Origin of the sequence: Crenothrix sp. (genome assembly GCF_043729335.1) — a bacterium.
Classification (GTDB): Bacteria; Pseudomonadota; Gammaproteobacteria; order Methylococcales; family Methylomonadaceae; genus Crenothrix.
The window spans coordinates 1-110,715 of sequence record NZ_JAYTLQ010000056.1 but is presented as its reverse complement, the minus strand read 5'-3'; the positions used below and the strand labels follow the sequence as shown (position 1 = coordinate 110,715).

Here is a 110,715-nt window from a genome sequence, read left to right as displayed (position 1 = left end):
GCACGGTGGCGCTGTTAAAGCATTTGATCAGATTGATAATGCACCTGAAGAACGTGCGCGTGGTATTACGATTGCGACCTCCCACGTGGAATATGAGTCAACAGCCCGTCATTATGCTCATGTTGATTGCCCAGGCCATGCTGATTATGTTAAAAACATGATTACTGGTGCGGCGCAAATGGACGGCGCTATTTTGGTTTGTTCAGCGGCAGATGGCCCAATGCCACAAACCCGTGAACATATTTTGTTATCCAGACAGGTTGGCGTCCCGTTCATTGTGGTTTATTTGAACAAAGCTGATTTGGTAGACGATGCTGAATTGCTTGAATTGGTTGAAATGGAATTAAGAGAGTTGCTGGATAAATATGAATTTCCTGGCGACGATACACCAATTATTACTGGTTCAGCCAGAATGGCTTTAGATGAGGCTACGAGCGGCGCAACACCAACAGATATGGGCTTTAATTCTGTCGTTAAGTTAGTAGAGGCGTTAGATACTTATATTCCGATGCCAGAAAGGGCGGTGGATTTGGCATTTTTGATGCCAGTTGAAGATGTATTCTCTATTTCAGGTCGTGGTACTGTTGTTACCGGTCGTATTGAGCGTGGCATTATCAAAGTCGGCCAAGAGATTGAAATTGTTGGTATTAGGCCCACAGTGACAACAACAGTTACTGGTGTGGAAATGTTCCGTAAGCTGCTTGATCAAGGTGAGGCTGGCGATAACGTTGGCTTGTTGCTAAGAGGCACCAAGCGCGATGACGTTGAGCGTGGTCAAGTACTAGCGAAATCAAAAAGTATTAAGCCGCATGCCAAGTTTAATTCTGAAATTTACGTGTTATCTAAAGATGAAGGCGGTCGTCATACGCCGTTTTTTGATGGCTACCGTCCGCAGTTCTATTTTAGAACCACTGACGTAACCGGTGCTGTAAAACTCCCTGAAGGCGTAGAAATGGTGATGCCCGGTGATAACGTTTCCGTTGTAATCACTCTGATTTCACCGATTGCTATGGAAGAAGGTCTGCGTTTTGCCATTCGTGAAGGTGGTCGAACAGTCGGTGCTGGTGTTGTGGCATCAATAGTCGAGTAAAAAATATGTCTAATCAAACTATCAGAATCCGATTGAAATCATTTGACCATAAATTGATTGACCAGTCGGCTGGTGAGATAGTAGAAACAGCAAGAAGAACCGGCGCACAAGTTAAAGGCCCGATTCCTTTGCCTACTAAAAAAGAGCGTTTTACCATATTAATCTCACCGCACGTCGACAAAGATGCGCGAGATCAATATGAGTTGAGAACATACAAGAGGTTGTTGGATATTGTTGAGCCAACAGAAAAAACCGTTGATGCATTAATGAAGTTGGATCTTGCAGCCGGTGTTGATGTTCAAATTAAGTTGAATTAAGTTTAGGGGAATTGGCAAATGTCAATAGGTCTTATTGGTCGCAAGTGCGGGATGACTAGAGTTTTTTGTGAAGATGGGTCGTCTGTACCGGTGACTGTTCTTAGTATTGATTCGAACCGAGTGGTTCAAGTCAAGACTGTAGAGGTGGATGGCTATCGTTCCATTCAAGTTGCTGCGGGCGATAAAAAGTCTTCACACGTGAATAAAGCAATGGCAGGCCACTATGCGGCAGCCAATGTTACTGCTGGACGCGGGTTGTGGGAATTTAGACTTGAAGCAAACGAAGGGTTGGAGTTGACGCTGGGCTCTGAGTTGTCTTTAGATGTCTTTACTGCGGGTCAGGCTATTGATGCGCAAGGTAGAAGTATCGGTAAGGGTTTTGCTGGTGGTGTAAAGCGGCATAACTTTAGTATGCAGGATGCGACCCATGGTAATTCACGGTCACACAGAGTGTTGGGTTCGATCGGTATGAACCAAACACCCGGTCGTGTTTTCAAAGGTAAGAAAATGGAAGGCCACATGGGAGCACGCAAGACAACAGTTCAAAATTTGACGATTCATTCGATTGATACATCAAGAAACTTGATATTAGTCAAGGGAGCTGTTCCCGGTGCTAAAGGTGGTGATGTTATCATCACACCAGCAATGAAAATGCGGAATAAAGGTTAAGATATGAGTTTGCAAGTTCCTGCTTTAGGTGTGAACGATTCTGTTAAAAGTTTAGAAGTGACTGAAGCTGTTTTTGGTCAGCCATTCAATGAAACTTTGGTTCATCAGTTAATTGTTAAATACATGGCAAATGCTCGTGCGGGCACCAAAGCGCAGAAAACTCGCTCTGATGTTAGCGGCGGTGGCACTAAGCCTTGGCGTCAAAAAGGCACAGGCCGGGCGCGTGCAGGTACTACGCGCAGTCCTATCTGGCGGACTGGTGGTGTTGTTTTTGCGGCACGACCGAGAAGCTATGATCAAAAACTGAATAAGAAAATGTTTAGATCAGCTATTCGTTCAATTTTGTCTGAATTGCTTAGACAGAATCGTTTGGTAGTAAGTGGCGACATTTCTGTCGAATCGCCTAAAACCAAGCTTTTGATTGAAAAGCTAAAATCCGTGGATGCCAAAAGAGTATTGCTGGTGGTTGAAAGCGTTGATGTAAACTTGGCTTTAGCCGCACGTAATATTCCTTATGTGGAGGTCATTGAAGCGGCGAATTTGAATCCGGTAATGTTGATTTCGTCTGACAAGGTGATTGTCACTCCCGGCGCATTGAAGCAAGTTCAGGAGAGTTTGTCGTGAGTATAAATCAGTTCCATTTAGCCGGCGTACTGGAAGCACCTCTTATATCAGAGAAAAGTACGTTTGTTGGTGAAAAATGCAATACATTTGTTTTTAAAGTTAAGAAATCTGCCAGTAAAAAAGATGTTAAAGGTGCAGTAGAGCTGATGTTTAAGGTTGAAGTTGAATCAGTTCAAGTTTTAAACGTTAAAGGTAAGCAGAAGAAATTTGGTCGTTCAATGGGTCGTAGGTCTGATTGGAAGAAGGCTTATGTTAAACTTAAGCCTGGTCACGACATAGAGTTCTCTGCTGCTTGATTTATTTAGTGAAAGATCAATAGGAAACGGTAGAAAGCATGGCGATCGTAAAGTCAAAACCGACATCACCAGGATCTCGGTTTGTAATCCGCATCAAAAATGATGAGTTGCATAAAGGTAAGCCTTATGCGCCATTATTGAGCAAAAAGAGCAAAACTGGTGGCCGGAACAACAAAGGGCGTATTACTACACGCCACATTGGTGGCGGACATAAGCAGCACTACCGTATTGTTGATTTTAAAAGAAATAAAACAGACATTCCGGCTGTGGTAGAGCGTTTAGAGTATGATCCAAATAGAACAGCTAATATTGCGCTGGTCTTATTTAAAGACGGTGAGCGTAGATATATTATCGCGCCTAAAGGTCTTGTGGTGGGTCAAGAAATTATTTCTTCCGACAATGTGCCTGTTAAGACAGGTAACTGCATGCCTTTACGTAATATCCCAATGGGTACGACAGTGCATTGTGTTGAGTTGAAGCCTGGTAAAGGCGCTCAAATTGCAAGAAGCGCAGGCACTTCAGTGCAGTTGGTTGCAAGAGATGGAGCGCATGCTACCATCAGATTGCGTTCGGGAGAGATGCGTAAAGTCATGGCCGATTGTAAAGCGGTTATAGGTGAAGTGTCTAACTCAGAGCACAATTTAGCTTCGCTCGGCAAGGCTGGCGCATCTAGATGGCGTGGAGTGAGGCCAACCGTTCGTGGTGTAGTTATGAATCCTGTTGACCATCCTCATGGTGGTGGTGAAGGTCGTACTTCGGGTGGTAGACATCCGGTATCGCCTTGGGGTATGCCAACCAAAGGCTATAAAACAAGAAAAAACAAACGCACTGATAATATGATCGTCAGACGTCGTAAACAGAAGTAGAGAGGACACAAATGCCGCGTTCAATTAAAAAAGGTCCTTTTATTGACCATCATCTTCTAAAAAAAGTAGAAGATGCTGTTGCCAGTAATAATAGGAAACCGATTAAAACATGGTCAAGAAGATCGATGATAGTGCCAGATATGTTGGGATTAACCATTGCTGTTCATAATGGTAAATTGCATATTCCAGTGTTAGTTTCTGAGAATATGGTTGGGCATAAGTTAGGTGAATTTTCTCCTACTCGCACATACAAAGGCCATGTGGCTGACAAGAAATCAAGGTAGAATGCGATGGAAATTTCAGCAAAATTAAAAAATGCCCCGATGTCAGCGCAAAAAGCACGTTTGGTGGGTGATCAAATTCGTGGACTATCTGTTGAAAAGGCACTTAACCTTTTGAAGTTTAGTTCTAAAGACGCTGCAGTGGTTATTAAAAAGGTTTTAGAATCTGCCATTGCAAATGCTGAGCACAATGAAAGTGCTGATATTGATGAATTGAAAATTTCAACCGTCTTTGTCGATGAGGGTGCTACCATGAAGCGATTTAAAGCGCGAGCTAAAGGCCGTGCTAATCATATTCTAAAAAGAACCTGTCATATCACAATTAAAGTTGCAGCATCCGAGTAGAGGCGAAAATGGGTCAGAAAGTACATCCAATAGGCATACGCCTTGGTATTGTCAAGGATTGGAATTCAAGATGGTATGCGGACAGTCAGAATTATTCGGTGTTTTTACATCAAGATTTGACAGTTAGAGAGTTCATTAGAAAGAAATTAGCGCACGCTTCTGTGAGCCGGATTCAAATTAATCGGGCAGCAAATAACGCTAATATCACTATTCATACCGCGCGTCCAGGTATTGTCATCGGTAAGAAAGGTGAAGACATTGATGTGTTAAGACAGGCTATATCAAAAATGATAGGCGTGCCTGTACAATTGAATGTTGAAGAAATCAGAAAGCCGGAATTAGACGCATTATTGGTAGCAGAAGGCGTAGCCCAACAACTTGAAAAAAGAGTAATGTATCGCCGTGCCATGAAGCGTGCGGTCACTAACTCCATGCGTTTAGGCGCAGAAGGTATCAAGATTAACGTCGGTGGGCGTTTGAACGGTGCCGAAATTGCCAGAAGTGAGTGGTATCGCGAAGGCCGAGTGCCATTGCATACATTAAGAGCGGATATCGATTACGCCACTGCCGAAGCTAATACCACTTATGGTATTATCGGTGTGAAAGTATGGATATTCAAAGGTGAGGTGTTTGATATGGAATCACATATCGCCTCAATTAATGCCGACACCAAGAAATAGTTGAAGGAAAAGAGACATGCTTCAACCTAAAAGAACAAAATTTCGTAAGCAGCATAAAGGCCGTAATAATGGTATCGCTGTTCGCGGCTCATCGGTAAGCTTTGGCGAATACGGGCTAAAATCAGTCAGCCGCGGCAGACTTACCGCAAGACAAATTGAATCTGCTCGCCGAACCATTACTCGCCATGTTAAGCGCGGCGGTAAACTTTGGATCAGGATTTTCCCCGACAAGCCTATTACCAAAAAACCTTTGGAAGTACGTATGGGTAAAGGAAAAGGTAGTGTAGAATACTGGGTTGCCCAAGTGCGGCCTGGAACTATGCTCTATGAGATTCAAGGTGTTTCTGAAGAGATGGCTCGTGAAGCTTTTGCCTTGGCAGCAGCCAAATTACCCTTAAAGACTCTTTTTACCGCCCGGACGATAATGTGATGAAAGCAAGTGAACTACGTCAGAAATCAAAAGACGAGTTAGGGGCTATGATGCTCGAATTATCTCGTGAGCGTTTCAATCTTAGAATGCAAAAAGGTACCGGCCAGCTTTCCAAGCCTGATCAAGTAAAGAAGGTCAGACGGAACGTTGCACGTATCCAAACACTATTGAAAGAAATGGCGAGCGCATAATATGAGCGAAGATAACTCTCAAAACACGGCTGGACTGAGAACTATTTCAGGTCGGGTTGTTAGCAACAAAATGGACAAAACGATTACGGTACTGGTAGAGCGTGTTGTAAAACACCCTGTCTACGGAAAGTATATTAAGCGTTCAACAAAAATTATGGCGCATGATGATTTGAATGTGTGTCAAGAAGGTGATGTAGTAGCGATTACATCATGTAGACCCATGTCTAAGAACAAAACTTTTAAGTTGGTTCAAGTCTTAGAGAGCGCTAGAAAATAGCATAACAGTTTTTCAGTATTTAAAGAATGCAGGAATAAATCATGATTCAGATGCAAACTAACCTTGACGTTGCTGACAACAGCGGCGCAAAAAAGGTCATGTGTATCAAAGTATTAGGTGGTTCGCATAGGCGCTATGCGGGCATCGGCGACATTATCAAAGTCAGCATTAAAGACGCGATTCCGCGTGGCAGAGTCAAAAAAGGCGAAGTTTACAATGCTTTGGTTGTGAGAACAGCTAAGGGTGTACGTAGATCAGATGGTTCCGTTATTCGTTTTGATGGCAATGCGGCGGTTATCCTTAATAACAATTTGCAGCCATTAGGTACGCGTATATTTGGCCCTGTCACCCGTGAGCTCAGAGGCGAGAAATTTATGAAAATTATCTCGTTAGCTCCTGAAGTTTTATAAGTGGGGAACTAGGTAATGCAAAAAATAAAAAAAGGCGATGATGTTGTGGTTCGTACCGGAAAGGATAAAGGTAAGAGCGGCAGAGTAGTCAAGATTTTAAAAAATGATACGGTACTGGTTGAAGGGATTAACCAGGTTAAGAAAAGTCAGAAACCGAATCCAAATGCAAATATCGAAGGCGGTATTGTTGTTAAAGACATGCCGATTAATATTTCCAATATAGGTCTTTATAATCCCGCAATAAAAAAAGCAGATCGTGTCGGTTTCAGATTTCTGGACGATGGAAAAAAAGTCAGATATTTCAAGTCAACGAATGACCTTGTCGACGTGTAGGGTGTAGAGAATAATGGCTAGACTAGAAACCGTATATAAAGAAACCGTACTGCCTTCCTTAATGGAACAGTTTTCCTACAAATCAGTAATGCAAGCGCCTAGGCTCACTAAGATAACTCTGAATATGGGTGTTGGTGGCGCGGTAGCAGATAAAAAAGTGCTGCAATCTGCGCTTAGCGATATGGAAAAAATTGCAGGTCAAAAGCCTGTTATCACTTTGGCAAGAAAGTCGATTGCTGGATTTAAAATTCGCGATGATATGCCTATTGGCTGTAAAGTAACTTTACGCAGTGATAGAATGTATGAGTTTTTAGATCGCTTAATCAGTATTGCTATTCCGCGTATTCGTGATTTTAGAGGTTTAAGCTCTAAAAGTTTCGATGGACGCGGCAATTACTCAATGGGCGTCAAAGAACAAATTATATTTCCTGAAATTGATTACGATAAAATAGATGCTTTGCGTGGTATGGATATCACTATTACGACGACAGCACAAACCAACGAAGAAGGTTTGGCGTTGTTAAAGCTCTTTAATTTTCCACTTAAAAGCTAAAGGGCACGTCACATGGCAAAGAAATCGATGATTGCGCGTGAAACCAAGCGTAAAAAATTAGTAAAAAAATACGATGTTAAGCGTAAATCTCTGAAGGAAACTATCAGAGATCCAAATAGTAGCTTTGAGGATAAAGAAACAGCTCATCTACAACTCCAAAAATTACCGAGAGATTCGAGTGTTACACGAGTTCGTAACCGCTGTAATTTAACAGGTCGACCACATGGATATTATCGTAAATTTGGTCTTAGCCGAAATAAACTCAGAGAGGCAACTATGCGGGGTGATGTACCCGGTGTAGTTAAGGCAAGTTGGTAATCTGTTGGATCAAGTTTGGAGATAGTGAAAAATGAGCATGACAGACCCTATTGCAGATATGTTAACCCGGATAAGAAACGGTCAGTCTGCAGGTAAAAAAAATGTAAAACAGCCCTCGTCAAAATTAAAAGTGTCGATTGCGAAGGTACTTAAAGAAGAAGGTTATATTGCAGATTTCAGTACGGAAACTACCGGTAGTCATACTGAGATGGTCATTGATCTGAAATATTATAAAGGCCGACCCGTAATAGAAAACATTAAAAGAATAAGTAGACCAGGTTTGCGTATTTACAAATCAAAAGATGAGTTACCTAAAGTGCTTGGTGGATTGGGTATCGCTATTGTATCAACCTCGAATGGTGTGATGACTGACCGAGCTGCGCGTGCTATTGGGCATGGCGGTGAAGTTATTTGTACTGTTTGTTAACGTAGGCTAGATTTATGTCAAGAATTGCGAAAGCCCCTGTCACTATTCCTAGCGGAGTGGAGATAAAAATAGAGGGCAACAACATGACTGTAAAAGGGAGCAAGGGGCAATTGTCCCATACCTTAAATTCTGCCATAAGCGTTAATATAGTTGATAACGTATTATCGGTAGTGTGGGATAAAAATGATAAAGCGGCTACAGCCCAAGCAGGTACTGCCAGAGCTATCGTTAATAACTTAGTATCAGGTGTGTCGGTAGGTTTTGAAAAGAAATTAGCGCTTGTGGGTGTGGGTTACAGAGCGCAAGCCAAAGAAAATATCCTCAGCTTGTCACTTGGATTTTCACATCCAGTTGATTTTGAAGTGCCAGCTGGCATCACTGTTGAAACACCTACCCAAACGGATATTATTATTCGAGGCAGCGATAAACAACAGGTAGGCCAAGTTGCAGCAAAAATCAGAGCTTATCGTCCACCAGAGCCTTATAAAGGTAAGGGTGTCAGATATGCTGATGAGACTGTGGTTAGAAAAGAAGCTAAGAAGAAGTAGGATAGCATAATGGATAAGAAACAATCTCGTATGAAACGTGCCTTGAAGCTGCGTTGCAAAATTAAAAGCTTAAATGCTGTGCGCTTGTCGATTCACAAGACTTCGCAACATATTTATGCGCAAGTTATCAGTGGCGATGGCACAACAACATTAGCCAGTGCATCGACCACACAGACACAGATTAAAGCTGGTTTAAAAAATACTAATAATATAGAAGCTGCGACTGAAGTGGGTAAGTGGATTGCTAAGAATGCTATCTCAGCCGGTGTGAGTGAAGTGGCATTTGATCGATCAGGATTTAAATATCACGGTCGTGTCAAAGCATTAGCTGATGCTGCCCGTGAAGCTGGTTTGAAATTTTAGGAGATAATAATGGCCACAGCACCTGCTCAAGGTAGCACTGACGGTTTACAAGAAAAATTGGTTAATGTTAGGCGCGTTGCCAAAGTTGTTAAAGGTGGTCGCGTATTTGGTTTTACTGCACTAACTGTTGTTGGTGATGGCCAAGGACGTGTTGGTTACGGTGTGAGTAAAGCCCGCGAAGTACCTATAGCAATTCAAAAATCTTTGGAGCAAGCGCGTAAAAACATGCGCAAAGTGTCTCTAAAAGGCGATACTCTACAGTATTCCATTATGAATACGACAGGTGCAGCAAAGGTTTATATGCAGCCCGCTTCAGAAGGTACCGGGATTATTGCCGGTGGGGCGATGCGAGCGGTATTTGAAGTAGTCGGTGTACATAATGTTTTAGCCAAGTGTATTGGTACTAGCAATCCAATTAACGTTGTGAGAGCAACGATTAATGGCCTTACTGGCATGCATAATGCCAACCAAATTGCGGCTAAGCGTGGCTTAACCGTTGAACAGATTATTGGGTAATCTAAGATGGTCAGCACCACATTGAATGTCACTATGACGAAAAGTAAGTTTGGACGCTTGCCTCGCCACCGAGCCTGCTTGGTCGGGTTAGGATTGCGTAAGATTAACCAAACAGTTCAAATTATTGATACCCCAGAAAATCGGGGTATGATAAATAAAGTAGCATATATGCTAAAAGTCGAGGAAGTGTAAATGTATTTAAATACTATCCAGGCAGCAGAAGGTTCTCGCAAAAAGTCTAGAAGAGTTGGCCGTGGTATTGGTTGTACTATGGGTAAAACTTGTGGGCGTGGCCACAAAGGTCAGAAAGCACGTTCAGGTGGTTTTCACAAAGTAGGTTTCGAAGGTGGTCAAATGCCGTTGCAACGTCGGTTGCCAAAAGTTGGCTTTACTTCTAAATCAAGTATGTATTCCGCTGAAGTTAGATTACATGAGCTAAATGAATTGGGTACTGAAGTCATCGACCTTAAAGTTTTGATTGCTGCTAATATTGTTCCCGCTTTTACAAAAAAAGCGAAGATAATCCAATCCGGTTTGTTAAATAAAGCGGTTGTCATTAAGGGCATTGCAGTAACAATTGGTGCGAAAGCATCTATTGAAGCTGCTGGCGGCAAAATAGAGGCTTAATAAGGTGAGTACTCCGAGAACACAAGCGGCAGGAAAAGGCGATGGACTCTCTGAGCTGAAAGCAAGATTGTTTTTTGTTCTGGGAGGATTAATTGTTTTAAGAATAGGTGGGCATATCCCTGTTCCTGGAATAGATCCAAAAGCCCTTGCGCTCATGTTTGAGCAGCAGAGCGGTTCTATTTTAGATATGTTTAATATGTTCTCTGGTGGTGCTTTGCAGCGACTTAGTATTTTTGCTTTGGGTATTATGCCTTATATATCAGCATCTATTATCATGCAATTGATGACTGTTGTTATACCTGCTATGGAGCAAATGAAAAAAGAAGGGGCTTCGGGTAATCGTAAGATATCGCAATATACGCGTTATGGAACGGTTCTTTTAGCTACTTTTCAGGCTATCGGTATTTCTCTTGCTTTGCAAAGTCAATCAGCGGGTGGTCTTTCAGTCGTCATGAATCCGGGTGTCGGTTTTATCGTCATTACAACGATTACTCTCGTTACGGGCACTGTTTTTTTGATGTGGTTAGGTGAGCAGATGACGGAAAGAGGTATTGGTAATGGTATCTCTATGATAATTTTTGCAGGTATTGTTTCTGGTTTACCAAAAGCGATAGGCGGAACTTTGGATTTAGCACGCACTGGTGAGATGAACGGTGCTTTTATTCTGTTATTGTTTTTATTATCTTTGTCAGTTACTGCTCTGGTTGTCTTTGTAGAGCGAGGCCAGCGCAGAATTTTGATAAATTATCCAAAAAGACAGCAAGGTGGAAAAACCTACGGTGGTCAAAGTAGTTTTTTGCCTTTAAAGCTAAATATGGCAGGTGTTATACCGCCAATTTTTGCTTCCAGTATTATTTTATTTCCGGCAACGATTGCTGGATGGTTTGGAAATGCTGAAGGTTTTACTTGGTTGCAAGATGTGGCTACCATGCTATCTCCAGGCCAGCCGGTTTACGTGATTTTTTATGCAGCTGCGATTATTTTCTTTTGTTTTTTCTATACTGCTGTGCAGTTTAATTCAAAAGAAACAGCGGAAAATCTAAAGAAATCGGGTGCTTTTTTGCCGGGTATAAGACCTGGTTTGCAGACCAGTGCTTATATAGATAAAGTGATGACGCGTCTTACGTTGATAGGTGCTTTTTATATTACCTTAGTATGCTTATTGCCAGAGTTTTTAATAGTCTATTGGAATGTGCCTTTTTATTTTGGCGGCACGTCTTTGCTGATTATCGTAGTCGTCGTAATGGATTTTATTTCTCAGATGCAAACGCATGTTATGTCTCAGAAATATGAAGGTTTGATGAAAAAAGCAAATCTTAAAAAATAATTTTAATTAAGATAATATGCACAAGTGCAGGAGATTGCTGTGAAAGTACGTGCTTCCGTTAAAAAGATTTGTAGAAATTGCAAAATTGTAAAAAGACATGGTGTTGTTAGGGTTATCTGTGAAGATGGTCGCCATAAACAACGGCAAGGTTAGGATTTGTTGCGTCATAATTGTTGCAATGCTATAATTAGACGCTTAACTTTAGAGTATTGGTCGGGGGAGTATCTAGATGGCACGTATTGCCGGGATAAATATACCAGATCATAAACATGCAGTCATCGCTTTGACTGCTATTTATGGTATTGGTCGTCAAACTGCAAGTGAAATTTGTGTTGAGGTTGGAATTCAGCCTTCGGTGAAAATAAAAGAGCTGAACGAAGAGCAATTGGAAACTATTCGTGCCGTCATTGGGAAAATGACAGTCGAAGGTGATTTGCGTCGTGAGGTCTCTATGAATATCAAACGGTTGATGGATCTCGGTTGCTATCGTGGCATCAGACATCGCAGAGGCTTGCCACTCCGAGGCCAAAGAACCAGAACCAATGCGCGTACCCGTAAAGGCCCTCGTAAACCCATCAGAAAATAAGTTTTCTTAAGAGATAAATGTAATGGCAAGTCCAAATAATCGTGCTAGAAAGCGCGTAAAAAAAGAGGTGGCTGACGGTATCGTTCATGTTCATGCGTCTTTTAATAACACCATCATTACTATCACCGACAGAAAAGGTAATGCTCTATCTTGGGCAACGTCAGGTGGTTCGGGTTTTAGAGGTTCGCGTAAAAGTACTCCTTTTGCAGCGCAGGTTGCCGCAGAGAAAGCGGGGACGGTTGCTTTGGAATTTGGTATGAAAAATCTGGATGTTATGATCAAAGGCCCAGGTCCTGGTCGTGAATCAGCAGTGCGTTCTTTGAACAATCTGGGATTCAAAATTAATAACATTGTAGATGTGACACCTATTCCACACAATGGATGTCGCCCACCTAAAAAGCGCCGCGTATAGTAATTTTGGAGTAGTCACATGGCAAGATATCTTGGACCCACTTGTAAGCTGAGTCGTAGAGAAGGAACTGATCTGTTTTTAAAAAGCAGAGGCAAGTCCCTAGAAAACAAATGTAAGTTAGAACAAAGACCAGGTCAGCACGGTGCTAAGCGTACCCGTAGTTCTGATTATGCTATGCAGTTAAGAGCAAAACAAAGACTGCGTAGAATTTACGGTATTTTGGAAAAACAATTTAGAAATTATTACAAAACTGCCGATATGAAGAAAGGCGCGACCGGTGAGAACCTGTTGAACCTTCTTGAATCCAGATTAGATAACGTGGTTTATCGTATGGGTTTTGCGTGTACACGCGCTGAAGCGCGTCAGTTGGTTAGCCATAAATCAATTCAGGTAAATGGTTCATTAATTAATGTGCCGTCTTATCAAGTTGCTCCTGGCGATGCTATTGCAATTAGAGAAAAAGCCAAAAAGCAACAAAGAATTGTTGATGCTTTGACGGTCGCTGATCAGTATGGTTTCCCTGCTTGGGTTGAAGTCGATACAAAAGCAATGTCAGGTAAGTTTAGTTCTTTGCCTGATCGTGTTGATCTGGGCAGCGATATTAATGAACAGTTGGTTGTGGAACTATACTCCAAGTAATCTTGTAGTTTTGAGGAATATAAATGCAGAGTTCTATTTCTGGCTTATTAAAGCCTCGATTAGTTGAAGTTGTCAGTAAAACGCCTAATCATTCCAGAATTGTGATAGAACCTCTTGAGCGCGGTTTCGGGCATTCCTTGGGAAATGCCTTGAGACGTGTGTTACTGTCAACCATTCCCGGTTGTGCAGTTACTGATGTTGAGATAGAAGGCGTTCTTCATGAGTACACTACGATAGAAGGTGTTCAGGAGGATGTAGTTGATATTTTATTAAATCTAAAAAAGTTGGCTGTTATTCTCCACTCAAGAGATGAGGTGGAATTAACTTTGTCGAAAAATGGCGCCGGTAGTGTCACAGCGGCTGATATTAGTCTGCCACATGATGTTGAGATTATTAACCCCGACTTGGTGTTAGCTAATTTAACCCAGGCAGGCATATTGAATATGAAAATTCGTGTGCGTCGTGGCAGAGGTTATGAGCCTGTAAGTGCACGTAAGGCAAGTTCTGAGCAAGGGAATGTGGTTGGTGCATTACAGCTGGATGCCGCATATAGCCCAGTTATAAAGGTAGCCTATCAAGTTGAAAGTACTCGTGTTGAGCAACGAACTAATTTGGATAAGCTTATTATTGAGCTTGAAACTAACGGTACTGTTGATCCAGAGCAAACAATTAAATTAGCGGCTACCATCCTTCATGAACAGTTGTCGGTATTTGTTGATTTCGAAAAAGTTGATACACAACCAGTACTTGAAGTCGGTGTAGAGGCAGAGCCCTTTGAGCCTGTTCTACTAAGACCCGTTGATGATCTTGAGTTAACAGTGAGATCGGCCAATTGCTTGAAGGCAGAAAATATTTTCTATATTGGTGATTTGATTCAGCGTACTGAAGTTGAATTGCTGAAAACGCCGAATTTAGGTAAAAAATCATTAACAGAGATAAAAGATATTCTTGCTTTGAAAGGATTGTCATTGGGTATGCGTTTGGAAAACTGGCCGCCTGATAATCTCGCCGATCAAAATCACACAATTACACACTGACATTAGGTTGTTCCATAATGAGACATCGTAAATCTGGTAGAAAATTTAATATGAACAGTAGCCATCGCAAGGCGCTGTTCAGTAATATGGTTACTTCGTTATTTAAGCATGAGTTGATTAAAACAACTTTGCCTAAAGCGAAAGAGTTGAGAAGTTACGCTGAACCTTTAATTACAATGTCAAAAATTGACAGCGTTGCTAAAAGACGTATGGCATTTGCTAAGCTGCGTGACCGTGATGTGGTTACTAAGCTGTTCAATGAATTAGGTCCCCGCTATAAAGATAGAGCGGGTGGTTATTTACGTATCATGAAGTGCGGTTTTAGAACAGGTGATGATGCGCCTATGGCATATGTTGAATTGGTTGACAGACCAGAATAATATATTCATAGAAGATAATAAAAAAGCCGGTTTATACCGGCTTTTTTATGTGTGTTGGTTTTTGCGGTCAATTTTAAAATCTGAAAAATAAGCAGATTTAACTGATAAGTGGCGGGGTAAGGTGAGTTTTTGCGCTTTTATGTGCCCTCAGATTCAATGAAAGCGATTACGTTACGGGACTTATTATTTTTGTAAGAACTCTATTTTTCCTGATTTACCATTCCAGTCATCAGCATCAACATTAGGTGCTTTGACTTCAGTAATAATTGGCCATATCTTGGCGAGCTCAGCGTTTAATGCAATAAACTGAGTTTGATCTTCGGGAACTTCATCTTCGGAAAATATAGCATTTGCGGGACATTCAGGTTCGCATAAGGTGCAATCAATGCACTCATCCGGATTGATAACTAAAAAATTAAGTCCTTCATGAAAGCAATCTACTGGACAGACGTCCACACAATCAGTAAATTTACATTTGATACAGTTTTCTGTGACTACAAAAGTCATAATTTTTACCAGGAAAGTTGTAGAAATAATTAGTTTTTATACTTAGGTCGCACATTCTAGCAGAAAGATGCAAACGATAAAACATTGCCTTAACTGAGCGCTACTGATCTAACATTGAATCTATATCTAGAAAATAGTTTTTGGTAACAAGTTAGAGAGCGGCAACGATAAAAGGTGAAGCTATAGTGAGTTAGATTTATGGATATTGTATTGAATCTAATTAATTTTGTCGGAATTTAGCAGCGATAAAAACATTTTTTTAACATGACTTATTTTTCGTGTATTGATATTTTTAAGCGCCATGGTGGCTTCTTCTTTTAGTTTGTTATCTGCGTAGTTTTGCTCGTTTCGAGTTGGCGCTTTGCTGGCAATTTCAAAATATTTTTGTGCTTCTTTAAGTTCGTTGACGGAAGCAAGAAATTCCCCGTAAAAATAATTGGCATCAATTCCATTAGGGTTGATTTTTAATGCGGCTTGAAACATTTTTCGGGCTTTATTGTTATCGCCAAAAGCGATAGGCCAGCCGGGTACCATGTAATATAGCGTGCCTAGCGTCACGTAAGCTGAACCCTCCATGGCTTTTGAGTCAATAGTGATTGCTTGGGTCAGTAGATCGCGGGCTTCATTGATGGCTTTAAGTGCTGATAAACCATCTTGTTGGTCCGCATACGTGGCTTTTATGACGGCTTGCCAGAACAAAGGCTCGGCAGCTTTTGGAAATTGTAAAGCGAGGCTATTGGCTTGGTCGAGTAGTTGCTGATAAGCTTTTTCTTGTTGAACTTTTGGGGTTTTGTAATAAATTATCGCCCACTGAGATTCAATGCTTGCCAGTGATGTTTTTATATCGTTGGCAAAGCAATGCGTGGTTAGTAGTAATAATGCAACAAACGTTGTTTTTTTCATACAGCGAATATAAATTAAAATGTTGTAATTTGCAATAGGCTATAAAAAATTAGTCTTTAGTCCATGTCGAGTAAGGTTGTACAGCCAAGTTATTGTTGTAATAACGTCTATCATTGGTGACTTCTACGCCCACCCAGGAAGGTTTTTCAAAGTGCTGGTCAAGCGCAGACAACTCAATTTCGGCAACTATTAGGCCTTGGTTATCGCCATAAAACTCATCTATTTCCCACGTATTCTCGTTATTTTTAATAAAATAACGGGTTTTTTCTATTAAGGGTTTTTTGCACAAGGTATCCAATATTTCGCTGGCATCGGCTAATGGAATTTCATATTCGTATTCGTGTCTTTGAGTCCCTACAGTGGCGCTTTTAATATTTAACCAAGCATGATTGTCACTGATCCTAACTCGGATTGAGCTAGTAGCTTGTGAGCTTAAATAACCTTGTTTATAGTCAATAGAGCTGCTGACAAATTGCCGCCAATCGTCGTTAGCTAATAAAAACTTATGTTCAATCTCGATAGCCATATTAGTCTTTTTTACACTGGTGGCTGTTATCACAATAAGGTGGCGTTGAGGTTTGGGAACAAGCACATAAAAATAATGTTTCTGTTTTTTCGGCGATAAATTTTACCGATTTTTTTTCAGAGAACTGTCGATGGGAATGATCGCATAAGGGCATGGTTTGGCTAAAACCACAGCTACACCATGAATAGCGTTGCCCAGCTTCGACATCTACAGGAAGGGGCGAGTTTGTTTTGCTTGTCATGTTATCGATTAATCCAAGTGAAATAAATGCAAATTATACCGTAACCTGAAATGGGTTTCTTAAAGTAACGTGCTTTATCTAGGGGCTGCTAAATGATACAGTAGTTGCTTATTAAGTACTGTAGGCATTTTTACTACTGACTTAGTGATTTTTTAATTTTTATTTAGGATTATTGTAAATGGCTTTCGAACTACCTGCTTTGCCGTATGCTAAAAACAGTTTAGCACCCCATATTTCAGAAGAAACCTTAGATTTTCATTATGGCAAGCATCATCAAACTTATGTCACCAATTTGAATAACTTGGTTCCTGGTACGGAATTTGAAGGCTTGTCACTGGAAGAAGTTATCGCCAAGTCATCAGGGGGTATTTTTAATAATGCCGCGCAAATTTGGAACCATACCTTTTATTGGAACAGTTTGTCACCCAATGGTGGCGGGGAGCCAACAGGCGCTTTGGCAGAGGCCATTAATTCTTCTTTTGGATCATTTGCGAAATTTAAAGAAGAATTTACTAAGTGTGCAGTGACTACATTTGGTTCGGGTTGGGGTTGGTTGGTGAAAAATGCCGATGGCAGCTTAGCCTTGGTGAGTACCAGTAACGCTGGCTGCCCATTAACCACCGGGCAAACGCCTTTATTGACGTGTGATGTGTGGGAACATGCTTATTACATCGATTTTAGAAATGCAAGACCTGCCTATTTGGAAGCATTTTGGGCGCTAGTTAATTGGGATTTTGCAGCTAAGAATTTTGCAGCATAACTGAGTAAACTATAAAAACCTTCATTATCCATGGTAGTGAAGGTTTTTAATGAGGTGAACATTATGTCTACCGTTTTAATTACCGGTGCTAATCGCGGTTTAGGTTTGGAGTTTTGCCGGCAGTACGCAGAAGATAACTGGACGGTTATTGCCTGTTGCCGTGATTTATCAAAGGCATCGGCTTTGACGCAATTAGCGGGGCAACATGACAATATACATTTACACGCACTGGATATTGCCGACTTTTCTCAAATCGACGCGCTGTCCTCTAAATTATCATCCATAGCGATTGATGTGCTGCTTAATAATGCCGGTGTGTATGATGATAAGAGCGAACATGGTTTTGGCCAGCTGGATTATCAAGCATGGCAGCATAGCATGCTGATTAATACACTAGCTCCCGTTAAAATGACGGAAGTGTTTTTAAGCCATATCAAACGCGGCGAGCAAAAACTCATAGTGACCATAAGCAGTTTAATGGGCAGTCTTGCTGACAATACCAGCGGAGGGAGTATTTTGTACCGTTCCAGTAAAGCTGCGGTAAATGCTGCGATGCGCAGTGTAAGCATTGATTTGAAAAAAGAGGCAATAGGCGTGCTTATTTTTCATCCTGGCTGGGTTAAAACAGACATGGGCGGCGCTAATGCACCTACTTTACCCACAGAAAGTATTGCTGGCATGCGTCAGGTAATAGCCAGTTTTTCATTAGAACAATCCGGTAACTTTGTGCAATATGACGGGAAGACGATGCCATGGTAAATAATAAAATTAAATGTATTGTATTAATTGGGTTGGTTTGTCAGCGCGTTATTGGCGCGGAGCTTGTTATTCCTGATGTTATCAAAGTGCCGTCAGGAAATACTCAATTATTCACCCTGCACGCCACCGGAGAGCAAATTTATCAATGTGCATTGAAAGACGATAGTTATAAATGGATAGTCTATCCTAATGCAATATTGCTAGATGAGCAGGGAAAACAGGTGGGCAAACATACTAAAGGCCCTGCTTGGCAATATAAAGACGGTAGCCGGGTAATAGGTAAAATCAGTCAAAAAACCGATGAGGCACGCAATAAGGCAATGCCGTGGCTATTAATTGAAGTTGTTGATCATCAAGGTAATGGGTTGTTGTCAACGGTATCTTTTATTAATCGGGTAAATACCCAGGGCGGTTTGGAGCCGACACAGCAGTGCGATGCTAATCATTTGGGCACTGAAAAGCCTGCCTCCTATACAGCGGATTATATTTTTTATGCGAGATGATCGAGAGCTTTGATGGCTTTTATAGTGCATTGAATATAAAGCTCATGAATAATAATGGGTTATGCGCAGCCACTCGAAAATCACGCACAAAGGTATAAATGGCAAATACGCATCACAAAGCATCTGGAAATTATTCCAGTAGTACAGATGCCGGCATAGCCCTACGCGAATACGGATTACCCTGGAGTGATTACCAACTGCTTGATGCAGGCGATGGTAAAAAACTGGAGCGCTGGGGGCAAGTCGTTACCATCCGTCCGGAAATTCAAGCGCATTTCAAACCGGAATGGCCTTACGCGCAATGGCAAGAAATGGCACATTGGGAGTTTGAAGAACTCTCCTCAACACAAGGCAGCTGGAAAGCTATAAAAACGCATTCTCCAGAGCAATGGACGATTGCCTATGAAAATTTAACCTTTGGTTTAAAGTTAACCAAATTTAAGCATGTGGGTTTGTTTCCAGAGCAGCAAGCTAACTGGCGCTTTATTAAAGAGCGCACTTATGTTGGCCAAAAGATTTTAAATTTATTTGCTTATACCGGCGCAGCATCAATGGTAGCCCGTGATTGCGGCGCGGATGTTGTCCATGTAGATTCAGTCCGGCAAATGATCAGCTGGGCTAACGAAAATAGAGAGCGCAGCAGTCTTGCCGACATTAAATGGGTGCTTGAGGATGCGTTAAAATTTGCCCAACGTGAATTGAAACGTGGTAATACCTACGATGGCATCATTATGGATCCGCCCGCCTTTGGCTTGGGCGCTAAAGGTGAAAAATGGATTTTGGAAAATCATTTGTCCTGCTTGATAGCAACAGCGCACGGGCTAATGAATCCTAACGCTTTTTTAATTGTTAATACTTACTCGCCCAAAGTGGCGCTGGCAGATTTGGCAAAGTCTGCCGAACCGTATTTTTCTGCCAATCAAATGGAAATAAAACAACTCTGGATGCGAACAAGAACCGGTAAAGAGTTGTTTTGTGGCAATTTATTGCGGGCGATAAAAGGGTTGCCGATTTAATCACCATGCGGGTGGTGCGGCATTTTTTTATTTTGTGAATTTATTTTAAATTTATTATTGCCCGTCAAATTATTTGGCATTACTTCCCCCCTTGGGCTTTGTTAAATTATAAAGCTGCTCAGCTATGTTTTTTTGACACCTTGCACAGGTATCATTCACCTTTGCCTCGGTCTGCCAGCCACCACCTAATGCTTTGTACAGGGCAACTAGCTGGGTTGAAATATCGGCTTCGCTACGGGTTAATTCAGCTTGGGTTTGATACAGCGACTGTTGGGAATTAAGGACATCTATAAACCCTGTCAATCCTGTTTCATAGCGTTCAGTAGCCAAATGCACGGCCAACTGATTAGCCTCGACTGCTTGATCTAGCGCTTGATAGCGTTGTTTTTCCTGTGTGCAGGCCACTAACGCATCCTCGACTTCTTTGAAGGCATTTAAAACGGTTGACTGATAGGTTAAAAAAGCCAGTTCTGATTGAGCTTGTTTGCTTTTAATATTGGCTTTTAGTTGTCCCCAGTTAAAAATTGGCATGGTCAAGGATGCCGCTGTAGACCACGACTTTCCTAACGGTGTGAAATCCTTAATACTGGAATTTTGCAAGCCCAAAAAAGCTAATAAATTGATTTTTGGATACAGCTCCGCCGTTGCAATACCAATATTGGCGCTTGCGCTTGCCATTAATCGCTCAGCACGGCGGATATCGGGTCTGCGTTTTAATAATTCCGAAGGCAGGTCAGGAATCACGGTTGTGCCTGCCATTGGAGTAGCGGCTTGGCCACTTGTTGTTAAATGGGTAACATTTATATGGTTTAAACGCGACATTAACGCATTAGGTTCTCGGCCCAGTAATACGCTGAGCGTATGAATAGACTGTTGAATCTGCGTTTGAGAGCTGGCAACATCAGCCAGGGTTGTAGCAACGAGCGCTTGTGCCTGAACCACGTCCAAACTGCTTGATAAGCCCGATTGCTGTCTGATTTCAGTTAATTGCTCGGTTTCTTGTTGAGCCTCCAGATTTTTTAAGGTAATTTCTTGTAATTTTTGCTGGCCGCGCAACGCGATATAATTTCTCGCCACTTCTGCTAACAAGCTAACCAGCACATCACGGCTGCTTTCAATATCGCTCTCAAGCGTCGCATCTGCGGCCTCGGCTGCTCTTCTGGCACCGCCGAAAAAATCCAATTCCCACTGTGCATCAAAACCTAACTGAAAAATGTTGATGAGCTGATTGCCCACACCAAAGCCTCCGCCCGCGCCACCTGATTGCGCACCAACGGAGGTATTATTCAGTCGCCGGCTGATGTTGGTTTTTGCTGTTAAGCTAGGTAAGGCTGCTGCAAAGATAGCGCTGCGCTGGGCTCGGGTATCTTTAATGCGAACTAAGGCTTGTTTTAGATCAAGATTGGCGGCAATGGCATCTTTGATGAGGCCATTAAGGATAGCGTCATTAAAAATTTTCCACCATTGCTCAGTTTGCATGGATTTAGCGCTATCAACACTCCATTGTTTGGGGGCAGCAAGCTCAGGACGATGATAATTAGGTCCTACAGATTCACAAGCAACCATCAGCAGCGCCATCATCGGCACTAAAACACGTATTTTCATGGCGCAGCTGTCGTGGGCACAACTTTTACGGCCTCAGGTTCCGGTGAATAATCTTGCGCCTCAATAAACACATCCATCTGTTGTCCGACATAGACAGTCAGCTCCTTGCTGGGATTAAAGCTATACAAAGCCTGTAACACGCGGGTATCGACACGTTCTGTGCTGTCACCGGTTAATGATTTTTTGGGTACAACAAAAGGTTCAATGTAAGCAAAATGCAGGTTAACCTTAAAAGCACGATTACCCCGTAAATAAGCTACTGCCGATCTGTTTTTGTTAAATCGCCAGGCATCGTTTTCATCAATATCAACACGTACATGCAGCTGATCCAGGTTACCCAGTAATAACAAGGGCGGATTTACTTCGCCAGCCTGGGCAAATTCACCTGGGCGAATATTCACTTGCAACACTTCGCCATCAACTGGGGCATGCACTACCAGTCTATCCAGTGTGGTTTTTATATCAATAACCGCCGCTTGTGCTTGCTGCACGCTTGCTAACGCACCCGCCAAATTAGCTTTAGCAATGGCCAGTACATTGCGACGTTTTAACAATTCTTCGCGACTGATGGCGCGTTTGTCGATGACGGCTTCTGCTAATTGGCTGAGCGAGCGACTATCTGCAATATTAGCCTGAGCAATGGTTACTCCCGCGTGCGCTTTAGCCAAATCAGCTTGTTTAATTGCCAATTGCGCCTTGATTTCGCGATCATCTACATAAAACAACGGCATGCCTTTTTTGACTTTATCGCCCACCTTAGCCGCTACGTTCACAACAATACCCGGCAGTGGCGTTCCAATAGCAATATTTTGGCTTTTTGATTCAATAATGCCTGATCCTGCAATAAAAGCTTTAAACGGTGCCGACGCGGGTTCTACCACCGCTGGCGCAACCGGTACAGGTTTATTGCCAGTGACTACCTTGTAAGCGGCAAACAAAAATCCTGTCAACGCCAGTATAGAGAGCAAGTATCTTAGTTTCATAGCGTTTTTGGGGAGTTGTTTTTAAGTTGAGCCGTGTTATCGACAATTTTTACAATGTGCCCGTCATCCATTTCGGCAATGCGATCCGCAAAGCTAAAAATTCGCGCATCATGAGTAACGATAACCAATGCCCTGTCCTGACTTAAGGCGACATCTTTAAGTAAATTCATAACATTTTGCCCGGATTCATGATCCAAGGCGCTGGTGGGCTCGTCACATACAATCAATCTTGGGCTGTGTACCAAAGCACGCGCTATGGCAACGCGCTGTTGCTGCCCGCCGGACAGTTGTGAGGGCATGGATTTAACGCGCTCGCCCAAACCCACTTGGGCTAGCACTTGAACGGCTTTGCGTTCCGCCTCAATACGTTTTACGCCGTTAATTATTAATGGCACGGAAACATTCTCGGCCGCATTTAACGCGGGCAATAGATTAAAAGCCTGAAACACAAAGCCGATGTTCTGTGCCCTAAAGCGCAGCTTGTCTTTACTGCGCATCGTTAACAGATCGTGTCCAAATAACTCACAAAGTCCAGAATCCTGATCAAGAATGCCGGCAATTACGGAAATTAATGTCGTTTTACCGCAGCCGGACGGTCCAACTAACATCATTAATTCACCGGTCGCTATGTCCAGATTGACACCATTTAAAGCAATCACTTTTTGGTCGCCGGTATCGTAGGTCTTCATGATATTTTGGCAACGTACCGCCAAATTCTTTGAAGTCATGAGTTAGCCTTTAAAAACAATGGCGGGTTCCAAACGAATAACTTTCCAAATACTCAGTAATGCGGCAAAAATGCAAATGATACTAACGCCGGTTCCGCTAAAAATCAGCAATTGCCAAGGGAATTTGAATGCCAGAATAGTATTGCGCATCAGGTGACCAAACAAGGCGGTTAAACCTACACCTAAGCCATAACCAATAGTCCCCACTACAATCGCTTGCAATAAAATCATGCGTAACAAAGTGCCATTGCCCGTGCCCATCGCTTTAAGTACGCCAAATTGACGGATGTTTTCCAGGGTAAAGTTATAAAATGTTTGCCCGGCAATTGCAGCGCCAACAATAAAACCCAACATCACTGAAATGCCAAAATTAATCGGAATACCGGTGTTTTTTAAGAAATAATTATAAGTAAGTTCTTTAAATTCAGTTTGGGTATAAGCTGCCAAGCCGGTTATCGCGCCAATTCTACGGGTTAATTGGGCTAAATCTTGGCCTTGCTTGGCCTTCACCAATACAAAAGACAATAATTTACGCTCTCTAGGTGCATAGGCTTTTGCGCGGGAATACGTGGTATAAATAATCGGTTGTGATTGAAACGTGCGGGTATTTTTGGCTATGCCAACCACAATGGCACGATGATCGTTTAGCTCCAAACTATCGCCTACCTTCAGAGGTATGGGTTTACCGCCTTTAACCGGATTGGGTTTGCCTAGCTTGTCTTTAGCGCCATCAATGTCGACAATAACCGCATCACTACGCCGCAAATCAGACACTTTGCCCTGCAACATAACCGGCGGCCCACCAATTAAAGTGGTATCGTCCAGGCCAATGACATTGCAAGTTTGAAAAGTACCATCGGTTAAACGCACTTTTAACATGCCTTTGTATAACGGCATAGCCCATTCCACACCAGAAATACCGCGTACTCGGTATAGCTCGGTGTCTTGCAGCGATTTAATGTCGTCAACAAACTGCACTTTACTATCCATTACCCAAATATCGGGTAAACCCAAATCAGTAACAAAGCTGTAGGAACGTGACATTAAACCCAAAAAAATCGCTGGCTGTTGCGTCATGATAAGTGATGCAAAGGTTAAGCCCATAACGATGCCCAAAAACTTACCTCTGTCACCAAACAACATCTTTAAGGCAATGTGATTCATAACCCTGAACCTTTTAAAGTGGGTAAATTGTTGAGGCTTTTTTTAAAGAAAATTGTGCGATATGCCCAGCCTGTTTGGAATGGCTTGTTTAGCGACAATAATTTCGGGAAATAATCGCTCGATAATCGAACATTTGTAGGTGCGAATTCATTGGCATTGTGCGGATAAGTCCGCACCTACACTAAAAACTTGAGTAAGTAATTTTATGTACTTGGCTGCGATAAGTACAGGCAGCACCCAAAATCAAGCCCATTTCTACCGCTTTATTTAATCGGTGCTAACTCAAATATTACGATTTCAGCGGAGCCTTGGCCAATATTTTCAACGGTCATTTCTTCGCCGGTTTCCCAAAATACCTGTCCGCTGGTATAGGTTTTTTCACCACTCTTATCAGCGACTTTTAGGTTACCTTTAATCACATAACGTGGCCCTGAACCTTCGTGAGTATGCAATGGTGTTTTAAAAGCCGGTGGAAAGGTAACTTTTATAACTTTGGTATTAACAGAAGTGCTGGGCATCTGCGTTGCTTTTTCCAGCAGTGTCTTACGCTCTAAGACGACATTGTCTTCGGCAAAAACGTTAGCTATAGGAATAAGCAACAAACTTGAAAATGCAATGCTAAGAAGGGCTGATTTATGGATGATTATTTTGAACATGGCTAAAAGTCTCACTGTTGTATTATTTAAAGCTTAAGGCGGTTAAATCTGAATAATTAGCATCATACTACCATGTAAATATGATGGTAATGAGGGTTCATAGTTTACTTCGGTAAATGACGAATGCAAGTGGAGAAGTATTTGTTATGGGCTGCTTTAAAAAAGAAATTTTTCCTCAAAGCCATACAGAACTCTTGATTTTTACGACGTAGTCAGCGTAACCTAGACGTAGCTTTTTTAAAGCTGTATAAATGGATGTCATTACCTATACATAGTGCATTAAAACAACAGCATATCTCAATATTTGGAGTCAATATGAAAAATCATGATTACTTTTATGGTTTCAACGTTACATTATGCTCACATGACGATTGTTAACCATGAAACATTTAATATTAATAGCATTGTGCATTTACTCTACTTATAGCTATAGCGCTAGTCCAGAATATACCCGTTGCATAAAAGAGGGTGTTAAATTTGATTATACGTGTGCCAAGGTAGAGTATGAACATCACAGTAAGCGCTTAAAAAACGCATTGGCCGCTCTGCTGAATCTTAGAAACGTCAATAAACAGGATTTGTTAAATCAGCAAGACAAATGGATTAAATACCGCGATAAAACCTGTCCAAAAAATACTGGCGTGACCACCACCGATTGGCAAAGTTGCGTTGCCAGGTTGACGAAATCAAGAGCTAATGAAGTTGAGAAAATAATTAAAAAACACTAGAAATCTTGCTTTTCAGAATTCGGAATGCTTCGCGTGCGAAGCGTCCGAATTCTGGCTATGTCATAACGAGGCGACACTCAACAGAGTTAGCCTTTCGCTTGTACCCCACAATAACTACTTCCTCCACCGGTGTATTCCGGTTGCTAAGCGCGAGCTAAGCAAACAATTCTTGCCCTAAAGTTAGTCTATCAATTTTTGTAATTTACCTTGCCCACCAAAAAAATGGCTATTTAACTTCCGAGTTAATACAGCTATTTTGTTAAGTGAATGGATATTGCATGGAGTGTAATCAAATGATTAAAAAATGTATTGGACAGGGTGTAATCTATTGCTTACAATCTACCGATTTTTATCAAATATTCCTTTGTTCATTACTAAATACCTACGCCAATTTGAATTTTTTGACTAGATTTCACGAAAACTAGTTTAAATAAAGATTGTTAAATCAATTAGTTAAAAATACACAAAGTTCATTTGCAACTGATTCTATACATTTGACGGAGGTATTGTAAACATGTCTTTTATAAGCTGTGGCAGTAATTCCGTACTTTCACAGGCAGATTGTATAATCGGTTTTTTAAACTCAATGCAATTACGAAAATTTTTTGTCTCCCCTTTACTCCTCATCATCAGTTCCCCTACGGCTTATGCCGCGCAAGTTGCCCAACAAGTTGAAACACTGCCCACACTTACCATTACAGCTGATGCTCCTTTTACGGAGCAAGACCCATACAATACGGCAACGCTGACTCGCGTGCCTTATAAAGAACTTATCCAGTCAGGCAAGCGTGATATTGCGGGTATATTGCAAGGTTACACCGGCGTAGCGGCAGGATCTGTTAGTCGCGGCTATCCTGCAAGACTCAGCATTCGTGGTAGCGCGGGCGCTTTGGGCATGGTTACGGTGGATGATATTCCGTTAATGGGTGTCACCCATAATTTAATTAATTTGGCAGCCTTTACGTCAGAATCGCTAGAAAGTATGGACATTGTCCGGGGACCTGGCGCCTACCGTTACGCTAATACTGCGTTAGGCGGCGTCATCCGTTTATCGACCCGCGACAACAAAGATACCAATGCTTTTTTTCGTATGGAAGGCGGTAGTTTTGATACTATTTCGGAAACAGCTGGTGCCAGTGCAGCAGGAAATTTGGGACGTGCCACCGTTACCTTAAACCGCGATGATATTTTAACCGGCAGCAATATCTCCGATCCGGCGCTTGGAAACCGTGAAAATGATGGCGCCCGCTCTACCATGGCGATAGGGCGTTATACTTTATACCCTACCGATAATTTAGAACTGAATGGCACGCTACTTTACAATAAAGGCCATTCGGATTTGGATGGTTATAAATACTTTCCTCAATTAAGCTTTCTTGGCGCTACCGATAATACCCGCGCATTTGCCTCAACGGATACTTGGCTTGCGCAACAGACTGCCGTTTTAACGGTGTCGCCACACTGGCAATCCAGCCTTAAACTGGGTTTAAGTCAGCAAGCATTAAATGTGCGCCTGGCAATAGCTAGGCCTTTGGGCGATACGCTTTATGTGCCTTTTGAGTTTACTAATCGCCTGCTGCTTGCTAACTGGCGCAATCAGCACGATTATGAATGGGGTGCTGGTGATAGTAACCGGCTGTCGCTGCATTGGGGCGGCGCTGTCCAGGAAGAAACCGGCGATGGTTCTTTTATCTTCAATCTGATTCAAAGACAGCGTAGCAGCCCGATTAACCACCAACGTACCACCAGCACCGGTTTTGCGGGTGCAGATTTCACTTTAGGGCAATGGAGCGCCTCGGCGGGCGTTCGCGTTAATCATTACAATGATTTTGGCACTCACCCGAATTACTACTTTGGATTAGGCTGGCAAGTGCTGCCACAGCTCAAATTGCGGGGCACTGCCGGTGTCGGTTTTCGTGTGCCTTCTATCAACGAAATGTGGACGCCGATGCTGGGTAACGCTCAGTTAAAGCCAGAACGCGCCGTGAGCGGCGAATTGGGATTGGATTGGCAACCATTGGATAAGCTCAGTATTACATTGACCGGATTTTACACTCGATACCATAATTTAATCGCCAGCCTTCCTGAAATACCGGTTATTGCGCCGATTAATGCAGATAGAGTACGGGTTCAGGGATTGGAAATGGCATGGCGTTATGCCATTTTGGCAAATGCAAGCCTGGGTACGGATTACACTTATACCGACTCGCATAATGAGCAAACCGGTCACAATCTGATCAATACTCCTCCCCATAGCGCACGTTTTTTTGGTGACTGGCAGGCCAGCCAGTTGCCGGTCACGCTGCATCTGGAAGGCATTTATACGGGAGGCTGGCAATGGCAAACGCCTCAAGACACAAGTGTTGGCGTGGACGATAGCTTTCGTGTCAATCTGCAAATGAGTTATAGCATCCAACAAAACGCACAAGTGTATATACGCGGTGAGAACCTGAATAATAACCGCAATCCGATGATTCCTACTTTTGGGTCGCCAGGTGTGGCGGTATACGGGGGCATAAAATTATCTCTTTTTTAAAGACAATATTAAACGATGCTGCCATTGGGTATCGTAGAGACGTAAGATTTTGCGGCTTTACTTTCTCGTAATATGGCTATTACGCCCGCTTTAAACCGCTTTTTGTCTACCCACTTAAAACGGGACACGGTGCAAGGCTTAACCGTTTGCCCTGAGCCTGTCGAAGGGTGGGCGATTAAGCCGATCATGGTTCGACAAGGCTCTGCTGAGTATAGCCGAAGGGCTCACCACGAACGGCCCAACCTGAAACTGTCTCGCTTTAAGTGGGTAGTCCGCTTTTTAATCCTGCACTTTTTACAGCCATGCTAATCATAAGCTCTGTGTTATCTACCGACCAGCTGTTGTTTTTCCTCATTGCTGGTTTTAGCTTTGGCATTGTTGGCTATCAAATCGTTTTGTTTTTATGTACACGGGCAAAAATTTATTTACATTTCTCTGTCGCATTGTTTTTTTACACGCTTGGCATCGGACAGTGGGGAGCTATCTGGCATATTACGACGTGGCCACAAGAATCTGTATCACTGGTACTTGACACGCTTAATCTGATGTTATTTGCTTCTTTCATCAAACATTTCCTTATGTTGCTGGTCGATTTTAAACGTATTCATCCTTTCATAACACGGGCGATAAATACTTATATCGGGCTGGGTGCTTTATTGATCCTGGCTTACCTGCTTTACCCACATCCGCTATTACTCAGTCTCAGAAGTCTGCTTATTTTACTGGCGTGCATGACAGGTGTCGGTACTCTGCCACAGTGGTATCCCACCATTAAGCATCTTTATTCTTTTGTTGTCACACTGCTGTTATTGTTTCTGATAAATATTTATTTTTACACCCTTACTTTATCTGCGGAAGTCAGTCAGCTTCCCTTGCTTTATTACAGTGGCTGGCTATTAAGTGGCATGCTAGTGTTTGTTTCATTTTCATCAATCATTACCCGCAGGTTTAATGATGACCACGAACAGCGCGTTATTGCCCAAAAAACCGCCATACAATCGCTAGGGAAATACCAGGCATTGTATGAAAACGCTCTGGAAGGTTTATTTACTGCGCGCCCGGATGGCTGCTTACTGGAAACTAATCCGGCCTTAAATAAGCTATTAAGTATTTCAAGCCTTGAGAAAACCGCTACAGCGCAGACGTTTTTACACGACTATTTTGCTGAGCCACAAGAAAGCTGGAATAAAATTATACGCTTACTCACCTTAAATAACGCTGTCGAAAGCATGGAGATTAAAGGCAGGCATAATTTTTGGTATAACCTGTCGGTGCGGCACACCCAAACCCATCAGGATGAACTGATTGAAGGCTCGCTGATTGATATTAGCCAGCGCAAACAGCAAGAGCTGCAACTGAGTTATTTGGCTAGCCATGATACCTTGACCCATTTAAGCAATCGCAACGAATTTGAAAATTATCTGCAAGATGCCATCCGTAGTCAGGGTATTCATACCTTGTTGTTTATAGATTTAGATCAGTTTAAAGTGATTAACGATACCTGTGGCCATGCGGCCGGCGATGAATGCTTGCGGCAAGTTGCAACGATTTTTAAAGCGCATACCGGATCACAAGATATGCTTGCTCGCTTGGGCGGCGATGAATTTGGTATTGTTTTCTGGGATCAAAATCAGTCTACCGGTAAAGCCAATGCTGAGCGTCTTAGACTTGCGCTGGAAGCAAATCATTTTCAATGGTTACAACGGGTTTTTAAAACCTCCGTCAGTATCGGCCTCACCCTTATTGATGAGCATATAAATTGTGGCGAGCAGGCGCTTAGTTTGGCAGATGCAGCGTGTTATGAAGCCAAGAATGCAGGCAGAAATCGTATCGTTATTAATGAGCCGCATAAATCAACCACTGTGCATCGCCACAAGCAAATGAACATGGTGGCTACGCTGACGCAAGCGCTTAGGGATCAACAATTGACTTTGTTCCAGCAACCTATCATTGCTTTGGTTACCGACCCGGCACAGTTACTGCATTACGAGGTGCTGGTGCGCCTAAACACCGATAACGGTTTGATAAACCCTGGTGATTTTTTGCCAGCGGCACAACGCTATGGTTTGTTATCGCGGATTGATCGCTGGGTCTTTAAGAGAACCTGTATGTGGCTGGCAGAAGATGATAATTTGGCACGCACAGGCATGGTGAACATTAATATCAGTCCCCAAACACTTGCTGATCAGGCCTTTATAGTTTTTGTGCGTAACTGCATAACGGAGTACGCCATTCTGCCAGCAAAGATGTGTTTTGAGATTACTGAATATACTGCCCTTAATAATTTTACCTTGGTCTTGCATCATATTTCAAAGCTACGTGATTTAGGTTTTCGTTTTGCACTTGATGATTTTGGCAGTGGCTTTGCTTCCTTTGATCATGTTAAGCGGCTGCCGGTAGATTTTATAAAAATCGATGGCCAATTTATTCGCGACATTAATCAGGATACGACCAATAAAATCTTGGTGCAGGCAGTTACCGAAATTGCCCATGCGCTAGGTAAGCAGGTGATTGCCGAATCCATTGAAGATGAGCCCACAGCGGACATATTACGAGAATATAATATTGATTTTGGGCAAGGCTATCACCTAGGTAGACCGGTGGCATTGTACGCATAAGCACTAAGTTCTTTTCTTATGTGGCTGCGAATCGTTTGGATTAACGATTGATATAACTGATGTAAGTATAGTTATTGAGGTATTGCAATTTATGCACAGAACCGGCAGCCACCTGAAAGTGAAACGCATTGGCGGGCGGTAATTGCAAAATATGAGTCAACAATGCCCTGATAACACCGGCATGAGTAATGATAAAAACTTGCTGGGCGCTGTCATTCAATAGTTCTTGCCAAAAATTACCTACGCGCTGACATAACTCTAAAAAACATTCGCCATTCGGTGGCGGGATATGTACAAAATTTGCCGTCCAATGCTGCAAAATATCTGCATCAATAGCATCAATAGCATCAAAGCGGCGACCTTCCCAATCACCAAAATTGACTTCCAACAGACGTTCATCGCAGATGACGTTTTCAGAAAAATGTTGTGCCAGCTGCAAGCAACGTTGTAATGGGCTGCTAAAAACCAGGCAATCATCCCTCAACACCGGTAGTTTTTGTTGTAATTGCAGCCAGTCTTCAGGAAAGCTTTGGGCTAAAGCTACATTGCTATGCCCGTAACATAAGCCTTTTTCGGTATCGGTTTGGGTATGGCGAATTAAATAAATGTCCACAAGGTACTGGCGCTTAGGTAAAAAACAACTTCGGCAACTTGTTGGCTTGCACCTAAACAATCACCGGTATAGCCACCAATATGGCGGTAGAAATAGTGTCCTAATAGCGTATTAATAATGATGACTGGCACTAGCGCTAGCAAACACAATGACGGTAATAAAGCCAACGGTAATAAGGCAATAGCGCTTGTAAAAACCAAATCTTGACCATTGGGTTTATAGACGGCGGCAGCCACTTTGCTGTTATCTATCCGCGTATAATCATACTGTCGCATCAGTAATAAGGGTGGCAAGCGGCTGATGCTGTGGCCGACTAATAAAAATAACGGTGCAGAATTGCCTTGGGCACTGAGTAAGCTTATCTTCAATGCAAAAAGCAGTAAAAGCCCCACTGTGCCGTATACACCAATATATGAGTCTTTCATGATGGCCAGAATGCGGGTTTTATTATAGCCACCGCCAAAGCCGTCACAGACATCGGCAAAACCATCTTCATGGAATGCACCGGTCAGCAATATACCGACTATTAGAGCCAAGATCACGCCGACTGGCGTTGGCCATAAATAATCTGCCAAGTAGCAACTTAATGCCGTTAACGCACCGATTATCCAACCTACCAGCGGTAAATAGACAGTTGATTGTGGAAGCTGGCTGTAGTTTTGTAAGGCTGGTACGGGCAAGCGCGTATAAAAGCCCACAGCCAGCAACAATAGTTTTAACTGTGTCATCAGGTCATGTTTAGCGGCGATAGAAAGGCTCTATTATGGCAACTCATTAGAAATTTCTAACCACTGGCCATCTATTCTTTGTTGTAATGGTTGGTAATTGCTTTTATAAGCCATTTTTTGACAACTGCTGATCCAAAAGCCTAAATAAACGAATTCACGCTGCTGTAATTGTGCCTGTTCGATTTGCCAAAGTACGGCATAGGTGCCAAGGCTATGGCTGGAAAATTTGGAGTCGAAAAACGTGTATACCGCTGATAACGCATTGGGTAGCTGATCGACAATGGCGACCCCCGCTAGTGTGCCTTCTATGGAAAACTCGACAAACACCGTATCGCACCACGAGCTGCCAAGAAAGTTAATGTAATCTTGGGGGCTGGCATCGGCCATAGAACCATCGGCATGTCGGCTGGCTTGGTAGCGGCAATACAAATCGTAATGCTGTTGTTCAAACACAGCCGGTTTAATAATGGTTTGTGTAGTGGTGTTGTTTTGCCAGCAGCGTTTTTGGCTGCGGTTAGGTTTGAAATCACTAGCCCGTAATCGGACAGGGATGCAGGCGTGGCAATGTAGACAATGCGGTGCATAGACGTTATCACCGCTGCGGCGAAAACCTTGCTCGATAAGCTGGGCGTAAATAGCCGTGGTAAGATTAAAGCCCGGATGTACAAAAATTGATTGGGCACGTTGTTGCTCAAGATAGCTGCAAGAGTGTTCACCATTTAGCAGCAAAGGGATAGAAATCATCCGGTTTGCCAAGCTTTTGTATGCACACTGGCGTCACAGTATTGGGTAAGCAGTTTTTTAAACTCGTCGCGTTTAATTTCTTCAGCACCTAAGCTGGCCAGATGGTTGGTGTGTACTTGGCAATCAATCATTTGATAACCCCAGTCTTTAAATTGTTGTATTAAATGTATAAAAGCCACTTTGGAGGCATCGGTTTGGGTGTGGAACATGGATTCGCCAAAAAAAACCTGTCCGATAGCTACGCCGTAAAGACCGCCTACCAGCTCGTTATCACACCAAGCTTCCACAGAATGCGCCATGCCCAGCTGATGCAATTCGCGGTAAGCACAATCCATTTCCGAGGTTATCCAGGTGCCTGTACTTTGTTGTCTTGGCTGCGCACAGGCGTTAATGACGTCATCAAAAGCTTGATCGAACGTTACCGAAAAAATGGCTTTGCGCAACGTTTTTTTTAAGCTGCGTGAGATAATGAGTTTATGGGGGAACAGTACCAGACGGGGGTCGGGCGACCACCACAGGATAGGATCGTCAGGGTTAAACCAGGGAAACACACCATGTCGATACGCGTTTAATAGCCGTTTTTTTGACAAGCAGCCGCCGATGGCTAATAAACCATCAGGGACACTCAGTGCTTTATTGAGTGTAGGAAATTCTTGTTCAGGATTGTTGGCATCCAGTACAGTAAGCGGCATGAGTACGTTTCGCACAGAGGATTAGAGCATTTTTTTAAGCATCAATAAAAAAAAAGAAGTTGAGCCAGGTTTTTTGCCTTAACTTAATTCATCCAGAAATTTTTCGGCATCCAGTGCCGCCATACAGCCTGCTCCCGCCGAAGTAATCGCCTGTTTGTACACAGAATCCATTACGTCACCTGCTGCAAATACGCCTTCTACGCTGGTAGATGTGGCATTGCCGGTAATGCCGCTTTTTACTTTAATATAGCCGTGTTCCATGTCCAGCTGACCTTCAAAAATACCGGTGTTGGGTGTATGGCCAATAGCAATAAACACGCCGTGTAAATCGATGTCTTTGGTTGAGCCATCCAGTGAGCTTTTTATACGCATACCGGTCACGCCGGAATTATCGCCCAACACTTCATCCAGTTCGTGATGCCATTCTATGACCACATTGCCGGTTTTGGATTTTTCAATCAGCTTATCGGACAGTATTTTTTCAGAACGGAATTTGTCGCGGCGGTGGATAACGGTGACTTTTGAAGCGATATTAGACAGGTAAAGTGCTTCCTCAACAGCGGTATTGCCGCCGCCAATAACGGCAACCGGTTTGTTTTTGTAGAAAAAACCATCGCAGGTTGCACACGCAGACACCCCTTTGCCTTTAAACGCTTCTTCGGAATCCAGGCCTAAATACCGTGCTGATGCGCCGGTGGCAATAATCAGTGCATCACACGTATAGGTGCCGGAATCGCCGGTTAAGGTAAACGGACGTTTGGAAAGATCAGCAGAATTTATGTGGTCATAAACTATTTCAGTATCAAAACGCTCGGCGTGGCGCAGCATTCTGTCCATGAGATCAGGGCCTTGTAAGCCTTCCACATCGCCGGGCCAGTTATCCACTTCTGTGGTGGTGGTGAGCTGGCCGCCTTGTTGCATACCGGTGATAATGACCGGATTTAAATTGGCACGCGCTGCATAAATAGCAGCAGTATATCCTGCAGGGCCAGAGCCCAGAATCAGAAGGCGGCAATGTTTGTTGGTGCTCATTAATTAAACTCCATAAGGTGCAGGTAAAGTTTAGATTATATCAGCTATGGCGGTGGATTAGTTTTCAGGAACTGAGGGGCTTTAACGAGTTTTGAAGGCTTTTTGTGCCTCTGGTATACAGGATTTAGCCAATAATAACCACTAGGACAGACTTTAATATCAATAATTCACGACTGGCATCGCACAGTTAATCTAAAAAATGTATCATGCGATTATTTTAAAATATTCGGGTGTGCGTTGTGAGTGAATACGAAAAATCCAAAACACCAAGACGTGTGGCGGCTGTTGTTTATCTGCTAGTAATGATGTTTGTATTAGGCGGTACTTATCTGTCACAACGGCAAAAACAAATGGCTGACAATGTTGACGCTAGCAATCCACAAGCTACCAATATGCCATATTAAGCAAGGATAGATGAAGGCGACAAAGCTATTGTTTGGTGGCATTCATTTTGATTTTAAACAAAATCCGCTATAGTTGGCGTAATTAAAACATTATTGCAGGGGTTATACATGCAGCATTTTCGTCTTTCTATGATTGTTTCGGTGCTTTGTCTCGGTGCGGCATTTTACTGGGGCGGTATTATGGGAGCAGTCCTCGCTATCATCTTGGGTATTCTTGAAGTCAGTTTGTCATTTGATAATGCCGTAGTGAATGCGTCTGTATTGAAACGTATGGATGAGCGTTGGCAAGGTTATTTTTTAACCTGGGGTATTTTAATTGCCGTATTCGGCATGCGTTTATTGTTTCCGATTTTAATTGTTTCAGCGGCAACCGGTGTTGGCTTTGTGGGCGTTACGCAAATGGCGCTGCATGATACCGCGACCTATGCCAAGTACCTCGAAGATGCTCATGTGCAAATTTCAGCCTTTGGCGGTATGTTTTTGCTAATGGTGTTTTTCTCCTTTATTTTTAATCCCGACAAAGAACTGCATTGGTTAGGAAAAATAGAAGAAAAAATGTCAGCAATGGGTAAGCTTGAAGCCATTGAAATCATCCTGGCGCTGCTTTTATTAGTGACTATTCAAAACGGAATGCCTGAAGCCATTCGTCTTAAGGTGTTGGTTGCTGGCATGTGGGGCGTTATTTTATATGTTGTGGTTGATAGTTTGGCGAGCTTTTTCGATAATGCCGATGAAGGTGAAGAAGCGACCGCGATGATTAAAAAAGCCGGTGCGATGAGCTTTTTGTATCTGGAAGTATTGGACGCGTCGTTTTCGTTTGATGGTGTTATTGGTGCATTTGCTATCACCCAGGACGTTATTATCATTATGCTGGGTTTGGCTATTGGCGCTATGTTTGTACGGAGTTTGACCGTATATTTGGTGCGCCAAGGTACTTTGGATGAGTATGTGTTTTTGGAGCACGGCGCACATTATGCGATTGGCGTGTTGGCCGGATTAATGTTAATCAGTATGAGTATTCATGTCCCTGAGATTATTACCGGTTTAACGGGGGCAATATTGATTGGCTTGTCGGTATTTTCTTCTATTCGGTATAAAAAAGCGATGGAGTAGAATTGCTGTAATATGGGGTGTGATCCGAGCTTAAACAAGCCGAATTACACCTTGCCAAGTTGAACTATGCTATGCTCTGTATATACACAGTAACGGGGCGGAAATGCATTTTGAATGGGATGAAGGTAAAAACAAGCTGCTTGATGCCAACCGAGGCGTTTGTTTTGAAGACGTATTAATAGCGATTAGCGAAAACAGGTTGCTCGATGTTTTACCACATCATAATCCTGCCAAATACCCTAATCAGAAGCTTTTTATCGTTCAAATACGCGACTATGTTTATTACGTTCCTTTTATAGAAAATGAAGCCAGTATTTTTTTTAAAAATATAATTCCAAGTCGCAAGTACCAGAAAAAATATTCAGGAAGTGCCAAGCATGACAACTAAACTTTCGGCAGAAGAAACAGCGATTATTAATTACGTTGAAGGCAGTCAGTCTACAAGTGTTGATAACGTGGAAAGTGAAAAAAATCGTTATATGCAAATAGCCCGCGCTCAAATAAGTAAGAAAAAAGCGATTAGCATTAGGCTATTGGAAAGTGATATTGAGCGACTTAAGGCCAAATCTTTTAGCCAGGGCTTGCCGTATCAAACCCTTATCAGTTCACTTATTCATCAATATGCGAATGGCAAAATAAAACTTGATAGTTAAGTTGATATTCATGTGGCTAAGATTATTACCGGTTTAACGGGGGCAATATTGATTGCTTTGTCGGTGTTTTCGTCTATTCGGTATAAAAAAGCGATGCAGTAGTTTTTTATTTGATTCACGCCCTTTTTATGGGGCGTGTGTGCAATGGGTTCATTTATCACGTTCTGGTTTTTGCCTTAAGGTATCGGTTTTGTTGACTTAATACAGAGTAGTCAGACACAATACCTTGTTTGATTGCAAATAATTTTTTATTTCCCTCTATGGGTAATCGCAATTCCCACCCCAATATTTTGATTTCAGTTTCCAACTTATCGTTTTCGCGCGGCAACAAGAAAATATTTGACGATATTTCTTTAGATTTCGAGCGCGGCAAAATTACCGCCATCATGGGGCCTAGCGGCACGGGCAAAACCACCTTATTAAAAATAATCGGTGGCCAGCTATTGCCTGAGCGCGGCACGGTGCTGGTTGATGGCCAGAACGTCCACCAGTTACGGCGCGTTGATCTATTCACCCTGCGTAAACGCATGGGCATGCTGTTCCAAAGCGGCGCGTTGTTAACGGATATGAACGTCTTCGACAACGTCGCTTTCCCCTTGCGTGAACATACTAAACTAACCGAATCCATGATCCGCACCTTGGTGTTGATGAAACTGGAAGCGGTAGGTTTACGCGGTGCCTATAACTTAATGGCCAATGAATTGTCTGGCGGCATGGCCAGGCGGGTGGCTTTAGCTAGAGCCATTGTGCTTGATCCAATGATGATCATGTACGACGAACCGTTTACCGGCCAGGATCCAATCTCAATGGGCGTGCTCGTGCATTTGATTAAAGCCTTAAATAAGACTTTGGGGCTAACCAGTATCATTGTGTCCCATGATGTCCACGAAACCGCTGCGATTGCCGATTACATCTATATTATTTCCGAGGGTAAAGTGGTAGGGCAGGGTACACCGGATGAAATTAAACAGTCTGATTCCGAATGGGTGCAGCAATTTATGACCGGTGCTGCCGATGGCCCCGTACATTTTCACTACCCAGCCAAAGACTATGCGGACGATTTATTGTCGTCAGGGAAGCGCTATTAATGGATTGTTATCACTATGATTGAGTTATTTGCCCATCTGGGTAAAAGCACCCGTACCAGTTTCCGTAAATTGGGACGGGCGACATTTTTTTTGCTGCAATGCCTGTCGGGCATCGGCAGCGTATTGCTACGGCCACGTTTGTTGCTAAACCAGCTACACTCGGTCGGCGTATTGTCGTTTTTAATTATCAGTATCTCCGGCTTGTTTGTGGGTATGGTGTTGGGTTTGCAAGGTTTTTATATTTTGTCTGACTTTGGCGCAGAAGAAACCTTGGGTGTTATGGTCGCTGCCTCCTTGGTGAGGGAGCTTGGGCCAGTAGTCGCGGCATTATTATTTGCCGGACGCGCAGGTTCAGCTTTAACGGCAGAAATAGGCCTGATGAAAGCCACCGAGCAGTTGTCCGGCATGGAAATGATGGCGGTGGATCCGATCAAGCGCATTATCTCGCCACGCTTTTTGGCCGGATTTATCTCCATGCCGTTACTGGCAGCACTGTTCAGTGCGATTGGTATTGTTGGCGGACAGATTGTCGGCTCTGGTTTGCTGGGTGTGGACGAGGGCGCGTATTGGTCGCAAATGCAGGCCAAGCTGGATTTTTTTGATGATATTATCAACGGCGTGATCAAAAGCGTGGTGTTCGGTTTTATCACCAGCTGGATCGCTTTATTTGAAGGTTACGATGCCATCCCCACTTCCGAAGGCATTAGTCGCGCCACCACACGGACGGTTGTCAATTCTGCTTTTAGTATATTAGGTCTGGATTTTATCCTGACCGCCCTCATGTTTGGAGATGATTAACATGCAGCACACCTCTACACAAGACACGCTTGTTGGCCTGTTTGTGGCCGCCGGTATCGCGGCGTTGTTTTTTTTGGCATTGCAAGTCAGTAACTTAAGCTCGTTTACCGACAAGGACAGTTACACATTAGTGGCTCGTTTTGAAAACTCTGGCGGTTTAAAAGTAAAATCACCGGTTTCGGCGGCGGGTGTTAAAATAGGCCAGATCAGTGATATTAGCCTGGATCCCAAGACTTACCAATCCGTCGTCAAAATGAGCATTTATTCGCAATACAATCATATCCCCAGCGATACCACTGCCAGTGTGTTTACCGCAGGGTTATTAGGTGAACAATATGTCAGTCTTGAGCCAGGCGGTTCCGAAGAGTTTTTAAAGAACAACGAAACGGTTGAAATCACCCAATCGGCGATTATTCTTGAAAAAGCCATCGGCCAGTTCCTGTTTAAATCCGCAGAAGAAAAAAAGTGAGTTCACTGACTATCAGCAAGCAGGGGACGGATTGTTTTAGTGTGGAAGGGGATTTAACCTTCGCCGCAATTAGCGCACGGTTGACCACGTTATTTGCTTTCTTAACGCCATCAAAACAAATTACCATTGATTTTACGCAAGTCACTTCCGCTGATAGTGCGGGTCTTGCCTTGCTGATCGAATGGAAGAAAATTGCCCGTACCAACAAAAGCCAGCTGGTATTAAAAAATATTCCCAAACAATTACTCATGCTTGCAGGGCTCAGTGGTTTTGATCTGACAAGTCATTTTACAATTCAGCCTGATTAGCCCAAGTGGCGGATGCAGGTTTAAATTAAAGACACTAACGGTTTACGAATGGATAAATTAATAATTACCGGTGGCGCCAGACTTTCCGGGGAACTGCGTATTTCGGGCGCCAAGAATGCGGCATTGCCTATTTTAGCGGCTACCTTGTTGTCACAAGCGCCGGTCACTGTCGGTAACGTACCGCATTTGCACGACATCACTACTACGCTGGAATTGCTCGGCCGTATGGGTGTGCATCTGCTGGTTGACGAACGCATGAACATTGAAATCGATAGCAGCAAAATTACCAGTTTTGTCGCACCGTATGAGCTGGTTAAAACCATGCGAGCCTCCATTTTAGTGTTAGGGCCGTTATTGGCGCGCTTTGGTGAAGCGCATGTATCTTTGCCGGGCGGTTGTGCAATTGGCACGCGTCCGGTGGATATTCATTTGAATGGTTTAATCAAAATGGGCGCGGATATTACTGTGGAAAACGGTTTTATCCACGCTAAAGCCAAACGTCTAAAAGGTTGTCGATTGGTGCTGGAGCAAGTGACGGTAACCGGCACGGAAAACTTGTTGATGGCAGCGGTGTTGGCAGAAGGCACCACCATTATGGAAAATGCCGCTAAAGAACCCGAAGTCAGCGATTTGGCGCATTTTTTGAATAAAATGGGCGCAAAAATTACCGGTATCGGCACCGATGTTCTGGTGATTGAGGGTGTCGAAAAATTGGGCGTAGAAAGCGTTCATTACAATATTATGCCGGATCGTATCGAAACCGGTACTTACCTGTGTGCGGCGGCTATCACGGGTGGTAAGGTTAAACTCAAAAATACCCGTCCTGATATTTTAGATGCCGTGCTGGATAAATTGATAGAAGCCGGTGCTGACATTCAGACCGGTGAAGATTGGATTAGCTTGGATATGCACGGCAAAAGACCCAAAGCGGTATCTTTACGCACATCCCCGTATCCGGCTTTCCCGACCGATATGCAAGCGCAGTTTATTGCTATGAATACCGTTGCCGACGGTGTCGGTATCGTCATAGAGACGATTTTCGAAAACCGTTTTATGCATGTCAATGAATTACAGCGTATGGGTGCGGATATCCGCTTGGAATCCAATACAGCGATTTGTACCGGCATTAAAAAGCTCACCGGAGCGCCGGTGATGGCAACGGATTTGCGTGCTTCTGCCAGCCTTGTGATTGCGGCATTGATTGCAGAAGGTGATACTTTGGTGGATCGTATCTACCATATTGATCGTGGTTACGACCATATCGAAGAAAAATTGACGCAATTGGGCGCGACCATCCGTCGTGTACCGAACTGAGGAGTCGGTTATGTTGACAATTGCAGTCTCCAAAGGCCGTATCTACGAGGAAGCCTTGCCGTTATTGGCTGAGGTAGGCATTGAGCCGATTGATGACCCAAAAACCTGTCGTAAATTAATTTTGCGCACCACACGCGATGATGTGCAGTTGGTTATTATCCGTGCAACCGATGTGCCGACGTTTGTGGAATACGGTGCAGCGGATTTAGGCATTGCCGGTAAAGATGTATTACTGGAGCATGGCGCGGAAAGCCTGTACGAACCGCTGGATTTAAACATTGCTCGTTGCCGTCTGATGACCGCCGCGCACAAAAATGCACCGCCGCCGCACGGGCGTATTAGGGTGGCCACCAAGTACGTAAAAATTGCCCAGAAATATTTTGCCAGCCAAGGCATACAGGCGGAAATTATCAAGCTGTATGGTTCTATGGAGCTTGCGCCGTTGGTAGGACTTGCTGATTGTATCGTGGATTTGGTGGATACTGGCAATACGTTACGCGCTAACGATCTGGAGCCACGTGAGCATATTATGGACATCAGTTCGCGCTTGGTGGTTAACAAGGCCGCGATGAAAATGAAAAATCAGGCCATTGCCACTTTGCTGGATCAGCTTGAAAAAAACATTGCCCAAAAAGTTAGTTAGGCCCTACAAATAGCGGCTCAATTGTTTTCTTTGCAAGAGATTCTTCCCGATGGATTTTGAATGGGACTCACAAAAAGCAGATATTAACTTTAAGAAACATGACGTTTCTTTTGACGAAGCCGCATCTGTATTTGGAGATTTTTTATCGTTCACTTATCCTGATACGGGACATTCAATTCGGGAAAAACGCTATATTATTATTGGCTTTTCCAGCGAAAATAGAGTATTGGTCATAGCGCATACCTATCGTGCCGAAGCAATCAGAATCATCAGTGCTCGGCAGGCAACCAAACGAGAAAGAGACTTCTATGAATCCAGAAAATGATGATGAATTAAACGATGAGCTTCTTGACGAATATGACTTTTCCAAGATGGAAAACGGTGTTCGTGGCAAATATGCCCAACAATATCATGAGGGCGTAAAGCTCATTATGCTTGAGGCTGACGTGGCACAAGTATTTCCTGATGCGAAATCGGTCAACGACGCATTAAGGGCTTTATCAAAAATTATTTTGCAACATCAAAAAACAGCATAGAGCTAAACTTTATGGCATCGGCCTTTGCACATATTGCAGTGCCCGCCGTGTTGTACGCTGTCTGCAAATGCCGGTCAGTCAATTTCAGGTTATTTTTGCTGGCGGCACTACCGCTGTATTGCCAGATGCGGACGTGATTGCGTTTGAATTTGAAATCCCGTATCAATCGCAATGGGGGCATAGGGGATTTACGCATTCTTTGGTGTTTGCCGCTGTGGTAGCCTTATTTTGCTCGGTTTTCCACACGCAATTACGGTCAAACTCGTTCACTGTATTTTGGTTTTGTTTCGTATCATGTGCATCACATGGGCTTTTAGATGCGTTAACAAACGGCGGCTTTGGTGTGGCGTTCTAGTGGCCGTTCAGTTTAGATAGACTATTTTTTCCCTTCAGGCCGATACAAGTGTCTCCGATAGGAGTTAGTCGGTTTTTTTCAGAACGAGGGTTAAAAGTACTACGCTCTGAGTTTGTTTGGGTATTTATGCCTGCATTAGCACTGGTTGTTGCGGGTGTTTTGCTGAGGAAGAAGCAGGAACGCCAATGATGAAAGTCTATTTAAGGTAACCTGCAATAAAATGTAGGATACGGCGTAGCCACGTTGCTTAATCAACTGAAAAAAGCGCTAGCCCAGAGGGAACGGACTTATTTGTATCACTAAGTCGTGACGTAATTGTTTTTTGTTAGGTGATGACATGAATTTTCATATTGAATACGAGCAAGAAACAGATGGCCGCTGGCTTGCGGAAGTACCTGGAATTCCAGGTGTTCTGGCCTATGGCACGACAGCTAATGAAGCAATGGCCAAGGCTGAAATATTAGCGCTTCGTGTACTTGCTGAGCGCATTGAATCGGAATAATGCCTACCTATGGCCATTACGATTGAACTTGTTGCCGCATGAGCCATTGGCCTTCCGCAAAAGCCAGGCAAGTTCTTGCTGCTTTACTTGCCATAGGCTGGGAAATTAAGCGGCAATCAGGCTCCCATCGCACTTTATCTCGCGCAGGTTGGCCTGATGTGGTTTTCGCTTTCCATGATGGCGAAGAAATTGGGTCGCTTATGATTGCCCGCATTGCTAAACATACGGGCCTAACACCAGACGATTTATAAACAAAAAATTGGTTTGGTGTTGTGTGTTCGCGTTAAATCATGGGAATTAATATAACTATTTACGCATTTGTAGTTTCTATCCACTATTGAATTTGAATATTATGCCTTTATTAAATATCACCCAACTGGATGCGTCAGCAGCGGATTTCCAACAACAATTAAAATCGCTGTTAGCTTTTGATGAAAGCGACGATCTGGACATTCAACACCGTGTTTTGGATATTATTGCCGATGTGCGAAAACGCGGCGATCAGGCAGTGCTGGACTACACCAATCGTTTTGATAAGCGCAACGTCAGTTTGGCCAGCGACTTAGAACTACCTAAAGCCGCTTTATTGGCGGCTTGGCAAAATTTACCGACTGAACAAGCACACGCTTTGCAAGTTGCCGCTGACCGAATCCGCGCTTATGCTGAACACCAAAAACTGCAACCGTGGCAGTTTACCGAAGCGGATGGCACGGTGCTAGGGCAAAAGATCACCCCGCTGGAACGTGTTGGCCTGTACGTGCCTGGCGGTAAAGCTGCGTACCCGTCCTCTGTGTTAATGAACGCCATTCCGGCCAAAGTGGCAGGTGTCGGTGAATTAATTATGGTAGTACCAACGCCCAATGGCGAAACTAACGCGATGGTATTGGCGGCGGCGCATTTGGCCGGTGTGGATCGTGTGTTTAGCATTGGTGGCGCACAGGCGGTGGCCGCGTTAGCCTATGGCACTGAAACTATTCCAGCGGTCGCCAAAATAGTCGGCCCTGGCAATATTTATGTGGCGACCGCCAAAAAGCTGGTGTTTGGCCAAGTCGGTATTGACATGATCGCAGGCCCCTCGGAAATATTAATTATCTGCGATGGCAAAACCAACCCCGATTGGATTGCGATGGATTTGTTCTCACAAGCTGAGCATGACGAAAACGCGCAAGCGATTTTAATCAGTGATGATGCCGATTACTTGCTGGCTGTTGAGCAGAGCATTAATAAACTGCTGCCCACTATGGAGCGTGCCGATATTATCAAAGCATCGTTATCAACGCGCGGTGCATTCATTAAAGTCGCCAATTTACTGGAAGCTGCCGCCGTTGCCAACAGCATCGCGCCAGAACATTTGGAGCTGTCGGTAGAAGACCCTGAAGCCCTGAGCCAACATATACGCCACGCCGGTGCCATCTTTATGGGGCGCTATACCGCAGAAGCCTTAGGTGATTATTGTGCAGGGCCTAACCATGTGTTGCCAACATCCAGCACGGCACGGTATTCATCACCTTTGGGGGTGTATGATTTCCAAAAACGTACCAGTTTGATCAATTTCTCAGCGGCGGGCGCGGACAGTTTAGGTAAAATCGCCTCTGTATTAGCACGGGGCGAAAGCTTAACGGCGCATGCGCGGTCTGCGGAATATCGGATTAAATAACTTAGTTATCCACGAAAATAACATCAGTCTGTAGATTGGGGTGACCTAGAAATCCCAACCTGCAATTTCTGAGTAATTACATTATTTAAGCATGAGTTTTTCGTGCCTTTCGTGGACAATAAAACTCCTAAAAAACTACTCAACTCTTAACCATGTCTCAAGACACTTTAATCAGTACCCTGTTCCGTCAAGAAATTTTGGCGATGTCGAGTTACCACGTCGCCGATGCGACAGGTTTGATCAAACTGGATGCTATGGAAAATCCTTACAGTTGGCCTGAAGACCTTAAGCAACAATGGCTGGAGACTTTAAGAAACTGCGCGTTAAACCGCTACCCTGACCCTGAAGCCAAACAGCTCAAGCACACCATCCGCAGCACCAATGCCATCGCCGATGAGTGGGAAATTATGCTCGGCAATGGTTCCGATGAAATCATCCAGCTACTGTTAATGGCGTTGCCCGCTGGTTCAAGCGTATTAAGCCCCGCACCGGGCTTTGTGATGTACAAACAGCTCAGTGATTGTTTGGGGCTAAACTACATCGGCGTTCCGTTACAGGCAGATAACTTCGATCTGGATTTATCCGCCATGCTAGCGGCGATAAAACAGTATCAGCCGTCAGTTATTTTTATTGCTTACCCAAATAATCCTACCGGCAATTTGTTCAGCGAAACGGCTATCAAAGATATCATCAATACAGCCAAAGGTTTGGTGATTATCGATGAAGCCTATGCGCCGTTTGCCGATGCCAGTTTTATTCATCAATTAGGGCAATATGCCAATGTCATGGTGATGCGTACCGTGTCTAAATTGGGACTTGCGGGATTGCGTTTGGGTTATTTGGTGGGCAGCCCTGCATTTATTGAACAGCTCAACAAAATCCGTTTACCGTATAACATCAATATTCTTACCCAAGTCAGTGCGGAATTTGCGCTCAGCAACAGCGCGGTATTTGAACAGCAAACCCAGGCTATTTGTGCGGATCGCGCTATTATGCTGACACAGCTTAATGCACTGGAAGGCATCATTGCTTATCCTAGCAACGCTAATTTTATTTTATTTAGAGCGCCCAAAGATCGGGCTAATGACATTTTTGCCTCAATTAAACAGCAAGGCGTGTTGATTAAAAATATGAATCCGCAAGGCGGTTTGTTAGTGGATTGTCTGCGGGTGACTGTGGGTAAGCCGGAAGAGAATGAACGGTTTTTAACCGCTTTAAAAAATAGTTTGGTGGTTGTAGGTTAAGAGGTGTTGTTTTACAAAATTGCTATAAAAACATTAAGGGAACCTTTAATTATGCGATTGGACAAATTCTGTGCGAACGGTATCCTATCAATTCAACCGCTTATCCGTTCGTGCCATTCGAAAAGCTCATGAGAGCGCTGTAGAAGCATGAGCGGATAATTTTTAGAGGTTCCCATAATTTAATACTTACACTGAGCTGATTTTTTCCCGAATTTTTTTAAGAACATAGTGGGGGATTGAATAATAGTTAACACAAGTAACCTTTTCACCACCAAACGATAATTTAAACTCGTTAATGCCTTTCAGGCTTTTATCTTCGGTATTATCTGCGTAGCCCCCAAAGTCCATTATTTTGTAACCCGCTTCCTTAAAAAAAATAATATCTTTGTAAGTCAATAATTTACCAGCTCTTCCGGTTAGGTTTTTATCAATATTTTCATCTAGCCTATTGGAGGCTGAATGAAGCAGCCTCGCTATTCCTACTTCTTCATCAACCAGATAACTATGCACCGCCAGCGTCTGTCCATTTAAGGTTGCGAAACTCATTTTAATGTTGTCGCCCATTTCTTCTATACGGCTTTTACTGGTAAGCCATATTTTTTTTGAATTTGCAAAAGCGTTATGAAAACTAACAAATTCATCGATCTTATCGTCTCGGAAATGGCATTCTACGAGCTCTTTTTGTGAATTTTTTATGTCTCGTCTAAGGGTGGGGCGGAAATTTGCAAAAATCGTTTCAATATCTGAGTCAAGTTTGAGCTCAACTGTGCAGGAATTGTCTTGGATGCCAAATATCTTTTGGTTTTCCGCATCTTTAATATGCAGATAAGCATTTAAGGTAAACAAATCCCGGAAATTAAATTTATACGTGAACCATGTCTCAGTCACCTTAACATAAGAAAATTTTTTATGGAATCGTGCCATATTGTTCCTTTTACTCACTTAAATATGGGTTTAAATTTAAGGGCCAGCATCTAGCAGGCACTTTTAAGATTTATGTGTGGTTTTGTTCGTAATGTTCCTGTTTCGTGGATTTTTTAAGTGTTAGCGATACTGCGTTGAGATGAATTAATAAAAATGCCAACAGCAATGTTGTGTATTAGGCATTATAAGGCTTAACGCATAGGATTAGTCGCCTTAAGAGTTGATAAAAACCGTACAATGTAGGTGAGGAGTCATTCGCATTGTGTGGAGAAAACGGGCATCTACACCAAAAACTTGTTCAAGAAACAGAACCATCAACGGAATAGTTTACCATCTGAGCCTTGGATTTTTGCTGTTTTTTAATTTATTCAATGTGTGCAAAAACAGTGTTGATAAAAGAGTCAAGATATTGAACATCATATCGATTCCTGGACGGCATTGATTTTTGGAAATCAGTGGATGATTTTTAGATGACTATTGAAAATTCCTATTGTTATACATGTACATAGCGTTCTGTAAGCTTCATTAATATCAGGCTATCTGAACACTCTACTGAGTGTGATGCGCTACTAGGTGCAGATAATTTTGCAGTTTCGATAATTCCTGCCACTACTTATATCGTGTGTGACCAGCCACGGTATAAGCTACATCTATGATTATAATTAATAATCTAACTTAATTTAGGAAGCTATAAGTTGTTTGGCATGATTAGTGCTAAATTCTGTCTGTATGCTGATGGTAATTCCTAATAATTACCGATAAATTTTTCTTTATTAGGGTAGCCATAACTCCTAATCGGCACTTAAGCCAGTGCTTTTATACTGACAGCTTATATTTTTAATGAAGTTTAACAACTCAAAGTAAGGACACAGCCATGAGACACCCAAATTTATTACCCCTCACCGCAGCCATTGCATTATTGGTGGGATCTGTTTCACCAGCGCCATCTTGGCTACCAGGATTTACTAGTGAAGCCTTTGCGGCCAGCAATAACGTAGATCAAGACAGTGACAATGACGGCATCAAAAATAAAAGTGATGTTGATGACGATAACGACGGCATCAAGGATAAAAGTGATGTTGATGATGATAACGACGGTATCGCTGATAAAAGCGACTTTGATGATGACAATGATGGCATTCCAGATAAAAGCGATGCCGTAGACAGCGACGGTGATAACGATGGTATTCCCGACAACAAAGATAGCGATGATGACAATGACGGTATTATCGATAGTAAGGATAACGACGATGATAATGATGGCATACTAGACAAAAAAGACCATGACGACAATGATGATGACAATGACGGCATAGCAGATAGTCTCGACAAAGATAACGATAACGACGGTATTGCGGATCTGCAAGACAAAGACGATGATAATGATGGTCTGTCCGATTTGACTGAAAAACTTGATGACAATGACGACGATAATGACGGTATTGCCGATAAGCTCGATAAAGATGATGACAATGACGGTGTGTTGGATATCAATGATCTGGATGATGATAATGACGGCATTGCCGATAAACTCGATAAAGACGATGACAACGACGGTGTGTTAGATCAAGCCGATAAAGATGACGATAATGACGGTGTTGCCGATAAAGACGATGAAAACGGTAATGACGATGACAACGATGGCATTGTCGATGATTTAGATACGGATGACGATAACGACGGCATTAAAGATGCTGTTGATACCGACGATGACAACGACGGCATACTCGATAGTAATGATAGGGATGAATACGATGATGACGAAGATGGTATCGAAGATAGTGTAGATACCGATGACGATAATGATGGCATTACCGATGCCAAAGATACCGACGATGACAATGATGGCGTTAAGGACAGTGTGGATAGCGATGACGATAACGACGGGTTAGCCAATAGTAACGACAGCGATAGCGATGACGACGGTGTTGATGACAGCAAAGATGAAAACAAATGTGACGATGAGGATAACGACGGCATTCCCGACAATAAAGACAAAGACAGTGATAATGATGGTGTAACCGATGACCGCGACCACGATCAGGGTAATGACGGGATACCAGGCAGTGGGAAAAAATCTGGCAGTGATGATAGCTGTGTATAAAATGGCTAATTTTACTTTGCTGTAAACATCACTTTAGCCAAGGCGAGCCTAAAATCCCGTCTTGGCAGGATACCTGTGCCTTAATAGTTTTTTATCCCTTCAGCAGTACTCGTATTCACGAATATTGTGATTTTTAGCATTAGCTGTTCTTCAAAAACCTACCCATTTTGCATACCATAATTGCAGTTCTGCAAGTATGGTATGCGGTTATTTGTACTTAATTTAAGTATAATTATTTTTTATTCAATAAGATAAATTCTAGCTCGATTCATGCTTGAAAGTATTTTAAGTCTATTTATCTTAGTTAAAGGCCTGGTTCATACTTGCATGTATTTTCGAAGATGATTGAACTTTTCCAAGTTAATTAGCAATTCACAGGCGTATTGAAAAAATGCTTTTGGCCAATTATTACAATTTGGAAGAATGATGGATCATAAATGGTTTAATTTAGCCTTGATATGCTGTGCTGGTAGCGCTTTGATGATAGCACCGAGTTTGGCTTGCCTGCACTGTGGATGTTGAGTAATCCGGTTTTTAAGGAATGTTTTTTAAACCTAGTGAAATGCAGTAAAGTGCGCTTAAGCTTGCATTGATATTCTGAAGGATCATCATGAAAATAAAAAATGCCCTTGCTTGCTCTCGCTATGCTGGCAACAATTACCTTTGCCAATGCCACAGAAGTTGGGCAACTTGCGCCACAGTTTACCTTACCGACATTGCAGCAAGGCCAACCAACGGCATTAAGGGTGTGGTGCAAAAAATATACCACGGCTTTATCGCAACCGATATTGATGAATTAGAAAAGAAAGCCACACAATTTTTAGCCAAAGTAAGAGTCGCCTATGAAACTATATTACGGGTTATTGTTTATTACCGCACTGTCACTTACTGGCTGTACGGAAGTGATGCCAAGGCAGCGAGGTGCTTTGGCACTGCCGCAAATGGCCTTGACACCGGATCCTATGGAATTTGGATTTAGGCAGCACACTGCATTCAGTAAAGAAGCCGCGTCTGGTGGTTATGGCGGCGGCGGAGGTGGTTGTGGTTGTAACTGATGACAACGTGGGTTTGATGGATGAGTTAAATAGTAATGCGGTTGTCGAGGGAGTGGCGAGTGAGTAATCAGGAAAAATCTAATTTTGTCGCTTGTTTGAGTGTTGCGGCACTGGCGTTACCCGGCTTAATGCAAAGCGCGGTAGCGGGGAGGGTGGAAGAAACCTATAATGCCGATTTCCAATATGGCCATTACTCTGAAAGCAGTTCGCGTATTGATGTGAATACGTATGAAGGCGTATTGGCAGCGCCGATTGGTAAGTCGATGACCGGTTCTGTAGCTCTGGTACGCGACATTGTTGCTGGTGCATCACCTAAAAATAACGAGTTGGATAGCCAAGGCAATATTAAACAAATTATTAGTGGCGCGTCTAAAAGAGCGTTAACCAGCGAATGTGGCAAATCGATTTGCGATAGCCGTGACGGTATCAGCCCGTCGTTAACCTATTTTTTTGATAGCGGTTCGGTTAATCTTAATGGCGGTTTTTCCAGGGAAAATGATTACACCTCGCGCTATGTGGGCACATCTATTAGCAAAGATTTTAATAAAAAATTGACGACATTAAATGTTGGTGGTTCAGTGGCCTTCGATGAAATTGACCCCACCGACCGTCCGGCGCTTAAGGGCAGTAAAACCACCCAGCAATATTTGCTGGGGGTATCGCAAATTATTAATAAAGATAGCTTATTGCTTAGCAATGTCACTTTTGCCTATAGCAGCGGCTATTTGTCTGACCCCTACAAACTGGTTTATTTTTACGATAACGGGTTATTTGTCGATTTTAGACTGGATACCCGGCCACGCGAGAAATTTCAATTTGCGTGGTTAACCCAGTACGTAAGGCATTTTGGCGATTTGAATGACGCGGCCTTGCATATAGATTACCGCTTTAGCACTGACAGCTGGGGAGTGAATGCCCACACAGTTGAAGCAAGCTGGCATCAGCCGGTAGGGGAGGGTTGGCAGGTTATTCCACGGGTGCGTTATTACTCGCAGGATCAGGCTGATTTTTACCAAGCTGTGGGTACTGATCTCCAGGCTAAATATTATTCCAGTGATTACCGTTTAGCAGGTTTTGGCGCGGTAACTGCGGGCCTTCATGTGAGTAAAGAATTTACCGAATTAGCACCATTATCGCATCTGAAATTTCAGATAGGCGGTGAATATTATAACCACAGTGCCAGTTATCAATTGGGCGGTAATAATGCCGGAGATTTTGCCGACTTTAATTATTTCCTGATTACTGGCTCATTTAACATGAGATTTTAGACGCGTGATAACAACTAACGGGTTTGAACGATTTACCTTGAGGGCTGAATGATGATGATTAAAAATACGTTACCTATTGTTTTATTGTTTTTAATGGGCTTGCTATGGGGGGATATGGTGTTTGCCGAAGCCCCCAAAATGCAAGTGAGTGTTAATGCCATCAATGCGACAACATGGCCGGCACAGTATAAAATTACCTTGACAGTACCCAAAGACCATCATGCTTATTTGGATAAAGGCACTGAAAATATTTATATTCCGGTTGCCTTTGATACCGATGCCAAGCTGGCCGCTTCCGGTTTAAGCGTCAGTAAGCTGGAAAAGCCAGCCGGTGTTTATGATGCTGAAGTAAAAGCCACGGTTTTGCGTGATAAAGGTGATTTTACCTTATCGCTAACGCCAATCGGTAAAGGAGTTAGCCTGCCAAATATCGGCGTGGCTATCCAATACCAACTGTGTAACGATGCCACGCATGTGTGTTTCCGTCCGCAACACACTCAGGCGGAATTATCTTTGCCCGCTGCCGAAGATGAGTCGCTCAGCTTTACCGACAAGTTGTTGTCCCTGTTTCAAAATAACAAGGACAGCACTTTCATATTGTTTGGGCTGATGCTGATTGCGGGTCTGTTATCGGTAGCGACACCGTGCGTGTACCCTATGCTGCCGATTACCTCCATGTTTATTGTTAACCGGGCGCAAGGCCACAAAGACAAGGAAAAGCATCATGCTGGCGCCTATATGGTAGGTATGGTCGGCACTTATATGGTGCTGGGATTACTGGCGGGTATGACCGGCGGCGCCTTCAATACCTTTATGCAGTCAGCAACTGTTAATTTGGTCTTTGCGGTATTTTTTGCTTTTTTTGCTGTCGCCTTGCTGGGTTTTTACGAACTGAGTTTCATGCAGAATGAAGTCCATACTTTAGATCAAAAAACCACCCGCGTTAACGGTTTGGGCGGTACCTGGCTAATGGGTACCGTGGCCGGATTGGTGATTTCACCTTGCGTCGGGCCAATTGTTTTTGCCTTGTTGCTGCAAGTGGCCGATAACATTGCCGCTAAATCGGATGCGCTGGCTTTAGTCAATCAAAGTATGGGCTTTTGGGATAAATTGTTGGTGGCTTCACAAGGCGGCTTTATGATGGGCGGCTTTGGTTTAGGCGTGGCGTTGCCGTTTTTTATTGTCAGTGTGGTCAAATTTAAAAAGTTGCCGAAAGCCGGTTACTGGATGAATAAAATCAAATATGCTTTTGGTTTTATGATTCTGTACTTTGCCTATATCTACTTTGCCAAAGGTATGGGTGTGTTAGGTGTCGATCCTAAGGTGACTGCTTCTTTAGCCATTGGCATGGTGGCTATCTGGATTGCCGTGGTGCATTGCCATGTGTTGAGTTTGCTCCCCCGTGATGCGATGCCGAATGAAAAAATGCACCATTATTGTGGCGTGGTCAGTCTGTTAATTGGCGGGTGGTTAGTTTCAAGCGGCATGGGCAGTCTACCTTTTGTGGGTAATGCGGGGGCATCTGGGCTATTGGCCAGTGCCGCATCACCGATTGTAGCAACTGCGAACAGTGCTCAGGCGATACACGAAGAAGCGGGCATTAAGTGGTACAGAAATATTGCCGAGGCGCAAAAAGTAGCGCAACAAACCGGCAAACCGATCTTTATCGATTTTTATGCCAGCTGGTGTGCCAACTGTACTGCTTTCAAAGAAGAAACCGTCAGTAATGAGAGCTTAAATCATGCCCTGCGTGAAAGCGCGATTGCGGTGAAACTGATTGATAAAGAGCCGGATTTTGAAAAATTCCGTGATAATCCTGAGCACCGTCAATTAAAAATTGGCCTGCCATATTTTGCTATTTTAAGCCCAGATGGCAAGGTCACTTGGTCAGGTACCGATTATAAAGCCACTGAGAAAATGGTATCGGTATTGGATAATGGTGCGGTTTAAAAATACTTATTTAGCGAGATGTTGTAGATGAATAAAAAAATGCTGAGTGTTGCTACGTTAGTGATAGGCACAATCGGAAGTATCACGGATGTTTTAGCAAGACCGGAATTTGTCGTTCCAACCGGTGCAGCAGGTTGCACCAGTTGCCATTTTGATGATTTTGGCACTGGCTTTAAACCGGGTGTTCTTGAAGCTTCTAAAGGTGGATTGCCAGGGCTTAAGGAGTTCTTGCATCCAACGCCTGTTAAAACCGGTGATACCAAGCCTGTGCTTCATCTTATTAATGAATATTGGGATGTCACCGTGGGCAGTGCGCCGCTGGTGATCCCGCTATTGGTTTCCGATGCAGAAGATGATGCGTTTATGGTTAATGTTTCAATACCTTCCATAAAAAATGGCGGTTTAGCCGTTAAAGGTGCGGTGTTATCATCGGAACGAACCGATTTGGAAAGTAATCTGCCCGCGATTGACTTTAAATGGCAGCCGACTGCGGCGCAAGCCAATAAAACCTACACTGTTAATTTTACCGCTAAAGAAAAAGGTGTGGGTCGCAAGTTGCTGTCAAATACAGTTACCGCGACTATTAACGTGTGGCCAGCACGGCACAGCGCTACTAAAAATGTCAGTCAATTTAAAGTACAGCGGGCACAATGGAGTAATAACAGCCTTAATCTTACCGGTGCAGTTATTTTTAAAAGCACGCTAACAGCTGCGCAACGTAACGCTGCGTTAAAGACGCTGAGCCTGAAAATGAGGACTAACAGTGGATTTGGTGTGGGGTCTGCATCGCATTTAACTGCTGATGCTAACGGCAATTGGAAAAAATCGGTAGCTCTTAAAGCCGCCGCAGTACCGTGTACGATTAAGCTGGAATACGAAGGTCTGAATGCAACCAGTCCTGTTAAGTTAGCCCCTAAAAAGACGTGTTTGCAATAGGCGTTTTTTAAAACAGATGCTTTCGCCTGAGTGCCCAAAAGGGCTACAGGCGAGGGTTTTTACCGGCCAAGATAACTTTGAAAAGGCTTCACAGGCCCTAAAAGTCGACTGCGACCACTCTTGCCAACTGCCGGTACATTTAAAAAGTTATCTTTTGCCAACGTGAGATTTTGTGAGTTTGCCGTGCCTGCATGGCCGTGAGGAATCAAAATCTGCGGATGATCAAACGGTGCTTTTTCCCAGCGTACCCGCTCATCAGTCAGCGATTTTAAAAAGGCGACCAAATCTGCTCTTTCTGCTGTCGAAATGCCTTGCGGAAATACCAGTGTGGCAAAGTGATGCGGGTTATTAAAATTACCGCCTCGGAAATAAAAATCAACCACTTGCTCAAGCGTCAACATGCTGCCATTGTGCATGTAGGGCGCGGTGAGTTCCACGTTACGCAATGACGGTATTTTAAACGCGCCTTTTACAGCGACCAGGGCGCGGCCTTGCTCTTTTTTCTTCATCTCCGCCAGTAACACCGAAGCTTTGGGCAACTTGGCGTATACACTACGGCCACCGCAGCCCTGTTTGCCTATCACATCGGTGATCAATTCGCTGGCTTTGTAATCTTTAGCAAAAGGGTTATCCAAATTGCAGGCCTTCACTATTAACGGATCCACCATTTTTTTGTGGGTTAACAGCGTTTGCATGTACTGGGTACTAAAGGCTAATGGATTACCGAACGGATCGTTGCCACCGACACCTAAATCGTAACTGGTAGGAGTGACACTGGTATTAAAAAAGCCTTCGTCCATCATGCCAAAGACAACGCCGCTAGAGGTAAATGCGCCATTAAGCGTTTTACGGATAACCAGGCCTTTATCAGGTCCCGGTACATTATAAATACTCGGATTAGCCGCCGAGGATAAGGTAGGGCCTTTGTGGCAGGTAGCGCAATGCGCATCCAGAAAAAGCTTCATACCGCGCACTTGCTGGGGATTTAAGCCTTTAGGAATTTCAGGATCACCGGCTTTACGTGGGGTATCGAACTGTGATTGATCAGAGATCAGGGTCTGCTCATAAAGCTGAAGTGCCACGCCAAAAAACAATGAAAAATTGGCTTCCATTTGATTATACGCAGGCGCGGCTTTGCCGGTGGCTTGACCAAACTGGCCTTTACCCGACCAATAGCGCGTTGCAAAAGATTTTTTTATCAGTGCCTCATAAGTGGTTTTAAGGCCTTTGCTGTTAGATAAACGCAGCCCTGCCAATACGCTGTCTTGTACGTGGACATGCTGTTTTGCTAGTGGCCGCAGCTTGAATATCTTGCGGGCAATATCAGGAAATTTACGATTGCTACAAGACATTTCCGAATTGCTGATAGCTGGTGCGGTAGCCTGCGATGCTAACGATGCATTTTCAAGTCTTAATAGTTGTTTGCGTACCGTGCCATCGGGTTGTACTACCCAAATACGGGCATTGGTATCGCGCGCACCATAAGGCGACACGCCATTAAAAATATTATTGGCGCGGCCATCCCAAAAATTGCGAAAGTTAAAGCCGGCATTAATCACTGATGGCGTGTGGCGAGCCTGTGACTGACGCGCGTTTAAGTCACCGATATGGTAAATGCTATCGTCTTTGGAAGTGCAATCATCGTGAACCGTATCGCTGGCGTTGGCTTGTTTGAATGATCTGAGAAAAACCCCGGCGGAAGAAAATACATCGTCTGTTGAAAAAACGACTTTCGAATCTCGGTTCGTAGGGTCAGTCAGTTGATAAAACGGAAAATCACTGACCCGTATTTTATAATTAACGCCCCCTACGCCACCGGTTGCCGTGTGTTGAAAGGTTGTTGATGTTTTGGCTTTAGCGTGCAGTGCGCCTGTTGACAATTGATTGATAACGCGGCCATCGGCACCGGCATGAAAGTGACAACTTGCGCACGCCATGCCATCGCTACCGACATTAATATCCCAAAATAACGCCTTGCCCAATTGTATGGCCGCAGTTTTATTAATCACAATCGGTGCCTTTCCATCCAGCAACCCAGGTGTCGTGGGCATTTTCACACCCTTTAAAGATATGGGCGTTGGGTCATGTGCGACTACCTGTTGTAGCGGTAACATCGCCATAACCAGCAAAAAAGCAGTACGGCGGTTATTCTTGATTTTAGTCAATAAAAATGCAGTCATCTGTATAGTTTTAAGTGGTTGGATATGGCTTACTTATGCTGGGAACATTGTAATGGGTGTAGGTGCTTGTGTATGAAAGAGAAGCGGCAGTTGAAGAGACTTATCAACTGCCACCCCGACATCATTTAATGTTTAACGCTGACGGTTGTCTCTACCTCATGTGTAACTGCGCCGTTAATACCCGCTGCTGGATTAAATGCCCCAACCACAAACATGTAGTTACCTGCTTTAGCGGCTTTAAAAGTGAGTGTTACCGTACCCGAAATTTTGTCTTTAATAGCATTCATGCCTACAGGGGGTGTCAGTATTTTAGTGCCATCATCATCCAGGCCGTAACCTTTATGGCCATCACCGTCGTAGCCATAAGCCACAACCTTCATTGAAATATTGCCCAGGGCTTTATTGGTTGTTTCGTCTTTTGCGCCAGCTTCGTAGAAATTGGCATTTTGTGGGTAGAAGTGATCAACCACGTAAGTATCCGGCGCAGTATCGTCCTTGCCACGATGCCATACGGTAATAGCAGGATGCAATCCAGCCACTTTAGTAACCAGTTTAATGGTTACTATTTTATTTTTCACCTTCGTGGTAAATTTGCCCCAGTCGGAACTGTGTGTCCATCCCATGTCGCCAAAGGCGGGATCTCGCCACCCTGATTTTCTGACATTGAGAATTTTTTTAGGTCCAGTTGGTACAGTAAATCCAACAACGCGGGCAGGTTTTGTTGCTGCATAAGCCGAGGACAGTGAAAGACCAACAATCGCCAAAGCAACCGTGTTAATAATCAACTTACGATTTAATTTCATACTATTTTTTCCTTTGGTGTGTTAAAAATTTATGATAAAAAAAACCGATGCTACATCGCGTGGGGGTATTTTTACCCATTTGGTAGTTCTGGTTTTGATGCAGATCAAAAAAACTGAATCGGTTCGATATTGCCACAGGGAGATCGATACCGATTTAGCATCTTTTAAGGTGTAACGCTGACTGTAGCGGTAACTTCATGTTTATTTTTGCCATCAAATGCCTTAATGGGGTTAAATCCTCCCACAACAAACTGGTAATTGCCTGATAGTGGTGCTTTAAATGTGAGAACCAGTTGACCTGGGATTTTATCTTTAATGCCTTTTACCCCAGCAGGCGCTTTGAGAATTTTGTTGCCATTATCATCAAAACCATAGCCGTTGGTATGGCCATCATTATCGTAACCGTTGCCAATATGGCGCATGAAAATATTACCTATGGCTTTACCGGTGGCTTCGTCTTTTGCGCCAAATTCAGAGATACTGGCATTTTGCTGGTAAAAGTGATCCTGTACATAAATATCAGGAGCGGTATCGTTTGCACCACGATGCCAAACCGTAATGCCAGGATGCAAGCCTGGAACCTTGGTAATCAGGGTTATTTTTATCACTTTACCTTTGGTTGTGGAAAACTTGCCCCAGTCTGAGCTGTGTGTCCAGCCCATATCACCAAACAACGGATCGCGCCAGGATGCTCTTTTTATTTTAAGAATGTATTTAGGTGTTTTAGGCGTAAATGCCGCGAATCTAGTAGGCTTTGTTGCTGCGTTAGCTGTGGATAGGGAAAACGCGACAACGGCAAAAGTAAGGGCGCTAACAATAAGCTTTTGGTTTAATTTCATGCTAATTTCCTGATTTTGTGAATACTAGATAACTTATGATTAAAGCATGTTTCATGCCAAATAATAGACATCCTTTGATTTAGGTACTTAGCTTATTAATATATTGATTGTATTGTTTATTTCCTGTTTTAACTTGAGGCATCACTTTCCGTTTTTTTTCGAAAAATAGCTATCAGGGTTGTTGATAGCGCTAAAAATAGGTCATATCACCTATTTTTTTCTGAATAGATTGTTTTTATCTTTTTGTATTAATGGGAGTTTTTTAAAATTAGGTCATATGACATAATAAAGGTGTGTTATATGACGTAGTTTAATTAATGCTTACATCTATTCTGATGTGATGGCATTGAAATTCTTTTTACTTGGAGTACAAACCTAGGTTTGTACTCCAGCGTGAGAACGATAAATTATTTTATCGTCAATTCCCCGCACTTTTAATCACCCTCGTGTTTCACCTAAATTGAGTAGCAAAAAATCGACTTAAAAAGCTCGTACAGCACGAACAGCAAATCCGCCGTACTTATCATATTTATCCTGATGGCCATCCGCAAAGCTTTGATACCAGGCTGATTCGTTATTGTATTCTGACGAACTCCAGTAACCCCGGGTGGTAAATTTACCGATATTTGTCAACTGAGCGGCAGCGCCTTTACCGATGTTTTTGTACATTAACGCTAACTCATTTTTTGACGGCAAGAACCAGTCGCTGTAACCACCCAGCACTAAGCGATCGCACAAAGTAGCGGCATAAAAACCAACGCCTTGGCTTTTGATGATGGCAGCGGTGTTGGTCTTGCCCGTGCCAACGCTTGTCTTGTCGGCATGGGTGTTGCTATAAAAGCCATCGTTATACCATTGCAGACCTGTGCTTTGGTCAGTGGGGGCGGCAATTAAGCCATGTTTTCCTGTGCGATCAACATAAAAAATAATGCCGCCGCCGTAACGTTTGCCGATGCTCAATACCCTGTCTTCAAAGCTTATTGCAGCTATACCGAGTTGCTGGGCAGGGCTTATATTGCGGGCATTAACACTGACATAACCCCCTTTAGCAAATTTCCATTGGTCTATGATTTTAGCGGCATTATTTTGTGCCAATAACAGCCATTTTCCTGGGTTTGCGGCTTGGTTTATGGTGACTTCAAAACAGGGGTGAGACACATCCTTACTAGTACACACACGATTACCTGGCCTATTACCCTTAAGATAAAGTCGATATTTGGCATTGCTTGCGGTGCTGCTTGGCGGTACTTGTAGCCAAATTTTATACGTTGAGGGTGCGGGTGCAAGCCATTGCACACTGGAATTGCTACCGCCTTGCAAGCTGATTTGCGTTGCGTCGACCGATTTGCCGTTAGCAGGTAAGGCGTGTGCGGTTGTGATGGTTAGTATTACTATGTACAGCGTAAAAGCAAAGCGGATAATGGTTGATGACATAAGATTTCCCGTTAAAAAATGGGGTGATTGCGCGTGTTTATTCGGTAATGCCGTCAGTATCTTAAACTGAACAGGTGACTTGATAAAGCGGTGGGCAATTGTGCGACAAGTAGCGCTTTATTTTTTCTAAAACTGTGTGATATGACCTATTTTTGGTTAGCTAAATCAACGGATTAAATTATTTATAAAACATTAACTAATTGATATTTTTATATTAATTTGTATTTAACATAAAAAATACCCTTGATAATCTAGCAGCATAGGTAATTTATAAGTAGTTAAATATCAATTAGTTATGGATAAAATTGTGTGATATGCCACACTTTTTAGTAAAAATAGGGCATATCACACAGTTTGTGAGGCAATGGAATATTAAGTTATTGATTTTATATTTATTTATATGCTGGCATGGTAAGTGCTATATACGTAATGCGCGTCATGATTCGTGTTATTTGCAATGACTAAAACTGCATTTAATGTGCCTTAAAACGTAAACCTGTCGCGTCTATACATAATCTAACTTTACGAAGGAAAACCATAATGAAAACTATAAGCACTTTATTGTCTGTAGCTGTTATCAGCTTAATGTCTGTTTCTGCAAGCCATGCAACCACGCAAGCCTCTACGGTTTTTCACTTCACTCCCGCTAAAAATACCGATACTTTCAGTGTTCGTGCCAGTGGCTGGAGTGATCCCAAATTTGGCGATTTAGGCTGGGTACACAGTTCTGATTGGGGTACTTTTCATGCCAGAAAAGGCCAAGTGATTACTATAGCCATGGTATCCAAAGAAGCCGGTTTCCATCCAGGTTCCACTGTTTATTTTCGTGGTGCAAATGATACTGCAGATGACAGTTACATCCCTGATGTTGCCCTGACCCAAACCGCTACCATGGCCAAATGGGGTGCTGCCAACGATGATACTGGCGAACCTTTGGGTGACATTGTAATGCAATACATTACCCACGGTTATGACGGCGACAAGACAGTCGGTGCGCCTGCTTTAACCTTTAAAAAAATAAACGACGGCGTGAGCGGAAAGTTAGTTCTCAAGTTTAAGGCGCCTCAAACTGGATTGTATGAGTTTGTTACTGGCGGCTACAAACCAGCTCCATTTGTTAATACTAAAGTGGCTCACATGGTAAAAGTAACTATTAGCGCCAAATAATCTGCTGTAAGTGATTTCAGGTTGATTTCTTTGGTATTTGGCCGGAGGAGTTAGCGGCAATGGAAGGCTTAAATTAAAAGCTAAGCCGCTGCAGGCGGCGAATACATGACTAAAAGAGAATTTTAAAATGATGATGAATAAAAAATTAATTGTAATTAGTTTGTTTGCGGTAGGCAGCATAGCTGCAACAAGCCTTGTTTCCGCGCATCCTTGGTATATAGGCCCTGCTAATGCTGCGGGTAGTTGTGGCGATTGCCATGTGGGTGGTACCCGCAGCAAGACATTCCAACCAGGTTTATTAGAGCTGTTCCCCATAAATCAAAAACTGGCTGTCCAGGATAAAATTAAGGCTATTTTTAAATTGACCGATGCCCAACGTTTGCCGGCATTTAAAAAATGGGACAAGATTATTAACCCTAAACCTACAACCCCAGATACCGCGCCAGTCGCAAAAGTAGGCGCTGCCGTGTATACCTATACCATAGGTGCAAAACCACTGGTTATTCAATTAATGGTTAAGGATGCAGAGCATGACACTTACACCATCGATCAAGATTTTGATGGTGCCAAAGCAAAGATGGGGACTTTTAAAAATAAGATGTCAACTGCTACTATTACCTGGAGTGGTATACCCGCAGCATACGCAGGCCAGACTTTTCCGATGGAGCTTTCTGTAAAGGAAGACCAACGTAAAAAAGGCCGGATTTTAAAATCTAACGCGGTTAAATTTAAGGTCAAAATTTTGGCCAAAAAGAAGTAGTTAAATAGTACTCTCTAAGCGTGGCTTCTTACCGAAGCCACAGTCTATAATGAATCTAATAAGTTATTAACGTGCATTACTAATGATCAGGACTTATCTTTTTATGCTATCAGAGAACTTGGTCAAAGGTATTATTTTTACGGGTACATTTTTGATAGTTACGGCATTCTTTATAGATAGCGTTAGCGCACAGGGTAATACGCCACTGTCATTAAAAGGTGTCCCAGTGCCGGTAACACCAGGTCTGCTCAATGGTAAAACGCCAATAGTAATCAATAAAACCGCTGCCATTGTATTAGGCAAGGCCTTATTTTGGGATACAGCGGTGGGCAGTGACGGCATGGCCTGCGCCTCGTGTCATTTTCATGCCGGTGCAGATGCTCGCGTTAAAAATCAGTTGGCAACAGGCGTATTTCATAAAAAACCAACCGGATTGACGTTTCAAAAAACAGCCTCAGGTAGCATCGGCGGTATCAATTACACGCTCAAGCGCAGCGATTTTCCGCTGTACCAGCTTGCCGATCCGCTGAATAAAGAATCCAAGGTGCTGTTTAATACCGATGACGTGGTGTCTTCGTCAGGGGTATTTTTAAGTCTATTTAACGGGTTGGATCAAAGCGGCAGTTCGGTAGATGATTGCACTTCAAGCAAGGATAGCGTTTTTCATTTAGGAGCTGTCAACACCCGCCAAGTACAAGATAGGCAAGTACCCAGCGTGATTAATGCGGCCTTTAATTTCCGTAATTTTTGGGATGGCCGGGCCAATAATATTTTTAATGGCGTATCGCCGTATGGTGCGCGGGATGTTCACGCGGGCATTTGGGTGTTGGGCAATGATGGCAAGGTTAGAAAACATAGCCTACGCCTGGAAAATGCTTCGCTAGCCTCGCAAGCTGTTGCGCCACCGCTTAACGACTCAGAGATGAGTTGCAAACAACGGGTTTTACCCGCGATTGCCCGTAAATTATTGCTGCACCGCCCTTTGGCAACGCAAGCTGTGCATCCTGAAGATAGCGTACTGGCAAAATTGCGCCATGCGTCGGGTAAAGGCTTGAATACTTCATATCAAGCTTTAGTAAAAACCGCCTTCGCCCAGCGCTATTGGAAGGGAACGGGTGATTTTGGTAGCCCTAGCGCGGCACCGGCTAAGCCTTATAATCAGATGGAAGCCAATTTTTCCTTATTTTTAGGATTATCGTTACAGCTTTACCAACAAACCCTGGTGTCTGATCAAACGCCGTTTGATACACCGCGTATAACCACTGTTTTCCCACATATCCCTAAAGGCCTAAATCTTTCACAGCGACGCGGTTTGAAGGTGTTTCTTGATGCGGGTTGCAATGTTTGTCATACCGGACCAACGTTATCAGCCGCCGCCCATCCTGATGTGTTCAGGCCTTTTAAAGGCTTTTCTTCACTGCGTTTAGTCAATCGTGATTTGTTGAACGGGTCTTTTATTCCGCACCGGGGTACATTAAAACCACTGATGGATGAAGGCTATTTTAATACCAGCGTTACGCCGGAGAATTATGATCTGGGCGTAGGCGGTAAAGATCCTTATGGGAATCCATTATCTTTTAGTGAGCAATACGCCCAACAGTTGTTGACCGGTAAGCCGTTAAACGATCCGGTGGCGATTAATGCCTGTGATTTCAACAAAACCTTTACTGACGATTATCTGGCGAAAGAATTGAGAAATGACCCCTACACCAAGGGTGTGTGTAACCATAAACCCTATCAAAAAATACCGACAGTCGCCGCATGGCAAGCCGAGTTAAAAAAAGGTAAATTTGGCAGGGCTTTTATTGCTACCAAGGGTGCGTTTAAAGTGCCGTCATTACGCAATGTTGAGTTAACCGGCCCATACATGCACAACGGCAGTTTGCTGACTTTGGAGCAAGTGGTGGATTTTTATTTCCGTGGTGGTAATTTTACCAATGACGCGCATTTTGCTGCCTTGGTATTGCAACAACCGATTACCAAGCAGGAAAAAGCGGATTTGGTGGCATTTTTAAAATCACTCACCGATGAGCGGGTGCGCTGGGAAAAAGCCCCGTTTGATCATCCGCAATTACGTGTCCCGCACGGACACAGTGCTTTTGTTGATCCTCATAACCTTAAACAAGCAGAAGATTTATATTTAACCGTTCCAGCGATAGGAAAAAAAGGACGGGGTAATTTAGGAGCTTTGAAGCCATTCCACGCTTATTTGTAACCTTAAGTATTTAACGCTAATAGCTACCAACTTAAGACGGGACAACTTGAAATAAAGCCGTTCGTGGTGAGCTTGTCGAACCATGAACCACAAGTCCTTCGACAAGCTCAGGACGAACGGATGGATGTCCCGTCTTAAGTTGGTAGCCACGCTAATTAACCTCTTTAGCTATTAAAGCCTCAAAACTTGAGCATTCTCGTCTTTGGGTAATTTAGTGCTTCCCAAAGGCGAGGAATGTTCTTGTCTTTAAATATGGCAAACGTTACGGCTTCACATCGTTTATCTGCAAACTAATCCATCCCGTCATCCCTGAATCTGCGCAGCTATTAAATGCTTAATGTTGTGCATACATTATTAAGGCTGTGATATTTAGATAAATTTAAGAGTATTCACAGTCAATTTTTCGTAGAATAGACAGCTGTTAACATCAATTTGGAGTAATGGAGTATGAAGTCCGCTAAATACCTTTCTATTTTTACATTGGCTAGCAAACAGGAGCGAAAGGAAAATTTTGACAGTTATTGGGAATTTACCCAAAATCATGGTGGTGAACTGTTTGAGGTCGAAAAGGATTTGGCTAAAAAACGCGCCAGACTTCAGTATTTTAAAGATAATCCAGTTAAACTGCGTACGCCGTTGGCAAATCCTGAATTGTTCTATCGTAATTACATCGACATGCAAGATGATCCAAAAGCCTTGGAACCAATGATTTTAATGTTAACGGGCATGTATAAATTTGCCCGCCATGAGTGGGTAGGTATTAAAGGTGCGTGGGATGTCGTGCCAGATATGGCTAACTCACACTCTGTAGAGGATAAAATCAGCAGGGTGCATTTGGCAGAAGAGTTTTGTCATTGGCGCTTGTTTGATGAAATGTTGCGTACCTGTGGTTTAACAGAGGTTGAATGGAAGCCTTTAAGCCCGGTTAAAGAATGGATTTACGAACAATTTCCTAAATTTCCTGGCTTTTTGATGGATGCGCCCGCATTTGTGACTGAGCTGATGGGCGTTACCTATTATTTTTATCTGCACCGGTTGTTTGACAAGTTATTGGCAGATGAACCCGAAGTGCGCGACCGCTTGAAAGAATTACTGGATGAAATTACTATTGATGAAATTGCCCATGTGGGCCAACGGCGTAATTTTATTGGCCCGATAGGCATGAAAGTCTCAAAATGGCTGGTTAAGCCGTTTTACACGATGTTCTTTAATGACATTCCCGAAGTAGGTCAATTGTTTGATGTCAAACAAATGATCAAAGACGGCCAAGCCTTTGACTTTAACGAAGTACCGGATTATATGGTCGAACGCAGTTGGATACCTTCCTACTGTAGAGCATAATCATCGAATACTTGCTCTAATGGTTTGCTGAACCCCTTTACTATTAAGTCATACTCCTTATGTTTTTAGTTCCAGATGCTGTAGTGCGTTTTTTTCATCGTATGGCTTCACCGCCGCATTTTTATGCGTTCACCGAGCGCTGGATGCCGTGGCTTGTAGGCTTATTTGTGTTATTAGTAGGGGCAGGATTATACGGCGGCTTGTATCTAGCACCAGCCGACTATCAGCAAGGTGACAGTTACCGCATTATTTATATCCACGTACCTAGCGCCTGGATGTCGTTATTTATTTATATGGTGATGGCGACCGCTGGTGCCATTGGTTTGGTGTGGCGTATTAAACTGGCCGAAGTAGTCTTAATCAGCAGTGCGCCTATTGGTGCCAGTTTTACCTTTATTGCTTTAGTGACAGGTTCTCTGTGGGGCAAACCCATGTGGGGTACGTGGTGGGTGTGGGATGCACGCTTAACCTCCGAGTTGGTATTATTGTTTTTGTATTTGGGCGTTATTGGTCTTTACGGGGCAATGGATGACAAGCGCGTTGCCTCTAAAGCTGTGGCCATCCTGGCTTTGGTCGGTGTGGTTAATATCCCTATTATTCACTATTCTGTCGAATGGTGGAGTTCTCTGCATCAAGGCCCTACGGTTATCACCAAAAGCGGTAAGCCCGCTATGCACAGCAGTATGTTAATACCGTTATTGCTGATGGCTCTGGCGTTTAAAGTGTACTATGTGATTGCGCTGATGCAACGTGCGCGAGTCGAGTTATTGTCACGCGAACGTAATTCGCAATGGGTTAAAAACAAGATAGCGATGGGGGCTAAGTGATGACCTTGCAAGAATTTTTTGCCATGGGTGGCTATGGTTTTTACGTATGGACATCTTACGGAATTACCTTGGTGGTGTTGGTTGCCAATATTCTTATTCCGATTATTCAGCGTAAACAATTTTTACGCCAGCAAGCTTTAAAGCAGAAACGATAAAACATTATGAAAGTAGCCAGAAAACAACGTTTGATTCTTATTACCCTGATGGTTATTGGAGCCAGTGTAGCCACGGCGTTTGCATTAAAATCATTTAACGAAAATTTGATGTACTTTTTTTCCACTACCGATGTGGTTGCAGGAAAAGCACCTAAAGATGCCTTATTCCGTTTGGGCGGCATGGTCGTTAAAGGTACGGTCAAAAGACCCGACAAAGGCATGATGGTGCGCTTTACCCTGACCGATTTCAGTAAAGAAGTCACCGTAGAATACACCGGTATTTTGCCGGATTTGTTCAGGGAAGGGCAGGGCATTGTCGCGCATGGCAAGTTAAATAACCAGGGTGTGTTTATCGCCGAAGAAGTATTGGCCAAGCACGATGAAAACTATATGCCACCTGAGGTTAAGGCGAGTTTGAAGCAGAAGGCTACGGCCGAAGGCAAAATAAAATAATATCCCCCCATGGAATTTTGGTCGTCCACGGAATACGCGGAGTGCACAGAATATATAGCTTTGTTTTCGTGCCTTTCGTGTCGCTTAAAGCGCCTACTTTTGGTTTTCGTGGACAAGCATTTTGGTAGATACATTATTGGAAATCACCTAATTGAGGATGCACTGAGGTTTTAAATGATTATTATCACGGTAGCCCGTTAAATTATGGCCTTTACTAATCAATTTAAGTCATTGTCAAATGTACTGAAACATTTCCAAATTCATTATATTGAAGCGGATTTTAAAATAGTGAGAATAGTTGAAATAAATGAAGCTGTTCGACAAGATATTGTTTTTACATTAAAAGAAGTGGCTTATGATGTATCTGAAGCCGCTATTTGTGAAAATCTTATTTATCCAATTTTAAAAGATGCCTGGAAAAATTATTCCGATATTTTTTCAATTTGGAGTCATCAAGCCCTGGAATATGATGATGATTTAACAGGGATTCCTGATTATCTGATTTCTAAGCGTTCTGAGTTAGGGAAAATTATTTTCGATTTCCCTTTGCTGGCGGTAGTTGAAGCTAAAAAAGACAATTTTTCGCTAGGCTGGGCACAATGCAGCTTAGAAATGGTTGCCATTCAAAAAATCAATAACAATGCTAATCTCGCAGTTTATGGATTGGTTTCAAATGGTGAGATTTGGGAAATTGCTAAATTAGAAAATCACAATTTTACTTTTTATAATAAACGGTTTGTAATTGAAGAGTTAGACGTTTTATTTAATGTTTTAGTATCAGTTTTGGAGTTGTGTAAATTGCAACTCAATAGGTTTAATTTATTAAACACACATGAATAATCCTGTGCTTAAACTTAATGCGGAGAGTGAGTTAATCGGTGTGGAAATACTAAAAGCCGTACTCATTCAGTTCCTCTTTGAAAAAGAGGGGTGGAGGGAGATTTATTAGATACAGCGTTTTCAGCATCGATTAGTTATATTGGAGGGAGTACAAACCTAGGTTTGTACTCCACTACTAATAATTAATGTTATTCACCTGATATGAAAACGCTGTAAATCCACCTCCCCCTTTTTCAAAGGGGGAGGTGAATGAATACTAAAAGCCAGTACGTTTTTAAGAGATTTTATTGTCGAAAGCACAAGCTAAGCTGATGCAGCTTAATAAGCCAGTCAGTTGACATCTAGCGAGAAACAACACTGAGATAGGGTTATGAAAAAAATTAAAGGTCATCAAGAATGATTGCAGAACTAGGGCATTTTTCACTCAGCCTTGCCTTGTGCATGGCCATTATCTTAAGCGTTTTACCGCTCATTGGCGCATCCAGATCAATATCAGGTTGGATTGCCGTGGCACGGCCTGCGGCGTTTGCGCAGTTATTATTCATGGCTATTTCTTACGGTTGCTTAACCTATTGCTTTTTAGTCCACGATTTTTCCGTTAAATACGTTGCCAGCAATTCCAATACCGCCTTACCGACGTTGTATTTGGTGTCCGGCGTGTGGGGCGCTCATGAAGGCTCTTTGTTGCTGTGGGCGTTGGTACTCACCATCTGGACGGCATTAGTGGCGCGTTTCAGTCAACGTATTCCCGATATTACCGTGGCTAGAGTTTTGAGCATAATGGGCTTGATTTCCATTGGCTTTATCCTGTTTTTATTACTAACCTCAAATCCCTTTGAACGCCTGTTTCCTGCGCCGCCAGAAGGCCGCGATTTAAATCCCTTGCTGCAAGATCCAGGATTAGCCATTCATCCACCTATGTTATACATGGGTTATGTGGGCTTTTCGGTGGCGTTTTCGTTTGCGATTGCAGCGTTGCTGGAAGGCCGTGTGGATGCGGCATGGGCACGATGGTCTAGGCCTTGGACAAATATCGCCTGGATGTTTTTAACACTGGGTATTGCTTTAGGCAGTTGGTGGGCGTATTACGAATTGGGTTGGGGCGGCTGGTGGTTTTGGGATCCGGTCGAGAATGCCTCGTTTATGCCGTGGTTAGTGGGTACTGCATTAATCCATTCTTTGGCAGCGACCGAAAAACGCGGCGTGTTTAAAACCTGGACTTTGCTACTGGCTATATTTGCGTTTTCTTTAAGCTTACTAGGTACATTCCTGGTACGTTCCGGAGTATTAACTTCAGTACACGCCTTCGCCAGCGATCCGGCCAGAGGTTTATTTATTTTGATTTTTCTGGCCATTGTCGTGGGTGGCTCGTTAATGTTGTATGCCATCAAAGCACCGCAGGTGAAAAGTAGTGCTGGATTCGAGCTGGTATCCAGAGAATCCGTTGTGTTATTGAATAACGTATTTTTAGTGGTTACCGCTGCCAGTATTTTATTAGGTACATTGTATCCCTTAGTGATTGATGCCTTGGGTATGGGTAAAATTTCCGTAGGCCCGCCGTATTTTAATGCGGTGTTTATTCCGTTAATGGCGCCATTAGGTGCCGCTGTCGGTTTAGGTATGTTGTTACGCTGGAAGCGCGATGATATCGCTGCATTGGCAACCCGTGTTCGCTGGTTATTATTGGGCTGCGTGGTGTTCGGTTTGTTAGTCCCGTTATTGATGCCTTTTTATGCTATCGGTGCGGTTATCGGCATGGTCTTAGCCTCGTGGGTCGTGGTGACGACAGCGTTGTCTTTTCTGGATAGATTAGGGCCAAAAGGCTTTAGCTGGGAGCGCTTAAAAACAATCCCTGCTGGCTTTTACGGTATGACGGTCGCGCATTTAGGTATTGCAGTGTTTATTACCGGTATTACTTTTACCTGCACCTATAGCATTGAAAAAGATATCCGTATGGCACCCGATGAGACGGTTGATATGTCTGGATACATTTTTAAATTTCACAACGTTAAGCAAAAAGAAGGGCCTAATTATGTGGCGCAACAAGCTACGGTTACGGTGAGTTATGATGGCAAAGAGGTGGCTACCTTAAAACCTTCAAAGCGTGTATACCGCGTACAAACCATGCCCATGACCGAAGCTGCGATTGATGCGAGTTTGTTCAGGGATCTGTTTGTCGCAATTGGCGAACCGTTAGATGACAAAGGCGCATGGAGTATGCGTATTTATTACAAATCGTTTATACGCTGGATATGGTTAGGTGCGATATTTATGGCGATGGGCGGTTTGTGGGCTGCGTGCGACAGACGTTATCGCATCACTCCTAAAAAAGCAGGCAATCCATAATGCTCAAATATCTTATTCCGTTAGTTATTTTTTCGGTGATGGCGGTGTTTTTGGCGTTAGGCTTAAATCTTAAACCCAGCGAAATTCCATCCCCGCTGATTGGTAAGCCAGTACCCGTATTTTCTGCACCCAAGCTTGATGATCCTTCGCAAAACTTAAGCCAGGCTGATTTAAAAGGCCAGGTATGGCTGTTTAATGTCTGGGCATCCTGGTGTGTGTCGTGCCGTCAAGAACACGAAGTGTTTACCCAATTTGCCCAACAAAAAGCGGTAACGATTGTTGGTTTAAATTATAAAGATGATCCGGCGGCGGCCAAAAACTGGCTACAAAGCCTCGGTAATCCGTATAACGTCAGTATTATGGATCAGGATGGCCGTATTGGTATTGATTGGGGCGTGTATGGTGTGCCGGAAACTTTTGTTGTTGATAAACATGGCATTGTGCGTTATAAGCACACTGGCCCTGTGAGCGTTAATGATATCCAAAACGTCTTTTTGCCGTTAATTGCCAAATTACAGATGGAGGCATGATGCTGAAAACTTTATCGATGATGGTGTTGCTGATGTTATCGCCGTTAGCAAACGCAGTGGATGCGCGGCAGATGGCCACGGCAGAGCTACAGGAAACCTATGAAAGCATCAACTCAGAGCTGCGCTGTTTGGTATGCCAAAATCAAACTATAGCGGATTCTAACGCGGAACTTGCCGGTGATCTGCGCAGGCAAGTGGCGGAAATGCTGCAACAAGGTAAGTCTAAACAGGACATTATTGATTTTATGACGCAACGTTATGGTGATTTTGTTTTATATAAACCGCCATTTAAAGGCAAAACCAGCCTACTTTGGCTGGCGCCAGGCTTGTTTTTAGTGGTCGGCATGGTAACGGTATTTTTTGTGGTACGGCGGCGAAAAAGCGCATCAATGCAGCCAATAATTAACGATGAACAGCAGAAAAAAATCAGCAAACTGTTGGACGAAGGGGATGACTTTTGAATATTTTTTTACTGTTGGTTGTTGTCCTGCTTATTGTAGCGTTTGTGATTATTTTGCCGCCCTTGTGGCGCACGCAAACCATTGAAGATGCTGATTTTGACGCGCGTAACACCCTGATCGCCCGGCATCGATTGTCAGAATTAAAAGAACAATTGCAGTCGGGAGGGCTTTCAAAAGCGCTGTATGATGAGCAACTTGCTGAGCTTAAACAAGCTTTAGGGGATGATCTTGACATAACGTCCCCTGTGAAATCAGCGCAAACCCAAGGTCGCTGGATGGCGTATGTACTGGTATTAGGTATACCTTTATTGGCGGGGTCGCTGTACTTGACCTTAGGCAGTCCTCAATCCATTGACCGTGTTGAAGAAATAACCCCAGCTGGCTCAGGTGTACCCGATTCTGAGGCCATTAACAAAATGGTTGAAGGCTTGGCCGCAAAAATGAAGGCCAATCCTAATGATGGGGAAGGTTGGCTGATGCTGGGGCGCTCGTATAAAGTGTTGCAGCAATACCCTAAAGCCGTCGATGCGTTTGCCAATGCCCATCGTTTATTAGGCGATAAACCTGATGTCATGTTGATGTACGCAGATGCGCTGGCGTTTGCCAACAACGAAAAAATTGACGGCAAATCCGCTGAATTAGTCTTTAAAGCCTTAGAAATTGAGCCGGAAAATTTAAATGGCTTATGGTTGGGTGGTATGGCTAAAGCGCAAGCTGGCGATTTTATGGGTGCAATGGTGTTATGGCAAAAGCTGGAAAGCTTATTGCCGCAAGGATCAGATGCACAGAAAGAAACTCAGGAATTGCTGGCAAAAATAACCAGTCAAATGCCAAAAGATGCAGTGTTGCCGCAAGGGGATAGTGCGCAACCAGCAGATAATACTCAAGTTGCAGGTGCTGGTGCAAGTGTTAAAATACAGGTCAGTTTGGATGCCACATTAAAGCAATCGGTAGCGCCAACTGATACTGTTTTTGTTTATGCACAGGCGCTATCTGGCCCAAAAATGCCGCTCGCTATTGTTCGTAAGCAGGTGTCTGATTTGCCGTTATCTGTAACATTGGATGATACTACGGCGATGATGCCAAAGATGAAATTATCGAATTTCAAAGAGGTTAAATTGATGGCGCGTATTTCCAAATCAGGCAATGCGATGCCACAAGCAGGCGATTTAATCGGCAGCGTTGAAGCTGTGACGTTAGCGGATAAAAAACTTAACAAAATAGTAATTAACAACAAGGTAAAGTGACTTGTTATGGACACAGATAGATTGATTGAGTTAGAAATAAAGATAGCTTATCAGGAAGATTTACTGCAATCTTTAAATGAAACGGTGAGTGACCAACAAGAGCAAATAGATCGGTTAAATGCCACGTGCCGAGTATTAAGCGAGCGTATTAAAAGTCTTTTTAACCAAAATAATGCTGACGAGAGCGTTGATCAAACACCGCCGCATTATTAGATGATGTTAAATTAGCGCTAGGTTGAGCTGATGAAGCGCAGCAGTTGTGCTTTCATTATGTGGCTACCCATTTAAGCGGGGATACGTTTTGTAGGTTGGGGTGAGGTAACGAACCCCAACGAAACTACGCATTATGTGTTGGGGTTCCAAACGTCACCCCAACCTACGCCAGTAACATTACACTTTGTCCCACCTTAAGTAATGGTATGGACTCCTCCCCTTCACAACGGCATCGTGATGTGCCAAAGTGAAAGGGTAAACCACCACTTATGAGAAGAAGAGGAATCCGACATGAATATTACGACAATTGGTTTAGACATTGCAAAAAACGTTTTCCAAATTCATGGGGTCGATACCAATGGCAAGACTGTGTTACGTAAACAAGTCAAACGCAATGACGTGTTGGCTTTTTTCGCCAACCTATTACCTTGCCTGATTGGCCTTGAAGCCTGTGGCGGTTCGCACTATTGGGCAAGGGAATTGATCAAGCTGGGGCATGATGCCAAGATAATCAGCCCCCAGTTCGTCAAACCTTACGTCAAAGGCAACAAAAATGACAGTAATGATGCGGAGGCTATTTGTGAAGCCGTAGGTCGTCCAAACATGCGCTTTGTGCCCGTGAAAACGGTAGAGCAGCAAGACATACAGTTGTTACACCGTATTCGCAGCGGCTTGATTAAGGAACGCACCGCACTAATCAACCGTATCAGAGGGTTATTAATGGAATACGGCATTATCATCGCATTAGGGATAGCCAAGGTTCGCAAACAGTTGCCTTCCATACTGGAAGATGCCGAAAATGGATTGACAATAAAGGCGCGGCAAATCTTTGCAGACTTGCAAGAACAACTGATTGAATTGGATAAACAAGTGGCGACTTACGATGAAAATATTCAAGCAGTACACCGTGCCAGTGTAGTCAGCCGAATCCTTGCTGAAATCCCTGGCATCGGGCCACTTATCGCCACAGCCCTGTTGGCCGCAATTGGGGATGGCAAGGCTTTTAGTTCGGCAAGGCAGGTGGCCGCCTGGTTGGGGTTGGTTCCACGACAAAATTCCAGCGGCGGTAAATCCACATTGTTGGGTATCAGCAAGCGGGGAGATGTGTACCTGCGAACCCTGTTGATCCATGGGGCTAGGTCAGTGGTCAAAGCCGCCGCCAAGAAGGATGATGCCCAAAGCCGATGGATCAATGACTTGGTGAAACGGCGCAACGCCAACATTGCAGCAGTGGCGGTGGCTAATAAGAATGCTAGGGTTGCTTGGGCAATGCTGACAAAGTTAGTGCATTACGAAGCACCCACATTAGTTGATCCCTAAAGGGTTGGTGCAATAACTGTGCTTTATCGGATAGGGCATCCAGATAAAATTCCACATAACATATTGATATGAAAAATAATTAATGACTTAAATAATAAGCGTAAAGAGTTTTAACAGGCACTTCCAGTTGCGGCGCTTTTTTAATGAGATGGCAAATCGGTCAGACCGGTGTTTTCAGAAATCCGTGCTACCCACAGACCTTCTAGGTCGCTTAAGTGATAGGGATGAAAACACGCGGATATCCATCAGGGCCAGAGGTATTAAATCCTCAACAACAGGCCGGATATATGGATGCAACTGCGTTTCCTGATCGTAGAAATCGAAAATAAAAAGCTTGCAAAAAAGAGGAGTCCATATATGGATAGCCCATTATTTTAATCCAGCGTGCTGATTTTTAAATCTTACACGGTCCATGAAAAAACAAACAGGCATCAGCAGCGGCTTGTTCAATCAAAATAAATGGCACATTCTGGCTTTGCTGTAAAGATACTATACGTATTATGGTGGCAGCTTGCTCAGGGGTTAATAATTGCTGCGGTAGTATCTCATTATGCAACCAAACTGTTACGGTATCGGGTGCCGGCGCTTGAAATTGTCCTGTAATGGCCGCTGCCTGCAATAACAAAGCTGAGGCCAGTAAATCTAAAACTCCGGCCGTAGACTTTTGCGCCAGTAGTATGGTTGCGGAATGCAGTTTTGCATGGGCTAAGTGGGTCAACGGATTGATGTTGGCTTCATTATTAGCTTCATATAACGACGGCATTACCGACAGCGCGGCACACGCCTCTAAGCGCTTTAAACCTGTTAGGGTGGGGCTGTCAATAACCGCAACCGGAATACCGCATTTTGATAAGTGTTGTGCAGTGTCTTCGTCATTGCTATTAAGTTGATTGACAATGGCTAACAATCCTTGGGTAGAGCCTATAACTTGCTGAGTCCGGTGTTTAAAAGCCTGCTGAATTTTTTCAAGGAGTTGGCGAATGCGCAGATCATCTTCAGTTTCTACCCACACTGCACTGGCTTGGGTTGATTTTAATGCAGCGGATTGCTCATGGGGTTGTTTGTGGTTATCTTGACGCGTGTCGGCGTTAACACGATTACTGGTCAGTGAATCAATGATAGTTTGCAGCATTTTTTTAGAAACGCCGACGATATCGTCAGAAGTTTCTGGACTGATAATGTTATCAAATAAATCGCGTTTACTTTTTACCAGTTTGGCGACCTGTTGTTCGTAAGAGTTTTCCGCTAGCATCGAAAATATTTGGATATGATTGTTTTGACCGGATTTATGTATCCGGGCAATACGCTGATCCAGAATGGCAGGATTCCACGGCATATCCAGATTAATCAATACAGTTGCCGACTTTAGATTTAAGCCGATACCGCCGGCATCTGTGCAGATAAGCACTTGCACAGCATTATCTTTTTTAAAGTTGTTGATTATTTCACTACGCTGGTCATTAGGTGTGCTGCCGTGCAAACACAGCGTTATTAAGCCCATCTGTTGGGTTAAGGCGGCTACCATTTCTGTCATTAATGCCCATTGCGAAAAAATAACCGCCTTATGGTTATTTTGCAGGCAGAGATTTTCCAGCAAATAAGATAATTCATGTAGTTTCGGCGAACCTTGCGTTTCCTTGTCAATCAAACCTGCGGCATTACAGGCTAGACGGGCTTGTTGCAATGCTGCCATTAAACGCTGCTGTTCGCCAGGCGTTAAGGTTCGGTGGGTTGCAAGCTCTGCTAATTGATTTGCAGCAGACATGGCGACATCGTGTAATTCGCGCTGGGTTTTGTCCAACGGCACATCAAGCCGCACTTCGGTTTTTTCCAGCAATTGGGTACTGACTTCACTGTACGTTCGCCGTAATACAACGGGGGCGATACGCTGATGTAAGGCTGTCAGGTTACGGTAGCCAATGACATTGCCTTGTTCATCGGTAATCTGATAATCCGGTAAATAACGCCATGCCGGATCTAGAAGCTGTGCGTCTACCGCCTGTAATAAGCTATAAATATCATCCAGACGTTTTTCCAATGCCAAGCTGCTTAATACGAAAATATGCGAGCAGGGTATGGGTTTCAGTTTTGGGATGATGCGGGCACGCCAGTTTTTGATGCGTTGAACTTCATCTAAAATGAGCAGATCAGGTTGAAGCACTTCGCTGATCAGGTTTAGATCGCGTATGAGTACGTCATAGGTAACAATGATAAACAAGGCCTCCGCTTGGTATTGTAAAGTGCGCTGGTCGGCGTTGCCCTGAATAATTTGCGACGTGTGGCTGGTGAATTTTTTTATTTCCCGTGCCCATTGGTATTTTAATGGGGCAGGGCAGACCACCAAGGTTTTTTTAACGTCGCCATGATTCACTAGCCAACAGGCCGCTGCAATGGATTGCAAGGTTTTACCTAAGCCCATGTCGTCTGCGAGTATTGATTTGCCGCGCGAGGCTAAAAAGGCAACGCCTTGTATTTGATACGGCAATAAGCGTGCTTTAAGCCCAGGCATTACACCGTTGCTATGGACAATATTTTGGCTGATTTGCTCTGTGTGCGTAGCTTGTGCTGCAAGGTTTGCGCAGTGCTGTGCGTAGTGCTGGGCATCTTCTCCGAGATGAAAATCTTCTCTGTTGGCAACGCGTTCGGCAAAGCGGAAAAAATCGTCGGGCAATTGGCCTGTAAAATTTTTTTTGGGTGCAAAAAACTCGCTACAGATGGCGCTGAGATCGTCGCTTATAGTCGCTATGGGATACAGGCGAATAACAGGTTTATTGTTATCCCACGCGAGGTAGGTAAATGAAACCGGCGGGCCGGATTTTTTGAAAGCATCGTAATCTGGTTTGCTTTGTGCGTAATATAGTACGGCTTCTATATGTTGGCAGGTGCCAAGGCGATAGCGGATTAAATCAGGACAGTTGCAGTAATTGACGCGTTGATCCAATGAGCGGATGTGGACTTGGTAGGCATCCAGGTTGTTGGGATTAAGAACAGCGGAGGTGGCTTGCCAGACACCAAAGCCCAGGTTGCCACTGATTAATTTAACCCTGACTTCATTTTGGCCTTTGTTAATGCAGTGCTGTATTGTTTCATCAATAATAGTGGCAATGTGTAGGTCATGCCTTTCGGTTTGAGCGGTATAGCTTTGCAGGGCAGCAATGGCATGTTTGCACACGTTATTTTCACTGCTGCAATTACACCGAACGTCTAATTTTCCGTCCTTGGTTTGCGTTAACTCTACTGCATACCCCGAACTGCTATTATTGTCTTCTAATTGAGCGCTGAGAATGTTGTCTTGTTTATCTAGTGCCAGCACTGAGTGCTCAGACACATAAGCCAGCCCTTGTTGCAGGATATCTTCTGGGGCAATACGCTTAAAACGCTCAGTATCGTAGATAAATAAGTCTTTGTTCATGGGTAAAGAAGCCTAACGAAAGGTAAGTTTTTTCAATTGTACCTGAGTATTCAAAAAAGTCAGTGTAACGCTAGCGACTTATTTTGTCGGACATAATGACAGTTACGGCGTAATAAGTTGCGCTATTTTTTCAGCGCACAAGCCAGGGCGATAAAAGTGCTAAAATTAAACGAGAAATCTAACGACAAATCAACCTTAGGTAAGTGCTCTTATGGCAGAACAACATTCTCTTGATGCCACATCAGAAAAGAAGGCACATCTGCTGGCGTTATTTACGCGGCTTTTGCCGTTGGTTGACAGTGTGGCCGATAAGCTGCGCTTTGTGCTTATTATGGGCGTATTGGCTGTAGTCTGGATTGGCGTTTGGTTAGGGTTGATTAAACATTTTTCGGTGCTTATTGTTTTACTGGTTGTTGGGTTGGCATTAATGCCTTTGTTGATTTTATTGCGTTTTTGGTGGTCTTTGGAAGAGTTGAAAGAATTGCCAACTATTGCGGGCCAAATGATGGGCGATGCCAAAAATGAAATTCGTGACAATGTACAAAGCATACGTGCAGGCAAAGTCTCGAAGCTAAGTTTTTTGAGCGCGAGTAAAGGTTTATGGTCAGTAGGGTCTATGTTGAGAGACGCCAAGGGAATGCTGGGCTCATACATTAGCATTACCACGTTGGTCAACCCCTTTATGTTAATGCTGGGTATGTTTTCGCTGGGCTTTGTCTTTATTTTGGGGTTGGTGAGTGTGGTTTTAGGATTTTTGGCGTTATGAATGGCTGGTTGTTAATTGCCTCCGAAAAAATATCCATAACACCTAATTTATGCTGACTAATCTACCTTTTGCTTATCAAATAAAGCACAGTGCACGCGCCACTCGGGTACGTATTGTCGTTAAACCAGGTAAAGTTGAAGTGGTTATTCCGCTAAAAGGTGTGTCAGAAAAGCACGTAGACCAATTTGTGCACGAAAAACGCCAATGGATAGAGCAAACTTTGGCAAAAATAGCGCAGATAACCCAACCTCATAGCAGTCCAATACCTGATGTTTACACCAATGACACGGAAATCTTGTACCGCGGTAAGGGTTATAGGCTCTCTATTCAATCTACAAAATTAAAACGCTTAAAAATTGAATTTACCGATTATTTTATAGTGTATGTGCCCGAGGGTTTGCCGCTTGAACAGCATAGCGAAGCCATCAAAAAAGCCTTGTTGCAGTGGCTAAGAAAACAAACGCTGGTGCAGGTGCAAGTGGCTGTTAATCAACACGCTGAAAGAAAGCAGTTATTCCCCCGCAGTATCACCATTAAATCGCAAAAAAGCCGTTGGGGCAGTTGCGGCTTTCAGGGTGATATTAATATTAACTGGTTATTGATTTTAGCTCCGCCGGAAGTATTGGAATATGTGGTAGTGCATGAGCTGTGCCACATTCAGGTTAAAAACCACTCCAGGCAATTTTGGGATTTAGTGACTGAGCATTTGCCGGATTATCTACAACGTCGGCGCTGGCTGAAAACCCAGGGACGCAGTCTGATGGCCTTTCATGACTAAAAAACTGAAAACCAGTTACGTTTGCGAACGTTGCGGAGCTGATTTCCCGCGCTGGAATGGCCAATGCACCAGTTGTGGTGAATGGAATACCATCAAAGAAATCAAACTGGCTCCTGAACGGAGTGCGCGATCTGTGGGTTATGCAGGTGGCCGTTCTGAAGTTAAGTTATTGTCGGATGTTGATCTGGTACACACCGAACGGGTGTCTACCGGTATGTCGGAATTTGACCGTGTGCTGGGCGGCGGTGTGGTCAGGGGCGGCGTGGCACTTATTGGCGGTGCGCCCGGCACGGGTAAAAGTACCCTGTTGTTACAGGTCGTCGCCAATATGGCAGCGCAAGGTGAACGGGTATTATATGTCTCGGGTGAGGAATCTTTGCAGCAAATTGCCGAACGTGCGCACAGGTTAAAATTGCCTGCTGAGAAAATTATGATGCTGGCGGAAACGTCGGTGCAAACTATTTGCAACGTAGTCACAGAAATTAATCCGCATATTTTAGTCATTGATTCCATTCAGGTGGTTTACACAGAAAATACCGATTCTGCGCCCGGTTCTGTGTCGCAAGTGAGAGAATCTGCCAGTTACTTGACGCAATATGCCAAAAAACACAATGTCTGTGTGTTTATGGTGGGGCATGTGACCAAAGACCAATCCTTGGCAGGGCCTATGACCTTAAGCCATATTGTCGATACCCAAGTCATACTGACATCCACAGACGATGCGCGGTTTCGTATCTTACGGGCCGATAAAAACCGTTTTGGCAGTGTGGGCGAGCTGGGTTTTTTTGCGATGGACAGTTCCGGCCTTAAGGAAGTTAAAAATCCTTCTGCCTTGTTTTTAAACCGCCAAGCGCCTTGTGCAGGCAGTGTAGTAACGGTGTTATGGGAAGGGTCGCGGCCTTTGGTGGTGGAGATACAATCGTTGGTGATTGCCTGCCAGTACGGCAATCCCAGACGCTTGGCGGTAGGTATTGATCAAAATCGTTTGGCGATGTTGCTGGCTGTATTAACACGACATGGCAATGTATTTACCGCGCAGGAAGAAATTTACGTTAACGTGGTCGGTGGCATTAAAATTACCGAAACCAGTTCTGATTTGGCCATTGTGGTCAGTGTGGTGTCCAGTTTAAAAAACAAGATTATTCCTCAGCAGGTGTTGTTTTTTGGCGAGCTGGGGTTGAGTGGGGAAATCAGGGCCGTAAGTAATGGCCAGGCGCGGCTTGTTGATGCGATTAAACATGGTTTTAAAATTGCCGTAATTCCTAAAGCCAATGCACCTAAACAGGCAATTGCCGGTTTGCAGGTTTATGCGGTAGCTACGTTGTCTGAGGCTTTGGAGGTGATGTTCGGATTATCCAGTGTCAGTCCTATGGCTCTCAAATGATGAGCTCTTTTACTTCGGCAGTATCCTAATGTTTACGCATCTTAAAGTTGCTTTGATGCAGTCTTGGGCGACAACCCCGCCTTGGAAACCGTGATAATAATCGCCATAATCGCTGTTTAGATAACATTGGGTTGCAGGTTAAAGTGTAAGTCTGGCTAATCCGCCTTGTATGAGTTGCCGGGTTACGGCGCAAACACGGCGCATATCCCATTATTTTCCAAGTTGCCATAAGTTGGGCAAGCGTCTACGCAACTTGTTGAAACGCTGCTTTTGGTTTCGCCAGTTATCGGATCAACAAATGCGGCACCTCCGTAAGTCCTCATTTCAATTTTAGGGGCAATACAGCCCGATGCAGTAACACACTGGCCATTTGTAGCCTGATAACCGGCCTTGCAGTTAACAATCGGCAAATAGAACTGCCTGGCATTAAACACAAGGCCAGGGCCAGTCACTCCGTATTCAGTTCGATTATAGCCTTGCGCCAGTAAAATGGATTTGTTGGCAAGCACGGCATTTGCAGTATCCTGCTTTTTTGGGGTGGTTTTTACAAACCCCAGATTTATACCGGATAAAGATCGTGTGGTAGTGGTATTCAACACAGTTTCATCATAGGAAAAACAAGGCGTGGTAATACAAACAATTCCATTGTTTTTTAAGCTTACAAATACACCTGTTACTGGTGTGTTGGTGGCTGGTTCATAAGCCGAGTACACAGAAAGCAGCCCTAAATTGCCAAACCCTGAGTATTGTTTAGGCGAAATCCAGCCATACACCAATAGGTTTTGGCTATCGACAGCAGGCGCACTAGCAAAGTTAAGCCAACTTACAGTAGCGATGTAGCATTCATTTTTATATTTGCCATCTGCACAACGGGTTTTTGTGCTATTTACCTGTTGGATAAATACCCCACCACACAAGGGCGACACACACTTACGGTTATCGTGCCGCAGGTTAAAATAACCGTGTTGGTGGTTGTCGCGGTCAGGCTTGGTTATCATGGCTTTAAAGCTATACTCAATCAAATTGCCATCAAAAGGGCGGTTATCTACGGCCCCGGTGATGCTGATCTTTTCACCATCAAACGTACCGTGATAGCCTTTATCAAAGCCATTTTTATCCGGTGCAGCATAAATGATGCTGTCTTTAAATGTACCAGCCAATTGGGGCAATAAAAATGATTCTTCTGGTTTAGTCACCAGTTTGGTATTTAAGAAACGAATTTTGCCCTTATCCAAACCCATGCCGAAACTGCCGGTCAATTTGCTTTTAACGGGTTTGAACAAATGGGCACGAGCCGGCGTTACTACTACAAATCCGCTAGTAATGGTTAAGAAATGTACGCTTTCTGCGGCAATACTTATACGTGATGTAAAAACGGAAACGGCTATGCTGCATAACAAAATAATTATTTTATTCATATTTCTCTACCTCAGAATGTGACAAAAACAAGCAGAAAGCACTTGTTTGCTACTATAAAAGTATAGTTTCTTTTGTGAGAAGAGTGCCAGGAGTGTTTAGGTTAATGGTTAATTTTCCAGAACTATATATATAGACTTTCAGATAAATAACTTCCACTGACTACCCTATAACACATTGATTAAAAATAATTTTTTTTTAAAAAAATGGAAATTATTTATCTGAAAAACTATAGGACGTAATACGGTAGTGGTATGTTTACATGGGCATTATTCGGTACTTTTAATTACGGCTTATCGGATTTTGTGATTGGTGGATTGCCTATCGGCAAATCCGCCTTAAGAGTTACTGGTTTGTTATTTAGCTGGCTATCGGCATGATGTTTGGCAATGCTATAATGCAACCATCTAAATCCATCAGGTAGATAGAGGTTTATGGCTTATTCAATACCACGCGATGCCTTTCAATTATTAGAAGAGGCGTTTAATCATGACAGGCAAAAAGCGGAAATTTTTGCGAAAGCTATAGAAGGCTCTATTCAAGCGATTGAGCATCATTCTGAAGAGCTTATTGTTCATAAAAAAGAAGCAATTAAGTCAGAGCTGTACAATGAATTACGAGCAGAATTGGCGACTAAAGAATTTGTGCGCGCAGAAATTAGTACGCTTCGCGCAGAATTGAGTGCTGAGATCAGCGTAGTGCGGTCAGAACTTAAGCAAAATACATTATGGTTAAAAATATTGGTGGGGATTGCTATATTTGGGTTAACGTTATTTAATCCTGCCTTTGTTAAGTTGGTTGAGCTGGTAATGAGTAAGTAATTGTAAGTTATTATTTTTACAATACAATCGCACATTTCAGTGCAAACTTGTTTATCCTCTTGTTCTTTAATAACTGGCTTGAATGATAATGGAATCCAGCTCTGGGGGCGATTTGCAGGCACGAAACCAACTTACGGGCTTACCGCTTTAAAAGTGATAAGGCTTAATTCCATAGATGGTTCGTAGCCCGTAGGAGTTGCCTAAATGCACAATAAAGCGCATCATTTGATGACCAACTAAAGGAGAATGCCATGCGTACTACCGTTGTATTAGATGATGAGTTACTGGAAAAAGCCCAAGCCCTAACCAATCTAAAAGAAAAAACCAGCCTGCTAAAAGAAGCCTTAAAAGCCCTGATAGAACGCGAAAGTGCAAAGCGTTTAGCCAGCTTAGGCGGCATAGAGCCCGACTTGCAGGCTATTTCACGCCGGCAAACCGAACTTTAAAAAATGGTATTAGTTGACTCTTCCGTGTGGATTGACCATCTTCGCAAAACCGAACCTTTATTAGTTAACCTGTTACAAAATAACAGCGTGTTGGTGCATTCTTTTGTGCGTGGTGAGCTGGCATTAGGTAATCTACCGCAACGCCAGACCATTTTGGGTCTGTTAAATAATTTGCCACAAGCGCCCGTTATTTTTGCTGACGAAATCAATCCGTTCATAGAATCACATGCGTTGTTTGGTTTAGGCATAGGGCTTGTTGATGTGCATTTGTTAGCTTCTGTTCAACTGGCCAGGAATGCCAAATTATGGACACGAGATAAGCGCTTATTAGCGGTTGCCTTACGGTTTAACGTGGCAATGCTGGCGTAATTATGTGTAGGAATATCGTAGGGCGTTTTCGCGATAGCAAAACGCCATCAATATGTTCCCAAATGGTGGATTGCCTATCGGCGAATCCGCCTTGCAGCTTTACGTTATCGCTATGCGCCCTAGTGATTGCGGCTTACGTGTGTTTACCCCATCTTATTGAGTCAGAACCCAAATGATAGGCTTCCTATTCAGAAAATCCGGTTTTGGCTTTATTCAACAGTTCTTGTCCCCGTTCGGCTTTTTCCTGCCCACGTTGGGCGCGAATTTCAAACTGCGTTTTTAAATCAAACTCAGCTAGAATCAGGGTGGTGACTTCCTCCAGCAAATGGTTGACGCTCATGCCTTTGCTTTTGGCAAGCGCCTTTAGACGTTGATGTTTTTGTTCAGGTAATCTCAGGGTTAACGCACTCATAAGGTGTCTCCTCGTAAAAACGTTTCGGGTGTCAGCAGGGAAAGTTCTGGAAATAACAATTCACCGCTTTTTAAATCTCTAATATTCCGCGACACTATGCATTGGGCATGGCCTGCCACGGCAAGTTCAATCAAATGGTTGTCGGCTTCATCTTTTAGGTTGGGTCGCCAGCCGAAATAGATGTCTGTCCAACGGCACACACCAAAAAAGATGTCCAGCAATTCGTTGCGTTCAGTTTTGTTCAAGTGACACGCCTTGAAGATGTCTTCACGGTTAATCACGTCGCTGTATTCGGCAAACAGGGCTGCCCCCATCAGTGGCGTATGGTCTTCGCGTAGGCAAGACGCAACCACTTCGTTAGCAGAACCCGTGCCCAAAATGGTAGCATATTTGCTACCATAGAAGCTACTGAACTATAGGGTGCATTAGCGATAGCGCATTCAGCCGTATGTTTGCATGGGCATTATTCGGTACTTTTAATTACGGCTTATCGGATTCTGTGATTGGTGGATTGCCTATCGGCGAATCCGTCTTACGAGTTCTTTCTCTAAATAAATCAACACATAACTTGTTTTCCTGTAATGGGGTAAGCTAATCCTTGTTTTTGCATACATTTGTACATACAATAAAAGGATGAAAATTGAATTCGATAGCCACAAAGCTGCTCTTAACTTAAAAAAGCATGATGTTAGTTTTACCGAGGCGGCAAGCTGTTTATTAGATGCAATGGCTTTGGTGCGTGAAGACAAGGATGTAGAAGGTGAAAACCGCTGGGTATTGTTAGGTATGAGTGATCAAGCACGGCTATTGCTAGTCGTATACACCGTGCGTGGAGAATCCATTCGAATTATTTCAGCTAGAAAACCGACAACGAGAGAGGTGAGTTATTATGGATAAAGAGTATGATTTTACGAATGCCAAACGTGCTCATGATGTGCCGCATTTGGCACAATTACAAGCCGAACAGGGTGGTAAGTCGCGGATTACGATACGTGTTGATAATGATACGTTAGCGATTTTTAAGGCCCGTGCTGAAATGAGCGGTGGAAATTATCAAACACTTATGAATGAGGCTTTACGGCAATTTGCTCAAGGCATAACGTTAGCGGATGTTGTGCGGGAGACTATTCGAAAAGAGTTGCATCCAACTTGAAAAGTATTAGGCGGAATACGTAGCTTATTCTATGGCATGATTTACATAAGCATCATTGGGCGCATTACGTTATCGCTATGCGCCTTATTGATTGGAGCTTTAGCAATGCTGGGGTGTATGTTCCACTTTAGCGTAAGCATATTTCGTAGGGCGTTTTCGCGATAGCAAAACGCCATCAATATCCTCCGAAATGGCGGATTGCCTAACGGCGAATCTGCCTTACAGCTTTTATTGATTGCGGTTTATCGAATTCCTAAGCTCTTCTTATTGTTATTTTATTGTTTTATATTTATGCTTTCTAAACTTCATTTAACGACACTATTGATTATTTCTGCTCTTGTGGGCGGAATAGTTTTATTGGCCAATGGCGTTGCCGTCAAAATTAGCTGGCTTAGTGCGGTGTCGGCCACCATTACGGTTATTTCTCTACTACTTTTAGGTTTTCAAAAGTGGTTTTGGCGATGGCGTTGTTTACACGGCTGGTTTGTTGAAAAACCTGATGTTCGTGGAACTTGGAAAGTCACGCTGAAAAGCACATGGAAAGACCCTAATACTGGCGAATCGCCACCAGAAATCGAAGCTTATCTTGCGGTGCGACAAACTTATTCACAGCTTAGTTTTCGGTTGATGACAGCAGAACAAAATTCAGAATTAATCAGTTCTACGATTCAACGTGCGGAGGATGGCCTTTATAAAATCAGTGGCATTTATCGCAGTGAACCTTTGCTTTCTATTCGAGAACGCAGCCCTATTCATTTTGGCGCAATGATTGTTACTGTGATAGGCGACCCACCAAGCGGATTAAATGGGCATTATTGGACGGATAGAAATAGCTCAGGAGAATTTAACGCAACGATGAAAAAAGAAGATTTGTATTCTGATTATGTTAGTGCCAAAAGTGCTTTTGAAGCTATTGATAATGGGTAATGCGATGAGAGGCAAAGGTATATTGTTATTCATGTGGGGCTATCAGGAACATTACCGTTTTTCAGTCGGTTATTTAGCGAAACAAGTATTTGAGACATTAGGAATATCCATTGAACCAAAAGCATTAGTTGTTGGTGTACGCCGTCCTGAAAGCAAGAATAGAAATAAGGTCTGTGTTGAACCAGAAAATGGTGAATGGTCAATTGATTTATTTTCTGGATTACTTGATAGAGTTGAGGATATTTTTGAAAAGCATCCAAGCCAAAACATAATTTATGGTGATGATTTATCTATGCGTGAAAAGCCTGAACATATTCGGCGTGATTCCGTTAGTTCTGCTGTTGGGGAAGCTTTAAAACCTTATGATGATAAATATAAAGTCCGTTCATTTTGCGGAGTGTCTTATCCAGTTGATGAATATTATGTTGTTCCTGTTATTCAAGTACCCGAAGGAGTTTTTGAGCAATATCCACCTCTTCACGGAGAAATTAGATGGCACAGCATGGCTGGTTATTCAAGTTTTATTCATGCTGCAATATCAATGTTACTTGCAGAAGCAACTGGCGAATTAAAACGTCCTGACTCAGGGCGTGGAATATCATTCGGTTCGAGACCTGAAGAACTTACATACCAAACTGCTAAAAATTTTCTAAGAACATTTGGCATACTTATCAAAGATTCAAATTGTTATCTTGATATGTTAAGTCAACTAAATCTTGTTTCCTCATTAATGTATGAAAGGGCAGAAGGGAAAGGTCGATTATTACTGGTAAACCCTGAAAATCCAGCAATTGATTACAGATTACATTTTATTGAGCCAGTACCATTTAATGAACCACGATGGGCGCGGAAAATTCTACAAATGGCTTCGCAAGACATCATGTTGATAGCCGATTGTGAAAAAATTCATGGTTTAGGAAAACTCAATGAAAATCACGATGCGACACAGCAAGATGCTTTTATTGTTGATTTTTTAGACCATTATCACTGGCAATTACGTTGTGGCGAACAAGTTTTAATTCAAAGTGAATACGGCAAACCTTCATTGCCAAAAGAAGTTATTAGCCGCGATAGATTCTTGGATAATTACTCACGTTTATTTCCGCAAACATCCTCAGAACAACAAAATCATATTTGGCAGTTGTTCAATTTTGCAATAAAACAAAATCATGGCAGTTCGCTAATCATAGCAAATGATGCAGAAAGCGAAGCAGAGCGTTTGGCACGACAAGGTACAACAATTAAACCTGTTTTGATGACAACAGAACTGTTTCAGCGTGTCAGCGGTATAGATGGCACTATTATTCTTGACCCTTTTGGTATTTGTCATGCAATAGGTGTCATTCTTGATGGCTTTGCAAATGAACAATGCACACCTTCGCGCGGTTCGCGGTTTAATTCAGGTGTTCGTTATGTGGAAGCCAATAAAAAACAACGATTAGCAATTGTTGTATCGGATGATAAAATGGTTGATATTTTTCCGTTGCTTAGACCTAGAATTGAAAAAGCAAAAATCATTCAAGTTATTGAGCAATTAGAACAAGCAACAGAGGATAATTATCACAAACCACGAAATTGGCTTGATGAACATCGGTTTTATCTTGATGCCGAACAGTGTGAATGTGCAAATACAGCACTCACCCGAATAAAAAATCTACCACAGGATGTAAGTGAAATTAGGTATTTGGGTAATAGTTTTGAACCACACCCAGATATGGAGGATAGTTATTTTCTGCCTACAACAGGGCCATAGGATGTGCTAAACAAAGTGAAACGCATCAATCACGAGCGCTGCGCTAGCTTGAATCGGCGCATCCTATATGAGCCAATAACAACTCAGGTTTGATAGATGTCGGCCTCAAACACGGTCATAATCTTCCGGCGGAACATCTGCCACCTTATCCAATACGCTTAATGCGTGCTGCCGCGAGCCGCGATCTGTCCGTTCCTGTAAATAAGCTTCCGTATTCAACGCCGAAATCTTTTCAGCAATAGCATTGACAATAAACTGATTAATGGAGGTATTGCCCTTCAACTTTTCAATCTCTGCCTTATAGTAATCGGGTATTCTCAGCGCATTGTCATCTTATTTCTCCTGTAAACGCCAATTGTGCCGGGAGTAATCGGCTGGATAGTAAACTTTAATCGATATTCGAAGTTTTTAAAACTTAGCATAGATTTTTTGGGCTTAATGCTATTAAAAATGAAGCTATGACTGACTTCGGTTTTTTGTGTGACAAAACTGTCGGGCATTAATACAGAACATTGCAACAAACGCCTGATATCTGTATTCTGATCCTTATGCAGATACATCTTATTTCAGTGGGAAATCGTATGCCTGGTTGGGTGCAACAGGGCTACGATGAATATGCCAAACGCTTGCCGCGCGAGTGTGCATTGATGTTAAAAGAAATCGTTCCCGGCAAACGCGGTAAAAATAGTGATGTAGCGCGTATTGTAAAAGAGGAAGGCGACAGAATGATCGCCGCCATACCCCAATATGCCCATGTTGTCAGCCTGGATATTCCTGGCAAAGCGTGGACAACCCTAGAACTTTCCCAGTCACTCAAACGTTGGCAAGACAGCGGCCAAAATGTTGCTTTATTAATGGGTGGGCCAGAAGGCCTGGCTGAGTCGGTTAAAACATTGGCGAAAGAATCGTGGAGCTTGTCGCCGTTAACGTTTCCGCATCCTTTAGTGCGTATTATTGTCGCCGAGCAGTTGTACCGTGCTTGGAGTGTTCTCAACAACCATCCTTACCACCGCGAATGACCGCACAAATAATTCTGGCTTCCGCCTCGCCACGCAGAAAAGAACTTCTGGATCAAATTGGTGTCGCTTACCGTATTGTTGCCGTTGATATCGATGAATCCGTTAGAATAGGTGAATTGCCGCTGGTTTACGTACAGCGCATGGCCGCAGAAAAGTCCGCCGCATGTGTGGCCAAATGGGGCAATCACTTGCCTGTGTTAGCAGCCGACACTACTGTTGTATTGGGTGATGTTATTATGGGTAAGCCTAAAGACAAGCAGGATGCGCTGTCCATGCTAAGACAGCTATCCGGTGCAACGCATCAGGTTTATACGTCAATCTCATTACGCGGCAATGAACACAGCCAGATGGTTAGCATTACCGAAGTAACCTTCAAACCATTAACCGACGCAGAGCTGGAGCGTTATTGGCACACCGGCGAACCGCTTGATAAGGCCGGTAGTTATGCCATACAGGGCTTAGGCGCGTTGTTTGTTGAATCAATAAAAGGTAGTTTTTCCGGCGTGGTTGGTTTACCGTTATTTGAAACAGGTCAACTTTTAATAAAACAAGGAATACAGTTTTAGCATGAGTGAAGAAATATTAATCAATGTCACGCCGCCGGAAACCCGGGTAGCGGTGATTGAGAATGGCGTATTACAAGAACTGATTATAGAAAGAACGCGCGAACGTGGTTTGGTGGGCAATATATATAAAGGTCAAGTGTGCCGTGTTTTGCCCGGCATGCAAGCGGCTTTTATCGATATTGGCCTGCCCAAAGCGGCTTTTTTGCATCTTTCTGATTTATCCAGCAAGGAGCTGGAAAAAAAAGGTTCCGAGAATATTGAACATTATTTGCACGACAGCCAGTTGATTGTTGTGCAGGTGGTTAAAGATCCTTTAGGCAGTAAAGGCGCGCGCTTAACCACTGAAATCTCCATTCCCTCCCGCTTTCAGGTATACATGCCGTATGCCAGTAATTCCGGGGTTTCGCAGCGTATTGAATGCGCTGAAGAGCGTGCCCGATTACGTGCTTGTTTGGATGCGTTCAGACAAGAACACCAATGCGGCGGTTTTATTGCCCGTACCGCTGCCGAATGTGTGGAAGAATCGGTATTAATTGCCGACATGAACTTTTTAGTGAAGTTATGGGAGTCCATCTCAGAAAAGATCATCACTGCCAAAGCCAAAGAATTTATCCATAAAGATTTGCCGCTCAGCATCCGCACCTTAAGAGATTTGTACAAAGAAAGTATCGAACGCATACGGGTGGACTCTAGGGAAACTTACCATCGGCTGGTTGAATTTGCCGAAGTGTTTGTGCCGGAAATTGTGCCGCTGATTGAACATTACACGGGTGAGTGTCCGGTATTTGATATTTACAGTGTGGAAGATGAAATCCAGAAAGCCTTAGATCGTAAAGTTAATTTAAAGTCAGGTGGCCATTTGGTGTTCGATCAAACCGAAGCCATGACCACGGTGGATGTGAATACCGGCGGTTATGTGGGCGGGCGCAACCTGGAAGAAACCATTTTCAAGACTAATTTGGAAGCAGCGCAAACCATTGCCAGACAGCTACGGCTACGTAATCTGGGCGGCATTATTATTATCGATTTTATCGATATGCAAAGTGACGACCATAAAAAGCAGGTGTTACACGCGCTAGAGCGGCATCTGGAAAAAGACCGGGCCAAGTCTAAAATCACCGAAGTCTCCGTGCTGGGTCTGGTGGAAATGACCCGCAAACGCACCCGCGAAAGTCTGGAACATATTTTGTGCGAGCCGTGCAATGCGTGTGGTGGACGTGGCGTGTTAAAAACAGCGGAGTCGATGTGTCTGGAAATATTTAGAGAAATTATCCGCGAAGTGCGATTGTATAAAGTACAGAAGTTACTGGTATTGGCTTCTAATGGCGTGGTTGAAATGCTGCTGGATGAAGAAGCCGATATGCTGGCGGAATTGGAGTTATTTCTAGGCGTGCAAATCAAGTTCAGGGCAGAGAGTGAATACCATCAGGAGCAGTATGATGTGGTACTGCTTTAAATCCTTTAGCGCTCGAAATGCGCACGACGAGCCGCTTGATTTAAGGGTAATACAGTTGCTCTGTTAATCTGCGCATGATTCATCATATTAAACGGGCAACGCGGCATCTTATTTTTTGGTCTTTGATTACCATTACCTTTGCGCTTAGTGGCGTACGGTTACTGTTGTATGGTATCGAACGCTATAAAACGGATTTGGAACAACATGTCAGTGAACTTATCGGTACGCCGGTCAGCATAGGGCGTTTAGGTACGCGGATACGTGGGTTTAGCCCTGAAATTGTCATCAAAGACATCAGCGTTTTATCTGCCAAAAAAAATGAAAAGCCCCCCATACAGCTAGAGCAAATACGGCTAGGCGTTGATTTATTAGAAGTGCTGGCTACCCAGCAACTGTTATCGTCTTCCTGGGTTACCTTGGTAGGCGCAAAGCTGTCTGTAAAACGTAAACCTGACGGCAGTTTTGCACTAATGGGTTTAAAAGCTAATAACGATGACCAGCCTTTATGGTTATTGCAAGGCCATAAGTATGAGTTATTGCAAAGCCAAATCACCTGGCAGGATGAAAAAAGACAGGGTAAGCCGATAATCTTTGATGCCGTCGATCTGGTGATTATGAATGAGGGTGACCGGCATCGGCTCAATATGTTGGCGAACATGCCGAAAAAATACGGTGAACTATTACGCGTCTCTGCCGATTTTACCGGCAATGTCTTCCAGCCTGATAGCATTCACGGCAGCGTGTTTATTGAAGGCAAACACTTGAAGCTGGCTAAATTGGTGACCGGTGACTTGCCGTTGTCTGTACATATCGATTCAGGTATTGGCGATTTTAACGTCTGGACGCAGGTAGAAAATTCACAGCTCAGCGCTATTCAAGGTGATGTACAGTTTCAGGAGGTAAAATTACGACGAACTGGACGTAGCGATTTTGCTGCCAAAACCTTGAAAACTCAATTTTACTGGGGTGTAAAAGAGGACCAGTGGCGCTTAACTGCCGACGATTTGTTGGTGCAACAGGATAATCAGAACGCTAAATCTACTCTGGTATTAGGCGTAGCTGGCACTTACAAAGCAGGGGTTATGCAAAAAGTGGCCTTATTCAGTAAGCGCCTGGATTTGCCGATTATCAGTAAAGCGGTGCTGTTTTTTGCCCCGTTAACAGCGGCGCAGAACCAGCAATTAACCCAGGCAGCAATCAAAGGCCATTTGGAAAACTTTTCCTTATCCGTTAATTTATTATCGAACACGCAGACATTGAACGGGGCTTTTACTAATGTCAGTCTATCCGGCGGCAATGCTGCGGCAATGGGCGTGGAAAATCTGAGTGGCACGGTAAAAGGCACAGATAAACAAGGTAGCGTGCATCTGGCCACCGAAAATGGCCGTTTTATTGCGCCTCAGCTATTTCGTAATCCTTTGAGCTTATATAAGTTGACGGGTACGCTGGATTGGCAGCAAACCAATACACAATGGTTATTATCCAGTCTGTTGTTAGAGCTCAATGCGCCTGTTATTAGCAGCAAAAGCCGTTTGTTTGTGGCGCTGCCCAAAGGCGATGAGCCTGCCTTTTTAGATCTACAAAGTGAATTTGTCGGTGATGATATCAGCAAGGTGACCCAGTATTTACCAGTCGGCATCATGAAAAAAACCGTGGTTGAGTGGCTGGACAAGGCTTTCGTAAAAGGCAAAGTGAGCAAAGGCGGCTTTTTGTTTTATGGAAAACCTACTGATTTTCCTTTTAAAGACGGGCAGGGTGTTTTTGAAACCCTGTTTGATGTCGATCAAACTACCTTGTCTTATCATCCACAGTGGCCCGTCGTTACCGACATTAATGCCGAAGTGCTGTTTTTGCAAAACAGTTTGCAGGTAACGTTGCGGCAAGGCCAAACCCAGCAGATGAAAATTAATCACGCTAAAATCAGTATCCCAGAATTGGGTGCCAGCCCGCACTTGCTAATTGAAGGCGGGTTAGAAAGCGAGATTGCCAATGCGTTACATTTTATGCAAAAAACCCCGTTCCATAGCGGTGTTGATGCGGTATTGAAAGCGATTACCCCTGTGGGTAATGCCCAGATTGGCTTGGATTTGAAAATTCCATTGCGTGAAGATGCCATGGCTAAAGTGCAAGGTGTTGCGCAAGTTAATGACGCTAAATTGACAGTGAAATCCATTGATTTGCCGGTAACCCATCTTAAAGGTGCACTAAAATTTAATGAGCGCGGGGTTTACAGCGACACTATTCAAGCCGATGCCTTACATTATCCGATTAAAATTAATATTGACCAGGCTAGTCAAAAGACAGTGATTAATGTGGCGGGGCGTGCGGCAATAGACGATTTAAAACAGCAATTTCCATCCGCGTGGTGGGACAAATTCTCTGGCGCCAGCGATTACAGTTTAAAGCTGGATTTGCCTGTAGACACGCGCGCACCCGAATTGAACTTACAGTCTGACTTGGTCGGGATAGCCGTGGATATGCCAGATACTTTGGTTAAAGCCACAGACCAGAAAAAACCGCTGTCATTAACGTTTGATTTCGATGATTCGTCTCTATTGCCGGTAGTACTTAATTATGACGATCAATTAAAAATTGCGCTTAAGGTGGATGTAATCAAAAAAACGCTAGAATCAGCGCAAATTTTGGTGGGTTTAGGAAACGTTGCGCAGCCTAAAGTGCCTGGAATAGCGGTCGATATCAACCGTGATCGATTGGTATTGCAAGATTGGTTAGCATTGGCCGCCGCACAATCTGTAAACGGTGAGCATAAAGCTGCCGATGCAGGGATTAACGTTTTAAAGATTCATAGTGCGCACGGCATTTGGAAGGATACTGATTTAGGTGTGTTTGATATCTCTTTAAAGCCGGAAGCTAGCCATTGGTCAGGAACGCTTAACAGCGAGGTGGCAAAAGGTCAGCTGCGTGTGCCCTATCAATTACGCGGCACTGAGAAAATCAGTTTTAATATGGATATGCTGGATTTTTCGTTGTTAAAACAAGCCAATTTAACCCATAAAGAAGCCGAAAAAATCACATTTCAACCCGATCCCGATACAGTGCCTGAAATTATGCCGTTACTGGCAATTTCCAGTAAGAAAACGCTGTGGGACGGCTTCGATTTAGGGCAATTGAATGTGGAAACCGAACGCAAGTTTGATGGTATTGTCTTTAAGCGCTTAGAGTTGGCTAGCAAGGATCATAAGATGCTAGCAACAGGTCGCTGGAAAATAACCGGCAAGCAGTCTGAGACTGTCTTGAAAGGCCATTGGGATTTGCCCAAAGCCGGCGCTTTTTTTAATCAGGTGGGCTTGACTAAAGACTTTACCGAAACTCAGGCCAAGGTTGATTTTGCGCTAAACTGGAAAGCCGCTCCGCAGCAATTTGCCTTGGCTAAATTGAACGGGCAGATGGATATTCATTTTAATCAGGGTCGTATACTGAGTATAGAGCCGGGTTTTGGGCGCGTGTTAGGTGTGTTGGCTTTGGCGCAGTGGATAAAGCGTTTGCAGCTGGATTTTAGCGATGTCTTTCAGGACGGTTTGACATACAACCGTATCGATGGCCATTTTGATATCGTAAATGGCAAGGCCGTCACTAAAAATCTGGTGATTGATGCGATACCGGCAACGATTACCCTAACCGGTGAAGCTGATCTGGTTAAAAAGACAGTGGATTACACGGTGAATGTGGTGCCAAATAGTGCTGATGCCCTGCCTATTGCTGGTACAATTGTAGGCAGACTGACCTCTATAGTGGCTAAAACGTTGACAGGTAAAAACCAGGATGGCTTTCTGTTTGGTTCCCAGTATCAAATCAAAGGTGAGTGGGGTAATGCTAAAATCAGTCAGTTACATAAAGATGAGGGCTTGTTGCAAAAAACCTGGCATGGGCTGACTGATTTTTCATGGTTAAAAAATTAAAAAGACTGACCAGATATCTACAAATGAAAGCGTGTTAGCGAGCTTGGGGAGGTAAAACTCTGGCTTATAATATATTTTCGTGTTTTTCCTGAAAAATATTGCATACTTAAGATAAAGTAACATCGTTAATAACAATAAAAAAAGAAGAATGAGGGGATACAGATGAGTAAATGTGCGGCCATACAAATGGCATCGAGTCCGAGTATCAGTTCCAATTTACTGGAAGCTGAGAAACTGATTGCAGAAGCCGCTCATGCCGGTGCAAAACTGGTAGCGTTGCCGGAAAACTTTGCTTTAATGGGCAATAATGAATTAGACAAGGTTGAAGCCAAAGAACTAGAAGGCTCAGGGCCGATACAACACTTTTTGGCTACGGTCGCCAAAAAATATGGGGTTTGGATAGTGGGTGGCACTATTCCTATTGCTGGCGATGCACCCAATAAAGTCCGTGCGTCTTGTCTGGTTTATGACGACCAAGGCAACCAAGTGGCCCGCTATGACAAAATCCATTTATTTGATGTCAATGTGCCAGGTACCAATGAAGTCTACCGTGAATCCGACTCGATAGAGCCTGGCAGCGCCATACAAGTTTTTGATACGCCGTTTGGCCGCTTGGGTCTTGCCGTATGTTATGACCTGCGTTTTCCAGAGTTTTTTAGAAAAATGAGTGAGCAGGGCGTAGAGATTGTGATTGTGCCGTCTGCTTTTACCGCAGAAACCGGCGCTGCGCACTGGGAATTACTGGTACGTGCCAGGGCAATAGAAAATTTATGCTACATCATTGCACCGGATCAAGGTGGCTTTCATTTGAATGGCCGAAAAACGTACGGACATAGCATGATCGTAGATGCCTGGGGAGGGGTGTTGGATTGCCAGAAAACCGGCAGCGGTTTTGTGATTGCCGACATAGATCGTGACCGCTTGGAAAAAGTCCGCACTACTTTTCCTGTTTTAAATCATCGTCGATTTATATGACTAATAGACTAACTCTCGTTAACAGCTTTATTTTTGCTACTGTATTAAGCGCTTGTGGTACGGTGCAAGATCGCCAATATACTGACAACGATTTTTTGGAGCGCCCCCCCACGCTGGCAAGTTCTTTGGTGTCCAGCGACGAGGCGAAGCCTGCTGTTAGCGAGGAAGCCCCTAAAAAAGCCGATAAAGGTCTAGGTGCTGATGTCAGTATTAACAACCAAAGCCCTTTGCAGCTCAGTGTGAAACGTTCTTTCGATATTACCTGGCACGATCTTGAATTAATACTCAAACAAAAAGAGATTGAAATCAAAGATCGCGAACATGATAAAGGCCAGTATTATGTTACTTTTGATGCGGATGATTATCAATCTGAAGACAGTGGATTTTTGGATAAATCCACGTCATTTTTTAAAAACGACTATAAGCCGGTGGTTTACATACTGACTGTGGAGCAAGACGGCAGCGATTCCAGAATTAGTGCCGCCGTAGCCAATGAAGCCGAACAAACTAACCACGGATTGCAAAGTGATAAAGATAGTAACTTGACAGATGGCCCCGACAAGTTATTACTATCCTTGTACAAAAGCTTACGCGACGACTTGGTTGAAGATTAGGATTTGTAGGTAGAGACGCAAAATCTTGCGTCTCTATCGTCATTAAGTCGGATAAAGGCTTGTCTGCCGCTGTCGTCTCGTTTTTGAAACCGTGTATAACCTCTATTTCCTGTGCTGGTTTTCCAGCATCTACTCTCTTTCTACATAATATTTATCCCACTCAATGGAACTCATAAACATTGCAAAACAAGCTATTTTGATGCCCGCTGGCATCCAGGATAGCGATATTGAAAACATAATGAACAGTTTGCTCAGCGCACCTATTGATGCGGCAGATATTTATTTTCAAGCCAGTCACTCTGAATCGTGGATGCTTGAAGGTGGAATCATTAAGGAAGGTAGCCACAGTATTGAGCAAGGTGTGGGCGTGCGTGCGGTAGCCGGTGAAAAAACTGGTTTTGCTTACAGCGATCGCATTGAATTGCCCGTATTGCACGAAGCAGTCAATAATGTTAAGGCCATCGTACGGCAAGGACAAGAATCACAAGTTGCTTTAAAAATGCACGGTAACGCGACTAAATATTATGTGGCAACTGATCCTTTAAAGTCGTTGTCGGATGAAGAAAAAATCGCGCTGTTACGTAAAGTCGATACCGAAACTCGTAAACTCGATAGCCGTATTGAAGAGGTCATTGTTAGTTTGGTTGGCGCTTATGAAAGCATTTTGGTGATGAGCCAAGATGGTTTATTAAGTGGGGATGTGCGGCCTTTGGTGCGTATGAATGTCAGTGTTATTGTGGTAGAAAACGGCAAGCGCGAACAAGCCAACATGGGCGGTGGTCTGCGCGGTGATTATGGCTATTTTATTAAGGATGATAGGGCGTTGGAGTATGGCCGTGAGGCAGTAAGACAGGCGTTGGTTAATTTAGAAGCTGGCGATGCGCCCGCAGGTAATATGACCGTCGTTTTAGGTGCTGGCTGGCCGGGTATTTTATTGCATGAAGCGATTGGTCATGGTCTGGAAGGTGATTTTAACCGCAAAGGTACTTCAGCATTCAGTGGCCGTGTCGGTGAGCGCGTAGCCTCCAGTTTATGTACGGTAGTGGATGATGGCACCTTACAAAATCTGCGTGGCTCCTTGAGCATAGATGATGAAGGCACGCCCACCGAAAACACGGTATTAATTGAAAACGGCATTCTAAAAGGTTACATGCAAGACAAGTTGAATGCGCGGTTAATGGGCGTAAAAGCTACTGGCAATGGCAGACGTGAATCTTACGCGCATTTGCCGTTGCCGCGTATGACCAACACTTATATGTTGCCAGGGCAGCACGCGCCGGAAGATATTATCAAGTCGGTTAAAAAAGGCTTGTATGCAAAAAACTTTGCCGGTGGGCAAGTCGATATTACCTCCGGTAAATTTGTATTTTCGGCTAGCGAAGCGTATTTAATTGAAGATGGCAAAATTACCCGTCCAGTTAAAGGCGCCACTTTAATTGGCAATGGCCCTGATGTATTGACTAAAGTATCCATGGTGGGTAACGATCTGGCGATGGATAGCGGTGTGGGAACCTGCGGCAAAGATGGCCAAAGTGTACCGGTGGGGGTAGGGCAACCAACCTTGAGAATCGACGGCTTGACTGTCGGCGGAACCAGTATTTAATCCCTGACCCAGAGACACTAAAAACACTATGCAGAATCAAGATCAGATCAACCAGTTAAAAAATATCGTCCAGGACTTGTTGGACGAAGCCAAAAAACAAGGCGCAAGTGCCGCCGAAGCCGGTTTGAGCCAGGAGACTGGCTTGTCGGTAAATGCCAGGCTAGGTGATGTGGAAACCATTGAGCACCATTGCGACCAAGGCCTAGGGATTACCGTGTTTTTTGGCCAGCGCAAAGGTTCGGCAAGTACTTCTAATTTGTCGCCAGAATCTATTAAAGAAACCGTGCGGGCAGCGTGCAGCATTGCCCGTTATACCAGCGAAGATGAATACGCCGGTCTGCCAGAAAAGGCAATGCTCGCCACTGGATTTCCTGATCTGGATGTTAATCACCCTTGGAGTATTAGTGTCGATGATGCCATTGCCTTGGCCATAGCCTGTGAAGATGCGGCGCTCACTTACCACAGCGAAATCAGCAATTCTGAAGGTGCGTCTGTTAATACTCATCAGGGTATTCGCGTAATGGGCAATAGCCTAGGTTTTTTGCAAGGTTACAGCTCTACCCGCCATTCGTTAAGTTGCTCGGTATTAGGTCAGCGCGGCGACAGTATGCAGCGTGATTACTGGTATAGCGTCGCCAGAGATGCCAGCAACCTGGAAGCTGCGGCACAGATAGGCCGGAAAGCGGCTGAGCGGACTATCAAGCGTCTGGAAGCGCGTCGATTGACCACTCGGCAATGTCCGGTGTTGTATGCGCCTGAAACTGCATCAGGACTGCTCGGTTCTTTAATGGGGGCGATCAGTGGCGGTAACTTGTACCGTAAATCGTCATTTTTACTCGATGCTTTAGGACAACAGATTTTTCCGGATTTTATTCGCATACATGAACAGCCGTATTTAAAAGGTGCGTTAGGCAGTTCGGCTTATGATGGCGATGGCGTGGCCACGCAAACTCGCGATATTGTCAGCAATGGTATTTTGCGTGGCTATGTGCTGGGTACGTATTCGGCGCGTAAGTTGGGTATGCAAAGTACCGGTAATGCCGGTGGTGTACATAATTTAACGCTGGATTCGGGTACGTTGGATTTTGAAGGCATGCTCAAGCAAATGGGCACGGGTTTATTAGTCACTGAGTTGATGGGGCAGGGCGTTAAAATGATGACCGGTGATTATTCGCGCGGAGCCAGCGGGTTTTGGGTAGAAAATGGCGAGATACAATACCCTGTTGAAGAGATCACCATTGCCGGAAATTTAAAAGATATGTTTAAGCATATCGTTGCAGTGGGCAATGATGTGGATTATCGGGGTAATACGCGCACCGGTTCTATTTTAATTGAGCAGATGTCGATTGCTGGGGAGTAGGCATTTTCTAAATCAACAATACTCTATCATGCCGCTTTCAATAGTGTGCTCACGCATAAGTAGCTTCACAAGTTTGGCGACACACATAATACGGGACACTCAATAAGGCACATCGTTCGGCCTGAGCTTGTCGAAGGGTGTGCGGTGTGCCGCTCATGGTTCGACAAGGCTCTCATGAGCTAGTCGAATGGCTCACCACAAACGGCACACCTTCACCTGTCCCGCCTTAAGTTGGAAGCCACAAGTTTCAAGCTCCTTCTCCAGCGTACCCAAAGGGCATAAAGGAGAAGGTTGGGATGAGGGGAATAAACTTGTTGATTGTATTCTCCTCACCTTAGCTCTTTAGCTAAAGGCATTCAAGTTTTAACGATCGAATTTTTTTATGAAAATCGAAATCACCCAGGTCGTGGATTTTTGCATTGGCAATAAAAATAAGTTCAGAATCTTCTTTAATATCTTGCTCGGTAATACCCAATGACTGCATTAAATCTGGCCGTTTAGCCATTTCTGTCACTGTCAATTCAAAACGTGGATTCTGATAAACGGTGAGTTTAGCCTTAGGGCCAACTTTTAGGCTATGGATTCGCCTGTCCCAATTGTCGCCGTTGACGTTGTTTAAATCAGCTAACTGGGTTGCGCCTTCAACAAACAAATGTTTGCCGGCATATTGTGCATCTTCAAAAAAATCAGCCCAGCAATCTTTATCAACAGCATAAGCCGTTGAGGTTGCCAGTAAAAGCATTGCAACAGATGCCCTTTTAAAACCACGACATAGCCCTTGAATTTGGTTCATGCGCCTTCTCCTGTTTTAGTGAATTGTATTGCCGGTAACAAGTTTTGTTATATCAGTAACTACACTTAAATAAAACGTTGTTTTTCTGTGACAATACAATCAATTATCTGTTCCAAATTTGCAGGGTTTTTAGAAAAATAAAGATAATCTATTCGTAATTAACTTCAGGAGACTATTCACAATAACCTAAAAGTGGTTTTTGTCTTGCGCGTTATTCCCAGTTACCCCATTTTAGTGCAAGATTACCCCGTAAAGCACTGGTATGGTTCACTTTTTGGAAACAACAATAGCTTGCAATTATTGCATGATGGCTGCAATAGCTCGTCTACTCTGGTTTAGCGCTAATCCAACAACCCCGTTATCAATTGGCGTGATTAATGCTTGATACTCATTGTCGGGGTTAAATACTCGGCAAACATTGTAGTTTACTTACTTGAGGATAATCTTATGATTTCCATAATAGTTTTTTCGATATTGATGCTGTTGTTTTTGGTTGACTGGAAACATGTCGACGATGAGCATAATCCAAATTAAACAGGAAAATTAATTTGAAACGCACTATTAACCCAATACAGGACGGAGTGTTTGGCTCCGTCCTGACTCATTCTAATCTGAAATCTAGGTGTATTAGCCAGTTTTACCAATAAGTACATGCGTAATTTAGATTAACGCTTATCCGGCATTTCGAATAAATTTTCCCCTACAACTGCTCAAGTGTTACGCGCATTACTGATGTGGAATTCGTAAATCAGTCCCGTTATGGAAGTTGTCATTTATCAGCGGTTGTGAGGCCTCAGTTGATTAAAATACAGTGTCGCACCCACCACAGCCGCAGGGGCTACAATAAAATTTAACACGGGAATAGTCAGGGCTAAGGTCACTACACCGCCAAAGCTGTAAGCTCCAAAGCGCACATTTTTCAATAGTTTTTTTTGTTCTGAGAACAAAAGCCCCGCATTTTCCATTGGGTAGGCGGTGTATTCCAACGCCATGCTCCAAGCGCCAAACAATAGCCATAGCACGGGCGCTATTACATTAAGTCCTGGGATAAAAGAAATAATCAGCAAAGGTATGGCTTTAACGGCGAAATACAGGCTACGTTTTAATTCTGCCCAAATCACTTTGGCAATAGGGGGATCAATAATGGGCGTAGTTTGTCCGGTGATTATGGCGAGGGTTTTTGCCGATAACCTGCCATAAAATGGTGCGGCAAGTAGATTGGCCAGTATCATAAAGCTGAAAAATAACATACTAAAGAAGCAAGCGAAAAATAAGGGCCAAAGAAACCAGTTCAACCATCGTAACCAGCTGGGAATAAAGTGATTTATCAGGTCGGCAATATAGTAATAACCCAGTGCAAAGGCAATGCTGTACAGAACAATATTGATTAAAATCGGGACTATCACGAAGCGGCGTAGTGGCGCTGAGCCTAATAATTTTAGACCCATAAAAAAACAGCCTATGGCGACGGCAGGGTGATTGGCTTTTTTATCGGCTAGCATTTCTCAATCTCTTTTCGTGTAATTGATTTTGTATTGTCCACGAAAACCACGAAAGGCACGAAAGATTTTTGGTTTATGCAAAGATTTGAATGTCGGCTATTAGCTCACTCCAGCGCAACCTCATGGCATTGGCAACTCACGTTCCAAAATGGCATCCAACTCGTCATCATCAAAAACCCGTCCGGCCCTGTTCATCGTTTAAGCCTTGGTGCACCGCAGAGATGAATCGCGCCTGGGTATTGAGTCGGTCAAACTCATTAGGCGACAATACCACCGCAGCCGGTTTGCCGTTTTTTTGGTTAAGCCATAGATATGTAATACTAAATACGATACTATAACTACATGAGTAAAGCCGATAAACTGCTAGAGAAAATGCGGTGTAACCCACGTGATTGGCGGATTGAAGACGTGAAAACGATTGCCCTTCATTTTTCGCTTGATTGGCGCAACATGGGTGGTAGTCATCATGTTTTTGGTATGTCAGGTATTGCGGAAAAAGTATGTGTCCCAGCGCATAAACCGATAAAACCCGCTTATATCCGGCAGTTTGTGGCGTTGATTGATAAAGTTAAGGAATTGCAAACATGAGTGAAATTCTCATAAAACCTATTACCCCCCCTTATCCTTTTGAGGCTTATGCACACATTATTGAGCCGTTATCCGTTGATGAAGGCGGCGGTTTTTTAATTACATTGCCTGATTTGCCAGGTTGTATAGCTGATGGCTCTACAGAATTGGGAGCTATAGAAGCTGGGCGTGATGCATTTTTATGCTGGGTATCAGCAACGGCAGATATGGGCGATCTTATCCCGGCGCCTAGATTTAGAACGGTGACTACAGATACAACAGAACCATCAGGGAAGTTTGTACAGCGCGTGCCTAAATCCATCCATGCACAATTGGCCGTCCGCGCCAAACAAGAAGGCGTGAGCCTGAATAGCCTGGTGCTTACCTTTATTGCCGAAGGACTGGGGCGATCTGATGCCTTGCGGCAAGGATGACAGCAAGTTTGACGGCAATTGTATTGGTTCAGCACGTAGGGTGGTTTGCTGACGCGAAACCACCCTACGATTTATACGCCTTACGGGTTATGTCTAGCGCATCTTATCGTGTTTATCAATAGAGTTGATTAGAAAAACGACTTGATAACAATCGACATTACTCCCGCAATCAATATCCCCATCATCCATTTTTGCGTGACGGCATCAGCTTTAAGCACCGCTAAATCTGTTTTAATCGGCGTTAAGGCCATTTCTAGATCAGTTTTTGTGACCAAGCTATCTTGTGCCTCAATAATTGCGCGAACAAAAGCATCCGCATGCTCTTGTGACACGCCAACAGCTTTCAGTTTAATAACGGCTTCTTGCGTATCAAAAGTAATGGTAGCCATAATATTATCCTATGCTAATAGAGTTTATTTTAGCGCAATTATCCTCCGTTACCCCATAGTGTCAATGCCATAGCAGGCCTTCTGTACATGCCTCCCATATTAGCCCCTCACAATGCCAGATACACTATTAAAGCTAAACAAAACTAAGATTTTCGCAAAATACCCAACACATTTAACATTGGTTATTTTGGTTGTGGTGGTTTGCTGGCGCGAAACCAACCTATGACTCATACTCCTTAATGGGCTTCTTATCCAGCCACATAGGTTGGGTTATTTTTAACCCAATCTTATAGTTGTAGCAGCTGATGGCCTTCAAATACTGTTAATATCAGTGTGTCGTCTTCACGAACACGGTAAACGATACGATAGCTACCCAGAAAAACTTCGCGTATGTCTTTTTGATTAAATTCTGGAACAACGCGCCCAGCCATAGGCATATCCGCAGCACTTTTGGCACGTCGCCGAATTTTTGAAATCCATTTTCTGGCCATTAAAGGGTTATTCTGGGCAATATGCCGCTGAATGGCGATAAGATCGTTAATAGACCGTTTACTCCAGCGCAACCTCATGGCATTGGCAACTCACGCTCCAAAATGGCATCTAACTCGTCATCATCAAAAACCCGTCCAGCCTGTTCATCGTTTAAGCCTTGTTGTACAGCAGAGATGAACCGCGCCTGTGTATTGAGTCGGTCAAACTCATTAGGCGACAATACCACCGCAGCCGGTTTGCCGTTTTGGGTAATGATAATAGTGCGATTGTTTGTATTGATGCTTTTTAATAGCTGGGAAGCGTGGGTTTTAAATTGACCCAACGGCAGAATATCTTCGGAGATTTGTAAATTAGTCATAGCTGATAATTGAGATGGCTTTGAATTTAGGTCTGAATATAGACCTTATAATTGCCAATAGCAAGCTGGTAGGATGGTTTCGTGTAGCAAACCGTCATGTCCAATACACCGCCAAAGCTAAACAAAGCAAAGCTTTTTGCAAAATACCCAAAACATTTAACAGTGGCCATTCTGGTTGTGGTGGTTTAATGGCGCGAAATCACCCTATGCTTCATACGACTCATTTAGTATTGGAATGAGTCTTATTGCAATTGCTTAATAAAAGCCTTATATTGACAAACCTTGCATTTTTGGATATTAGAACTACCATTAAAATGGGCATAAAGCGGTATACAGCACCTAATCTAACATAGGCCATTAAAATAACCGGAAACAAGGAACTTAACCATGACGATGTTTTCTAATGCACGCCGCACGCCGCACGCCGCACGCCGCACGCCGCACTTAAAGCCGCTAATTGCCGGTTTACTGCTTGCCATACCCTTTAGCAATGCAGCCTTAAGCGCCACGGTAGTTACGCCAGCCCCCAAGCCTGTTTACAAAATAAAGCTTAACGATACAGGCATTACCACGTGTTGGACTAAGAGCGTTCAACGCGGTTGCCCGCTAAAAGACTACCCAGGCCAAGACGCGCAATACGGGCGCGACAAAACCCAAAGAGATTTCCGAGACGGCGATGCTGGTTTTAGTTTTACCAAAATCAGCAATATTGGTAAGCCGCTGCTTGCTACTGCGTCAAAATGGAATTGTGTTAAAGACAACATAACTGGCCTAATGTGGGAAGGCAAAACCGATGACAACGGTTTGCACGACATGCACGGGACTTATACGTGGTACGAACCTAACGCAAAAATTAACGGGGGCGATGTTGGCCGCCAAAACGGCGGTGCATGCAGTTTAATTGGCGGTTGCGATACCTATGATTATGTCAAAGCCGTCAACAAAGCCGGTTGGTGTGGGTATAAAGATTGGCGCATGCCCACCAAGCAGCAATTAAATAACCTTACCGTATTGCATCTTTTTGGATTGCCACTGGATCCCAGTTATTTTCCAGAAGAAAATATTTCGGCTGTGTGGTCGTCGTCTCCGCTTGCTCGCTATAGCGACAGTGCCTGGATCGTCGATTTTAGCTACGGCGGCGATTATATATACCCTAAGAGCTACGGCAATCAGGTGCGGTTAGTGCGTAGCGGACAGTGATTTTGCCTTTTGCGGATGCCAAGAATCAATAGCCCTATCTGGCGCGATGCCAATCGCCTGTTGCTGACCGTAGAGCAGGCGGTGCGACATTTTCCACGCTACCATAAATACACCCTGGGATGTGAGATGCATCGGCAGGCCATGACCATCTGCCAGTTGACAGCGCGTACCGCCACACAAACGCCTAGCCAATGCATAAAGTACCCATAGGGCATAATTGGTGGGTGTGTCGAAAAATGAGCCACACGTCCTTCGACACGCTCGCCACGAAAGGATGCCCCCGTATAAAGTGGGTAGATCCAACCTTGTTAACCCCCGCTGTTAGCCAGTCTGCCCCTGTTGGCGAGGGTACTGTTATCTACGCCCACATTGTAGAGCGCGGGCATTTGAAGGGCGGTTTAAAACGCCGCCAAGTTTTCCGATTAACCTTTAAACCTGGAGTAGAGCTATGTCCAACCCTAAACAAACAACCGCATTAAGCTGTTTATTGGTGCTACTGCCCCTACTAGGCAACGCCCAAACCTGTAAGCCCCAATCCATATCCGCCACCACGCCAACCGCCCGCTTTACCAGTTCTAACAGCGGCTGGATGTTGGACAAGTATACCGGCCTAATGTGGAAGACATGCAGCGAAGGCCAGGTATGGAACTCAGGAACCCATGCCTGCGATTATACTGTCGATACATTTACTTGGCAGGGTGCCTTACAGCAGGCGCAAAAGCTTAATGCAATCGGCGGCTTTGCCAAATTTAAAGATTGGCGGATACCTAACCAAAAGGAGTTATACACCTTGGTTGAAATACAATGTTATAGTCCAGCCATTAACCTAAAGGTTTTTCCGAACACAGGTACTAACGCGTTTGTGTGGTCGTCGTCTGCTAGTCCTGACTATAACCCCCCTGCCTGGATCGTCGGTTTTAGCGACGGCAGCTTTAGTCTGCAAGATAAGAGCTATAGCGGTCAGGTTCGGTTAGTTCGCGCTGGACAGTGATTTTGCCTTTTGTTGGTTGGCAGCGGTTTGTGGGGTTGTAAGAATCAAGCCGTAAGAAGTTCGGAGACAGGATCGCCTATCGGTTTACTGTGCGGAGGCTTTGACAATCCCGATTATTTTGATTAAAGTCTGGTGGGCAGGCGGTTTTGCCCACCGTTTGCATTGCCGACTTGTTCCGCGTGAGCAGAACAATGTTGCCCACTGGGCTAAATGTGTAGAGTCATATCGGTTTGTGTTTTCAAGTCAGCCACGCTGATGGAATCCCCACTCCACTAGGCTCCAACACCACCCCCCGCTCCGTCACAATCGCATCAATCAACCTCGCTGGTGTCACATCAAACACCGGATTCCAACCACTGACCAACGAATCTTCTACCACATAGCAAGACGGCAATAACTCATTCGGATTGCGCTGCTCAATGTGTATGTCTTTACCCGTGGCAATGCTGCCATCCAATGTTGTCGTGGGCGCAACCACCATCACCTTAACGCCGTGCTGTTTGGCCAGCACCGCCAACGAATACGTGCCAATCTTATTAGCGGTATCGCCATTTCTGGCAATACGATCCGCACCAACAATCACCCAATCAATCGCACCGGATTGCATCAACCAAGCCGCCGCAGAATCCGCTATTAAGGTAACCGGAATACCGTCTTGCGATAACTCCCATACCGTTAAACGTGCGCCTTGCAACCACGGACGGGTTTCGCCCGCGTAAATATTTACCGCTTGCCGTTTACAAACACTACGGATTACCCCCAGCGCCGTGCCATAACCCCCCGTCGCTAACGAACCGGTATTGCAATGCGTTAAGATGCCTTTTGCGCCTGCCAATAAATCAGCACCCAACTCGCCCATCGTGTGGTTATCGGTAATGTCATCGGCGTGGATTTTTACGGCACAAGCGGTTAGCGCGGCAACAGGATCGGCCTGTGGCGCATCCAGCACCGACCGCATTTTATCCAGTGCCCAAAATAAATTCACTGCGGTCGGGCGAGATTTTGCCAGTGTGTCGATGTCAGCAACGACCGCTTGCCGCCATTGGTTTGAATCATGGGTAAAATGTTGCACAGCCGACAGCACCACGCCATACGCCGCCGCAATACCAATCGCTGGCGCACCGCGCACCCGCATACTGGTGATAGCTTCTGCGACACCGGCCGCATCGGTGTATTCATCGTAACGCAACGTGTCGGGTAATTGGCGTTGGTCGAGTACGCGCAAGCTTGTGCCTGTCCATTGCAAGGCTTGTACCGTCAGTTTTTGTGCTGTTGTCATTTGTTATCACAATCAAGTGTAAAAAGTTATAATCAGGCGACTCACAAAAGGATGCGCCCATGATAGTTGATACGCTTATTCACGCTCGGTGGATTATACCGGTTGAACCCGCCAACGTAACCTATGATCACCACAGCTTGGTGATTAACGAAGGCCGAATTATTGATCTTTTGCCTACCGCCGACGCCAAGCAAAAATATCAGGGCATCAGCACCGAATATTTAAGCCAACATGCGCTGCTACCGGGCTTTGTTAATTGCCACACCCACGCGGCGATGAGTTTAATGCGTGGCATTGCCGACGATTTGCCGTTAATGGATTGGCTGCAAAACCATATTTGGCCGTTGGAACAGCAATGGATGAGCGAAGAATTTGTGAAAGATGGCACGGATTTGGCCATTGCTGAAATGATTTTGAGCGGCACAACCTGCTTTAATGACATGTACTATTTTCCAGAAATTGCCGCACAGCAAGCCATACAACACGGCATGCGTGCCAATTTGGGCATGGTGGTAATCGATTTCCCTACCGTGTACGCGCAAAACAGTGATGAATACATCACCAAAGGTTTGGCATTACACGAGCAAGTGCAGGGTGAGCCGTTGATTTCTGTGGCGTTTGCACCGCATGCGCCCTACACGGTGTCTGATGCGCCGCTGCAAAAAATCAAACAACACGCTGATGAGTTGGGCTTGTTGGTTAATATGCACGTCCATGAAACTTTACATGAAGTCGATCAGGCTTATAAAGATACCGGTAAGCGCCCGTTACAGCGTTTGCAAGAGCTGGGTTTAGTCAATGCTTCGTTTGTCGCTGTCCACATGACGCAACTTAATGATGCAGAAATTGACATGATGGCAGCGGCTAACGCCCATATCGTGCATTGTCCTGAATCCAATTTAAAACTGGCCAGTGGGTTTTGTCCGGTTGCCCGTTGTTTGGCGGCAGGCATTAATGTCGCGTTAGGCACAGATGGCGCGGCCAGTAATAACGATCTGGACATGCTGGGCGAAATGCGTACCGCCGCCTTATTGGCTAAAGCTGTGACTAATAATGCCAGTGCTGTGCCAGCGATGGCCGCCTTGCAGATGGCGACGCTTAATGGGGCGAAAGCCTTGGGCTTGGATAAAGACATTGGCTCGTTGCTTATTGGCAAGGCGGCTGATGTGATTGCTATTGATCTGGATTGTTTGTCCACACAACCGGTGTACGATCCTATTTCGCAGATTGTCTATGCGGTTAATCGTCAGCAAGTTACCGATGTTTGGGTAAATGGTAAACGGCTATTGAAAAAGCGCCAGCTCACTACTATTGATATCATCGGATTAAAGGCCACAGTTGCACAGTGGCAAGCTCGGTTAGCGCATAAAAACTGATATCTGCTCCATCCATTCTCGCTGTAAAGTTAGATTACAGCCAGTATCGGCTACGTTATTTTAAGTTGAGTGGCTTTACATTGCTTCTTTAAAAAATTATTTACGAAAAATAAATTATTGATCCCGTTTAGCTTTTTCATATTCATCGTTAAAAAAGCTCAGGCGCTCGCTAAGAATAGATGATAATTGAAAGCCGAGGTCTTTGGATTGCTGGGCAAGTTTAATCTGCAAAATAGCCTCGTCAACTTGGCCGCTGGCGTAATAATATTCAGCCATGTATCGATGAGATTCGGCAGATTGATTAAGATTGCCGTAAGCCTGTGCTAATAACTGCCAGTACAGTGGTAATTTCTGCGTTTGAGTACTCAATAAACCCAGATTTTTCCGTGCTTGGTCTGGATTACCGGTTTTAAGTAGTGCGGTCACGTATTCCATTTTAATGGCATCATTTTCTGGGAATTGCTCAGCCAATTTTTTATAGCGCGCTAACGCGGTGGTGTAGTCTTTAGCATCCAATGCCGTGCGAGCTAAAGCTGCGGAATATTGCGCTTGATTAGGATATTCCTTGGCCAGTTGTTGAAAAATAGCTTCAGCCTCTTTATGTTTTTGTGTGCTCAGTGCAATCAAACCCAAGCCATACCGCGCCACAGAGCGTTGTTCGGTTGTACCTTGTGACAACCCTTTCTGAAAATACTGATAGGTATCAACACTATTAGTAGAGGTTACTACCCGTATTTTAGCTTTAGTCAATTGATAGGCCAGCGAATCAGGGTATTGCTTATACGGATAGGTTTCTGCACGTCCGCGCGTATCAGAAATACGCGATGCGGTAACCGGATGGGTTCTTAAAAATTCCGGCACATTTTGGCCATAATAACGGGTAGATTGCTGCATACGCTCGAAAAAAGTCGGCATACTACGCGGATCATAATGCGCTTCGGCTAAATTTTGCATGCCGACACGGTCGGCTTCTGCTTCATGTTCGCGGGTAAAATTAATTTGAAATTGTACGCTGCCAGCCTGGATAGCAATCAGAGCTGCCTGCCCCATTTGGGGAGATTGCGAACCCAGTAAAATGGCTGCTAAAGTTGCCGCCATAGTCGGAATAGACATACGTTTGGCCGCTTCAGCGGCACGGTATAAATGCCGCTGGGTAACGTGCGCAATTTCGTGTCCTAGCACCGATGCCAGTTCACTTTCTGCTTCTGTCATTAATATTAGCCCGGAATTAACACCAATATAGCCCCCAGGCCCTGCAAAAGCGTTGATATCGTTTTCCATGACTACAAAAAAGTGGAAGGGATTGCTGGGTAAATCACTACTGGCAACCAGTCTTTCGCCTATATTTTGAATATAGTGTTGTATTTCCGGATCTTGGTTAATGGCAATTTGCGAATGCAGGCTTCTAAAAAACGCCTCGCCTAATTCTTTTTCTTCAGCGGGCGTAATCAGGGTTCCAGATGAATCGCCCATGTCGGGTAACGCCAGTTTAGTAATATCGACGGCGTGCTGGCTAGGCGAAAAAGCTAATAGGCTTAAAGCCAATGGAATTAAAAAGGTTTTAGATTTCATCATTGTGGGACAGCCAATTTTAAAAAGAGTTTCTGGGTACTAACAATTTAACGCAAGGGTATGCGTTCACCTCCCTCTTTGAAAAACGGGGAGAGTTTACGCGGGGTGGAGGGGGATTTATTTAAAAAATCTACCCCTAACCTCTCTTTTTTAAGAGGGGAACTGAACGGTTACGCGCAAGGTAGTTTTATTTTAAACTAGATCAACAACTCGGTGGCATTTGATGTGTTTTGGAATGACAATGATTAAAGCTATACTAAGCCTTCGGTCTAAATCCGCTGTAATATTATGAAATTTTCCTTACAAATTAATAGCAGTCCCTATCAATCAAACGCGGGCTACAGTGCTTATTTATTTATTAAGGCATTATTAACCGAGGGACATGAGGTATTTCGGGTATTTTTTTATCACGACGGCATTTATCATGCCTTTAAATACAACACGCCGCCCGATGATGAATTGGATTTGAGTTGTCAATGGAGTGTATTGGCTAAACAGCATAATATTGATTTAGTCGTGTGTATTTCGGCAGCGCAACGACGCGGTTTATTGTGCGCCGACGAAGCCACCCGGCAAGGCAAACAGGATAATGATGTGGCAGATGGTTTTCGCATTTCCGGTTTAGGACAGCTTATTGAAGCCACCTTGGAAGCGGATCGCTTTATTGTCTTCGGGTAATGGCAATGAAAATCTACCTGTTTGTATTAAGAAAACCTGCCCATAGCGGCAACCAGGTTCAGGAAATGCTGGATATTGTGTTAACGGCGGCAGCATTTGATCAACAAGTCAGTTTACTGTTATTGGATGATGGCGTATTTCACATAAAAAATGGCCAGCATCCTGAAAAATTGTTATTAAAAGATACGGCGGCAATCTTTAAAGCCTTAGAAATTTATGATGTCAAAAACCTGTATGTGGAACAAGAATCACTGCAAGAACGCGGCTTAACACCTGATGACTTGTGCCTGCCCATTATCCTTGTGGATAGACAGGGTATTGCAGCCCTCATGAAACAGTTTGATGTCATTTTTCCAGGTTGATGAGTGTTATCACGCTGGTTATACTTTGGTAAATGTAGTGATGGAGAATTGGTATGTTAAAACGTTTTCTGACAACAACTGTGCTATTGCTTGGCACCGCTTCAACAACAGCGGGCGTGCTTAAGGAAGGCATCTGGATGCCCAGTGGCTGTGGCCCGCGCCAGGAAGCGCCGCTTATTGATGCAAGCACAGCCGATGCTTACAACGCTAGCGTTAAGGCGATTAACGACTGGCAAAAATTAGCCAGTGCCTATGACGATTGTCTGGTTAAAGAAGCCAATGTCGACAGCGCACTCATCGCCAAAATGGCAACAGATGAGCAAAGTAAATTACAGGAAACGGTTAAGAAAATTAATAAGGAAATAAATGCGGGCCGAGAATTATTGGAGCACAAACGTAAGGGCGGCTTGTAAAAGAAAATATCACTCCCATTAAAGGGCTCCCAACTTAACGCGGGACAGGTGAAGGTGTGCCGTTCGTGGTGAGCCATTCGACTAGCTCATGAGAGCCTTGTCGAACCATGTGCGGCACACCGT

133 protein-coding genes (1 of these 133 only partly in view) are annotated in these 110,715 nt (G+C 43.8%); 100 read left to right on the top strand and 33 right to left on the bottom strand.

Translation table 11 applies throughout. From position 1 onward, the window contains the following. The 29 genes from tuf to rplQ form a co-directional block, all read left to right on the top strand. On the top strand, nt 1–1,090 hold the 3' portion of the coding sequence (gene tuf / locus ACHZC4_RS13250; protein ID WP_394754336.1) for an elongation factor Tu. Its footprint begins 116 nt before the window's first position; the window shows 1,090 of its 1,206 coding nt (coding positions 117–1,206); the start codon falls outside the window, past its left edge; the stop codon is at nt 1,088–1,090. A gap of 5 nt (nt 1,091–1,095) precedes the next feature. Beyond that, nucleotides 1,096–1,407, top strand: a complete 312-nt coding sequence (gene rpsJ, locus ACHZC4_RS13245) for a 30S ribosomal protein S10 (protein WP_087148175.1) — start codon at nt 1,096–1,098, stop codon at nt 1,405–1,407. An 18-nt stretch (nt 1,408–1,425) separates the two neighbouring features. Further along, the gene (gene rplC, locus ACHZC4_RS13240) at nt 1,426–2,076 is read left to right on the top strand and encodes a 50S ribosomal protein L3 (RefSeq protein ID WP_394754335.1); all 651 of its coding nucleotides are present in this window, start codon (nt 1,426–1,428) and stop codon (nt 2,074–2,076) included. A gap of 3 nt (nt 2,077–2,079) precedes the next feature. Further along, nucleotides 2,080–2,700 (top strand): 50S ribosomal protein L4, encoded by a 621-nt coding sequence (gene rplD / locus ACHZC4_RS13235; RefSeq protein ID WP_394754334.1) that lies wholly within the window; start codon nt 2,080–2,082, stop codon nt 2,698–2,700. Nucleotides 2,701–2,702: 2 nt separating this feature from the next. Then, a complete protein-coding gene (gene rplW / locus ACHZC4_RS13230) occupies nt 2,703–2,996 on the top strand; it encodes a 50S ribosomal protein L23 (RefSeq protein WP_394754368.1) in 294 nt (97 codons plus the stop codon). A 38-nt stretch (nt 2,997–3,034) separates the two neighbouring features. Further along, nucleotides 3,035–3,862: a 50S ribosomal protein L2 gene (rplB, locus tag ACHZC4_RS13225; RefSeq protein WP_394754333.1), complete on the top strand. Its 828-nt coding sequence runs from the start codon at nt 3,035–3,037 to the stop codon at nt 3,860–3,862. 11 nt (nt 3,863–3,873) lie between these two features. Next, a complete protein-coding gene (rpsS, locus tag ACHZC4_RS13220) occupies nt 3,874–4,146 on the top strand; it encodes a 30S ribosomal protein S19 (RefSeq protein ID WP_394754332.1) in 273 nt (90 codons plus the stop codon). Between the two features lie 6 nt (nt 4,147–4,152). Next, nucleotides 4,153–4,488 (top strand): 50S ribosomal protein L22, encoded by a 336-nt coding sequence (gene rplV / locus ACHZC4_RS13215; protein WP_394754331.1) that lies wholly within the window; start codon nt 4,153–4,155, stop codon nt 4,486–4,488. Nucleotides 4,489–4,496: 8 nt separating this feature from the next. Further along, nucleotides 4,497–5,168, top strand: a complete 672-nt coding sequence (gene rpsC / locus ACHZC4_RS13210) for a 30S ribosomal protein S3 (RefSeq protein ID WP_087145277.1) — start codon at nt 4,497–4,499, stop codon at nt 5,166–5,168. Between the two features lie 16 nt (nt 5,169–5,184). Further along, nucleotides 5,185–5,598, top strand: a complete 414-nt coding sequence (rplP, locus tag ACHZC4_RS13205; RefSeq protein ID WP_087145278.1) for a 50S ribosomal protein L16 — start codon at nt 5,185–5,187, stop codon at nt 5,596–5,598. Next, nucleotides 5,598–5,789, top strand: a complete 192-nt coding sequence (gene rpmC, locus ACHZC4_RS13200; RefSeq protein ID WP_394754329.1) for a 50S ribosomal protein L29 — start codon at nt 5,598–5,600, stop codon at nt 5,787–5,789. Before rplP ends, rpmC begins: the two co-directional genes overlap by 1 nt. Nucleotide 5,790: 1 nt before the next feature. Next, nucleotides 5,791–6,066, top strand: a complete 276-nt coding sequence (gene rpsQ, locus ACHZC4_RS13195; protein ID WP_394754328.1) for a 30S ribosomal protein S17 — start codon at nt 5,791–5,793, stop codon at nt 6,064–6,066. Between the two features lie 41 nt (nt 6,067–6,107). Further along, the gene (gene rplN, locus ACHZC4_RS13190) at nt 6,108–6,476 is read left to right on the top strand and encodes a 50S ribosomal protein L14 (protein ID WP_087145281.1); all 369 of its coding nucleotides are present in this window, start codon (nt 6,108–6,110) and stop codon (nt 6,474–6,476) included. 15 nt (nt 6,477–6,491) lie between these two features. After that, nucleotides 6,492–6,809 carry a 50S ribosomal protein L24 gene (rplX, locus tag ACHZC4_RS13185; protein ID WP_394754327.1) on the top strand — a complete coding sequence of 106 codons (318 nt, stop codon included), beginning with the start codon at nt 6,492–6,494 and terminating at the stop codon, nt 6,807–6,809. A gap of 13 nt (nt 6,810–6,822) precedes the next feature. Next, nucleotides 6,823–7,362 (top strand): 50S ribosomal protein L5, encoded by a 540-nt coding sequence (gene rplE, locus ACHZC4_RS13180; RefSeq protein ID WP_394754326.1) that lies wholly within the window; start codon nt 6,823–6,825, stop codon nt 7,360–7,362. 12 nt (nt 7,363–7,374) lie between these two features. Next, on the top strand, nt 7,375–7,680 hold the full coding sequence (gene rpsN / locus ACHZC4_RS13175) for a 30S ribosomal protein S14 (protein WP_087146720.1): 306 nt from the start codon (nt 7,375–7,377) through the stop codon (nt 7,678–7,680). A 31-nt stretch (nt 7,681–7,711) separates the two neighbouring features. Then, complete coding sequence (gene rpsH, locus ACHZC4_RS13170) at nt 7,712–8,107, top strand: 30S ribosomal protein S8 (RefSeq protein ID WP_394754325.1); 396 nt, start codon at nt 7,712–7,714, stop codon at nt 8,105–8,107. Nucleotides 8,108–8,121: 14 nt separating this feature from the next. After that, nucleotides 8,122–8,655 (top strand): 50S ribosomal protein L6, encoded by a 534-nt coding sequence (gene rplF, locus ACHZC4_RS13165; protein WP_394754324.1) that lies wholly within the window; start codon nt 8,122–8,124, stop codon nt 8,653–8,655. A gap of 9 nt (nt 8,656–8,664) precedes the next feature. Further along, nucleotides 8,665–9,018 carry a 50S ribosomal protein L18 gene (gene rplR / locus ACHZC4_RS13160; RefSeq protein ID WP_394754323.1) on the top strand — a complete coding sequence of 118 codons (354 nt, stop codon included), beginning with the start codon at nt 8,665–8,667 and terminating at the stop codon, nt 9,016–9,018. 9 nt (nt 9,019–9,027) lie between these two features. Further along, nucleotides 9,028–9,534 (top strand): 30S ribosomal protein S5, encoded by a 507-nt coding sequence (rpsE, locus tag ACHZC4_RS13155; RefSeq protein WP_087145288.1) that lies wholly within the window; start codon nt 9,028–9,030, stop codon nt 9,532–9,534. A 6-nt stretch (nt 9,535–9,540) separates the two neighbouring features. Further along, nucleotides 9,541–9,726, top strand: a complete 186-nt coding sequence (gene rpmD / locus ACHZC4_RS13150) for a 50S ribosomal protein L30 (protein ID WP_394754322.1) — start codon at nt 9,541–9,543, stop codon at nt 9,724–9,726. Beyond that, complete coding sequence (rplO, locus tag ACHZC4_RS13145) at nt 9,727–10,161, top strand: 50S ribosomal protein L15 (protein ID WP_394754321.1); 435 nt, start codon at nt 9,727–9,729, stop codon at nt 10,159–10,161. Nucleotides 10,162–10,165: 4 nt separating this feature from the next. Further along, nucleotides 10,166–11,488, top strand: coding sequence for a preprotein translocase subunit SecY (secY, locus tag ACHZC4_RS13140; RefSeq protein ID WP_394754320.1), 1,323 nt, complete (start codon nt 10,166–10,168; stop codon nt 11,486–11,488). A gap of 39 nt (nt 11,489–11,527) precedes the next feature. Next, the gene (gene rpmJ / locus ACHZC4_RS13135) at nt 11,528–11,641 is read left to right on the top strand and encodes a 50S ribosomal protein L36 (RefSeq protein ID WP_087146713.1); all 114 of its coding nucleotides are present in this window, start codon (nt 11,528–11,530) and stop codon (nt 11,639–11,641) included. Between the two features lie 76 nt (nt 11,642–11,717). Then, nucleotides 11,718–12,074 (top strand): 30S ribosomal protein S13, encoded by a 357-nt coding sequence (gene rpsM, locus ACHZC4_RS13130; RefSeq protein ID WP_394754319.1) that lies wholly within the window; start codon nt 11,718–11,720, stop codon nt 12,072–12,074. A gap of 22 nt (nt 12,075–12,096) precedes the next feature. Then, nucleotides 12,097–12,486: a 30S ribosomal protein S11 gene (gene rpsK / locus ACHZC4_RS13125; protein ID WP_087145294.1), complete on the top strand. Its 390-nt coding sequence runs from the start codon at nt 12,097–12,099 to the stop codon at nt 12,484–12,486. Nucleotides 12,487–12,504: 18 nt separating this feature from the next. Continuing rightward, nucleotides 12,505–13,125 carry a 30S ribosomal protein S4 gene (gene rpsD, locus ACHZC4_RS13120; RefSeq protein ID WP_394754318.1) on the top strand — a complete coding sequence of 207 codons (621 nt, stop codon included), beginning with the start codon at nt 12,505–12,507 and terminating at the stop codon, nt 13,123–13,125. Nucleotides 13,126–13,148: 23 nt separating this feature from the next. After that, complete coding sequence (locus ACHZC4_RS13115) at nt 13,149–14,162, top strand: DNA-directed RNA polymerase subunit alpha (protein WP_394754317.1); 1,014 nt, start codon at nt 13,149–13,151, stop codon at nt 14,160–14,162. A gap of 17 nt (nt 14,163–14,179) precedes the next feature. After that, nucleotides 14,180–14,542: a 50S ribosomal protein L17 gene (rplQ, locus tag ACHZC4_RS13110; protein ID WP_394754316.1), complete on the top strand. Its 363-nt coding sequence runs from the start codon at nt 14,180–14,182 to the stop codon at nt 14,540–14,542. 183 nt (nt 14,543–14,725) lie between these two features. Here rplQ and fdxA read toward each other — a convergent pair whose 3' ends face one another. The 4 genes from fdxA to ACHZC4_RS13090 all read right to left on the bottom strand — a co-directional run bounded on the left by fdxA (nt 14,726) and on the right by ACHZC4_RS13090 (nt 16,719). After that, on the bottom strand, nt 14,726–15,049 hold the full coding sequence (fdxA, locus tag ACHZC4_RS13105; protein WP_394754315.1) for a ferredoxin FdxA: 324 nt from the start codon (nt 15,047–15,049) through the stop codon (nt 14,726–14,728). Nucleotides 15,050–15,265: 216 nt separating this feature from the next. After that, on the bottom strand, nt 15,266–15,952 hold the full coding sequence (locus tag ACHZC4_RS13100; protein WP_394754314.1) for a tetratricopeptide repeat protein: 687 nt from the start codon (nt 15,950–15,952) through the stop codon (nt 15,266–15,268). 49 nt (nt 15,953–16,001) lie between these two features. Continuing rightward, entirely contained in the window at nt 16,002–16,478 is a 477-nt protein-coding gene (locus tag ACHZC4_RS13095; protein ID WP_394754313.1) for a CYTH domain-containing protein, read from the bottom strand. A gap of 1 nt (nt 16,479) precedes the next feature. Then, nucleotides 16,480–16,719, bottom strand: a complete 240-nt coding sequence (locus ACHZC4_RS13090) for a CDGSH iron-sulfur domain-containing protein (RefSeq protein WP_394754312.1) — start codon at nt 16,717–16,719, stop codon at nt 16,480–16,482. Between the two features lie 178 nt (nt 16,720–16,897). Here ACHZC4_RS13090 and sodB point away from each other — a divergent pair, with 178 nt between their 5' ends. The 4 genes from sodB to ACHZC4_RS13070 all read left to right on the top strand — a co-directional run bounded on the left by sodB (nt 16,898) and on the right by ACHZC4_RS13070 (nt 19,757). Then, complete coding sequence (gene sodB / locus ACHZC4_RS13085; RefSeq protein WP_394754311.1) at nt 16,898–17,479, top strand: superoxide dismutase [Fe]; 582 nt, start codon at nt 16,898–16,900, stop codon at nt 17,477–17,479. Between the two features lie 63 nt (nt 17,480–17,542). Further along, a complete protein-coding gene (locus tag ACHZC4_RS13080; RefSeq protein ID WP_394754310.1) occupies nt 17,543–18,238 on the top strand; it encodes an SDR family oxidoreductase in 696 nt (231 codons plus the stop codon). Further along, on the top strand, nt 18,232–18,741 hold the full coding sequence (locus ACHZC4_RS13075; RefSeq protein ID WP_394754309.1) for a DUF3455 domain-containing protein: 510 nt from the start codon (nt 18,232–18,234) through the stop codon (nt 18,739–18,741). Before ACHZC4_RS13080 ends, ACHZC4_RS13075 begins: the two co-directional genes overlap by 7 nt. Nucleotides 18,742–18,839: 98 nt before the next feature. After that, nucleotides 18,840–19,757 carry a class I SAM-dependent methyltransferase gene (locus ACHZC4_RS13070; RefSeq protein ID WP_394754308.1) on the top strand — a complete coding sequence of 306 codons (918 nt, stop codon included), beginning with the start codon at nt 18,840–18,842 and terminating at the stop codon, nt 19,755–19,757. Nucleotides 19,758–19,826: 69 nt separating this feature from the next. Here the strand turns inward: ACHZC4_RS13070 and ACHZC4_RS13065 are convergent, their stop codons facing one another. The 5 genes from ACHZC4_RS13065 to ACHZC4_RS13045 all read right to left on the bottom strand — a co-directional run bounded on the left by ACHZC4_RS13065 (nt 19,827) and on the right by ACHZC4_RS13045 (nt 24,893). Next, a complete protein-coding gene (locus ACHZC4_RS13065) occupies nt 19,827–21,362 on the bottom strand; it encodes an efflux transporter outer membrane subunit (protein WP_394754307.1) in 1,536 nt (511 codons plus the stop codon). After that, nucleotides 21,359–22,345 carry an efflux RND transporter periplasmic adaptor subunit gene (locus ACHZC4_RS13060; protein ID WP_394754306.1) on the bottom strand — a complete coding sequence of 329 codons (987 nt, stop codon included), beginning with the start codon at nt 22,343–22,345 and terminating at the stop codon, nt 21,359–21,361. Before ACHZC4_RS13060 ends, ACHZC4_RS13065 begins: the two co-directional genes overlap by 4 nt. Next, entirely contained in the window at nt 22,342–23,073 is a 732-nt protein-coding gene (locus tag ACHZC4_RS13055; protein WP_394754305.1) for an ABC transporter ATP-binding protein, read from the bottom strand. The genes ACHZC4_RS13060 and ACHZC4_RS13055 overlap by 4 nt, the downstream gene beginning before the upstream one ends. 3 nt (nt 23,074–23,076) lie before the next feature. Beyond that, on the bottom strand, nt 23,077–24,237 hold the full coding sequence (locus ACHZC4_RS13050; RefSeq protein ID WP_394754304.1) for an ABC transporter permease: 1,161 nt from the start codon (nt 24,235–24,237) through the stop codon (nt 23,077–23,079). 263 nt (nt 24,238–24,500) lie between these two features. Beyond that, nucleotides 24,501–24,893: a cupin domain-containing protein gene (locus tag ACHZC4_RS13045; protein WP_394754303.1), complete on the bottom strand. Its 393-nt coding sequence runs from the start codon at nt 24,891–24,893 to the stop codon at nt 24,501–24,503. A 380-nt stretch (nt 24,894–25,273) separates the two neighbouring features. Between ACHZC4_RS13045 and ACHZC4_RS13040 the strand changes: the two genes are divergently transcribed. Continuing rightward, nucleotides 25,274–25,621: a lysozyme inhibitor LprI family protein gene (locus ACHZC4_RS13040; RefSeq protein ID WP_394754302.1), complete on the top strand. Its 348-nt coding sequence runs from the start codon at nt 25,274–25,276 to the stop codon at nt 25,619–25,621. Between the two features lie 586 nt (nt 25,622–26,207). Then, nucleotides 26,208–28,157, top strand: coding sequence for a TonB-dependent receptor plug domain-containing protein (locus ACHZC4_RS13035; RefSeq protein WP_394754301.1), 1,950 nt, complete (start codon nt 26,208–26,210; stop codon nt 28,155–28,157). An 8-nt stretch (nt 28,158–28,165) separates the two neighbouring features. Here ACHZC4_RS13035 and ACHZC4_RS13030 read toward each other — a convergent pair whose 3' ends face one another. Further along, the gene (locus ACHZC4_RS13030; RefSeq protein WP_394754300.1) at nt 28,166–28,345 is read right to left on the bottom strand and encodes a hypothetical protein; all 180 of its coding nucleotides are present in this window, start codon (nt 28,343–28,345) and stop codon (nt 28,166–28,168) included. A 114-nt stretch (nt 28,346–28,459) separates the two neighbouring features. On the opposite strand from ACHZC4_RS13030, the gene ACHZC4_RS13025 reads away from it, so the two are divergent. Further along, on the top strand, nt 28,460–30,775 hold the full coding sequence (locus tag ACHZC4_RS13025; RefSeq protein WP_394754299.1) for an EAL domain-containing protein: 2,316 nt from the start codon (nt 28,460–28,462) through the stop codon (nt 30,773–30,775). A 40-nt stretch (nt 30,776–30,815) separates the two neighbouring features. Here the strand turns inward: ACHZC4_RS13025 and cobC are convergent, their stop codons facing one another. The 5 genes from cobC to trxB form a co-directional block, all read right to left on the bottom strand. Beyond that, entirely contained in the window at nt 30,816–31,388 is a 573-nt protein-coding gene (cobC, locus tag ACHZC4_RS13020; RefSeq protein ID WP_394754298.1) for an alpha-ribazole phosphatase, read from the bottom strand. Further along, the gene (cobS, locus tag ACHZC4_RS13015; protein ID WP_394754297.1) at nt 31,373–32,116 is read right to left on the bottom strand and encodes an adenosylcobinamide-GDP ribazoletransferase; all 744 of its coding nucleotides are present in this window, start codon (nt 32,114–32,116) and stop codon (nt 31,373–31,375) included. The genes cobC and cobS overlap by 16 nt, the downstream gene beginning before the upstream one ends. Nucleotides 32,117–32,149: 33 nt before the next feature. Further along, complete coding sequence (locus tag ACHZC4_RS13010; protein ID WP_394754296.1) at nt 32,150–32,860, bottom strand: arginyltransferase; 711 nt, start codon at nt 32,858–32,860, stop codon at nt 32,150–32,152. Then, nucleotides 32,857–33,552, bottom strand: coding sequence for a leucyl/phenylalanyl-tRNA--protein transferase (gene aat, locus ACHZC4_RS13005; protein WP_394754295.1), 696 nt, complete (start codon nt 33,550–33,552; stop codon nt 32,857–32,859). Before aat ends, ACHZC4_RS13010 begins: the two co-directional genes overlap by 4 nt. 78 nt (nt 33,553–33,630) lie before the next feature. Further along, complete coding sequence (gene trxB / locus ACHZC4_RS13000; RefSeq protein ID WP_394754294.1) at nt 33,631–34,584, bottom strand: thioredoxin-disulfide reductase; 954 nt, start codon at nt 34,582–34,584, stop codon at nt 33,631–33,633. A 239-nt stretch (nt 34,585–34,823) separates the two neighbouring features. Between trxB and ACHZC4_RS12995 the strand changes: the two genes are divergently transcribed. The 17 genes from ACHZC4_RS12995 (at nt 34,824) to hisC (ending at nt 45,668) form a co-directional block, all read left to right on the top strand. Next, the gene (locus ACHZC4_RS12995) at nt 34,824–34,988 is read left to right on the top strand and encodes a hypothetical protein (RefSeq protein WP_394754293.1); all 165 of its coding nucleotides are present in this window, start codon (nt 34,824–34,826) and stop codon (nt 34,986–34,988) included. A gap of 108 nt (nt 34,989–35,096) precedes the next feature. Further along, entirely contained in the window at nt 35,097–36,101 is a 1,005-nt protein-coding gene (locus ACHZC4_RS12990) for a DUF475 domain-containing protein (RefSeq protein WP_394754292.1), read from the top strand. Between the two features lie 103 nt (nt 36,102–36,204). Further along, on the top strand, nt 36,205–36,489 hold the full coding sequence (locus ACHZC4_RS12985) for a toxin (RefSeq protein WP_394754291.1): 285 nt from the start codon (nt 36,205–36,207) through the stop codon (nt 36,487–36,489). Then, nucleotides 36,479–36,754, top strand: a complete 276-nt coding sequence (locus ACHZC4_RS12980) for a hypothetical protein (RefSeq protein WP_394754290.1) — start codon at nt 36,479–36,481, stop codon at nt 36,752–36,754. Before ACHZC4_RS12985 ends, ACHZC4_RS12980 begins: the two co-directional genes overlap by 11 nt. Before the next feature lie 260 nt (nt 36,755–37,014). Then, a complete protein-coding gene (locus tag ACHZC4_RS12975; RefSeq protein WP_394754289.1) occupies nt 37,015–37,842 on the top strand; it encodes an ABC transporter ATP-binding protein in 828 nt (275 codons plus the stop codon). A gap of 15 nt (nt 37,843–37,857) precedes the next feature. After that, the gene (gene mlaE / locus ACHZC4_RS12970; RefSeq protein WP_394754288.1) at nt 37,858–38,640 is read left to right on the top strand and encodes a lipid asymmetry maintenance ABC transporter permease subunit MlaE; all 783 of its coding nucleotides are present in this window, start codon (nt 37,858–37,860) and stop codon (nt 38,638–38,640) included. A gap of 1 nt (nt 38,641) precedes the next feature. Continuing rightward, entirely contained in the window at nt 38,642–39,109 is a 468-nt protein-coding gene (gene mlaD / locus ACHZC4_RS12965) for an outer membrane lipid asymmetry maintenance protein MlaD (protein WP_394754287.1), read from the top strand. Beyond that, the gene (locus tag ACHZC4_RS12960; protein ID WP_394754286.1) at nt 39,106–39,417 is read left to right on the top strand and encodes a lipid asymmetry maintenance protein MlaB; all 312 of its coding nucleotides are present in this window, start codon (nt 39,106–39,108) and stop codon (nt 39,415–39,417) included. Before mlaD ends, ACHZC4_RS12960 begins: the two co-directional genes overlap by 4 nt. Nucleotides 39,418–39,465: 48 nt before the next feature. Beyond that, entirely contained in the window at nt 39,466–40,731 is a 1,266-nt protein-coding gene (murA, locus tag ACHZC4_RS12955; RefSeq protein ID WP_394754285.1) for a UDP-N-acetylglucosamine 1-carboxyvinyltransferase, read from the top strand. 10 nt (nt 40,732–40,741) lie between these two features. Continuing rightward, nucleotides 40,742–41,374: an ATP phosphoribosyltransferase gene (gene hisG / locus ACHZC4_RS12950; RefSeq protein WP_394754284.1), complete on the top strand. Its 633-nt coding sequence runs from the start codon at nt 40,742–40,744 to the stop codon at nt 41,372–41,374. A gap of 49 nt (nt 41,375–41,423) precedes the next feature. Then, complete coding sequence (locus tag ACHZC4_RS12945) at nt 41,424–41,699, top strand: BrnT family toxin (RefSeq protein WP_394754283.1); 276 nt, start codon at nt 41,424–41,426, stop codon at nt 41,697–41,699. After that, on the top strand, nt 41,683–41,910 hold the full coding sequence (locus tag ACHZC4_RS12940; protein ID WP_394754282.1) for a hypothetical protein: 228 nt from the start codon (nt 41,683–41,685) through the stop codon (nt 41,908–41,910). The genes ACHZC4_RS12945 and ACHZC4_RS12940 overlap by 17 nt, the downstream gene beginning before the upstream one ends. Nucleotides 41,911–41,977: 67 nt before the next feature. After that, on the top strand, nt 41,978–42,265 hold the full coding sequence (locus ACHZC4_RS12935; RefSeq protein WP_394754281.1) for a metal-dependent hydrolase: 288 nt from the start codon (nt 41,978–41,980) through the stop codon (nt 42,263–42,265). Between the two features lie 337 nt (nt 42,266–42,602). Further along, nucleotides 42,603–42,767: a type II toxin-antitoxin system HicB family antitoxin gene (locus ACHZC4_RS12930; RefSeq protein ID WP_394754280.1), complete on the top strand. Its 165-nt coding sequence runs from the start codon at nt 42,603–42,605 to the stop codon at nt 42,765–42,767. Nucleotides 42,768–42,805: 38 nt separating this feature from the next. Further along, the gene (locus tag ACHZC4_RS12925) at nt 42,806–43,018 is read left to right on the top strand and encodes a type II toxin-antitoxin system HicA family toxin (RefSeq protein WP_394754279.1); all 213 of its coding nucleotides are present in this window, start codon (nt 42,806–42,808) and stop codon (nt 43,016–43,018) included. 101 nt (nt 43,019–43,119) lie between these two features. Then, complete coding sequence (gene hisD, locus ACHZC4_RS12920) at nt 43,120–44,424, top strand: histidinol dehydrogenase (protein ID WP_394754278.1); 1,305 nt, start codon at nt 43,120–43,122, stop codon at nt 44,422–44,424. Between the two features lie 152 nt (nt 44,425–44,576). After that, a complete protein-coding gene (hisC, locus tag ACHZC4_RS12915; RefSeq protein WP_394754277.1) occupies nt 44,577–45,668 on the top strand; it encodes a histidinol-phosphate transaminase in 1,092 nt (363 codons plus the stop codon). Nucleotides 45,669–45,854: 186 nt separating this feature from the next. On the opposite strand, the gene ACHZC4_RS12910 is transcribed toward hisC, so the two are convergent. Next, nucleotides 45,855–46,592, bottom strand: coding sequence for a hypothetical protein (locus ACHZC4_RS12910; RefSeq protein WP_394754276.1), 738 nt, complete (start codon nt 46,590–46,592; stop codon nt 45,855–45,857). An 874-nt stretch (nt 46,593–47,466) separates the two neighbouring features. On the opposite strand from ACHZC4_RS12910, the gene ACHZC4_RS12905 reads away from it, so the two are divergent. The 6 genes from ACHZC4_RS12905 to ACHZC4_RS12880 all read left to right on the top strand — a co-directional run bounded on the left by ACHZC4_RS12905 (nt 47,467) and on the right by ACHZC4_RS12880 (nt 53,905). After that, complete coding sequence (locus tag ACHZC4_RS12905) at nt 47,467–48,696, top strand: hypothetical protein (protein ID WP_394754275.1); 1,230 nt, start codon at nt 47,467–47,469, stop codon at nt 48,694–48,696. A 623-nt stretch (nt 48,697–49,319) separates the two neighbouring features. Then, on the top strand, nt 49,320–49,496 hold the full coding sequence (locus ACHZC4_RS12900; protein WP_394754274.1) for a hypothetical protein: 177 nt from the start codon (nt 49,320–49,322) through the stop codon (nt 49,494–49,496). A 42-nt stretch (nt 49,497–49,538) separates the two neighbouring features. Then, nucleotides 49,539–49,751: a DUF4266 domain-containing protein gene (locus ACHZC4_RS12895; protein ID WP_394754273.1), complete on the top strand. Its 213-nt coding sequence runs from the start codon at nt 49,539–49,541 to the stop codon at nt 49,749–49,751. Between the two features lie 59 nt (nt 49,752–49,810). Continuing rightward, nucleotides 49,811–51,019 carry a DUF3570 domain-containing protein gene (locus ACHZC4_RS12890; protein WP_394754272.1) on the top strand — a complete coding sequence of 403 codons (1,209 nt, stop codon included), beginning with the start codon at nt 49,811–49,813 and terminating at the stop codon, nt 51,017–51,019. 48 nt (nt 51,020–51,067) lie between these two features. Then, a complete protein-coding gene (locus ACHZC4_RS12885) occupies nt 51,068–52,969 on the top strand; it encodes a protein-disulfide reductase DsbD family protein (RefSeq protein ID WP_394754271.1) in 1,902 nt (633 codons plus the stop codon). 27 nt (nt 52,970–52,996) lie between these two features. Further along, nucleotides 52,997–53,905, top strand: coding sequence for a hypothetical protein (locus ACHZC4_RS12880; RefSeq protein WP_394754270.1), 909 nt, complete (start codon nt 52,997–52,999; stop codon nt 53,903–53,905). A 59-nt stretch (nt 53,906–53,964) separates the two neighbouring features. Here ACHZC4_RS12880 and ACHZC4_RS12875 read toward each other — a convergent pair whose 3' ends face one another. From ACHZC4_RS12875 to ACHZC4_RS12860, 4 genes are all read right to left on the bottom strand, one after another. Beyond that, nucleotides 53,965–56,085 (bottom strand): cytochrome-c peroxidase, encoded by a 2,121-nt coding sequence (locus tag ACHZC4_RS12875; RefSeq protein WP_394754269.1) that lies wholly within the window; start codon nt 56,083–56,085, stop codon nt 53,965–53,967. A gap of 125 nt (nt 56,086–56,210) precedes the next feature. Beyond that, complete coding sequence (gene corA, locus ACHZC4_RS12870; protein ID WP_394754268.1) at nt 56,211–56,888, bottom strand: copper(I)-binding protein CorA; 678 nt, start codon at nt 56,886–56,888, stop codon at nt 56,211–56,213. Between the two features lie 164 nt (nt 56,889–57,052). Continuing rightward, a complete protein-coding gene (gene corA, locus ACHZC4_RS12865) occupies nt 57,053–57,727 on the bottom strand; it encodes a copper(I)-binding protein CorA (protein WP_394754267.1) in 675 nt (224 codons plus the stop codon). Nucleotides 57,728–58,207: 480 nt separating this feature from the next. Next, the gene (locus ACHZC4_RS12860) at nt 58,208–59,161 is read right to left on the bottom strand and encodes a DUF1566 domain-containing protein (protein ID WP_394754266.1); all 954 of its coding nucleotides are present in this window, start codon (nt 59,159–59,161) and stop codon (nt 58,208–58,210) included. A gap of 540 nt (nt 59,162–59,701) precedes the next feature. On the opposite strand from ACHZC4_RS12860, the gene corA (ACHZC4_RS12855) reads away from it, so the two are divergent. The 14 genes from corA (ACHZC4_RS12855) (at nt 59,702) to ACHZC4_RS12790 (ending at nt 73,036) form a co-directional block, all read left to right on the top strand. After that, nucleotides 59,702–60,328: a copper(I)-binding protein CorA gene (corA, locus tag ACHZC4_RS12855; protein ID WP_394754265.1), complete on the top strand. Its 627-nt coding sequence runs from the start codon at nt 59,702–59,704 to the stop codon at nt 60,326–60,328. A 127-nt stretch (nt 60,329–60,455) separates the two neighbouring features. Then, nucleotides 60,456–61,088, top strand: coding sequence for a hypothetical protein (locus ACHZC4_RS12850; protein WP_394754264.1), 633 nt, complete (start codon nt 60,456–60,458; stop codon nt 61,086–61,088). A gap of 103 nt (nt 61,089–61,191) precedes the next feature. Continuing rightward, nucleotides 61,192–63,303, top strand: a complete 2,112-nt coding sequence (locus ACHZC4_RS12845; RefSeq protein WP_394754263.1) for a cytochrome-c peroxidase — start codon at nt 61,192–61,194, stop codon at nt 63,301–63,303. A gap of 447 nt (nt 63,304–63,750) precedes the next feature. Next, nucleotides 63,751–64,644: a hypothetical protein gene (locus ACHZC4_RS12840; protein ID WP_394754262.1), complete on the top strand. Its 894-nt coding sequence runs from the start codon at nt 63,751–63,753 to the stop codon at nt 64,642–64,644. Nucleotides 64,645–64,703: 59 nt separating this feature from the next. Continuing rightward, nucleotides 64,704–65,471, top strand: a complete 768-nt coding sequence (locus tag ACHZC4_RS12835) for a heme ABC transporter permease (RefSeq protein WP_394754261.1) — start codon at nt 64,704–64,706, stop codon at nt 65,469–65,471. Beyond that, complete coding sequence (gene ccmD, locus ACHZC4_RS12830) at nt 65,471–65,626, top strand: heme exporter protein CcmD (RefSeq protein ID WP_394754367.1); 156 nt, start codon at nt 65,471–65,473, stop codon at nt 65,624–65,626. Before ACHZC4_RS12835 ends, ccmD begins: the two co-directional genes overlap by 1 nt. A gap of 6 nt (nt 65,627–65,632) precedes the next feature. Beyond that, nucleotides 65,633–66,079: a cytochrome c maturation protein CcmE gene (gene ccmE, locus ACHZC4_RS12825; protein WP_394754260.1), complete on the top strand. Its 447-nt coding sequence runs from the start codon at nt 65,633–65,635 to the stop codon at nt 66,077–66,079. Nucleotides 66,080–66,283: 204 nt separating this feature from the next. Continuing rightward, a complete protein-coding gene (locus ACHZC4_RS12820) occupies nt 66,284–66,919 on the top strand; it encodes a hypothetical protein (protein WP_394754259.1) in 636 nt (211 codons plus the stop codon). Nucleotides 66,920–67,315: 396 nt separating this feature from the next. Beyond that, nucleotides 67,316–69,265 carry a heme lyase CcmF/NrfE family subunit gene (locus tag ACHZC4_RS12815; RefSeq protein WP_394754258.1) on the top strand — a complete coding sequence of 650 codons (1,950 nt, stop codon included), beginning with the start codon at nt 67,316–67,318 and terminating at the stop codon, nt 69,263–69,265. Further along, nucleotides 69,265–69,795, top strand: coding sequence for a DsbE family thiol:disulfide interchange protein (locus ACHZC4_RS12810; protein ID WP_394754257.1), 531 nt, complete (start codon nt 69,265–69,267; stop codon nt 69,793–69,795). Before ACHZC4_RS12815 ends, ACHZC4_RS12810 begins: the two co-directional genes overlap by 1 nt. Beyond that, nucleotides 69,792–70,256 carry a cytochrome c-type biogenesis protein CcmH gene (locus ACHZC4_RS12805; protein WP_394754256.1) on the top strand — a complete coding sequence of 155 codons (465 nt, stop codon included), beginning with the start codon at nt 69,792–69,794 and terminating at the stop codon, nt 70,254–70,256. The genes ACHZC4_RS12810 and ACHZC4_RS12805 overlap by 4 nt, the downstream gene beginning before the upstream one ends. Beyond that, the gene (ccmI, locus tag ACHZC4_RS12800; protein ID WP_394754255.1) at nt 70,253–71,503 is read left to right on the top strand and encodes a c-type cytochrome biogenesis protein CcmI; all 1,251 of its coding nucleotides are present in this window, start codon (nt 70,253–70,255) and stop codon (nt 71,501–71,503) included. Before ACHZC4_RS12805 ends, ccmI begins: the two co-directional genes overlap by 4 nt. 6 nt (nt 71,504–71,509) lie before the next feature. Next, nucleotides 71,510–71,716, top strand: coding sequence for a SlyX family protein (locus ACHZC4_RS12795; RefSeq protein WP_394754253.1), 207 nt, complete (start codon nt 71,510–71,512; stop codon nt 71,714–71,716). Nucleotides 71,717–72,007: 291 nt separating this feature from the next. After that, a complete protein-coding gene (locus ACHZC4_RS12790) occupies nt 72,008–73,036 on the top strand; it encodes an IS110 family transposase (RefSeq protein ID WP_394754252.1) in 1,029 nt (342 codons plus the stop codon). Between the two features lie 394 nt (nt 73,037–73,430). Here the strand turns inward: ACHZC4_RS12790 and ACHZC4_RS12785 are convergent, their stop codons facing one another. Further along, nucleotides 73,431–76,448 (bottom strand): SNF2-related protein, encoded by a 3,018-nt coding sequence (locus tag ACHZC4_RS12785; RefSeq protein ID WP_394754251.1) that lies wholly within the window; start codon nt 76,446–76,448, stop codon nt 73,431–73,433. Nucleotides 76,449–76,659: 211 nt separating this feature from the next. Here ACHZC4_RS12785 and ACHZC4_RS12780 point away from each other — a divergent pair, with 211 nt between their 5' ends. From ACHZC4_RS12780 to radA, 3 genes are read left to right on the top strand one after another with little or no spacing between them, the layout of a single operon-like run. Continuing rightward, nucleotides 76,660–77,214 (top strand): hypothetical protein, encoded by a 555-nt coding sequence (locus ACHZC4_RS12780; RefSeq protein WP_394754250.1) that lies wholly within the window; start codon nt 76,660–76,662, stop codon nt 77,212–77,214. Nucleotides 77,215–77,263: 49 nt separating this feature from the next. Next, a complete protein-coding gene (locus tag ACHZC4_RS12775; protein ID WP_394754249.1) occupies nt 77,264–77,992 on the top strand; it encodes a M48 family metallopeptidase in 729 nt (242 codons plus the stop codon). Next, nucleotides 77,985–79,376, top strand: a complete 1,392-nt coding sequence (gene radA / locus ACHZC4_RS12770) for a DNA repair protein RadA (RefSeq protein ID WP_394754248.1) — start codon at nt 77,985–77,987, stop codon at nt 79,374–79,376. The genes ACHZC4_RS12775 and radA overlap by 8 nt, the downstream gene beginning before the upstream one ends. 182 nt (nt 79,377–79,558) lie before the next feature. Here the strand turns inward: radA and ACHZC4_RS12765 are convergent, their stop codons facing one another. Next, the gene (locus ACHZC4_RS12765; protein WP_394754247.1) at nt 79,559–80,794 is read right to left on the bottom strand and encodes a DUF6748 domain-containing protein; all 1,236 of its coding nucleotides are present in this window, start codon (nt 80,792–80,794) and stop codon (nt 79,559–79,561) included. A gap of 252 nt (nt 80,795–81,046) precedes the next feature. Here ACHZC4_RS12765 and ACHZC4_RS12760 point away from each other — a divergent pair, with 252 nt between their 5' ends. The 4 genes from ACHZC4_RS12760 (at nt 81,047) to ACHZC4_RS12745 (ending at nt 82,428) form a co-directional block, all read left to right on the top strand. Then, nucleotides 81,047–81,172, top strand: coding sequence for a hypothetical protein (locus ACHZC4_RS12760; RefSeq protein WP_394754246.1), 126 nt, complete (start codon nt 81,047–81,049; stop codon nt 81,170–81,172). Between the two features lie 54 nt (nt 81,173–81,226). Then, the gene (locus ACHZC4_RS12755; RefSeq protein ID WP_394754245.1) at nt 81,227–81,613 is read left to right on the top strand and encodes a hypothetical protein; all 387 of its coding nucleotides are present in this window, start codon (nt 81,227–81,229) and stop codon (nt 81,611–81,613) included. Nucleotides 81,614–81,864: 251 nt separating this feature from the next. Further along, a complete protein-coding gene (locus ACHZC4_RS12750) occupies nt 81,865–82,059 on the top strand; it encodes a type II toxin-antitoxin system VapB family antitoxin (RefSeq protein ID WP_394754244.1) in 195 nt (64 codons plus the stop codon). A 3-nt stretch (nt 82,060–82,062) separates the two neighbouring features. Continuing rightward, nucleotides 82,063–82,428 (top strand): type II toxin-antitoxin system VapC family toxin, encoded by a 366-nt coding sequence (locus tag ACHZC4_RS12745; RefSeq protein WP_394754243.1) that lies wholly within the window; start codon nt 82,063–82,065, stop codon nt 82,426–82,428. A 184-nt stretch (nt 82,429–82,612) separates the two neighbouring features. Here the strand turns inward: ACHZC4_RS12745 and ACHZC4_RS12740 are convergent, their stop codons facing one another. Both ACHZC4_RS12740 and ACHZC4_RS12735 read right to left on the bottom strand, forming a co-directional pair. Beyond that, entirely contained in the window at nt 82,613–82,840 is a 228-nt protein-coding gene (locus tag ACHZC4_RS12740; RefSeq protein WP_394754242.1) for a toxin-antitoxin system HicB family antitoxin, read from the bottom strand. Continuing rightward, the gene (locus ACHZC4_RS12735) at nt 82,837–83,217 is read right to left on the bottom strand and encodes a putative toxin-antitoxin system toxin component, PIN family (protein ID WP_394754241.1); all 381 of its coding nucleotides are present in this window, start codon (nt 83,215–83,217) and stop codon (nt 82,837–82,839) included. Before ACHZC4_RS12735 ends, ACHZC4_RS12740 begins: the two co-directional genes overlap by 4 nt. Before the next feature lie 256 nt (nt 83,218–83,473). On the opposite strand from ACHZC4_RS12735, the gene ACHZC4_RS12730 reads away from it, so the two are divergent. From ACHZC4_RS12730 to ACHZC4_RS12715, 4 genes are all read left to right on the top strand, one after another. Beyond that, complete coding sequence (locus ACHZC4_RS12730) at nt 83,474–83,737, top strand: BrnT family toxin (protein ID WP_394754240.1); 264 nt, start codon at nt 83,474–83,476, stop codon at nt 83,735–83,737. Further along, nucleotides 83,730–83,993, top strand: a complete 264-nt coding sequence (locus tag ACHZC4_RS12725; protein WP_394754239.1) for a BrnA antitoxin family protein — start codon at nt 83,730–83,732, stop codon at nt 83,991–83,993. The genes ACHZC4_RS12730 and ACHZC4_RS12725 overlap by 8 nt, the downstream gene beginning before the upstream one ends. 198 nt (nt 83,994–84,191) lie before the next feature. Continuing rightward, nucleotides 84,192–84,920, top strand: a complete 729-nt coding sequence (locus tag ACHZC4_RS12720) for a hypothetical protein (protein ID WP_394754238.1) — start codon at nt 84,192–84,194, stop codon at nt 84,918–84,920. Beyond that, nucleotides 84,913–86,673: a hypothetical protein gene (locus ACHZC4_RS12715; protein WP_394754237.1), complete on the top strand. Its 1,761-nt coding sequence runs from the start codon at nt 84,913–84,915 to the stop codon at nt 86,671–86,673. Before ACHZC4_RS12720 ends, ACHZC4_RS12715 begins: the two co-directional genes overlap by 8 nt. 105 nt (nt 86,674–86,778) lie before the next feature. Here ACHZC4_RS12715 and ACHZC4_RS12710 read toward each other — a convergent pair whose 3' ends face one another. Then, complete coding sequence (locus ACHZC4_RS12710) at nt 86,779–86,955, bottom strand: hypothetical protein (protein ID WP_394754236.1); 177 nt, start codon at nt 86,953–86,955, stop codon at nt 86,779–86,781. 266 nt (nt 86,956–87,221) lie between these two features. Here ACHZC4_RS12710 and rlmH point away from each other — a divergent pair, with 266 nt between their 5' ends. The 8 genes from rlmH (at nt 87,222) to pmbA (ending at nt 98,186) form a co-directional block, all read left to right on the top strand. Further along, nucleotides 87,222–87,692: a 23S rRNA (pseudouridine(1915)-N(3))-methyltransferase RlmH gene (rlmH, locus tag ACHZC4_RS12705; protein ID WP_394754235.1), complete on the top strand. Its 471-nt coding sequence runs from the start codon at nt 87,222–87,224 to the stop codon at nt 87,690–87,692. Then, complete coding sequence (locus tag ACHZC4_RS12700; RefSeq protein WP_394754234.1) at nt 87,689–88,258, top strand: Maf family protein; 570 nt, start codon at nt 87,689–87,691, stop codon at nt 88,256–88,258. The genes rlmH and ACHZC4_RS12700 overlap by 4 nt, the downstream gene beginning before the upstream one ends. Before the next feature lies 1 nt (nt 88,259). Next, complete coding sequence (rng, locus tag ACHZC4_RS12695) at nt 88,260–89,714, top strand: ribonuclease G (protein ID WP_394754233.1); 1,455 nt, start codon at nt 88,260–88,262, stop codon at nt 89,712–89,714. Between the two features lie 74 nt (nt 89,715–89,788). After that, a complete protein-coding gene (locus ACHZC4_RS12690; RefSeq protein WP_394754232.1) occupies nt 89,789–93,634 on the top strand; it encodes a YhdP family protein in 3,846 nt (1,281 codons plus the stop codon). A gap of 162 nt (nt 93,635–93,796) precedes the next feature. Beyond that, on the top strand, nt 93,797–94,609 hold the full coding sequence (locus ACHZC4_RS12685) for a carbon-nitrogen hydrolase family protein (RefSeq protein WP_394754231.1): 813 nt from the start codon (nt 93,797–93,799) through the stop codon (nt 94,607–94,609). After that, the gene (gene bamC / locus ACHZC4_RS12680) at nt 94,606–95,223 is read left to right on the top strand and encodes an outer membrane protein assembly factor BamC (RefSeq protein WP_394754230.1); all 618 of its coding nucleotides are present in this window, start codon (nt 94,606–94,608) and stop codon (nt 95,221–95,223) included. Before ACHZC4_RS12685 ends, bamC begins: the two co-directional genes overlap by 4 nt. Nucleotides 95,224–95,386: 163 nt before the next feature. After that, complete coding sequence (gene tldD / locus ACHZC4_RS12675) at nt 95,387–96,826, top strand: metalloprotease TldD (protein ID WP_394754229.1); 1,440 nt, start codon at nt 95,387–95,389, stop codon at nt 96,824–96,826. 28 nt (nt 96,827–96,854) lie between these two features. Then, on the top strand, nt 96,855–98,186 hold the full coding sequence (gene pmbA / locus ACHZC4_RS12670) for a metalloprotease PmbA (protein WP_394754228.1): 1,332 nt from the start codon (nt 96,855–96,857) through the stop codon (nt 98,184–98,186). 346 nt (nt 98,187–98,532) lie between these two features. Here the strand turns inward: pmbA and ACHZC4_RS12665 are convergent, their stop codons facing one another. Continuing rightward, nucleotides 98,533–98,979: a beta/gamma crystallin domain-containing protein gene (locus ACHZC4_RS12665; protein ID WP_394754227.1), complete on the bottom strand. Its 447-nt coding sequence runs from the start codon at nt 98,977–98,979 to the stop codon at nt 98,533–98,535. Between the two features lie 776 nt (nt 98,980–99,755). Continuing rightward, entirely contained in the window at nt 99,756–100,481 is a 726-nt protein-coding gene (cysZ, locus tag ACHZC4_RS12660; RefSeq protein ID WP_394754226.1) for a sulfate transporter CysZ, read from the bottom strand. 342 nt (nt 100,482–100,823) lie between these two features. Between cysZ and ACHZC4_RS12655 the strand changes: the two genes are divergently transcribed. Both ACHZC4_RS12655 and ACHZC4_RS12650 read left to right on the top strand, forming a co-directional pair. Further along, entirely contained in the window at nt 100,824–101,069 is a 246-nt protein-coding gene (locus ACHZC4_RS12655; RefSeq protein WP_394754225.1) for a type II toxin-antitoxin system HicA family toxin, read from the top strand. Further along, nucleotides 101,066–101,482 (top strand): toxin-antitoxin system HicB family antitoxin, encoded by a 417-nt coding sequence (locus tag ACHZC4_RS12650; RefSeq protein WP_394754224.1) that lies wholly within the window; start codon nt 101,066–101,068, stop codon nt 101,480–101,482. Before ACHZC4_RS12655 ends, ACHZC4_RS12650 begins: the two co-directional genes overlap by 4 nt. Nucleotides 101,483–101,610: 128 nt before the next feature. Here the strand turns inward: ACHZC4_RS12650 and ACHZC4_RS12645 are convergent, their stop codons facing one another. The 3 genes from ACHZC4_RS12645 to ACHZC4_RS12635 all read right to left on the bottom strand — a co-directional run bounded on the left by ACHZC4_RS12645 (nt 101,611) and on the right by ACHZC4_RS12635 (nt 102,721). Next, nucleotides 101,611–101,871, bottom strand: coding sequence for a DUF1640 domain-containing protein (locus ACHZC4_RS12645; RefSeq protein ID WP_394754223.1), 261 nt, complete (start codon nt 101,869–101,871; stop codon nt 101,611–101,613). A gap of 287 nt (nt 101,872–102,158) precedes the next feature. Then, nucleotides 102,159–102,440 carry a type II toxin-antitoxin system RelE/ParE family toxin gene (locus ACHZC4_RS12640; RefSeq protein WP_394754222.1) on the bottom strand — a complete coding sequence of 94 codons (282 nt, stop codon included), beginning with the start codon at nt 102,438–102,440 and terminating at the stop codon, nt 102,159–102,161. Continuing rightward, the gene (locus tag ACHZC4_RS12635) at nt 102,437–102,721 is read right to left on the bottom strand and encodes a type II toxin-antitoxin system Phd/YefM family antitoxin (RefSeq protein ID WP_394754221.1); all 285 of its coding nucleotides are present in this window, start codon (nt 102,719–102,721) and stop codon (nt 102,437–102,439) included. The genes ACHZC4_RS12640 and ACHZC4_RS12635 overlap by 4 nt, the downstream gene beginning before the upstream one ends. Before the next feature lie 387 nt (nt 102,722–103,108). Between ACHZC4_RS12635 and ACHZC4_RS12630 the strand changes: the two genes are divergently transcribed. Continuing rightward, a complete protein-coding gene (locus ACHZC4_RS12630) occupies nt 103,109–103,921 on the top strand; it encodes a DUF1566 domain-containing protein (RefSeq protein WP_394754220.1) in 813 nt (270 codons plus the stop codon). Here the strand turns inward: ACHZC4_RS12630 and ACHZC4_RS12625 are convergent. After that, on the bottom strand, nt 103,901–104,113 hold the full coding sequence (locus ACHZC4_RS12625; RefSeq protein ID WP_394754219.1) for a hypothetical protein: 213 nt from the start codon (nt 104,111–104,113) through the stop codon (nt 103,901–103,903). The genes ACHZC4_RS12630 and ACHZC4_RS12625 overlap by 21 nt on opposite strands. Before the next feature lie 256 nt (nt 104,114–104,369). On the opposite strand from ACHZC4_RS12625, the gene ACHZC4_RS12620 reads away from it, so the two are divergent. Then, nucleotides 104,370–104,912 carry a DUF1566 domain-containing protein gene (locus ACHZC4_RS12620; protein WP_394754218.1) on the top strand — a complete coding sequence of 181 codons (543 nt, stop codon included), beginning with the start codon at nt 104,370–104,372 and terminating at the stop codon, nt 104,910–104,912. A gap of 238 nt (nt 104,913–105,150) precedes the next feature. Here the strand turns inward: ACHZC4_RS12620 and mtnA are convergent, their stop codons facing one another. After that, nucleotides 105,151–106,191: an S-methyl-5-thioribose-1-phosphate isomerase gene (gene mtnA, locus ACHZC4_RS12615; protein WP_394754217.1), complete on the bottom strand. Its 1,041-nt coding sequence runs from the start codon at nt 106,189–106,191 to the stop codon at nt 105,151–105,153. A gap of 59 nt (nt 106,192–106,250) precedes the next feature. Here mtnA and ACHZC4_RS12610 point away from each other — a divergent pair, with 59 nt between their 5' ends. Further along, complete coding sequence (locus ACHZC4_RS12610; protein WP_394754216.1) at nt 106,251–107,567, top strand: TRZ/ATZ family hydrolase; 1,317 nt, start codon at nt 106,251–106,253, stop codon at nt 107,565–107,567. Between the two features lie 114 nt (nt 107,568–107,681). Here ACHZC4_RS12610 and ACHZC4_RS12605 read toward each other — a convergent pair whose 3' ends face one another. Further along, nucleotides 107,682–109,139 (bottom strand): M48 family metalloprotease, encoded by a 1,458-nt coding sequence (locus ACHZC4_RS12605; protein WP_394754366.1) that lies wholly within the window; start codon nt 109,137–109,139, stop codon nt 107,682–107,684. Nucleotides 109,140–109,427: 288 nt separating this feature from the next. Between ACHZC4_RS12605 and tusD the strand changes: the two genes are divergently transcribed. The 3 genes from tusD to ACHZC4_RS12590 are packed head-to-tail and all read left to right on the top strand — an operon-like array spanning nt 109,428 to nt 110,592. Next, a complete protein-coding gene (gene tusD / locus ACHZC4_RS12600) occupies nt 109,428–109,817 on the top strand; it encodes a sulfurtransferase complex subunit TusD (RefSeq protein WP_394754215.1) in 390 nt (129 codons plus the stop codon). Nucleotides 109,818–109,822: 5 nt separating this feature from the next. Continuing rightward, a complete protein-coding gene (tusC, locus tag ACHZC4_RS12595; protein ID WP_394754214.1) occupies nt 109,823–110,179 on the top strand; it encodes a sulfurtransferase complex subunit TusC in 357 nt (118 codons plus the stop codon). Nucleotides 110,180–110,232: 53 nt separating this feature from the next. Then, on the top strand, nt 110,233–110,592 hold the full coding sequence (locus tag ACHZC4_RS12590) for a hypothetical protein (protein ID WP_394754213.1): 360 nt from the start codon (nt 110,233–110,235) through the stop codon (nt 110,590–110,592). Nucleotides 110,593–110,715: the final 123 nt, after the last annotated feature.

Excerpts from the sequence above, each read along its gene's own strand:
- rpsJ (WP_087148175.1), top strand. The coding sequence starts at position 1,096 with ATGTCTAATCAAACTATCAGAATCCGATTGAAATCATTTGACCATAAA.
- rplC (WP_394754335.1), top strand. The coding sequence starts at position 1,426 with ATGTCAATAGGTCTTATTGGTCGCAAGTGCGGGATGACTAGAGTTTTT.
- rplD (WP_394754334.1), top strand. The coding sequence starts at position 2,080 with ATGAGTTTGCAAGTTCCTGCTTTAGGTGTGAACGATTCTGTTAAAAGT.
- rplB (WP_394754333.1), top strand. The coding sequence starts at position 3,035 with ATGGCGATCGTAAAGTCAAAACCGACATCACCAGGATCTCGGTTTGTA.
- rpsS (WP_394754332.1), top strand. The coding sequence starts at position 3,874 with ATGCCGCGTTCAATTAAAAAAGGTCCTTTTATTGACCATCATCTTCTA.
- rplV (WP_394754331.1), top strand. The coding sequence starts at position 4,153 with ATGGAAATTTCAGCAAAATTAAAAAATGCCCCGATGTCAGCGCAAAAA.
- rpsC (WP_087145277.1), top strand. The coding sequence starts at position 4,497 with ATGGGTCAGAAAGTACATCCAATAGGCATACGCCTTGGTATTGTCAAG.
- rplP (WP_087145278.1), top strand. The coding sequence starts at position 5,185 with ATGCTTCAACCTAAAAGAACAAAATTTCGTAAGCAGCATAAAGGCCGT.
- rpmC (WP_394754329.1), top strand. The coding sequence starts at position 5,598 with ATGAAAGCAAGTGAACTACGTCAGAAATCAAAAGACGAGTTAGGGGCT.
- rpsQ (WP_394754328.1), top strand. The coding sequence starts at position 5,791 with ATGAGCGAAGATAACTCTCAAAACACGGCTGGACTGAGAACTATTTCA.
- rplN (WP_087145281.1), top strand. The coding sequence starts at position 6,108 with ATGATTCAGATGCAAACTAACCTTGACGTTGCTGACAACAGCGGCGCA.
- rplX (WP_394754327.1), top strand. The coding sequence starts at position 6,492 with ATGCAAAAAATAAAAAAAGGCGATGATGTTGTGGTTCGTACCGGAAAG.
- rplE (WP_394754326.1), top strand. The coding sequence starts at position 6,823 with ATGGCTAGACTAGAAACCGTATATAAAGAAACCGTACTGCCTTCCTTA.
- rpsN (WP_087146720.1), top strand. The coding sequence starts at position 7,375 with ATGGCAAAGAAATCGATGATTGCGCGTGAAACCAAGCGTAAAAAATTA.
- rpsH (WP_394754325.1), top strand. The coding sequence starts at position 7,712 with ATGAGCATGACAGACCCTATTGCAGATATGTTAACCCGGATAAGAAAC.
- rplF (WP_394754324.1), top strand. The coding sequence starts at position 8,122 with ATGTCAAGAATTGCGAAAGCCCCTGTCACTATTCCTAGCGGAGTGGAG.
- rplR (WP_394754323.1), top strand. The coding sequence starts at position 8,665 with ATGGATAAGAAACAATCTCGTATGAAACGTGCCTTGAAGCTGCGTTGC.
- rpsE (WP_087145288.1), top strand. The coding sequence starts at position 9,028 with ATGGCCACAGCACCTGCTCAAGGTAGCACTGACGGTTTACAAGAAAAA.
- rpmD (WP_394754322.1), top strand. The coding sequence starts at position 9,541 with ATGGTCAGCACCACATTGAATGTCACTATGACGAAAAGTAAGTTTGGA.
- rplO (WP_394754321.1), top strand. The coding sequence starts at position 9,727 with ATGTATTTAAATACTATCCAGGCAGCAGAAGGTTCTCGCAAAAAGTCT.
- rpsM (WP_394754319.1), top strand. The coding sequence starts at position 11,718 with ATGGCACGTATTGCCGGGATAAATATACCAGATCATAAACATGCAGTC.
- rpsK (WP_087145294.1), top strand. The coding sequence starts at position 12,097 with ATGGCAAGTCCAAATAATCGTGCTAGAAAGCGCGTAAAAAAAGAGGTG.
- rpsD (WP_394754318.1), top strand. The coding sequence starts at position 12,505 with ATGGCAAGATATCTTGGACCCACTTGTAAGCTGAGTCGTAGAGAAGGA.
- ACHZC4_RS13115 (WP_394754317.1), top strand. The coding sequence starts at position 13,149 with ATGCAGAGTTCTATTTCTGGCTTATTAAAGCCTCGATTAGTTGAAGTT.
- rplQ (WP_394754316.1), top strand. The coding sequence starts at position 14,180 with ATGAGACATCGTAAATCTGGTAGAAAATTTAATATGAACAGTAGCCAT.
- fdxA (WP_394754315.1), bottom strand. The coding sequence starts at position 15,049 with ATGACTTTTGTAGTCACAGAAAACTGTATCAAATGTAAATTTACTGAT.
- ACHZC4_RS13100 (WP_394754314.1), bottom strand. The coding sequence starts at position 15,952 with ATGAAAAAAACAACGTTTGTTGCATTATTACTACTAACCACGCATTGC.
- ACHZC4_RS13095 (WP_394754313.1), bottom strand. The coding sequence starts at position 16,478 with ATGGCTATCGAGATTGAACATAAGTTTTTATTAGCTAACGACGATTGG.
- ACHZC4_RS13090 (WP_394754312.1), bottom strand. The coding sequence starts at position 16,719 with ATGACAAGCAAAACAAACTCGCCCCTTCCTGTAGATGTCGAAGCTGGG.
- sodB (WP_394754311.1), top strand. The coding sequence starts at position 16,898 with ATGGCTTTCGAACTACCTGCTTTGCCGTATGCTAAAAACAGTTTAGCA.
- ACHZC4_RS13080 (WP_394754310.1), top strand. The coding sequence starts at position 17,543 with ATGTCTACCGTTTTAATTACCGGTGCTAATCGCGGTTTAGGTTTGGAG.
- ACHZC4_RS13075 (WP_394754309.1), top strand. The coding sequence starts at position 18,232 with ATGGTAAATAATAAAATTAAATGTATTGTATTAATTGGGTTGGTTTGT.
- ACHZC4_RS13070 (WP_394754308.1), top strand. The coding sequence starts at position 18,840 with ATGGCAAATACGCATCACAAAGCATCTGGAAATTATTCCAGTAGTACA.
- ACHZC4_RS13065 (WP_394754307.1), bottom strand. The coding sequence starts at position 21,362 with ATGAAAATACGTGTTTTAGTGCCGATGATGGCGCTGCTGATGGTTGCT.
- ACHZC4_RS13060 (WP_394754306.1), bottom strand. The coding sequence starts at position 22,345 with ATGAAACTAAGATACTTGCTCTCTATACTGGCGTTGACAGGATTTTTG.
- ACHZC4_RS13055 (WP_394754305.1), bottom strand. The coding sequence starts at position 23,073 with ATGACTTCAAAGAATTTGGCGGTACGTTGCCAAAATATCATGAAGACC.
- ACHZC4_RS13050 (WP_394754304.1), bottom strand. The coding sequence starts at position 24,237 with ATGAATCACATTGCCTTAAAGATGTTGTTTGGTGACAGAGGTAAGTTT.
- ACHZC4_RS13045 (WP_394754303.1), bottom strand. The coding sequence starts at position 24,893 with ATGTTCAAAATAATCATCCATAAATCAGCCCTTCTTAGCATTGCATTT.
- ACHZC4_RS13040 (WP_394754302.1), top strand. The coding sequence starts at position 25,274 with ATGAAACATTTAATATTAATAGCATTGTGCATTTACTCTACTTATAGC.
- ACHZC4_RS13035 (WP_394754301.1), top strand. The coding sequence starts at position 26,208 with ATGCAATTACGAAAATTTTTTGTCTCCCCTTTACTCCTCATCATCAGT.
- ACHZC4_RS13030 (WP_394754300.1), bottom strand. The coding sequence starts at position 28,345 with ATGATCGGCTTAATCGCCCACCCTTCGACAGGCTCAGGGCAAACGGTT.
- ACHZC4_RS13025 (WP_394754299.1), top strand. The coding sequence starts at position 28,460 with ATGCTAATCATAAGCTCTGTGTTATCTACCGACCAGCTGTTGTTTTTC.
- cobS (WP_394754297.1), bottom strand. The coding sequence starts at position 32,116 with ATGACACAGTTAAAACTATTGTTGCTGGCTGTGGGCTTTTATACGCGC.
- ACHZC4_RS13010 (WP_394754296.1), bottom strand. The coding sequence starts at position 32,860 with ATGATTTCTATCCCTTTGCTGCTAAATGGTGAACACTCTTGCAGCTAT.
- aat (WP_394754295.1), bottom strand. The coding sequence starts at position 33,552 with ATGCCGCTTACTGTACTGGATGCCAACAATCCTGAACAAGAATTTCCT.
- trxB (WP_394754294.1), bottom strand. The coding sequence starts at position 34,584 with ATGAGCACCAACAAACATTGCCGCCTTCTGATTCTGGGCTCTGGCCCT.
- ACHZC4_RS12990 (WP_394754292.1), top strand. The coding sequence starts at position 35,097 with ATGCAGCATTTTCGTCTTTCTATGATTGTTTCGGTGCTTTGTCTCGGT.
- ACHZC4_RS12985 (WP_394754291.1), top strand. The coding sequence starts at position 36,205 with ATGCATTTTGAATGGGATGAAGGTAAAAACAAGCTGCTTGATGCCAAC.
- ACHZC4_RS12980 (WP_394754290.1), top strand. The coding sequence starts at position 36,479 with ATGACAACTAAACTTTCGGCAGAAGAAACAGCGATTATTAATTACGTT.
- ACHZC4_RS12975 (WP_394754289.1), top strand. The coding sequence starts at position 37,015 with ATGGGTAATCGCAATTCCCACCCCAATATTTTGATTTCAGTTTCCAAC.
- mlaE (WP_394754288.1), top strand. The coding sequence starts at position 37,858 with ATGATTGAGTTATTTGCCCATCTGGGTAAAAGCACCCGTACCAGTTTC.
- mlaD (WP_394754287.1), top strand. The coding sequence starts at position 38,642 with ATGCAGCACACCTCTACACAAGACACGCTTGTTGGCCTGTTTGTGGCC.
- murA (WP_394754285.1), top strand. The coding sequence starts at position 39,466 with ATGGATAAATTAATAATTACCGGTGGCGCCAGACTTTCCGGGGAACTG.
- hisG (WP_394754284.1), top strand. The coding sequence starts at position 40,742 with ATGTTGACAATTGCAGTCTCCAAAGGCCGTATCTACGAGGAAGCCTTG.
- ACHZC4_RS12945 (WP_394754283.1), top strand. The coding sequence starts at position 41,424 with ATGGATTTTGAATGGGACTCACAAAAAGCAGATATTAACTTTAAGAAA.
- ACHZC4_RS12940 (WP_394754282.1), top strand. The coding sequence starts at position 41,683 with ATGAATCCAGAAAATGATGATGAATTAAACGATGAGCTTCTTGACGAA.
- ACHZC4_RS12935 (WP_394754281.1), top strand. The coding sequence starts at position 41,978 with ATGCCGGTCAGTCAATTTCAGGTTATTTTTGCTGGCGGCACTACCGCT.
- ACHZC4_RS12930 (WP_394754280.1), top strand. The coding sequence starts at position 42,603 with ATGAATTTTCATATTGAATACGAGCAAGAAACAGATGGCCGCTGGCTT.
- ACHZC4_RS12925 (WP_394754279.1), top strand. The coding sequence starts at position 42,806 with ATGAGCCATTGGCCTTCCGCAAAAGCCAGGCAAGTTCTTGCTGCTTTA.
- hisD (WP_394754278.1), top strand. The coding sequence starts at position 43,120 with ATGCCTTTATTAAATATCACCCAACTGGATGCGTCAGCAGCGGATTTC.
- hisC (WP_394754277.1), top strand. The coding sequence starts at position 44,577 with ATGTCTCAAGACACTTTAATCAGTACCCTGTTCCGTCAAGAAATTTTG.
- ACHZC4_RS12910 (WP_394754276.1), bottom strand. The coding sequence starts at position 46,592 with ATGGCACGATTCCATAAAAAATTTTCTTATGTTAAGGTGACTGAGACA.
- ACHZC4_RS12905 (WP_394754275.1), top strand. The coding sequence starts at position 47,467 with ATGAGACACCCAAATTTATTACCCCTCACCGCAGCCATTGCATTATTG.
- ACHZC4_RS12900 (WP_394754274.1), top strand. The coding sequence starts at position 49,320 with ATGCCCTTGCTTGCTCTCGCTATGCTGGCAACAATTACCTTTGCCAAT.
- ACHZC4_RS12895 (WP_394754273.1), top strand. The coding sequence starts at position 49,539 with ATGAAACTATATTACGGGTTATTGTTTATTACCGCACTGTCACTTACT.
- ACHZC4_RS12885 (WP_394754271.1), top strand. The coding sequence starts at position 51,068 with ATGATGATGATTAAAAATACGTTACCTATTGTTTTATTGTTTTTAATG.
- ACHZC4_RS12880 (WP_394754270.1), top strand. The coding sequence starts at position 52,997 with ATGAATAAAAAAATGCTGAGTGTTGCTACGTTAGTGATAGGCACAATC.
- ACHZC4_RS12875 (WP_394754269.1), bottom strand. The coding sequence starts at position 56,085 with ATGACTGCATTTTTATTGACTAAAATCAAGAATAACCGCCGTACTGCT.
- corA (WP_394754268.1), bottom strand. The coding sequence starts at position 56,888 with ATGAAATTAAATCGTAAGTTGATTATTAACACGGTTGCTTTGGCGATT.
- corA (WP_394754267.1), bottom strand. The coding sequence starts at position 57,727 with ATGAAATTAAACCAAAAGCTTATTGTTAGCGCCCTTACTTTTGCCGTT.
- ACHZC4_RS12860 (WP_394754266.1), bottom strand. The coding sequence starts at position 59,161 with ATGTCATCAACCATTATCCGCTTTGCTTTTACGCTGTACATAGTAATA.
- corA (WP_394754265.1), top strand. The coding sequence starts at position 59,702 with ATGAAAACTATAAGCACTTTATTGTCTGTAGCTGTTATCAGCTTAATG.
- ACHZC4_RS12850 (WP_394754264.1), top strand. The coding sequence starts at position 60,456 with ATGATGATGAATAAAAAATTAATTGTAATTAGTTTGTTTGCGGTAGGC.
- ACHZC4_RS12845 (WP_394754263.1), top strand. The coding sequence starts at position 61,192 with ATGCTATCAGAGAACTTGGTCAAAGGTATTATTTTTACGGGTACATTT.
- ACHZC4_RS12840 (WP_394754262.1), top strand. The coding sequence starts at position 63,751 with ATGAAGTCCGCTAAATACCTTTCTATTTTTACATTGGCTAGCAAACAG.
- ACHZC4_RS12835 (WP_394754261.1), top strand. The coding sequence starts at position 64,704 with ATGTTTTTAGTTCCAGATGCTGTAGTGCGTTTTTTTCATCGTATGGCT.
- ccmD (WP_394754367.1), top strand. The coding sequence starts at position 65,471 with ATGACCTTGCAAGAATTTTTTGCCATGGGTGGCTATGGTTTTTACGTA.
- ccmE (WP_394754260.1), top strand. The coding sequence starts at position 65,633 with ATGAAAGTAGCCAGAAAACAACGTTTGATTCTTATTACCCTGATGGTT.
- ACHZC4_RS12820 (WP_394754259.1), top strand. The coding sequence starts at position 66,284 with ATGGCCTTTACTAATCAATTTAAGTCATTGTCAAATGTACTGAAACAT.
- ACHZC4_RS12815 (WP_394754258.1), top strand. The coding sequence starts at position 67,316 with ATGATTGCAGAACTAGGGCATTTTTCACTCAGCCTTGCCTTGTGCATG.
- ACHZC4_RS12810 (WP_394754257.1), top strand. The coding sequence starts at position 69,265 with ATGCTCAAATATCTTATTCCGTTAGTTATTTTTTCGGTGATGGCGGTG.
- ACHZC4_RS12805 (WP_394754256.1), top strand. The coding sequence starts at position 69,792 with ATGATGCTGAAAACTTTATCGATGATGGTGTTGCTGATGTTATCGCCG.
- ACHZC4_RS12795 (WP_394754253.1), top strand. The coding sequence starts at position 71,510 with ATGGACACAGATAGATTGATTGAGTTAGAAATAAAGATAGCTTATCAG.
- ACHZC4_RS12790 (WP_394754252.1), top strand. The coding sequence starts at position 72,008 with ATGAATATTACGACAATTGGTTTAGACATTGCAAAAAACGTTTTCCAA.
- ACHZC4_RS12785 (WP_394754251.1), bottom strand. The coding sequence starts at position 76,448 with ATGAACAAAGACTTATTTATCTACGATACTGAGCGTTTTAAGCGTATT.
- ACHZC4_RS12780 (WP_394754250.1), top strand. The coding sequence starts at position 76,660 with ATGGCAGAACAACATTCTCTTGATGCCACATCAGAAAAGAAGGCACAT.
- ACHZC4_RS12775 (WP_394754249.1), top strand. The coding sequence starts at position 77,264 with ATGCTGACTAATCTACCTTTTGCTTATCAAATAAAGCACAGTGCACGC.
- radA (WP_394754248.1), top strand. The coding sequence starts at position 77,985 with ATGACTAAAAAACTGAAAACCAGTTACGTTTGCGAACGTTGCGGAGCT.
- ACHZC4_RS12765 (WP_394754247.1), bottom strand. The coding sequence starts at position 80,794 with ATGAATAAAATAATTATTTTGTTATGCAGCATAGCCGTTTCCGTTTTT.
- ACHZC4_RS12760 (WP_394754246.1), top strand. The coding sequence starts at position 81,047 with ATGTTTACATGGGCATTATTCGGTACTTTTAATTACGGCTTATCGGAT.
- ACHZC4_RS12755 (WP_394754245.1), top strand. The coding sequence starts at position 81,227 with ATGGCTTATTCAATACCACGCGATGCCTTTCAATTATTAGAAGAGGCG.
- ACHZC4_RS12750 (WP_394754244.1), top strand. The coding sequence starts at position 81,865 with ATGCGTACTACCGTTGTATTAGATGATGAGTTACTGGAAAAAGCCCAA.
- ACHZC4_RS12745 (WP_394754243.1), top strand. The coding sequence starts at position 82,063 with ATGGTATTAGTTGACTCTTCCGTGTGGATTGACCATCTTCGCAAAACC.
- ACHZC4_RS12740 (WP_394754242.1), bottom strand. The coding sequence starts at position 82,840 with ATGAGTGCGTTAACCCTGAGATTACCTGAACAAAAACATCAACGTCTA.
- ACHZC4_RS12730 (WP_394754240.1), top strand. The coding sequence starts at position 83,474 with ATGAAAATTGAATTCGATAGCCACAAAGCTGCTCTTAACTTAAAAAAG.
- ACHZC4_RS12725 (WP_394754239.1), top strand. The coding sequence starts at position 83,730 with ATGGATAAAGAGTATGATTTTACGAATGCCAAACGTGCTCATGATGTG.
- ACHZC4_RS12715 (WP_394754237.1), top strand. The coding sequence starts at position 84,913 with ATGGGTAATGCGATGAGAGGCAAAGGTATATTGTTATTCATGTGGGGC.
- rlmH (WP_394754235.1), top strand. The coding sequence starts at position 87,222 with ATGCAGATACATCTTATTTCAGTGGGAAATCGTATGCCTGGTTGGGTG.
- ACHZC4_RS12700 (WP_394754234.1), top strand. The coding sequence starts at position 87,689 with ATGACCGCACAAATAATTCTGGCTTCCGCCTCGCCACGCAGAAAAGAA.
- rng (WP_394754233.1), top strand. The coding sequence starts at position 88,260 with ATGAGTGAAGAAATATTAATCAATGTCACGCCGCCGGAAACCCGGGTA.
- ACHZC4_RS12690 (WP_394754232.1), top strand. The coding sequence starts at position 89,789 with ATGATTCATCATATTAAACGGGCAACGCGGCATCTTATTTTTTGGTCT.
- ACHZC4_RS12685 (WP_394754231.1), top strand. The coding sequence starts at position 93,797 with ATGAGTAAATGTGCGGCCATACAAATGGCATCGAGTCCGAGTATCAGT.
- bamC (WP_394754230.1), top strand. The coding sequence starts at position 94,606 with ATGACTAATAGACTAACTCTCGTTAACAGCTTTATTTTTGCTACTGTA.
- tldD (WP_394754229.1), top strand. The coding sequence starts at position 95,387 with ATGGAACTCATAAACATTGCAAAACAAGCTATTTTGATGCCCGCTGGC.
- pmbA (WP_394754228.1), top strand. The coding sequence starts at position 96,855 with ATGCAGAATCAAGATCAGATCAACCAGTTAAAAAATATCGTCCAGGAC.
- ACHZC4_RS12665 (WP_394754227.1), bottom strand. The coding sequence starts at position 98,979 with ATGAACCAAATTCAAGGGCTATGTCGTGGTTTTAAAAGGGCATCTGTT.
- cysZ (WP_394754226.1), bottom strand. The coding sequence starts at position 100,481 with ATGCTAGCCGATAAAAAAGCCAATCACCCTGCCGTCGCCATAGGCTGT.
- ACHZC4_RS12655 (WP_394754225.1), top strand. The coding sequence starts at position 100,824 with ATGAGTAAAGCCGATAAACTGCTAGAGAAAATGCGGTGTAACCCACGT.
- ACHZC4_RS12650 (WP_394754224.1), top strand. The coding sequence starts at position 101,066 with ATGAGTGAAATTCTCATAAAACCTATTACCCCCCCTTATCCTTTTGAG.
- ACHZC4_RS12645 (WP_394754223.1), bottom strand. The coding sequence starts at position 101,871 with ATGGCTACCATTACTTTTGATACGCAAGAAGCCGTTATTAAACTGAAA.
- ACHZC4_RS12640 (WP_394754222.1), bottom strand. The coding sequence starts at position 102,440 with ATGAGGTTGCGCTGGAGTAAACGGTCTATTAACGATCTTATCGCCATT.
- ACHZC4_RS12635 (WP_394754221.1), bottom strand. The coding sequence starts at position 102,721 with ATGACTAATTTACAAATCTCCGAAGATATTCTGCCGTTGGGTCAATTT.
- ACHZC4_RS12630 (WP_394754220.1), top strand. The coding sequence starts at position 103,109 with ATGACGATGTTTTCTAATGCACGCCGCACGCCGCACGCCGCACGCCGC.
- ACHZC4_RS12620 (WP_394754218.1), top strand. The coding sequence starts at position 104,370 with ATGTCCAACCCTAAACAAACAACCGCATTAAGCTGTTTATTGGTGCTA.
- mtnA (WP_394754217.1), bottom strand. The coding sequence starts at position 106,191 with ATGACAACAGCACAAAAACTGACGGTACAAGCCTTGCAATGGACAGGC.
- ACHZC4_RS12610 (WP_394754216.1), top strand. The coding sequence starts at position 106,251 with ATGATAGTTGATACGCTTATTCACGCTCGGTGGATTATACCGGTTGAA.
- ACHZC4_RS12605 (WP_394754366.1), bottom strand. The coding sequence starts at position 109,139 with ATGAAATCTAAAACCTTTTTAATTCCATTGGCTTTAAGCCTATTAGCT.
- tusD (WP_394754215.1), top strand. The coding sequence starts at position 109,428 with ATGAAATTTTCCTTACAAATTAATAGCAGTCCCTATCAATCAAACGCG.
- tusC (WP_394754214.1), top strand. The coding sequence starts at position 109,823 with ATGAAAATCTACCTGTTTGTATTAAGAAAACCTGCCCATAGCGGCAAC.
- ACHZC4_RS12590 (WP_394754213.1), top strand. The coding sequence starts at position 110,233 with ATGTTAAAACGTTTTCTGACAACAACTGTGCTATTGCTTGGCACCGCT.